Source organism: Mycobacterium gastri (assembly GCF_002102175.1).
GTDB classification, from domain to species: domain Bacteria; phylum Actinomycetota; class Actinomycetes; order Mycobacteriales; family Mycobacteriaceae; genus Mycobacterium; species Mycobacterium gastri.
In genome coordinates this window covers 1-115,343 of record NZ_LQOX01000055.1, presented here as the reverse complement: position 1 = coordinate 115,343, position 115,343 = coordinate 1, and the positions used below count along the sequence as shown (strand labels likewise).

Annotated in this window: 86 protein-coding genes, 6 pseudogenes and 1 riboswitch (1 of these 93 running past the window's edge); of the genes and pseudogenes, 46 read left to right on the top strand and 46 right to left on the bottom strand. The window is 65.7% G+C overall.

Annotation, left to right across the window (positions count from 1 at the left end):
* Both AWC07_RS04250 and nadA read right to left on the bottom strand, forming a co-directional pair.
* On the bottom strand, positions 1-1,169 hold the 5' portion of the coding sequence (locus AWC07_RS04250) for an L-aspartate oxidase (RefSeq protein WP_036409399.1). The gene continues 406 nt to the left of window position 1, outside the view; 1,169 of the gene's 1,575 nt are visible here — the first part of the coding sequence; it begins with the start codon at positions 1,167-1,169; its stop codon lies beyond the left edge, outside the window.
* Positions 1,166-2,224 carry a quinolinate synthase NadA gene (gene nadA, locus AWC07_RS04245; protein ID WP_036409409.1) on the bottom strand — a complete coding sequence of 353 codons (1,059 nt, stop codon included), beginning with the start codon at positions 2,222-2,224 and terminating at the stop codon, positions 1,166-1,168. The genes AWC07_RS04250 and nadA overlap by 4 nt, the downstream gene beginning before the upstream one ends.
* Before the next feature lie 46 nt (positions 2,225-2,270).
* Here nadA and AWC07_RS04240 point away from each other — a divergent pair, with 46 nt between their 5' ends.
* Positions 2,271-2,993, top strand: coding sequence for an NUDIX hydrolase (locus tag AWC07_RS04240; RefSeq protein ID WP_036409401.1), 723 nt, complete (start codon positions 2,271-2,273; stop codon positions 2,991-2,993).
* Between the two features lie 318 nt (positions 2,994-3,311).
* On the top strand, positions 3,312-4,649 hold the full coding sequence (locus AWC07_RS04235) for a lipase family protein (RefSeq protein ID WP_036409404.1): 1,338 nt from the start codon (positions 3,312-3,314) through the stop codon (positions 4,647-4,649).
* A gap of 5 nt (positions 4,650-4,654) precedes the next feature.
* Here the strand turns inward: AWC07_RS04235 and AWC07_RS04230 are convergent, their stop codons facing one another.
* The 3 genes from AWC07_RS04230 to bioB are packed head-to-tail and all read right to left on the bottom strand — an operon-like array spanning position 4,655 to position 6,652.
* On the bottom strand, positions 4,655-5,296 hold the full coding sequence (locus tag AWC07_RS04230; RefSeq protein WP_036409405.1) for a DUF2567 domain-containing protein: 642 nt from the start codon (positions 5,294-5,296) through the stop codon (positions 4,655-4,657).
* Positions 5,297-5,349: 53 nt separating this feature from the next.
* Complete coding sequence (bsaP, locus tag AWC07_RS04225; RefSeq protein WP_036409407.1) at positions 5,350-5,577, bottom strand: biotin synthase auxiliary protein BsaP; 228 nt, start codon at positions 5,575-5,577, stop codon at positions 5,350-5,352.
* Positions 5,578-5,590: 13 nt separating this feature from the next.
* On the bottom strand, positions 5,591-6,652 hold the full coding sequence (gene bioB, locus AWC07_RS04220; protein ID WP_139829523.1) for a biotin synthase BioB: 1,062 nt from the start codon (positions 6,650-6,652) through the stop codon (positions 5,591-5,593).
* Between the two features lie 268 nt (positions 6,653-6,920).
* Here bioB and AWC07_RS29245 point away from each other — a divergent pair, with 268 nt between their 5' ends.
* The 4 genes and pseudogenes from AWC07_RS29245 to AWC07_RS04205 all read left to right on the top strand — a co-directional run bounded on the left by AWC07_RS29245 (position 6,921) and on the right by AWC07_RS04205 (position 10,702).
* Positions 6,921-7,049: a hypothetical protein gene (locus AWC07_RS29245; RefSeq protein ID WP_267888285.1), complete on the top strand. Its 129-nt coding sequence runs from the start codon at positions 6,921-6,923 to the stop codon at positions 7,047-7,049.
* A 103-nt stretch (positions 7,050-7,152) separates the two neighbouring features.
* Positions 7,153-8,982 (top strand): V-type ATP synthase subunit I domain-containing protein, encoded by a 1,830-nt coding sequence (locus tag AWC07_RS04215; RefSeq protein WP_208622352.1) that lies wholly within the window; start codon positions 7,153-7,155, stop codon positions 8,980-8,982.
* A gap of 4 nt (positions 8,983-8,986) precedes the next feature.
* A complete protein-coding gene (locus AWC07_RS04210; RefSeq protein ID WP_036418729.1) occupies positions 8,987-9,346 on the top strand; it encodes a hypothetical protein in 360 nt (119 codons plus the stop codon).
* Positions 9,343-10,702: pseudogene (locus AWC07_RS04205) on the top strand (hypothetical protein). The gene AWC07_RS04210 and the pseudogene AWC07_RS04205 overlap by 4 nt, the downstream one beginning before the upstream one ends.
* Here AWC07_RS04205 and AWC07_RS04200 read toward each other — a convergent pair.
* The 4 genes from AWC07_RS04200 to AWC07_RS04185 are packed head-to-tail and all read right to left on the bottom strand — an operon-like array spanning position 10,703 to position 14,357.
* Positions 10,703-11,212 carry a 2'-5' RNA ligase family protein gene (locus AWC07_RS04200; protein WP_036418727.1) on the bottom strand — a complete coding sequence of 170 codons (510 nt, stop codon included), beginning with the start codon at positions 11,210-11,212 and terminating at the stop codon, positions 10,703-10,705. It abuts the pseudogene before it with no gap.
* The gene (gene bioD, locus AWC07_RS04195; protein ID WP_036418726.1) at positions 11,212-11,886 is read right to left on the bottom strand and encodes a dethiobiotin synthase; all 675 of its coding nucleotides are present in this window, start codon (positions 11,884-11,886) and stop codon (positions 11,212-11,214) included. The genes AWC07_RS04200 and bioD overlap by 1 nt, the downstream gene beginning before the upstream one ends.
* On the bottom strand, positions 11,883-13,043 hold the full coding sequence (locus AWC07_RS04190) for an 8-amino-7-oxononanoate synthase (RefSeq protein WP_085104967.1): 1,161 nt from the start codon (positions 13,041-13,043) through the stop codon (positions 11,883-11,885). Before AWC07_RS04190 ends, bioD begins: the two co-directional genes overlap by 4 nt.
* 6 nt (positions 13,044-13,049) lie before the next feature.
* Positions 13,050-14,357, bottom strand: coding sequence for an adenosylmethionine--8-amino-7-oxononanoate transaminase (locus AWC07_RS04185; protein WP_036413483.1), 1,308 nt, complete (start codon positions 14,355-14,357; stop codon positions 13,050-13,052).
* A gap of 84 nt (positions 14,358-14,441) precedes the next feature.
* On the opposite strand from AWC07_RS04185, the gene AWC07_RS04180 reads away from it, so the two are divergent.
* From AWC07_RS04180 to treZ, 6 genes are all read left to right on the top strand, one after another.
* Complete coding sequence (locus AWC07_RS04180; protein WP_036413485.1) at positions 14,442-14,861, top strand: hypothetical protein; 420 nt, start codon at positions 14,442-14,444, stop codon at positions 14,859-14,861.
* A 334-nt stretch (positions 14,862-15,195) separates the two neighbouring features.
* A complete protein-coding gene (ripD, locus tag AWC07_RS04175) occupies positions 15,196-15,945 on the top strand; it encodes an NlpC/P60 family peptidoglycan-binding protein RipD (RefSeq protein WP_036413488.1) in 750 nt (249 codons plus the stop codon).
* A gap of 85 nt (positions 15,946-16,030) precedes the next feature.
* Complete coding sequence (locus AWC07_RS04170) at positions 16,031-18,175, top strand: acyltransferase family protein (protein WP_036413490.1); 2,145 nt, start codon at positions 16,031-16,033, stop codon at positions 18,173-18,175.
* A gap of 89 nt (positions 18,176-18,264) precedes the next feature.
* Positions 18,265-20,448, top strand: coding sequence for a glycogen debranching protein GlgX (gene glgX / locus AWC07_RS04165; RefSeq protein ID WP_085104966.1), 2,184 nt, complete (start codon positions 18,265-18,267; stop codon positions 20,446-20,448).
* Between the two features lie 3 nt (positions 20,449-20,451).
* Positions 20,452-22,761, top strand: coding sequence for a malto-oligosyltrehalose synthase (gene treY, locus AWC07_RS04160; protein WP_085104965.1), 2,310 nt, complete (start codon positions 20,452-20,454; stop codon positions 22,759-22,761).
* Positions 22,754-24,478 carry a malto-oligosyltrehalose trehalohydrolase gene (treZ, locus tag AWC07_RS04155; protein WP_036419742.1) on the top strand — a complete coding sequence of 575 codons (1,725 nt, stop codon included), beginning with the start codon at positions 22,754-22,756 and terminating at the stop codon, positions 24,476-24,478. The genes treY and treZ overlap by 8 nt, the downstream gene beginning before the upstream one ends.
* Before the next feature lie 75 nt (positions 24,479-24,553).
* Here the strand turns inward: treZ and AWC07_RS04150 are convergent, their stop codons facing one another.
* Complete coding sequence (locus AWC07_RS04150) at positions 24,554-25,879, bottom strand: aminotransferase class I/II-fold pyridoxal phosphate-dependent enzyme (protein WP_036419740.1); 1,326 nt, start codon at positions 25,877-25,879, stop codon at positions 24,554-24,556.
* A gap of 40 nt (positions 25,880-25,919) precedes the next feature.
* On the opposite strand from AWC07_RS04150, the gene AWC07_RS04145 reads away from it, so the two are divergent.
* Positions 25,920-26,579, top strand: a complete 660-nt coding sequence (locus tag AWC07_RS04145; RefSeq protein WP_036419738.1) for a pyridoxamine 5'-phosphate oxidase family protein — start codon at positions 25,920-25,922, stop codon at positions 26,577-26,579.
* Between the two features lie 13 nt (positions 26,580-26,592).
* Here the strand turns inward: AWC07_RS04145 and AWC07_RS04140 are convergent, their stop codons facing one another.
* From AWC07_RS04140 to AWC07_RS04130, 3 genes are all read right to left on the bottom strand, one after another.
* Positions 26,593-27,513, bottom strand: coding sequence for a phosphatase PAP2 family protein (locus AWC07_RS04140; RefSeq protein WP_051508277.1), 921 nt, complete (start codon positions 27,511-27,513; stop codon positions 26,593-26,595).
* A gap of 92 nt (positions 27,514-27,605) precedes the next feature.
* A complete protein-coding gene (gene ilvA, locus AWC07_RS04135) occupies positions 27,606-28,898 on the bottom strand; it encodes a threonine ammonia-lyase (RefSeq protein WP_036419736.1) in 1,293 nt (430 codons plus the stop codon).
* A gap of 33 nt (positions 28,899-28,931) precedes the next feature.
* Positions 28,932-29,369 carry a nitroreductase family deazaflavin-dependent oxidoreductase gene (locus tag AWC07_RS04130; RefSeq protein WP_036419748.1) on the bottom strand — a complete coding sequence of 146 codons (438 nt, stop codon included), beginning with the start codon at positions 29,367-29,369 and terminating at the stop codon, positions 28,932-28,934.
* A gap of 100 nt (positions 29,370-29,469) precedes the next feature.
* Here AWC07_RS04130 and AWC07_RS04125 point away from each other — a divergent pair, with 100 nt between their 5' ends.
* A complete protein-coding gene (locus AWC07_RS04125; RefSeq protein WP_036419735.1) occupies positions 29,470-29,700 on the top strand; it encodes a hypothetical protein in 231 nt (76 codons plus the stop codon).
* A gap of 7 nt (positions 29,701-29,707) precedes the next feature.
* Here AWC07_RS04125 and AWC07_RS04120 read toward each other — a convergent pair whose 3' ends face one another.
* The 4 genes and pseudogenes from AWC07_RS04120 to AWC07_RS26560 all read right to left on the bottom strand — a co-directional run.
* Positions 29,708-31,591: a lysophospholipid acyltransferase gene (locus tag AWC07_RS04120; RefSeq protein ID WP_036419734.1), complete on the bottom strand. Its 1,884-nt coding sequence runs from the start codon at positions 31,589-31,591 to the stop codon at positions 29,708-29,710.
* Positions 31,588-33,432 (bottom strand): fatty acid--CoA ligase FadD11, encoded by a 1,845-nt coding sequence (gene fadD11, locus AWC07_RS04115; RefSeq protein WP_036419732.1) that lies wholly within the window; start codon positions 33,430-33,432, stop codon positions 31,588-31,590. The genes AWC07_RS04120 and fadD11 overlap by 4 nt, the downstream gene beginning before the upstream one ends.
* A gap of 364 nt (positions 33,433-33,796) precedes the next feature.
* Positions 33,797-33,986: pseudogene (locus tag AWC07_RS04105) on the bottom strand (ABC transporter permease); the annotation flags it as partial.
* A pseudogene (locus AWC07_RS26560) lies at positions 33,986-34,105 on the bottom strand (galactofuranosyltransferase GlfT1); the annotation flags it as partial. The pseudogenes AWC07_RS04105 and AWC07_RS26560, both read right to left, overlap by 1 nt.
* Positions 34,106-34,159: 54 nt before the next feature.
* Here AWC07_RS26560 and AWC07_RS04100 point away from each other — a divergent pair.
* The 3 genes from AWC07_RS04100 (at position 34,160) to AWC07_RS04090 (ending at position 36,981) form a co-directional block, all read left to right on the top strand.
* Complete coding sequence (locus AWC07_RS04100) at positions 34,160-34,411, top strand: type II toxin-antitoxin system Phd/YefM family antitoxin (protein ID WP_036419728.1); 252 nt, start codon at positions 34,160-34,162, stop codon at positions 34,409-34,411.
* A gap of 9 nt (positions 34,412-34,420) precedes the next feature.
* On the top strand, positions 34,421-35,920 hold the full coding sequence (locus tag AWC07_RS04095) for a serine hydrolase domain-containing protein (RefSeq protein ID WP_051508276.1): 1,500 nt from the start codon (positions 34,421-34,423) through the stop codon (positions 35,918-35,920).
* 149 nt (positions 35,921-36,069) lie between these two features.
* Complete coding sequence (locus AWC07_RS04090; protein ID WP_036419724.1) at positions 36,070-36,981, top strand: class I SAM-dependent methyltransferase; 912 nt, start codon at positions 36,070-36,072, stop codon at positions 36,979-36,981.
* Positions 36,982-37,180: 199 nt separating this feature from the next.
* On the opposite strand, the gene AWC07_RS04085 is transcribed toward AWC07_RS04090, so the two are convergent.
* Positions 37,181-37,579, bottom strand: a complete 399-nt coding sequence (locus tag AWC07_RS04085) for a DDE-type integrase/transposase/recombinase (protein ID WP_051508275.1) — start codon at positions 37,577-37,579, stop codon at positions 37,181-37,183.
* Positions 37,580-37,843: 264 nt separating this feature from the next.
* On the opposite strand from AWC07_RS04085, the gene AWC07_RS04080 reads away from it, so the two are divergent.
* A complete protein-coding gene (locus tag AWC07_RS04080; RefSeq protein ID WP_036419722.1) occupies positions 37,844-38,770 on the top strand; it encodes a class I SAM-dependent methyltransferase in 927 nt (308 codons plus the stop codon).
* Positions 38,771-38,796: 26 nt separating this feature from the next.
* Complete coding sequence (locus AWC07_RS04075) at positions 38,797-40,017, top strand: peptidoglycan DD-metalloendopeptidase family protein (protein ID WP_036419721.1); 1,221 nt, start codon at positions 38,797-38,799, stop codon at positions 40,015-40,017.
* Here the strand turns inward: AWC07_RS04075 and AWC07_RS04070 are convergent.
* Both AWC07_RS04070 and AWC07_RS04065 read right to left on the bottom strand, forming a co-directional pair.
* Entirely contained in the window at positions 40,001-41,065 is a 1,065-nt protein-coding gene (locus AWC07_RS04070) for a hypothetical protein (RefSeq protein WP_244187486.1), read from the bottom strand. The genes AWC07_RS04075 and AWC07_RS04070 overlap by 17 nt on opposite strands.
* A gap of 147 nt (positions 41,066-41,212) precedes the next feature.
* A complete protein-coding gene (locus AWC07_RS04065; RefSeq protein WP_036419744.1) occupies positions 41,213-42,196 on the bottom strand; it encodes an NAD-dependent epimerase/dehydratase family protein in 984 nt (327 codons plus the stop codon).
* Positions 42,197-42,582: 386 nt separating this feature from the next.
* Between AWC07_RS04065 and AWC07_RS04060 the strand changes: the two are divergent.
* Positions 42,583-44,501 (top strand): annotated as a pseudogene (locus tag AWC07_RS04060) (PPE domain-containing protein).
* Positions 44,502-44,613: 112 nt separating this feature from the next.
* Positions 44,614-47,028, top strand: a complete 2,415-nt coding sequence (locus AWC07_RS04055; RefSeq protein ID WP_244187482.1) for a methyltransferase domain-containing protein — start codon at positions 44,614-44,616, stop codon at positions 47,026-47,028.
* 7 nt (positions 47,029-47,035) lie between these two features.
* Here AWC07_RS04055 and dnaE read toward each other — a convergent pair whose 3' ends face one another.
* From dnaE to AWC07_RS04035, 4 genes are all read right to left on the bottom strand, one after another.
* The gene (dnaE, locus tag AWC07_RS04050; RefSeq protein ID WP_036419720.1) at positions 47,036-50,587 is read right to left on the bottom strand and encodes a DNA polymerase III subunit alpha; all 3,552 of its coding nucleotides are present in this window, start codon (positions 50,585-50,587) and stop codon (positions 47,036-47,038) included.
* Between the two features lie 67 nt (positions 50,588-50,654).
* Positions 50,655-51,086 carry a type II toxin-antitoxin system Rv0910 family toxin gene (locus AWC07_RS04045; RefSeq protein ID WP_036419718.1) on the bottom strand — a complete coding sequence of 144 codons (432 nt, stop codon included), beginning with the start codon at positions 51,084-51,086 and terminating at the stop codon, positions 50,655-50,657.
* Positions 51,087-51,805: 719 nt separating this feature from the next.
* Positions 51,806-52,609 (bottom strand): SDR family NAD(P)-dependent oxidoreductase, encoded by an 804-nt coding sequence (locus AWC07_RS04040; protein WP_036419716.1) that lies wholly within the window; start codon positions 52,607-52,609, stop codon positions 51,806-51,808.
* 4 nt (positions 52,610-52,613) lie between these two features.
* On the bottom strand, positions 52,614-53,639 hold the full coding sequence (locus tag AWC07_RS04035) for an SDR family NAD(P)-dependent oxidoreductase (RefSeq protein ID WP_036420152.1): 1,026 nt from the start codon (positions 53,637-53,639) through the stop codon (positions 52,614-52,616).
* 93 nt (positions 53,640-53,732) lie between these two features.
* Between AWC07_RS04035 and AWC07_RS04030 the strand changes: the two are divergent.
* A pseudogene (locus tag AWC07_RS04030) lies at positions 53,733-53,996 on the top strand (group I truncated hemoglobin); the annotation flags it as partial.
* Between the two features lie 345 nt (positions 53,997-54,341).
* Here the strand turns inward: AWC07_RS04030 and AWC07_RS04025 are convergent.
* Entirely contained in the window at positions 54,342-55,268 is a 927-nt protein-coding gene (locus AWC07_RS04025; RefSeq protein ID WP_036420153.1) for an RluA family pseudouridine synthase, read from the bottom strand.
* Positions 55,268-55,903 carry a signal peptidase II gene (lspA, locus tag AWC07_RS04020; RefSeq protein WP_036420158.1) on the bottom strand — a complete coding sequence of 212 codons (636 nt, stop codon included), beginning with the start codon at positions 55,901-55,903 and terminating at the stop codon, positions 55,268-55,270. Before lspA ends, AWC07_RS04025 begins: the two co-directional genes overlap by 1 nt.
* A gap of 37 nt (positions 55,904-55,940) precedes the next feature.
* Here lspA and AWC07_RS04015 point away from each other — a divergent pair, with 37 nt between their 5' ends.
* Positions 55,941-56,897 (top strand): asparaginase, encoded by a 957-nt coding sequence (locus AWC07_RS04015; protein WP_036420154.1) that lies wholly within the window; start codon positions 55,941-55,943, stop codon positions 56,895-56,897.
* On the opposite strand, the gene AWC07_RS04010 is transcribed toward AWC07_RS04015, so the two are convergent.
* A complete protein-coding gene (locus AWC07_RS04010; RefSeq protein WP_482805308.1) occupies positions 56,862-58,274 on the bottom strand; it encodes a DNA polymerase IV in 1,413 nt (470 codons plus the stop codon). The two genes, AWC07_RS04015 and AWC07_RS04010, sit on opposite strands and share 36 nt — an antisense overlap.
* 83 nt (positions 58,275-58,357) lie before the next feature.
* Between AWC07_RS04010 and AWC07_RS04005 the strand changes: the two genes are divergently transcribed.
* Complete coding sequence (locus AWC07_RS04005; RefSeq protein WP_036420155.1) at positions 58,358-58,930, top strand: class I SAM-dependent methyltransferase; 573 nt, start codon at positions 58,358-58,360, stop codon at positions 58,928-58,930.
* A gap of 94 nt (positions 58,931-59,024) precedes the next feature.
* Entirely contained in the window at positions 59,025-61,313 is a 2,289-nt protein-coding gene (locus AWC07_RS04000) for an arylsulfatase (protein ID WP_085104964.1), read from the top strand.
* A gap of 42 nt (positions 61,314-61,355) precedes the next feature.
* Here the strand turns inward: AWC07_RS04000 and ileS are convergent, their stop codons facing one another.
* Entirely contained in the window at positions 61,356-64,538 is a 3,183-nt protein-coding gene (gene ileS / locus AWC07_RS03995) for an isoleucine--tRNA ligase (protein WP_036416435.1), read from the bottom strand.
* 706 nt (positions 64,539-65,244) lie between these two features.
* On the opposite strand from ileS, the gene AWC07_RS03985 reads away from it, so the two are divergent.
* The 5 genes from AWC07_RS03985 (at position 65,245) to AWC07_RS03965 (ending at position 71,064) form a co-directional block, all read left to right on the top strand.
* Complete coding sequence (locus AWC07_RS03985) at positions 65,245-66,753, top strand: condensation domain-containing protein (protein WP_036416433.1); 1,509 nt, start codon at positions 65,245-65,247, stop codon at positions 66,751-66,753.
* 50 nt (positions 66,754-66,803) lie between these two features.
* The gene (locus tag AWC07_RS03980; protein WP_425271216.1) at positions 66,804-68,141 is read left to right on the top strand and encodes a condensation domain-containing protein; all 1,338 of its coding nucleotides are present in this window, start codon (positions 66,804-66,806) and stop codon (positions 68,139-68,141) included.
* A gap of 57 nt (positions 68,142-68,198) precedes the next feature.
* Positions 68,199-69,467: a glycosyltransferase gene (locus AWC07_RS03975; protein ID WP_036414467.1), complete on the top strand. Its 1,269-nt coding sequence runs from the start codon at positions 68,199-68,201 to the stop codon at positions 69,465-69,467.
* Between the two features lie 146 nt (positions 69,468-69,613).
* Positions 69,614-70,336 (top strand): GAP family protein, encoded by a 723-nt coding sequence (locus AWC07_RS03970; protein ID WP_036414465.1) that lies wholly within the window; start codon positions 69,614-69,616, stop codon positions 70,334-70,336.
* Positions 70,337-70,362: 26 nt separating this feature from the next.
* Positions 70,363-71,064: a class I SAM-dependent methyltransferase gene (locus AWC07_RS03965; protein WP_051508034.1), complete on the top strand. Its 702-nt coding sequence runs from the start codon at positions 70,363-70,365 to the stop codon at positions 71,062-71,064.
* Between the two features lie 31 nt (positions 71,065-71,095).
* On the opposite strand, the gene AWC07_RS03960 is transcribed toward AWC07_RS03965, so the two are convergent.
* The 5 genes from AWC07_RS03960 to AWC07_RS03940 all read right to left on the bottom strand — a co-directional run bounded on the left by AWC07_RS03960 (position 71,096) and on the right by AWC07_RS03940 (position 75,856).
* Complete coding sequence (locus tag AWC07_RS03960; RefSeq protein WP_036414470.1) at positions 71,096-71,866, bottom strand: glycosyltransferase family protein; 771 nt, start codon at positions 71,864-71,866, stop codon at positions 71,096-71,098.
* Positions 71,867-72,073: 207 nt separating this feature from the next.
* Positions 72,074-72,961 (bottom strand): glycosyltransferase family 2 protein, encoded by an 888-nt coding sequence (locus AWC07_RS03955; RefSeq protein ID WP_036414463.1) that lies wholly within the window; start codon positions 72,959-72,961, stop codon positions 72,074-72,076.
* A 253-nt stretch (positions 72,962-73,214) separates the two neighbouring features.
* Entirely contained in the window at positions 73,215-73,463 is a 249-nt protein-coding gene (locus AWC07_RS03950) for an Rv1535 family protein (protein ID WP_036414461.1), read from the bottom strand.
* 273 nt (positions 73,464-73,736) lie between these two features.
* Positions 73,737-73,906: riboswitch (M-box (ykoK) riboswitch) on the bottom strand.
* Between the two features lie 133 nt (positions 73,907-74,039).
* The gene (locus AWC07_RS03945) at positions 74,040-74,732 is read right to left on the bottom strand and encodes a TetR/AcrR family transcriptional regulator (protein WP_051508033.1); all 693 of its coding nucleotides are present in this window, start codon (positions 74,730-74,732) and stop codon (positions 74,040-74,042) included.
* Positions 74,729-75,856, bottom strand: a complete 1,128-nt coding sequence (locus AWC07_RS03940; protein ID WP_036414459.1) for an NAD(P)H-dependent flavin oxidoreductase — start codon at positions 75,854-75,856, stop codon at positions 74,729-74,731. The genes AWC07_RS03945 and AWC07_RS03940 overlap by 4 nt, the downstream gene beginning before the upstream one ends.
* 59 nt (positions 75,857-75,915) lie before the next feature.
* On the opposite strand from AWC07_RS03940, the gene AWC07_RS03935 reads away from it, so the two are divergent.
* Positions 75,916-76,350 (top strand): PaaI family thioesterase, encoded by a 435-nt coding sequence (locus AWC07_RS03935; protein ID WP_036414457.1) that lies wholly within the window; start codon positions 75,916-75,918, stop codon positions 76,348-76,350.
* A gap of 17 nt (positions 76,351-76,367) precedes the next feature.
* Here the strand turns inward: AWC07_RS03935 and AWC07_RS03930 are convergent, their stop codons facing one another.
* Positions 76,368-76,931 carry a carboxymuconolactone decarboxylase family protein gene (locus AWC07_RS03930; protein ID WP_139829531.1) on the bottom strand — a complete coding sequence of 188 codons (564 nt, stop codon included), beginning with the start codon at positions 76,929-76,931 and terminating at the stop codon, positions 76,368-76,370.
* Between the two features lie 783 nt (positions 76,932-77,714).
* Here AWC07_RS03930 and pks2 point away from each other — a divergent pair.
* The 7 genes from pks2 (at position 77,715) to AWC07_RS03900 (ending at position 93,374) form a co-directional block, all read left to right on the top strand.
* Positions 77,715-84,002 (top strand): sulfolipid-1 biosynthesis phthioceranic/hydroxyphthioceranic acid synthase, encoded by a 6,288-nt coding sequence (gene pks2, locus AWC07_RS03925; protein WP_036412612.1) that lies wholly within the window; start codon positions 77,715-77,717, stop codon positions 84,000-84,002.
* 74 nt (positions 84,003-84,076) lie between these two features.
* Complete coding sequence (locus AWC07_RS03920) at positions 84,077-85,543, top strand: condensation domain-containing protein (RefSeq protein ID WP_341865240.1); 1,467 nt, start codon at positions 84,077-84,079, stop codon at positions 85,541-85,543.
* A 322-nt stretch (positions 85,544-85,865) separates the two neighbouring features.
* On the top strand, positions 85,866-86,057 hold the full coding sequence (locus tag AWC07_RS26550; protein ID WP_139829522.1) for a hypothetical protein: 192 nt from the start codon (positions 85,866-85,868) through the stop codon (positions 86,055-86,057).
* Positions 86,057-89,641 carry an MMPL/RND family transporter gene (locus tag AWC07_RS03915; protein ID WP_084293490.1) on the top strand — a complete coding sequence of 1,195 codons (3,585 nt, stop codon included), beginning with the start codon at positions 86,057-86,059 and terminating at the stop codon, positions 89,639-89,641. Before AWC07_RS26550 ends, AWC07_RS03915 begins: the two co-directional genes overlap by 1 nt.
* A 641-nt stretch (positions 89,642-90,282) precedes the next feature.
* On the top strand, positions 90,283-90,642 hold the full coding sequence (cmtR, locus tag AWC07_RS03910; protein ID WP_036412601.1) for a Cd(II)/Pb(II)-sensing metalloregulatory transcriptional regulator CmtR: 360 nt from the start codon (positions 90,283-90,285) through the stop codon (positions 90,640-90,642).
* 52 nt (positions 90,643-90,694) lie between these two features.
* The gene (locus tag AWC07_RS03905) at positions 90,695-90,976 is read left to right on the top strand and encodes a DUF1490 family protein (RefSeq protein WP_036412603.1); all 282 of its coding nucleotides are present in this window, start codon (positions 90,695-90,697) and stop codon (positions 90,974-90,976) included.
* A gap of 91 nt (positions 90,977-91,067) precedes the next feature.
* Positions 91,068-93,374, top strand: coding sequence for a heavy metal translocating P-type ATPase (locus AWC07_RS03900; protein ID WP_036412605.1), 2,307 nt, complete (start codon positions 91,068-91,070; stop codon positions 93,372-93,374).
* A 657-nt stretch (positions 93,375-94,031) separates the two neighbouring features.
* On the opposite strand, the gene AWC07_RS03895 is transcribed toward AWC07_RS03900, so the two are convergent.
* Complete coding sequence (locus AWC07_RS03895; protein WP_036412606.1) at positions 94,032-95,468, bottom strand: FAD-binding oxidoreductase; 1,437 nt, start codon at positions 95,466-95,468, stop codon at positions 94,032-94,034.
* Positions 95,469-95,695: 227 nt separating this feature from the next.
* On the opposite strand from AWC07_RS03895, the gene AWC07_RS03890 reads away from it, so the two are divergent.
* The 5 genes and pseudogenes from AWC07_RS03890 to AWC07_RS03870 all read left to right on the top strand — a co-directional run bounded on the left by AWC07_RS03890 (position 95,696) and on the right by AWC07_RS03870 (position 100,703).
* Positions 95,696-95,926, top strand: coding sequence for a hypothetical protein (locus AWC07_RS03890; protein ID WP_036412608.1), 231 nt, complete (start codon positions 95,696-95,698; stop codon positions 95,924-95,926).
* A gap of 424 nt (positions 95,927-96,350) precedes the next feature.
* Positions 96,351-96,527 (top strand): annotated as a pseudogene (locus tag AWC07_RS28390) (PIN domain-containing protein); the annotation flags it as partial.
* A gap of 31 nt (positions 96,528-96,558) precedes the next feature.
* Positions 96,559-97,752 (top strand): amidohydrolase family protein, encoded by a 1,194-nt coding sequence (locus AWC07_RS03880; RefSeq protein WP_036415533.1) that lies wholly within the window; start codon positions 96,559-96,561, stop codon positions 97,750-97,752.
* A 10-nt stretch (positions 97,753-97,762) separates the two neighbouring features.
* Complete coding sequence (locus AWC07_RS03875) at positions 97,763-99,487, top strand: N-acyl-D-amino-acid deacylase family protein (RefSeq protein ID WP_036415531.1); 1,725 nt, start codon at positions 97,763-97,765, stop codon at positions 99,485-99,487.
* On the top strand, positions 99,480-100,703 hold the full coding sequence (locus AWC07_RS03870; protein ID WP_036415530.1) for a cytochrome P450: 1,224 nt from the start codon (positions 99,480-99,482) through the stop codon (positions 100,701-100,703). The genes AWC07_RS03875 and AWC07_RS03870 overlap by 8 nt, the downstream gene beginning before the upstream one ends.
* Before the next feature lie 125 nt (positions 100,704-100,828).
* Here AWC07_RS03870 and AWC07_RS03865 read toward each other — a convergent pair whose 3' ends face one another.
* From AWC07_RS03865 to cobC, 4 genes are read right to left on the bottom strand one after another with little or no spacing between them, the layout of a single operon-like run.
* The gene (locus tag AWC07_RS03865) at positions 100,829-101,956 is read right to left on the bottom strand and encodes a bifunctional RNase H/acid phosphatase (protein ID WP_036415526.1); all 1,128 of its coding nucleotides are present in this window, start codon (positions 101,954-101,956) and stop codon (positions 100,829-100,831) included.
* The gene (locus AWC07_RS03860; protein WP_036415524.1) at positions 101,953-102,690 is read right to left on the bottom strand and encodes a zinc ribbon domain-containing protein; all 738 of its coding nucleotides are present in this window, start codon (positions 102,688-102,690) and stop codon (positions 101,953-101,955) included. Before AWC07_RS03860 ends, AWC07_RS03865 begins: the two co-directional genes overlap by 4 nt.
* Entirely contained in the window at positions 102,687-103,823 is a 1,137-nt protein-coding gene (locus AWC07_RS03855) for a Nif3-like dinuclear metal center hexameric protein (protein ID WP_036415521.1), read from the bottom strand. The genes AWC07_RS03860 and AWC07_RS03855 overlap by 4 nt, the downstream gene beginning before the upstream one ends.
* Positions 103,820-104,872, bottom strand: coding sequence for an Rv2231c family histidinol phosphate aminotransferase CobC (gene cobC / locus AWC07_RS03850; RefSeq protein ID WP_051508079.1), 1,053 nt, complete (start codon positions 104,870-104,872; stop codon positions 103,820-103,822). The genes AWC07_RS03855 and cobC overlap by 4 nt, the downstream gene beginning before the upstream one ends.
* A gap of 248 nt (positions 104,873-105,120) precedes the next feature.
* Here cobC and AWC07_RS03845 point away from each other — a divergent pair, with 248 nt between their 5' ends.
* Genes AWC07_RS03845 through AWC07_RS03835 form a run of 3 tightly spaced genes read left to right on the top strand, consistent with a single transcriptional unit; the run spans position 105,121 to position 107,094 of the window.
* Complete coding sequence (locus AWC07_RS03845; RefSeq protein ID WP_036415534.1) at positions 105,121-105,765, top strand: HAD hydrolase-like protein; 645 nt, start codon at positions 105,121-105,123, stop codon at positions 105,763-105,765.
* Positions 105,758-106,255 carry a low molecular weight protein-tyrosine-phosphatase gene (locus tag AWC07_RS03840; protein ID WP_036415517.1) on the top strand — a complete coding sequence of 166 codons (498 nt, stop codon included), beginning with the start codon at positions 105,758-105,760 and terminating at the stop codon, positions 106,253-106,255. Before AWC07_RS03845 ends, AWC07_RS03840 begins: the two co-directional genes overlap by 8 nt.
* 23 nt (positions 106,256-106,278) lie before the next feature.
* Positions 106,279-107,094, top strand: a complete 816-nt coding sequence (locus AWC07_RS03835; protein WP_139829530.1) for an SURF1 family cytochrome oxidase biogenesis protein — start codon at positions 106,279-106,281, stop codon at positions 107,092-107,094.
* Here the strand turns inward: AWC07_RS03835 and AWC07_RS03830 are convergent.
* The 7 genes from AWC07_RS03830 to AWC07_RS03800 all read right to left on the bottom strand — a co-directional run bounded on the left by AWC07_RS03830 (position 107,076) and on the right by AWC07_RS03800 (position 115,230).
* Complete coding sequence (locus AWC07_RS03830) at positions 107,076-108,017, bottom strand: cobalamin biosynthesis protein (protein ID WP_036415513.1); 942 nt, start codon at positions 108,015-108,017, stop codon at positions 107,076-107,078. The two genes, AWC07_RS03835 and AWC07_RS03830, sit on opposite strands and share 19 nt — an antisense overlap.
* A gap of 422 nt (positions 108,018-108,439) precedes the next feature.
* Entirely contained in the window at positions 108,440-109,369 is a 930-nt protein-coding gene (locus AWC07_RS03825) for a cation diffusion facilitator family transporter (RefSeq protein ID WP_036415510.1), read from the bottom strand.
* A gap of 51 nt (positions 109,370-109,420) precedes the next feature.
* Positions 109,421-110,548, bottom strand: coding sequence for an epoxide hydrolase family protein (locus tag AWC07_RS03820; protein ID WP_036415509.1), 1,128 nt, complete (start codon positions 110,546-110,548; stop codon positions 109,421-109,423).
* Positions 110,549-110,591: 43 nt separating this feature from the next.
* Complete coding sequence (locus AWC07_RS26540) at positions 110,592-110,786, bottom strand: hypothetical protein (RefSeq protein WP_139829520.1); 195 nt, start codon at positions 110,784-110,786, stop codon at positions 110,592-110,594.
* A 285-nt stretch (positions 110,787-111,071) separates the two neighbouring features.
* The gene (locus tag AWC07_RS03815) at positions 111,072-112,376 is read right to left on the bottom strand and encodes a glycosyltransferase (protein WP_036415507.1); all 1,305 of its coding nucleotides are present in this window, start codon (positions 112,374-112,376) and stop codon (positions 111,072-111,074) included.
* A gap of 220 nt (positions 112,377-112,596) precedes the next feature.
* Positions 112,597-113,604: an aldo/keto reductase gene (locus tag AWC07_RS03805; protein ID WP_051508035.1), complete on the bottom strand. Its 1,008-nt coding sequence runs from the start codon at positions 113,602-113,604 to the stop codon at positions 112,597-112,599.
* Positions 113,605-115,230, bottom strand: coding sequence for a GMC oxidoreductase (locus AWC07_RS03800; protein ID WP_244187475.1), 1,626 nt, complete (start codon positions 115,228-115,230; stop codon positions 113,605-113,607).
* Positions 115,231-115,343 lie beyond the last annotated feature (113 nt).

The following is a 115,343-nucleotide window of genomic DNA, read 5'->3' as shown; positions in this document are numbered from 1 at the left end:
CCAACCACAAGGCCTTCGAGCAGGCTGTTAGAGGCCAGCCGGTTGGCGCCGTGCATCCCGGTGCGGGCAACCTCACCAGCGGCGAACAACCCCGGCAGTTCAGTCTGCCCGGATACGTCGGTGACGACGCCGCCACAGCTGTAATGCGCCCCCGGGACCACCGGGATGGGCCGGCGGACCGGGTCGATGCCAACGGCACGACACGAGGCGGTGACGGTCGGGAACCGCGATTCGAAACCGTCGATGCCACGCGCGTCGAGGTAGACGCACGGATCGCCGGTGGCCCGCATCCGTGCGTCGATAGCCGCCGCGACGACATCGCGGGGCGCCAGGTCACCCATCGGATGAACGCCCGCCGTAATGGAGCGGCCTTGGCGGTCAAGCAATTTCGCGCCTTCGCCGCGCAGTGCCTCGCTGACCAGCGGGCACCGGCCGCCGCTGCCCACCGCATAGAGCATCGTCGGATGGAATTGGACGAACTCGAGGTCGCTGACCGCCACACCGGCCCACAACGCCAGCGCGATGCCGTCGGCCGTGGAGCCGTCGGGGTTGGTGGTCGCGTTGTACAACTGCCCGAGCCCGCCGGTGGCCAGGATCACGGACGGAGCACTGATGATGCCGACACCGTGCGGGCTGAGCACCAACACGCCGGCCACCGCCGCGCCGTCGTGAAGCACCCGCATGACCACATGGCTGCTGCGGATGTCCAGCGCCCCGGCCGCGTGATCGAGCGCCCGCTGGACCTCGGCGCCGGTGGCATCGCCACCGGCGTGCACGATGCGTCGCTGCGAGTGCCCGCCTTCACGCGTGAGCGCCCAATGGCCGGGCGATGTTTCGTCGAACCGCGCTCCGTCGCCGACGAGTTCGGTAACCGCACGGTAGCCGTCAGCGACGATCGAGTACACCGCGCCGGGGTCGCACAAGCCGGCCCCCGCGGCCAGCGTGTCGGCGACGTGAGCGTCGACCGAATCGTCAGTGTCCGGCAACACCACCGCTATGCCGCCCTGCGCATAGTGCGTCGCGGTCACCCCGACCAGCCGGGCCGCCTTATTGAGCACCACGACGCTACGGCCCGCGCGATGAGCCGCCAGCGCGGCCGCCAGGCCGGCCACGCCGGTGCCGATGACAACGACGTCGACGGCGTCGCGCCAGGCGGGAGCGGTCCTCATTCGCCACCGCCGGGTTGTCCGATTTCGATCATCCGCTGGACACTGCGCCGGCCCGCCGCCGCGACGTCGGGATCGACATGGACTTCGTCGGCCCCCTGCACCAGGCAACGCAACAACGCCGCGGGCGTAATCATCTTCATGTACTTGCACGACGCACGGTCGTTGACCGCCTGAAAGTCGACGTCCGGCGCCGCCCGCCGCAGTTGATGCAGCATTCCGACCTCGGTGGCGACCAGCACCTTGCGGGCGCGGGTTCGACGGGCCGCGTCGAGCATGCCACCGGTGGACAGAATCTTCACCCGCTCTTGCGGGAAGGCGCCCTCCCCGGCCAGGTAGAGCGCCGAGGTAGCGCACCCACACTCGGGGTGCACGAACAGTTCCGCGTCGGGATTGGCGCGCGCCTGGTCGGTGAGCTCTTCTCCGTTGATCCCGGCGTGCACGTGGCACTCGCCGGCCCATACGTGCAGATTCTGGCGGCCGGTCACTCGGCGCACATGTGCGCCGAGGAATTGGTCCGGGCAGAACAGCACCTCGCGATCGGGATCGATCGACGCGACCACGTCAATTGCGTTTGACGACGTGCAGCAGATGTCGGTGAGCGCCTTCACCTCGGCTGTGGTGTTGACGTAGGAGACGACGACCGCGCCGGGGTACTCAGCCTTCCAGGCACGCAATTCGTCAGCAGTGATGGAGTCGGCCAGTGAGCAGCCGGCTCGTTGGTCAGGGATCAGCACGGTCTTTTGCGGGCTGAGGATCTTGGCCGTCTCGGCCATGAAGTGCACCCCGCAGAAAACGATGGTGTCTTCCGGCGCATCGGCCGCGATGCGCGACAGTGCCAGCGAATCCCCGATATGGTCGGCGACATCTTGAATGGCGGGAATCTGGTAGTTGTGGGCCAGTATCGTGGCTCCCCGCAATCGCGCCAGCCGGCGCACTTCCGCGGCCCACTGCGCGTCACCGTCGACACCGGTATAGCCAGTTGGTGTATTGGCGACCCGAGCGGTCATGTCGCTGATGCCAGTGCCGAGCGTGTCCATGCGACTCAAGACCGTCACGGCGGCTCCTTTCACGCCAGCAGGTTTTCGACTTACAATCGAAAACATGCCCCATGGTAGCACCGCTCATGAAGTGCTGGCTGTCGTATTTCAGGTTCGCATCGTCACCGCTGGCCCGGAACAACGGCCAAGCGCCGAAAAACCGCAGCTCCACGTGCTGCTATGGCAACGTGCCCAAGACCCGCAGAAGGGCGCGTGGTCATTACCCGGGGGGCGGCTGCGCAACGACGAGGACTTGACGACCTCGGTTCGCCGCCAACTGGCCGAGAAAGTCGATCTCCGCGAGCTATCCCATCTCGAACAGCTGGCCGTGTTCTCCGATCCGCATCGGGTGCCAGGCACTCGGGTGATCGCGTCGACCTTCCTAGGGTTGGTCCCCTTCCCCGCCACCCCGGAGTTGCCCGAAGACACCCGCTGGCATCCGGTGAGTTCGCTGCCACCGATGGCCTTCGATCACGGCCCCATGGTGGCCCATGCTCGCACCAGGCTGGTCGCCAAGATGTCGTACACCAACATCGGATTCGCGTTGGCTCCCAAAGAATTCGCACTGTCCACGCTGCGCGGTATCTACGGTGCCGCGTTGGGCTATCAAGTCGATGCGACGAACCTGCAGCGGGTCCTGGCGCGTCGCAAGGTGATCACGCAGACCGGTACCGTGGCCCAGTCCGGGCGCAGCGGCGGCCGCCCCGCGGCGCTGTACCGGTTTACCGACTCGCAGCTGAGGGTGACCGACGAATTCGCCGCATTGCGACCCCCGGGCCAAATCTGAACCGACAGCCAATTCCGCCATGACAGCGTCGGTTTCCGCAGCTTTTTTCCGGGCCGGCGTGTCGGCAAGGATCGCCGTCTAACCGGATCTCATTGCCCAGGTCACCGATTGTGACGAGCGGCACGCCACCCCCTTATCGCTCCAGCGGCCGACGATGGCGTAAGTTGCATAAGAACTGAATAAGGCTATATAAGAGAGAGTTAAGAGGCGCTGGCCGCCGTTGACGTGCCGGCGCCTGACTATGACTGGGCTAATTGCGCTGTCTCCTGGTCCGGGACGGATTGCTGCGCGAGACGCCGAAGCCGGGAAGGAAACCTGATGGTTAGCGTCGGCAATCTGGCAGATGCGCGCGCCGAGTGGATCGGCCGACCGCCGCATGAGGAGTTGCAGCGCAAAGTACGCCCACTACTGCCGTGCGACGATCCCTTTTACCAGCCGCCGGCCGGCTACCAGCATGCCGAACCCGGAACGGTTCTGCGATCGCGCGACGTCGAGCTGGCGTTTCTGGGCCTGATACCACAATCCATCACCGCGACCCAGCTGCTGTACCGGACGACCGACATGAACGGCAATCCCGAGGCGACGGTGACGACCGTGATCCTGCCCGCCGAGGTTGCTCCCGGGCAGACCTGCCCGCTGCTGTCGTACCAGTGCGCGATCGACGCCATAACCTCGCGCTGCTTTCCCTCCTATGCGCTGCGGCGCCGGGCAAAGGGCCTCGGGTCGCTGACTCAGCTGGAGCTGTTGTTGATCACTGCCGCCGTGGCCGAGGGCTGGGCGGTCTCGGTGCCCGACCACGAAGGTGCCCGAGGACTGTGGGGAGCTCCGTACGAACCCGGCTACCGCGTCCTGGACGGCATCCGGGCGGCCCTGAATTCGGACCGTCTCGCGTTGTCCCTGTCGGCGCCGATCGGGCTGTGGGGCTACTCGGGCGGCGGTCTGGCCAGCGCCTGGGCCGCTGAAATGTCTGGCGATTACGCGCCGGAGCTGGAGATCGTCGGTGCTGTGCTGGGATCACCGGTCGGCGACCTGGGTAACACTTTCCGCCGGCTCAACGGCACCCTGCTCGCCGGTCTGCCCGCATTAGTGGTGGCTGCGCTCGCACACACCTACCCGGGGCTGGATCGGGTAATCAAACAACACGCCAACGACGCCGGGATCGACCTGCTGAAGCGGCTGGAGCGGATGACGACCATTGAGGCGGTCGTCCGGACGGCAAACAAAGACTTGGGCGACTACTTGGACGAGCCACTCGAGGACGTCCTCGCCACCCCTGAGATCGTGCACGTCTTCCAGGACATCAAGCTGGGTGCCGCGGTACCGGCACCGCCTGTCCTGATCGTGCAGGCGGTCCACGACTACCTCATCGACGTCGACGACATCGACGCGCTCGCCGAGGCGTATTCGGCCGGCGGCGCCAGAGTCACCTACCATCGGGACGCCTTCAACGAACACATGGTGTTGCATCCGTTGTCGGCTCCGATGACGCTGCGCTGGCTCACCGACCGATTCGCCGGGCGACCGCTGAGCGAACATGTCATCCGGACTACCTGGCCGACCATGTTCAACCCGATGACCTACGCCGGCATGGCCCGACTGGCCGTCATTGCCGCCAAGGTCATCACCGGACGCAAACTCCACCGCCGACCGCTCTGAGGCGGTTAAACCACCCCGGCTTCTGACACCGGCTCCGTCGGCGCGTTCGAAGCTTGCTCACCGGCCGGACAGCGGCCCAAATCATCACGTGCGGTCCCGGCCGCGATCAGCGCGTACACCAGTGACGCGATGGCCGCCGGCGACAGCAGCGTGGCTTCCACCAGCGCCGGCCGCCAGGCAAAGAACACCGGCGGCGCCTGCGTGACGTACGTCAACGAATGATCGCCGCTTGCCAGCGGCACGGTGTCGAAATCCAGCGCGCCGTAGCGCAACCGAACCAGCAACGCGCCCACCGCCGCCGCTGCAGCCGCGGCGCCGACCAAGCCGACCGAAAGCGCGACGACCATCCCCGGTCCCCGGTATTGGCGCCACTGCCACACCAACACTGCGGCCACCACCGCCACCACACCCGATAGTCCGAGCATCAAAAACGGGGCGATGAAGAAGTTCTGCGATTCTTCGCCCAGATAGTCGTGCACCCGCTCGCCCGCGCGGGTGAGCGCCACAACCGCATGGATCGGTGGCGCCACCCACGCCCACAACGCACCTATCACCACACCGGTCAGCGACAAACCGAGCACCACGGTGATGGCTGCACTCTTGCGGGATGCGCGGTCGGCACCGGACGATTCCGGACCGGCCGGCACGGCAGTCTGCGGATCTAGCGGCGTTGACGGATTCCGCGGTACAGATTCCTCGGTCACCGCCGCATCTCCAGATCCGACGAATCCACCTGGCCGTGCCGGGAGCACCGTGCCCACCAGCCGTCGGGACGAACCTGCACGGTCATTCGTCGGCCGCACTCCGCACAGAACCGTGGTGGCTCGAGACCCAATTGAGCGGCTGTCGGCGTGGCCGTGCCCGCCGGTTGCCCGGTGTAGACGTTGTAGGCACCGCCACCGACCGGATCGCCCCGATTTTCGACCACGTTTGCCGCCTTCTCACAAGGTGGCGTTGAGCGCCTTGATCGGCATCTGTAGGTCGTCGAGCAGCTGCAGGTCGGCCTCGGCGGGGCGGCCAAGGGTGGTCAGGTAGTTGCCGACGATCACCGCGTTGATGCCGCCCAGAATCCCCCGCTTGGCACCAAGGTCGCCCAGGGTGATCTCGCGGCCACCGGCGAAGCGCAGCATCGTGCGCGGCAGCGCCAGCCGGAAAGCCCCCACAGCCTTGAGCGCTTCGCTGGCCGGCAGCACCTCCAAGTCGCCAAACGGGGTTCCCGGGCGCGGGTTGAGAAAGTTCAACGGCACCTCGTCGGGGTTCAGCTCGGCGAGGTTGGCAGCGAATTCGGCCCGCTGCTCCAACGTCTCGCCCATGCCGAGGATGCCGCCGCAGCACACCTCCATGCCGGCGTCACGCACCATCATCAGCGTCTGCCAGCGCTCCTCCCAGGTGTGTGTGGTGACGACGTTGGTGAAGTACGAGCGGGCCGTCTCCAGGTTGTGGTTATAGCGGTGCACACCCATCGCCGACAGCTGCTCCACCTGCTCGGCGCTGAGCATGCCCAGCGAGCAGGCGATGTTGATCTCGACTTCGTTGCGAATCGCCTCGATACCGGCCGCGACCTGGGCCAGCAGCCGGTCGTCGGGCCCGCGTACCGCGGCCACGATGCAGAACTCGGTGGCACCGGTCTTAGCGGTCTGCTTGGCCGCCTCGACCAGGCTGGGAATGTCCAGCCAGGCGCTGCGCACCGGGGAGCTGAACAGCCCCGACTGAGAGCAGAAATGACAATCCTCGGGACAGCCGCCGGTCTTCAGGCTGATGATGCCTTCCACCTCGACCTCAGGACCGCACCACCGCATCCGCACCTCGTGCGCCAGCCCCAGCAGTTCCTCGAGCCGCTCGTCGGGCAGCTGCAGCACCCGCAGCACCTGATCCTGGTTCAAACTCTCACCACGCTCCAGCACCTGCTGGCGGGCTTCGGCCAAAATGTCGGCCAGATTGTCCGGGTCGGGCACGCCCTGCCGGCCGGCGTCGGTCGTCGGTCGAATCGGCGCTTGAGTCACCAGGTACTCCCCTGTATTTGTTGTATTTGTTGTCGTATCCGGTCGTGCGGACCGCAGTTATGGTTCGCGGCCGCATGCGAATAAGCGGCCCGAATTAAAACGGTGTTCAGGCTAGGGTAACGGTCTGCGTGGGCCCAACAGCTTGTGGGCATGCTGCCATCGCACCCGGCGCTGGGTATCGCACCTGCTTAGTCACCGTTTGGCGTGGGTACGGTGATCTTGTTGGGCCATTTCGATGGCCTCCCAGTGAGAACCCAACCGTGACCCCATGACCAGTGATCTGCACGTCGAGTACGTGGCCCATCATGCTTTGTTGCTGGCGCTGCCGGCGTTTTTGCCCGCGGTCATCGTCGTCGGTGTGGTGCTCTACGTCGCCATGCGAGACCGGCGCGGCTGACGAAAACAGGATTGACGAGCGCTTCATCTGGGCATTCGGGATCCGGAAAGTGTCAGCGGCTCGCCGATGAGATCCCGCGGGCCCCGGCGTGAAGGCGATGGCGATGGATTTGACGGTTGTTGCGGAGGCCCCGCCGGCGCGCGGCGCCGGCTTGAATCAAGTGATCGGGCTCTCGATCGCCGCGATGGTGATCAGCGTGGTGATGCTGTGGATCGGGTATGCGCACCGCAGCCACCGGATCAGCTGGCTCGGCCGGTTCGCCGACTGGATGGGAGTCAAATTCAAACGCCCCTCCTGGGTGGCGCTGCCGGTGCTGGTGTTCACCACGTCGATCATTTGCGCGCTGTTCGGCTTCATCTGGGACGTCAGCTGGCACATCGGCAACGGCCGCGATCCCGGTCCGCTGGCCAACCCGGCCCACTACTTCATCATCATCGGCCTGTTCGGCGTGTTCCTGGCCGGCATGATCGCGGTGGTGCTGCCCTTCGACACGCCGGGTCCCGCGCCAGTGCGCATCACCCGCAACTGGCATGCCCCGGTCGGCGGTGTGCTGTTGGCCGGCTGCGGACACTACGCGATGATCGGCTTTCCGCTCGACGACATCTGGCACCGCATCTTCGGCCAAGACGTCACGCTGTGGGGCCCGACCCACTTGATGATGATCGGCGGCGCCGGATTTTCCCTGTTCGCGGTGCTGATGCTGGAGTACGAAGGCGGCCGGACCATGGCCGAAGGGGATACCGAACGCCGATTCGTGAAATTCTTGCGCTATCTGTCCTGCGGCGGATTGCTGATCGGCTTGTCGGTCTACCAGATCGAATACGACTTCGGTGTGGAGCAGTTCCGGCTAGTGCTGCAGCCGATGATGATCGCCGGCGCCGCGGCGCTGGGGCTGGTGGTGGCTCGCATAACTTTGGGCCGTGGGGCCGCGATCGTGGCCGCGTTGTTTGCGATCGCGTTGCGCGGGGCTGTTGCCCTGCTGGTGGGACCCGTTTTGGGGGCTCCGACGAACTGGTTCCCGCTGTATCTGGGTCCCGCGGTGGTCGTCGAATTGCTGGCCTTGACGCCGGTGTTCAAGCGCCCGATCGCCTTTGGCGCTGTCGCGGGTCTGGGCGTCGGCACCGTCGGGCTCTGGCTGGAGTCCCTGTGGATCGGGGCGGTCTATCACTACCCGTGGCCGGTGAGCATGTGGGGCGAAGCGCTGGCGATGGCGGTGCCGGTGGCGGTGCTGGCCGGGCTTTGCGGGGCGATGACCGGCATGGTGCTCACCGGCCAACGCCTGCCGCGTCGCGGTATCGGGATCGCCGTCGTGGTGGTGACGGTGTTGGCGATCGGCGGCGCAGTGGCCAACGGACTGCACATCGTCGTGCCTCAACAGGCGACCGCGACCATCACATTGACCGACCGGCCCAGCGACCCGGGCAAGCGTATGGTGTCGGCCGATGTGCAGCTCAATCCACCCGACCTCGTGCGCGGTAATCCGGAATGGGTCACCATCCTGTCCTGGCAGGGCGGAATGCAAAACCACCGAGGTCTGGTGATCGACCGACTCGATCGAGTCGGCCCGGGACACTATCGGTCCACCCAACCGATTCCCGTCTGGGGCTCGTGGAAGACCCTGCTGAGGGTTCAAGACGGTTACACGATGACCGCCGTGCCGATTTACGAGCCGGCCGATGAGGCGATTCCGGCGGCCGAGGTACCGGCCCTGGCATCCAGCACTCGGCCGTTCGTCCAGGAAATCACCATCCTGCAGCGCGAACGCGACCAGAACACGCCGTTGTGGTTGTTCACCACGGGGTCGGTGGTGGTGCTGATCTTCACGCTGATGGTGATCGCGGCCCTGACCTGGGGCGCCGGGCGGATCAATGCCGCCGAGACCGCGCCCAAAGAGTCGGAAGAGGAGAAACAACCCCTCCCGAGAGTGGCGTAACCCGATGATTCGTCGTATTGGCAGCACCATCTGGGTGGCACTGCTGATCTGGGGTTTGCTGGCCTGTGGCGCCTCACCCAGTCCGCCCCCCACCGCCGGCTTGGCGGTCAACGTCACCATCGCCAACGACCAGGTGACGCCGTCGAATGCCACCCTGCAGGCCAAGGTCAAGGAGCTGATCACCCTGCGCGTCACCAGTGACGCCACCGATGAGCTGCACGTGCACTCGGTGCCCGATCACAAGTTCCAGGTCGCCGCCGCACCGAACCAGACATTTCAATTCAGCGTGGATGTGCCGGGCACTGTCGACGTCGAATTGCATCACCTCAAGCGCACCATCGCCACGATTCACGTTCAGCCGTGACCGGCGCCGGCAGCAGGGCAGTGCTGGCGCACGGCCTCGGCGGGTCGAGCGATCTGCCGGTGCCTTACGCCTATGCGATGGTCGGGGCGGCCTGGGCGTTGACGTTCACGTTTGCCCTCGTCGCGTCGGCGTGGCGGCAGCCGCGGTTCGACCCGGCAAAACCCGGACACCCGTTGCCCAGGGTGCTGACCACACTGGTTGATTCCCGCGTCACCCGGTGGACGGCTGCCGGGCTGGGGTTGGCATTGGCGGTATGGGCCGGTGCTGGCCGGGATATGGGTCCGGCCAACGGCCTGCTGGGAGCGTTCTACGTGCTGCTGTGGGTCGGGTTGGTTGCGGCGTCGCTGGTGTTCGGCCCAGTGTGGCGAGTGGTCTCACCGGTACGGACGGTGTATCTGCTGCTGCGGCGCTGCATTCCGGAGCGCATGGGCCGGCCGCGATTGCCCTATCCCGACGCCTGGGGGTACCGGCCGGCGGCGGCGGGCCTGTTCGCTTTCGTCTGGATGGAATTGGCCAGCCCCGAGTCCGCATGGCTGACCGCGGTGCGGACGTGGCTGCTGGTCTACGCCGTGGTGTTGCTGGGCGGGGCCTGGCTGTACGGTCAGCGCTGGTTGGCGCGGGCGGACCCGTTCGGCGGGTACAGCATCGCGGTATCGCGGCTGTCGCCGTTTCGCAGGAGTCCGTCCTCAGGGCGAATCGTCGTGGGCAATCCTTTCGACCATCTGCCGTCGCTGCCGGTGCGCCCCGGGGGTCGTCGCGATGTTGGCGGTGCTGCTCGGGTCGACGGCGTTCGACAGCTACTCGTCGTCGCCGACCTGGCGCAATTTCTCCGATCGGGTGTCCCAGGCCAGCCACGATGTCCCGGCGGCGGTGTCGTCGTCGGCGCTGCGGACCGCCGGGCTGATCGTGTTCATTTCGGTTGTGGCACTGACATTTTCGTTCGCGGCGCGCGCGACCGGAGGGGTTGAGTCCGAACGGCGCCGGGCGCTGCCTGGTCAGATGGCGCACTCGCTGATCCCGATCGTGGTGGGTTACATCTTCACGCACTACTTGACTTACCTGGTGGAGCGTGGACAGCAGGCCGTCATCGCCCTCGCCGATCCCTTGGGGCAGGGCTGGAACCTGCTGGGGCTGGCGCACCTGCAGGTCGCGTATGTGTTGTCCACGCACCCGCCGGTGCTGGCCACGATCAAGGTCGCGTGCGTGGTCACCGGGCACATCGTGGCGGTGATTGCGGCGCATGACAAGGCCCTGCGGCTGCTGCCGGCCGGCCATCAGCTCACCGGGCAACTCACCATGATGCTGGTCATGGTCGGCTACACGTGCACCGGCTTGTATCTGCTGTTCGGCGGATAGTCAGCAGATCGGGTGCTCGAGCCGTTTGTTGCCCTCCCAGCGGCGCAAGCCGGCGAAACTGCCGTTGATCTGCGCCGGGCGTGCCGCGATGCGCAGCGCCCGTCCCAGCTGGCCGCCACCCACGCGGCGGGCCAGTGTGACATGGGCGGTCCAGTGGCCGGGCAGGCTATTGGACATTGGCGCTGGCGCCGCATGCGGCAGGCAGACCCGGTGCACCTCGGCATGCAGTGCCAACAGCTCGCTCGTCGGCACCACCAGGCGCGTGAACACCACGTTGGCGCGGCCGAATAGCACCGGAGCGCCGATCGCACAGTTCAGTGGCAGTTTGGCGGCAACCGGGTGCAGCAACGCGTCAACATCGGAGTTGATGTGGTCGGCGACGGCCAGCGTCACGTGCGGTCGGCTGGCCGGCGCCTGGCTGGGTATGCCGGCGGCCGCCAACTCGGCCCAAATCCGGCGGATCGCCGCCTCGGTATCGGGGTCGAAGACCAACTCGATCGAATGAACCATCAGGCAACCAGCGTTCTCACCCACTCGGGGTCGAACGCGGCCGCGCTGATGGCCGCGAAGTCTTCAGCTACCCCGGCGCCCGCTGGAAGTACTGCCCGCACCGGAGCCATCCGGGCCAGCGCTGACCGATTGGACGCCTCGACCAAGCCGGGGTGGGCCGGCCAGCTGCCGATCACCAGCCCGGCACAGGTAACCCCTTGGGCGGCAAGTGCTTCCAGTGTCAGCGCAGTGTGGTTGAGGGTACCCAGTCCGGCGCCGACCACCACCAGCGCCGCGGCCCGCAGGGCGACGGCGAGATCCCGCAATGTGACTCCGCCGTAGGCGAGGTCGACCAGCAACCCGCCCGCACCCTCGACGAGAGTCAGCCGGCCCGGGCGGTCCAGACCCACGATGAGCCGCAACAGCTGATCGCGCGTGGGCAACGCCATCCCCGCCTGCTTCGCGGCCGCCGCTGGCGCCATGGGCAGCGGGTAGCGCGCCAACCCGGCAAGCTCGGTCACCCCCGACAACCGGCCCACCTCCGCCAGGTCGTCGTCGCCGACGCCGGTGCCGGTCTGCACCGGCTTGCACACCGCTACGTCGATGCCAGCCTGTCGGACGCAAGACGCCAGGGCCGCACTGGCGATGGTCTTACCGACGCCGGTGCCGGTCCCGGTGACGAGCAGGACGGTCAACCGCGCGCCATAGCCAGGGCGTCGGTCAAGACACGGCGAGCCAACTCCAGATCGTCGGCACTCAGCGAGGCGCGCGCCGTCAGCCGCAACCGCGACGTCCCGGGGGGCACCGTCGGAGGTCGGAAACAGCCGACCTTGACGCCGGCGTCCAGGCAGGCCGCCGCGGTGTCCACCGCCACCTCCGGGTCACCCAGCACCACGGACACCACGGCCGATTCCGGCGGTGACGGCACACCGCAGATCCCGGCCAGGCGGCGGGCATGTGTGCGGACGGCGTCGGGCCGCCACGGTTCGGCCTTCAGCACCCGCAGCGCGGCACCCGCCGCGCCCACCGCCGCCGGTGCCAGGCCGGTGTCGAAGATGAACGGCCGGGCCGCGTCGATCAGGTGAGCACGCACCGCCGCCGGCCCCAGAACCACTCCGCCCTGGCTGCCCAGCGCCTTGGACAGCGTCGTCGTGATCACCACATCAGGCGCACCCGCCAGCCCGACTTCGTGCAACAGCCCGCGCCCGCCACCGCGCACCCCCAGGCCATGCGCCTCGTCGACAACGAGCAGCGCCCGGTGCCGACGGCACACCTCGTGTAGCTCGCGGATGGGCGCCAGGGTGCCGTCGGCGCTGAACACCGAGTCGGTGACGACGACGGCGCGCCCCTCGGAGCGCGATCCCAGTGTCGCCTCCACCGCATCGAGGTCGCGGTGCGGGGTGACGACCACGCGGGCCCGCGAAAGCCGGCAGGCATCCACCAAGGACGCGTGCGAGTAGGCGTCGGACACCAACAGCGAACCGGGACCGGTCAAGCCGACGACAGCTCCCAGGTTGGCGGTGTAGCCGGAGGAGAACAACAACCCCGAAGAGGCGCCGACGTATTCGGCGAGCTCGGCTTCGAACTCCTGATGCAGCTCGGTGTCACCGGTGACCAGGCGAGAACCGGTGGCACCGGCACCCCACACCCGCAGCGCCTGGACACCGCCGTCGATGACGTCGGGATGCTGGGACAGACCGAGGTAGTCGTTGGATGCCAGGTCCAGTTCGGTGGCGACGGCGGGACGCGGCCGCAGCGAGCGCCGCAGCCCGGCCGCGCGGCGCTGCCGCTCGACCTCGTCGAGCCACGCCAGCGGTGACGTCTCGATCGGTGCCCGCGGGGAGGCGTTCATAGGCGTTCAGACTACGAGTCGCGCTACCTCGACCATCGCGGAGGTGATCTGCGTGATCTCGGCGGGCGGGCAGATGTAGGGCGGCATCGCATAGACCAGGTTGCGGAACGGGCGCAGCCAGACACCATGGTCCAGGGCCACCGGGGTGGCGACGCTCAGATCGACCGGACGGTCGCATTCGATGACGCCGATGGCGCCACACACCCGTACATCGGTGACCGCGGGCAATGCTCGGGCGGGTTCCAGCCCGGCGGTCAGCCCGGCCGCTATCTCGGCGATCCGCGAACGCCAGTCCTGGCCGAGCAGCACCTCGAGGCTGGCCACCGACACCGCGCAGGCCAGCGGGTTGGCCATGAACGTGGGCCCGTGCATCAGCGCGCCGGCCGCACCGGTGCTGATGGTGTGGGCAATGTCGGTCGTACACAATGTGGCGGCCAGGCTGAGGTATCCGCCGGTCAACGCCTTTCCGACACACATGATGTCCGGGCTCACCCCGGCATGGTCGGCGGCGAACAGTTCGCCGGTGCGGCCGAAACCGGTGGCGATCTCATCGAAGACCAGCAACACCTCGTGGCGACGGCAGATGTCGCGCACGTCGCACAGGTAACGCGGGTCGTGGAAACGCATCCCGCCGGCGCCCTGCACGACCGGCTCCACGACCACCGCGGCCAATTCGGCGGCATGCTCGGCCAGCTGCGCCTCGAACGCCGCGCTGTAGCCGGGGTCGTACACCCGCGGCACCTGCGGAGCGAACACCTGCCGGGCCACGATGTCGGTCCACAGCGAATGCATGCCGCCGTCGGGGTCGCAAATGCTCATCGGTGTGAACGTGTCGCCGTGATAACCGCCCCGCCAGGTCATCAGCCGGTGCTTGCCGGGCCGGCCGCGGCTGCGCCAGTACTGCAGCGCCATCTTCACCGCGACCTCCACCGCCACCGAGCCCGAGTCGCTGAAGAACACCGTGTCCAGGCCCGGCGGGGTGAGCTCGACCAGCAGCCGGGCCAGCCGCGCCGCCGGCTCGTGGGTCAGGCCACCGAACATCACGTGGTTCATCGTGGCCAGCTGGGCGGTCAGCGCGGCGTCGAGAACGGGATGGCCGTGACCGTGGATGGAGGTCCACCAGGAGCTCATCGCGTCGAGGACCCGGATCGGTTGGCCGCCGCGGATCAACGTGAGCCAGGCGCCATGGGCGGCGACCGCCACGACGGGCGGCAGCGCCTCGGCACCGATGGTGCTGTAGGGGTGCCAGAGGTGGGCGGCGTCGATCGCGCTGATCTGCTCGGGCGTCAACCCGGGCGTTACCGCGGCAGCCATGGAGACCGAGAGTAATGCAGACGCCCCGCCGCCCCTCGCGGTCGCGGGTCGCGGAAACTTCGGTCATCCGGGAGCATGCATGGCATGGCTGCGCCGAATCGTCCCGAAGACCGTCCTGGCTCCGGTACCGCCGACCATCAGGCTCCGCGGGTGCTCAAGCTGCGGATAGTCCCGTGGGATGTGATCAGCACCGTCGTGGTGTCGGGGTTGCTGCTTTACCTGGTGACCGCAACCAGTTGGCCATCACGGCTCTTCGCTTTCACCGACAACGTGTGCGTTTCCGAAGATTGCCCGCCCGTGCCCTACGGCGCCAACTACTACATCTATCCGGTGATGTGGGGCGGTATCGGCGCCGCCATAGCCGCGGCGGTCATCGGGCCGTTCGTGTCGATGGTGAAGGGCTGGTACATGTCCTTCTGGCCGATCATCGCAGTCGGCGTCATGACCGTCACGTCCGTGCTCGGGTATGCGCTGGCCGGCTTCAGCGAAAGATATTGGCCCTGATCGCCGCAGCTGGTTGATCACCCGGCGGCAGCCTCGCTGAGACCGAAATCACAACTGCCCGCAAAAGATTGGGCCAGCCCAGTCACCGTCCGGTCACGTTAAGACAAAAAATTCCGGCCGGGCCTGGCGATCGTCGACTTCTGTTGTCAAAGTGACTGTAGTGACTGGTGTGAATTAGGTGGTTTCGGCCGAATGATTCACGCTTCCGACTGCATGCAGCGCCGTTGGGTCTCGACGTAGCGGCCACCGCGTGAGTCATGCAACGGCGGCTGAGGCGCGAAGTCACCGCGCCGATGCCAGAAGGGCCCGGCAGGGTCCAGGAGGTTGGATCCCCATGAAACGCATCTACGCCTTCGCGATCGGTCTGGCGATGATGGTCAGCCCGATGGCGGCCGTTCCGGGCCTCGCGGCCGCCGACCCCGGCCTGAGGTCGACCGATTACCAGCAGGCCACCGACGTCGTTATCGCCCGTGGTCTGTCGCAACGCGGGGTGCCGTTCTCGTGGGCCGGCGGCGGCGTCACCGGTCCCACTCGCGGCAAGGGTTCCGGCATCTACACCGTCGGATTCGACGCGTCGGGTCTGATTCAATACGCCTACGCCGGCGCCGGCATCAAGCTCCCGCGCTCCTCCGGCGAGATGTACAAAGTGGGCCAGAAGGTCCTGCCGCAGCAGGCACGCAAGGGCGACCTGATCTTCTACGGCCCCGAAGGCACCCAAAGTGTCGCGATGTATCTCGGCAACGGCCAGATGCTGGAAGTCGGCGACGTCGTTCAGGTCTCGCCGGTGCGAAGCAGCGGCATGACTCCCTACCTGGTGCGGATTCTCGGTACCCAGACCGCGCCGGGGCAGCAGCTGCCGCCGCAGACACCTTTGCCGCAGGCACCGTTGCCGCAGGCGCCGGTACAGCAGGCACCGCTGCCACAGGCACCGTTGCAGCAGGCGCCCGCCGGGCAGGCACCCGCACCCCGGGCACCACTACAGCAGTTGCCCGCGCAACAGGCACCACTACAGCAGTTGCCGGCACAGCTAGCGCCCGCGCAGCCGGCCCCAGCGCAGCCCGCTCCCGCCGGCACCCCCAGGTAACCTTCTCGACCCAACGCAACCCGCCACCGGTTCCCGCTGCTCAACGCGGGGCCGGTGGCGGGTTTCGGTAAATTAGCGGTCGATCATGCAGACCCTGGTACCGCCTCATACACCGACCGCGATGGGGTCGCGGGCGGCGGGCTTTTATCGGCATGATCTCGACGGCTTGCGGGGTATCGCGATTGCGCTGGTCGCCGTATTCCACGTGTGGTTCGGCCGGGTTTCCGGCGGTGTGGACGTGTTCCTGGCGTTGTCCGGCTTCTTCTTCGGCGGCAAAGTACTGCGGGCGGCCCTTGATCCGGAAGGGAAGCTCTCCCCGATCACCGAGGTGTTCAGGCTGGTCCGCCGCCTGGTTCCGGCGTTGGTCGTGGTCCTTGCCGGCTGCGCGTTGCTCACCGTGCTGGTGCAACCGCAGACCCGCTGGGAGACGTTCGCCAACCAGAGCCTGGCCAGTCTGGGCTACTACCAGAACTGGGAACTGGCCAACTCACAGTCGGACTACCTGCGCGCCAGCGAAGCAGTCAGCCCGCTGCAGCACATCTGGTCCATGTCAGTGCAGGGCCAGTTCTATCTGGCATTGCTGTTCCTGGTTGCCGCGTGTGCATATGTATTCAGGCGTCTCCTGGGCCCCCGCCTGCGAACGCTGTTCGTCGTGCTGCTCAGCGCGCTCACGATCGCGTCGTTTTGCTACGCGATCGCCGCCCACCAGGCCAACCAGGCCAACGCGTATTACGACAGCTTTGCGCGGGCGTGGGAGCTGCTCCTGGGGGTGCTCGTCGGCGCGTCGGTGCCCTACATCCGCTGGCCGATGTGGCTGCGCACCGTCAGCGCCGCCGCCGCGCTGGCGGCGATCTTGTCGTGTGGCGCCCTGATCGACGGCGTCAAGGAGTTTCCCGGCCCCTGGGCACTGGTACCCGTCGGGGCAGCGATGCTGATGATCATGGCCGGAGCCAACCAGCAAGCCCATGCCGGTACCAGCAATCGACTGCCCCTGCCGAATCGGGTGCTGGCGATCGGGCCGCTGGTGACGTTGGGGGCGATGGCCTACTCGCTGTATCTATGGCATTGGCCGCTGCTCATCTTCTGGCTCTCCTACTCCGGCCACCGGCACGCGAACTTCCTCGAGGGCACCGCGGTGCTGCTGGTCTCGGGTTTACTGGCCTACCTGACCCTTCGCCACGTCGAGGACCCCCTGCGGTACCGGGCGTCCGCAGCCACCGCGCAAGCAACTCCCGCCGCGATGCCCTGGCAGCTGCGATTACGCCGGCCGACCATCGCGCTGGGATCGATAGTGGTGCTGCTGGGCGTCACGTTGACGGCGACATCGTTCAGCTGGCGTGAACATGTCATCGTCGCCCGCGCCTCCGGCAAGGAGCTCAGCGGACTCAGCGCCAACGACTATCCCGGCGCCCGAGCCCTGACCAACCATGCCCGAGTGCCCACCCTGCGGATGCGTCCCACCGTCCTGGAAGTCAAAGAGGACCTGCCGGCGTCCACCCGGGACGGGTGCATCAGCGACTTCGTCAATCCGGCGCTGGTCAACTGCACCTACGGCGACGGGGACGCGCCCCGGACCATAGCGCTGGCTGGCGGGTCGCATGCCGAACACTGGTTGCCGGCGCTAGACCTGCTCGGGCGTCTGCACCACTTCAAAGTGGTGACGTACCTCAAGATGGGCTGCCCGCTGTCCACCGAGGAAGTCCCGTTGATCATGGGAAACAACGCCGCGTACCCACAGTGCCGCGAGTGGGTGCAGGCGACCGTGGAAAAGCTCGTCGCCGATCGTCCCGATTACGTGTTCACCACGTCCACCCGGCCGTGGAACATCAAGCCCGGCGACGTGATGCCGGCCACCTACATCGGGATCTGGCAAACGTTGTCGGATAACAACATTCCCATCCTCGCCGTTCGGGACACCCCGTGGATGGTCAAGGACGGCCAACCATTCAGACCGGCGGACTGCCTGGCCAAGGGGGGCAACGGGCAATCCTGCGGGATCAAGCGGTCCGACGTGCTCGCCGACTACAACTCCACCCTGGATTTCGTGGCGCAGTTTCCACTGCTGAAGCCCATCGACATGTCGGACGCGATATGCCGCCAGGACTTCTGCCGCGCGGTGGAGGGAAATGTCCTGATCTACCGCGACTCTCACCACCTGACCCCGACGTATATGCGAACCATGGCGCCGGAGCTGGGGCGACAGATCGCGGCGATCACCGGCTGGTGGTGATCGGGCGCCGCCCCGATGCGGCGCGAAACAGCCGGACACGAGCGCGGATCACCAAACGGCGCCACACCGAACGCGGATAAGGTCAAGCCATGTCGCCGAACAACACCGAACGCTCAGTCGGGGCCGGACCCATACTGCGTACCGTGTGGCCGGGCACCCCGTATCCGCTGGGAGCCACCTATGACGGTGCCGGCACCAACTTTTCGGTGTTCTCCGAAATCGCCGAAAAGGTCGAACTGTGCTTGATCGGCGACGACGGTAGCGAAACGCGGATCTCCCTGGAGGAGGTCGACGGATACGTCTGGCACGCCTACCTACCGAACATCATCCCGGGCCAGCGCTATGGGTTTCGGGTGCACGGGCCCTTCCACCCCGCGGCCGGCCATCGTTGTGACCCCAGCAAGCTGCTGCTCGACCCGTACGGAAAGGCCTTCGACGGCGAGTTCACCTTCGGGCAGGCGCTGTACTCCTACGACATGGCGGCAGTCGATCCCAACGGCGATTCGGCCGACCCCGGCATCCCCCCCATGGTGGATTCCCTGGGCTACACCATGACCAGCGTGGTGATCAACCCGTTCTTCGATTGGGGGTACGACCGGGCGCCCGTGACCCCGTACAACGAGACGGTCATCTACGAGGCTCATGTCAAGGGGATGACGCAAACTCACCCCGGCATCCCCGAGCAACTACGGGGCAGCTATGCGGGCCTGGCCCACCCGGTGATCATCGACCACCTCAAGTCGCTGAACGTCACCGCGCTCGAACTGATGCCGGTGCACCAGTTCCTGCACGACGCGCGGCTACTCGACTTGGGCTTGCGAAACTACTGGGGTTACAACACGTTTGGCTTTCTCGCCCCACACAACCAATATGCGGCGAACCGGCAACCCGGCGGCGCGGTGGCCGAGTTCAAATCGATGGTGCGCAGCCTGCACGAAGCCGACATCGAGGTGATCCTCGACGTGGTGTACAACCACACCGCCGAAGGCAACCACCTGGGCCCGACCATCAACTTCCGCGGCATCGACAACGCCGCGTACTACCGCCTCGTCGACACCGACCTGCGGCTGTACCAGGACTACACCGGCACCGGCAACAGCCTCAACGCCCGCCACCCACATGTGTTGCAGCTGATCATGGACTCGCTGCGGTACTGGGTGCTCGAGATGCACGTCGACGGATTCCGCTTCGACCTGGCCGCCACCCTGGCCCGCGAGCTGCACGACGTGGACCGGTTGAGCGCGTTCTTCGATCTGGTGCAGCAAGATCCGGTGATCAGTCAGGTCAAGCTGATCGCCGAGCCTTGGGACGTCGGCGAAGGCGGCTACCAGGTCGGCAACTTTCCCGGTTTGTGGACGGAGTGGAACGGGAAGTATCGCGATACCGTGCGTGACTACTGGCGGGGCGAGCCCGAAACCCTGGGCGAGTTCGCTTCCCGGTTGACCGGGTCGTCGGACCTCTACGAGGCGACCGGTCGGCGGCCCAGCGCCAGCATCAACTTTGTCACCGCCCATGACGGGTTCACGCTCAACGACCTGGTGTCCTACAACGAAAAGCACAATGAAGCCAACGGCGAAGGCAACCGCGACGGAGAAAGTCACAACCGGTCGTGGAACTGTGGCGTCGAAGGCCCCACCGACGACCCCGACATCACGGCCCTGCGCCGTCGGCAAATGCGCAACTTCTGGGCCACCCTGATGCTCAGCCAAGGCACCCCGATGATCGCGCACGGCGACGAACTCGGGCGTACCCAGCACGGCAACAACAACGTCTACTGCCAGGACTCCGAATTGTCCTGGATGGACTGGACATTGGTGGACAAGAACTCGGATCTGCTGACCTTTGCGCGCAAGGTGACCGCCTTGCGCACGAACCATCCGGTGTTTCGCCGGCGCCGGTTCTTCGAAGGCGAGCCGATCCGAAGCGGCGACGAAGTGCACGATATCGCGTGGCTGACGCCGGACGGCCGGGAGATGACGCATGAGGATTGGGGAAAGAGTTTTCACAAATGCGTGGCGGTGTTTCTCAACGGCGACGCGATAACCGCACCCAATGCGCGAGGCGAGCGCGTCGTCGATGATTCATTCCTGTTGTGCTTCAACGCTCACGGCGAGCCGGTGGAGTTCGTGATGCCCCATAGCGGCTACGCGCAGGAGTGGACCGCGGAGCTCGACACCAACGACCCGGCCGGCGACACCAACCAGGTCATCAACGCCGCAGAGCAGCTCTGGCTGCCCGCCCGTTCGCTGCTGGTGCTTCGTAAGACGTTGTGACGCATGGCTTTGCCCATCCTGTCCAGCTACCGGCTGCAACTACGCGGTGCCTCGAGCGGGTTCGCGTTCACCTTTGCCGACGCCGAAAACCTGCTGGACTACTTCGACGACCTCGGGGTGTCACATCTGTACCTGTCCCCGATCATGACCGCGGCCGCGGGGTCCAGCCACGGCTACGACGTCACCGACCCGACAACGGTGTCCGCGGAGCTCGGTGGTGCTGACGGGCTAGCGCGACTGTCGGCGGCGGCCCAAGCCCGCGGCATCGGTCTGATCGTCGACATCGTGCCCAACCATGTGGGCATCGGCCAGCCCGAGCAGAACGCCTGGTGGTGGGACGTCTTGCGGTACGGCCGCTCGTCGGCCTATGCCAGCTATTTCGACATCGACTGGGATCTCGACGAGGACGGCCGAATCGTGTTGCCGATTCTGGGCTCCGACGGCGACGTCGCCGACCTGAAGGTCGACGGCGACCTGCTGCGGCTGGGCGATCTGGCGCTGCCAATCGCCCCCGGCACCGCGGCGGGCACCGGCCCGGAGGTACATGACCGCCAGCACTACCGGCTGGTGGGCTGGCGAAACCGGGTGTGCGGCTATCGCCGGTTCTTCTCGATCACCTCGCTGGCCGGGCTGCGGCAGGAGGACCGGGCGGTGTTCGACGCCTCGCACGCCGAAGTTGCCCGGTGGTTTGCCGAGGGACTCGTCGACGGCGTGCGCATCGACCATCCTGACGGTCTGTCGGATCCGTGCGGATACCTCGCGTGGTTGCGCGAACTGCTCGGTCCGGACGCCTGGATCGTGATCGAGAAGATCCTGGCCGCCGATGAGGCGCTGGAGCCGACGCTGCCGGTGGCCGGCACCACCGGCTACGACGTATTGCGGGACATCGGTGGACTCTTCGTCGATCCCAGCGGAGCCTCGGAACTCACCGCCCTGGTCGGGTCCGCGGGAGTGAATTATCAAGCGATGCCGGAAATGTTGGCCGCGCTGAAGATCCGTTCGGCCACCGACACCCTGGCAAGCGAGTTGCGCAGGCTGCGCCGCGCCATAGTCGCCGCCGCCAGCGCCGATGATCCGTTACTGCCCCAGGCGGTGGCCGCGCTGCTCACCCATATCGGCGTCTACCGCTGCGACTACCCGAGCCTGGCCCCAGTAATGGCCACCGCCTTGGCCGAAACCCAAGCGGCCGCGCCGGAATTGGGGCCCGCGCTGCAGATCGTCGCCGCGGCACTGGCCGGTGGCGGCGAACCGGCCACCCGGCTGCAGCAGCTCTGCGGCGCGGTGACCGCCAAATCCGTCGAGGACTGCTACTTCTACCGCGACTCCCGGCTGGTGTCACTCAACGAGGTAGGTGGCGAACCACACCGTTTCGGGGTGGGGGCAGCGGAGTTTCATCGCAGCGCCGCCACCCGGGCCCGGATGTGGCCGCACACGATGACGACGCTGACCACCCACGACACCAAACGCGGTGAGGACGTGCGCGCCCGGATCGGCGTGCTCTCGCAGGTGCCGTCGCTGTGGGCCGAGTTGGTCGCTCGCTGGGAGATCCAGGCCCCCTCCCCCGACCCGGCGACCGGACAGTTCTTGTGGCAGAACATCTTCGGGGTGTGGCCCGTCAACGGCGAGGTGACCGGCGAGCTTCGCGACCGACTGCACCGCTACGCCGAGAAGGCCGTCCGGGAAGCGGCCTGGCATACCTCGTGGAGTGACCCGAACACCGATTTCGAAGACGCGATACACCGCTGGCTCGATACGGTGCTCGACGGTCCGGTGGCAGAACAGCTGACCGGGCTGGTGGCTCAGCTGCACCCGCACGCGGCAAGCGACGCGCTGGGTCAGAAGCTGCTCGCGCTGACCGTACCCGGAATCCCCGACGTCTACCAGGGCACCGAGCTGTGGGACGACAGCCTGGTGGACCCGGACAACCGCCGGCCCGTCGATTACGCCGCCCGCCGCACCGCACTGAAAGCGTTGGCACACCCCAAAATTCGGGTCGTCACCACCGCACTTCGGCTGCGGCGCTCCCGTCCGGACAGCTTCCTGCATGGCGGCTACGTTCCGGTGCTGGCCGACGGCGACGCCAGTGACCATGTGGTGGCGTTTCGCCGCGGCCGGGAAGGCCAGGACATCGTTGTCGCGGTGACCCGCTGGACCGTGCGGCTGGAGGAAACCGGCTGGGGTAACACCGTGGTGCCGCTACCGGATGGGTCCTGGACCGATCGGCTTTCCGGTGCCATGGTAAGCGGGCCGACCTCGGCCGCCGAACTTTTCGCAGACCTGCCCGTCGTCCTGCTGGAGCGCAACCGTGACTGAATTTCGGGTCTGGGCACCCAAACCCGAGCTGGTGCGCCTTGACGTCGACGGCCGGGTGCACGCGTTGACTCGATCGGACGACGGGTGGTGGCACGCGGACGTGGATGCGCCACCGCACGCCCGCTACGGATATCTGCTCGACCAGGACCCCACCGTGCTGCCCGATCCCCGCTCACCGCGGCAACCCGACGGGGTGCACGAGCGCTCGCAATTATGGGACCCGACCGATGCGAACTGGACCGACGGCGATTGGCCGGGCCGTTCGATCGACGGCACAGTGATCTATGAATTGCACCTGGGTACCTTCACCGGCGCCGGCACATTCGATTCCGCCATCGAAAAGCTGGACTATCTGGTCGATCTCGGGATCGATTTCGTCGAGCTGATGCCGGTCAACTCCTTTGCCGGCACCCACGGCTGGGGATACGACGGCGTGCTGTGGTACAGCGTGCACGAACCCTACGGGGGACCCGACGGACTGATCCGGTTTGTCGACGCCTGTCACGCACGCGGTCTGGGGGTGCTGATCGACGCGGTGTTCAACCACCTCGGGCCGTCGGGGAATTACCTGCCGCGGTTCGGGCCCTACCTGTCGTCGGCGAGCAATCCCTGGGGCGAAGGCATCAACATCGCCGACGCCGACTCCGACGAGGTGCGTCGCTACATCATCGGGTGTGCGCTGCGCTGGATGCGCGACTTTCACGCCGACGGGCTGCGGCTGGACGCCGTGCACGCGCTGGTGGACACCACCGCCATCGATATCCTCGAAGAACTCGCCAACGAAACCGATTGGCTGTCAAAGCAACTGGGACGCCCACTGTCGCTGATCGCCGAAAGCGATCGCAACGATCCGCGGCTGATCACGCCGCGTGATCGCGGCGGCTACGGGCTGACCGCGCAATGGTCCGACGACATCCATCACGCCATTCACACCGCGGTGTCCGGCGAGCGCCAAGGGTACTATGCGGATTTCGGCTCGCTGGCCACGCTGGCACACACCCTGCGGCACGGTTACTTTCACGCGGCCACCTATTCGTCGTTCCGGCACCGCCGCCACGGCCGGCCGCTAGATACCGCGACCGTCCCGGCCACCCGGCTGCTCGCCTATACCTGCACCCATGACCAGGTCGGCAACCGCGCCCTCGGAGACCGCCCGTCGCACAATCTGACCGCGGGCCAATTGGCGATCAAAGCCGCATTGGTTCTCGCCTCTCCCTACACTGCAATGCTTTTCATGGGCGAGGAATGGGCGGCGTCGACCCCGTTCCAGTTTTTCAGCTCGCATCCCGAACCGGAGCTGGCCCGGGCCACCGCCGAAGGCCGCAAGGCCGAATTCGCCGAGCACGGCTGGGACGCCGAGGAAATCCCCGACCCCCAGGACCCACAGACGTTTCAGCGCTCCAAGCTGAACTGGGATGAGGTCCATGCCGGCGAACACGCCCGCTTGCACCGCTTTTATCGCGATCTGATCGCCTTGCGGCGCAACGAGACTGATCTGGCCGATCCGTGGCTGGAGCACATGATTGTCGACTACGACGAGGAGCAGGCCTGGATTATCATGCGACGCGGACAGTTCGGCATCGCGTGTAATCTGGGCGCCGAGCCGGTGCAGATGCCCGTCACCGGCGAAGTGGTGCTCAGCTGGGGCGAGCCGACCGTCGATGCCGATCACACTGCGCTGGAAGGCCATTCGGTCGCCATCCTCCGCTGCGGATAACGGCGCGAGCAGACGCGGAATCGCCCTGTTGTGGCCACAACAGGGCGATTCCGCGTCTGCTGGCCAACCGGAACCTCACACGCTGCGACGGCCGGTGACGTGCATCGCCTCGGCAATCGAGTCGGCGAGCGGGTCGAGCTCGCCGACGGTCAGATCGGCAATGGTGATGCGCATTCCGGGCGGGGTCGCAATCCGAAACCGCGATCCCGGCGCCGCCGCCCAGCCGGTGTTGAGCAGCCGGGTGATCGCCACCGTTTCGTCGGGCACCGGAATCCACACGTTCAGCCCGGATCGACCGTATGCAACGACACCGCGGTCGGCCAGGGCAGCGCACAAGCGCACCCGGGTATCGGCGTAACGCCGTTCGGCCTTGCGGACCAGGCGCGTGGCCGCCTCGTCCGACCACAGCGTGACGGCCAGGTCCTGCAGCAGGTGGCTCACCCAGCCCGGCCCGAGTCGCAACCGTCCCTGCACCCGCTCGACCGTCCGCTGATCTCCGGCCAGGAGGGCCAGACGCAGGTCGGGGCCATAGGCCTTCGATACCGAACGCACGAAAGCCCAGTGCCCAGTCGAGCCTGCCAGGCTGTGCAGGGGCGCCCCGGCGATGCCGGCGCAGTGGTCGTCCTCGACGAGGAGGACGTCGTCGGATCGGCCCGCCAACAAATTGCCCAGCGCGGCCGCACGATCCGCGGACAACGCCGCCCCGGTCGGATTCTGCGCACGAGTGGTGAGCACCAGTGCCCGCGCGCCGCGGCCCAGCGCCCGGGCAAGGTCGGCAACCAGCGGCCCATCGTCGTCGACTCGTACCGGCTCGACGTTAAGCCTCAGTGCCGCAAGCAGATCGAGCAGGTTGGCCCAGCCCGGGTCCTCGACGGCGACCCGGTCACCGGGTCGCAGGTGTGCGGTCAGAGCCCGCTCAATCCCGTCGAGCGCGCCGCTGGTCACCGCGAGGTGCTGGGCCGGGACGCCATCCGGGGTCAGCGTGGCGCGAGCATAGCTGACCAACTCGTCCGACATCGGCGGCTGTCCGTAGAGGACGGGCGGCCCGGCACGGGTCCGCAGCCGCGCGGCGGCGATGGGCAACAAGGCGGGGTCCGGGTTGCCGGTAGACAAGTCCCGGGCGCCTTCGGGGACATCAAGGCCGAGCGCGGACCGGGGGGTGGTGGCCGGGCGGTTCCGCACCCGGGTACCGCGCCGTCCCGCCGTCTCGACGGCCCCGCGATCACGAAGGATGCGATAGGCGGCGGCAACCGTGTTGGGATTCACGCCGAGTTGGCCCGCGACGTCGCGGATCGGCGGCAGGGTGTCGCCGGGCGTGAGACTGCCTTGGGAGATGGCTTGTTCGACGCTGGTGGCTATGGATTCGGCACCCGTTCCCGTTATCCTATATTGTGCTGGCACAGTCGTAATTATGTACTAGTACGGAAGCGGTGGCAATCATATGACCCTTGCATACCAACCAACGCCGCGCACCGCTCCCTCTCGGTACCGGGAGCGTGCACGTTACGACAGCGAGACCGTCCACCGCATCCTCGACGAGGCGTTGTTTTGTCATGTCGGCTATGTCCGCGACGGCAGGCCGGTGGTCCTGCCGACCATGCATGTTCGCTGCGGCGAGACGCTGTACATTCACGGCTCCACCGGCAGCGGATCCATGCTTGCCGCCAAGGCCGCCGGCCTGCCCGTCTGCCTCACCGCCACCGTTGTCGACGGGCTGGTGCTGGCCCGCTCGGCGATGCACCATTCCCTGAACTATCGCTCGGTAGTCGTGATGGGCACCGCACGTGTGGTTGACGACGACGCCGAGAAGTTGCCTGCCTTGCACGCGCTGCTCGATCACATCCGGCCGGGCCGCGCCGCCGACTGCCGGACCCCCAACACCCAAGAACTGGCCGCCACCGCGGTACTTGCGCTGCAGCTTGTCGAGGTTTCGGCCAAGGTGCGCCACGGCGGACCGGTCGACGATCCGGGAGACCTTGCGCTGCCGCATTGGGCCGGGGTCATCCCGCTGACCGTGACGGCGGGGACACCGCAACCGGCCGACGATCTCGACCCTGCTACCCCGCTGCCGGACTACCTGACCGCCGCGCGCAGACCCTGAGATACCGGTGCGCTCACCGCATGCGGCTAGCAGAACCCGGCTCGGCGGCGCTCGCACGCCAAGTGCTGTCCCACCACGTCCCGACCAGCACGACGACACCGCCCCAGGCCATGCCCAGGAGCCAGCCGGCCAGCACATCGCTGATGTAGTGCACTCCCAGATAGATCCGCGAAAACCCGACCATGACGGACCAGCCCATCGCCATAGTCCAGACAATGATTCGCCCGGTCCACGAGGTGATCAACCAGCGGGTCACCAGCCACCCTGAGAGCAATGCGACTGCGGCGGTGCCCGCCGCGTGCCCGGAAGGAAAGGAGTATCCGCCTTCGGCGATCGTTGCGAAAGGCAGGGCGGGCCGATCCCGGACTACCAGCGCTTTCGCAACCAGAACCACCAGTGCAACACCACCACCGCCGACCAGAGCAAGCACCACCGGAAGCCACGACCTGCACCGCCAGACGACAGCAGCGCAGGTCAGCGCGGTCAGCACCGCCATCCCAACCGGGCCGCCCGCAGCGGTGACCACCCGCAGCGTCGTGGTCAACCACAGGTCACGGTGGGCCGCAAGCCATTCGGCAGCCGGCTGGTCGATCCCCACGATCCCATCACCCTCGAGGACGTCATCGAGCACTTCGGTGAAGCAGACTGCCAGCGCCGTGACCGCTGCGGCGCCGATGAGCAGCGCGACACCGGCGACCTCGGACACCGGCAGCCGACGACTCAGCGCCACTCCCCAGGCGCCCGCCTGCTTGCGTAGCCACGCCAGCACGCGGCCGATCACGGCGACGTTGCACGCCCCCGCCCACAGTCCGCGGATCGGCGCCTCGTGCCGAGCGGTCCACGTCGCCAACACCGCCAGTACTACAAGCCACCCCACGGCCGCTGCGCTCACCAGACCGAAACCGGGGGTACCGGGTCCAGATGGCTGGCTCATGTTTCGAACCCAACTCGGAACGGGAACGCGACGGCGGTCCGGGCGTCGACCACGTTATCAATCCATCGGCCCGGGCCGATGTGAGCGACCGGTTACAGCAGGTAGCGGTAGGCCGGCGAACCCGGCTCGAGGGCCTCGATGTGCAGTTGGGTGGCCCGCATCCGGGCCAACAGTCCGTCCAAGTCCGCGGCGGATCCGAGCTCGATACCCACCAGCGCTTCGCCGGTCTCGCGGTTGTTGCGCTTGACGTACTCGAACAAGGTGATGTCGTCGGTGGGACCGAGCACCCCGTCGAGGAACCGGCGCAGCGCACCGGGCTCCTGCGGGAAGTCCACCAGGAAATAGTGCTTGAGGCCCAGGTGCACCAACGAACGCTCCAGCACCTCGCCATAGCGCGACACGTCGTTGTTGCCACCCGAGATCAGGCACACCACGGTGGACCCGGGCTCGATGTCGGCTTCCAGCAAGCCGGCAACCGACAGGGCGCCCGCCGGTTCAGCGATGATGCCCTCGTTCTGATACAGATCGAGCATCGCGGTACAGACCGCGCCCTCGTCGACGGTGGTGATCGACACCATGTCCCCGGCGGCTGCCAGCGCCGTATACGTCAGGGTTCCGGCCCGGCTGACCGCCGCACCGTCGACGAATTGGTCCACGTGTTCCAGCGTCACCGGCTCGCCCGCGGCCAGCGCGGCCATCATCGCGGCGGCCCCGGCCGGCTCGACACCCAGCACCGCGGTGGCCGACGTCCGCTCGGCCAGATAAGTGGTAATCCCGGCGATGCAGCCACCCCCACCGACCGGCACCACCACCAGGTCGGGCTCTTCGACGATCGGGCCGAGTTCGGCGAGGATTTCGACGGCGATGGTGCCCTGCCCGGCGATGGTGCGCAGGTCGTCGTACGGGTGTACCAGCGTGGCGCCGGTGCGGCGAACGTCTTCCAGCGCCGCTGCGGCGGCCAAGTCATAGGTCGCCCCACCCACGATCAACTCGATGAACTCCCCGCCGTGATAGCGGATCCGGTCTCGCTTTTGTTTGGGTGTCTTCGCCGGGACGTAGACGCGGCCGCGCACCCCCAGTGACCGGCAGGCGAAAGCGAAGCCCTGCGCATGGTTACCGGCCGAGCAGCACACCACACCGGCGGCCAGCTCCTCATCGGTCAGTTGCACCAGCAGGTTGTAGGCCCCGCGCAGCTTATAGGAGCGCACCACCTGCAGGTCTTCGCGTTTCAGATAGACCGTCGCACCGGTGATCGCCGACAATCGGTCACTGCGCTGCAACGGCGTCGGTGTGATGACCGGGGCAATCCGCTTCGCCGCACTGTCGATGTCAGCCGCGGACAGCAGCGGTGAGCTGCTCGGGCTCTGGCTCAGTTCAGCGGACACCGATCAATGGTGCCATGCCACCCGCCGATCAACTCAGCTCACCGGCGTCAGCACGAACACCGGGATCTGGCGGTCGGTCTTTTTCTGATATTCGGCGTAGTCCGGCCAGGCCTGCACGGCCCTGTCCCACCAGGTGGCCTTCTGGTCGCCGAATACCTCACGGGCCTCGTAGTCACGCGTGACGGTGCCGTCCCGAAGCTCGACCCGCGGGTTCTTCTTGACGTTGTGGTACCACACCGGGTGCTGCGGGGCACCGCCCAACGAGGCGACGATTGCGTACTCGCCGTCATGCTCCACGCGCATCAGCGGCGTCTTGCGGAGTTTGCCGGTTTTGGCCCCGACGGTGGTCAGCAGCACGACCGGTTTGCCCTTCAGCTCTGTGCCTTCGGTCCCGCCTGATTCCGAGTACTTGTCGGCCTGTTCGCGCGACCAGTCGAGCGGGCTGGGCGCGTATTCACCATCTAACGGCATGACCACCACTCTAGAGAGGCATGCTTCAGGCTGCCGACACCGCCGCCGTCTGGCCAAAACTTCGGTTAATCGAAATCAAAGTGATGGGTATTCTGAATTTATGACCACAGCCGAACGATTGCGCTCGTTCGCCGCACCGAATAATGCGGATGTACTGATCGCGGGTGTGCCCTGGCCGCGGCACAAGTTGTTCGCCGTGATCGCCGGGTTCGCCGCCCTGGTAGTTCTCGGGGTGCTGACCACCAGCGCAGCCGCGTCGGTGCTGGGCGCCACCGCCGTCGGAATCGTGGTCGGACTGGTGTTGAAAGTGCTGACGCCGGCCCAGCGCTAACCGCGGTTCACCGCGTTCTGGCCAACTCGGCGATCGTGTTCACCCTTTTTATTGCCGTCGCAATCTCGTCTGCGAATTGGTGGCGGCGCCGGGCAATGTTCTCGTTGTCGGAGTCGTCGGCTCCATCCACGAGTTCGCGATGGCGAGCCAGTCGAAGTGCGGTCTTGAAAAGCTCCATCGACCTCGACTCGGCGTTGGCGATTCTGCGCTGTAGTTCCCACTGCTTGCCCACCTGCAGGCACTCGTCAAGAAACGCCTGCTCGTCGAACGCATCGTCTGCGCAGGCAGCCAGCCGGTCGGCGACGATGTGGTAGGCGTCCAGGAACGGCCGCAACACCAGATGCGCCAGCAGCAGATCGGCCGACTCCAGCAGCCGCCGCACCTGCTCCGCGGTGGCTGCCTTGGTGGTGTCTTCCACCGGCCCGATCAGCCGTACTTCATCGGCGAGGTCCTTCTCGAACTGCGCCCGCGCCGAGAAGAGGAACTCGAACTTCAGCAGCTCGCGAAGCCGCAGCGCCTCGTCGCGCACGGTAGCCGGTAACACCGAACCGTTCGCGGAATGTTCGGAGATCTCCGCGGCCGCCAACAATGCCATCTCCGCGATGGCACGGTCGACAAAGATGTGGATTGCGGTGTTGCGATAGAACGCGGCGACGAGGTGCTGGTCCTCGCCGACGCCCCAAACCGCTTCGGTGCCGGCCTCGTAGACGCGAACCACCCCCGACGCCACCATTTGGTGCAGGGCCCATCGGATCGTGGAGCGGTTCGTCAGGTCCGCCGCGCCGGCCACCGACCAGTGGCGCGCGGCGATGTAGCTGGCCAGAGGTTGCACCGTGGCCAGCACCTCGCTGATGGACAGCGAGCGGTCGGCACCCAGCAGCGCCAGACTAACGACCGCGGTGGGCGTGACCGGCGTGGCACGGTTGATGCGGTGCTCCACGTCGAGGGCAATGCGTTCGATCTCGGTCCCGGTCCCCGAGTCGTCGGCCCGCAACTCCTCGAGGCGTTTGCGCAGCGGCAGCGGTTCGCCGAAGTCCAGGTAGGCACGGCCGAGCCGTTCACCCTGCTGGCGCGCGAGCCGGATCAGGAAGCGCAGGTCTTCCGGCGGTTTCACCGCGCCGTAGGCCTCGGTGGTCATGGCCTCCACCTCGTGCAGCTGGTCGTACACGATGGATGTCGGCACCAAATACACCTCCGGACCGTCGATCTCGTCGACGGCATCGGCGATGTAGCGCAAGATCCCGAACACCGGAGGGCGTAGTTTGCCGGTCCGGGTCCGGCCTCCTTCGATGGACCAGGTCAGGTTGGCATGGTTTTGCACCAGCTGCGCGGCGTAGGCGCGCAGTACGAACCGGTAAACGGGAATGTCTTTGGTCTGGCGCCGGATGAAGATGGCGCCGGTGCGCTTGGCCCACGCACCCATCGGGAAGAAGTTCAAGTTCGCGCCGCCGAAGGTCAGCGCCGGCGACAGCCGATTGGCCAGGATCACCTCGGGTAGCAGTAAGCCGTCCAAGTACGAGCGATGCGAGAACGCGAACGCCAGGGTCGCTCGCCGATCCAGCTTGCGCAGCGCGGCGATCTGGTCCTCGTCGACCAGCACGTCGTAGGCCCGCATGAGCCAGCGGCTGAAACCGCGCCACGCCTCCACGGCCCGCTCGTCGAGCGAGGCCGCCATCTCCCGTAGGTAGCCCGCGGCCTCGGCGCGCACGCTGTCCGGATCACGTCCGAGTTCGTTGGCCAGCTGAGCCAGCCGTTCGTCATACCACGGAGTGCCCAGCAACTGGACGACCTCGGCCGGGTCGGTCGACAACGGCGTGATCGATTCGTCGACAATTCCGGTGCGCTGCAACAGCTTTCGCACCGCAACCCGACCGACTTCGCGTGCCGTCACCGCCGCTCCCCCAGTGCTGCCGGTTGCGCGGTCGCCGCGACGGCGGGTTCGTGGACGTCGGGTCCCGGCTTAGCCGCGTAGAGTTCCTCGATCTCGGCGGTGTACTTGACGAGAATCGGGCGGCGCTTGAGCTTCATGGTCAGCGTGATCTCGTCCCCGCCGGGCTCCCACAAGGTAGGCAGTACCCGGAACCGCTTGATCTGCTCGACGCGGGAAAGTTTGGCGTTGCCCTCGGCCACGCCGGCCGCGATCCGGGCGATCACTTCGGGGTCGGCGGCCAGGGCCGCGGGCGAGGCGTCGGCCAGCCCGTGCTGGGCGGCGTACGGACCGACCGAATCGGCGTCGAAAACCAGCAGCGCGGAGTTGTAAGGGCGCCCGTCGCCGATCGCCATCATCACGCCGATCATCGGGCAGGCGGCCAGAATGGTGTTCTCAATGTTGGCCGGCGACATGTTCTTTCCGGCCGCATTGATGATCAACTCCTTCTTCCGGTCGACCACCCGCAGGTAGCCGTGCTCGTCGACGTCGAAAATGTCGCCGGTGTGCAGCCAACCATCGGCATCGATGGCCGCCGCGGTCTTCTCCGGCTCCTTGCGGTAACCCTTCATCACCAGCGGGCCGCGGACCAGATATTCCCCGTCCTCGGCGATCCTGCCTTCCAGCCCGGGCAGCAGCTTGCCGACGCTGCCAAGCCGAGCGTCGCGGGGGTGACACGCGGTGGCCGCGCAGCTCAGCTCGGACATTCCCCAAATCTCGGCGATCGGGATGCCGATGCCGGCGAAGAAACCCAGCGTCTCCTTGGGTATCGGCGCGGCTCCCGAGATCGCCCACCGAAGCTCCCCGAAGCCGAGCCGCTCACGAAGCTTCGACAACACCAGCTCGTCGGCCTTGGCCCATTCGGCGGCCAGCTCATCGGGAATCGGCATACCGGCAAGCACTGCTTCGGCGCGTTTGGCGGCCACCGACATCGCCCACTGCAGTGCCTGCCGCTTCACCTCGTCGGTCTCGTGGCTGACCGTGAATTCGATTCCGGCCTTGAGCTTTTCCCACACCCGGGGCACCGCGCCCCACACGGTCGGCCGCACGTCGGGCAACGCCGCCGCGATAGCGCGACCGTCGGAGACCACCGTGACCTGGGTGCCGAACATCTCCTGGAGGTACAGCGCGGTCATCCGGTCGGCGATATGCGCCGACGGCAGAAACGACGTGACCCGGTCACCGAACTCGATTCCGAGCACCTCGTCGATGGCGTAACCCTCGAACAGCAGGTTGGTGTGCGTCATCTCCACACCTTTGGGGTTTCCGGTGGTTCCGGATGTGTAGATGAGGGTGACGACGTCGTCGGGTTGCACTGCGCGCCACGCCGCCTCGAAGTCGAAATCAGCGGGCGCGGCCGCATAGAGCTCGGCGACCGAGATGGTGCCTTCCGGCGAACCGTCAATGCAGACGATGTGGTCGATGGGGGCACCGCTGGCACGGATGCGGTCGACGTATTGCTCCTCGCAGAGCACCACCTTGGTGCCGGCGTTGCCGAACACGTACGTCAGCTGCTCGGCAGGCAGCGTGTTGTACACCGAAAAGGACGTGGTGCCAAGGTGTTGGGCGCCCACCTCCAGCGGATAGAACTCGATGCGGTTGGCCATCATCAGCGAAACCGTGTCGCCGCGCCCAACCCCCAGACCCGCAAGGCCGGCCGCAGCCCGTCGCACCTGCGCAGCGTACTCGCGCCAGGTCAACGTCTGGGTGGCGCCCGGCGTCCGCAGTGCCACCGCGTCCGGATCGATCACCGCGGTGCGCTGGAATGCCTCGCACAGGGTGGTCGGGCGCTCGGTTATGGTCATTTCCGTTCTCCTTGGCGCCAGATCAGCACTGCCCACATCACACCGGTGAGCGTACGTCCGCGATTATCAGGCGCGGAATACCCTGCCGCAATCCGCGTCCGTTCGAATTATGGCCTCCACCCCCGGTATTGACGTCAGCGACCTCTCGTCGCTGGGCAGACCGCGTCGCTCACTCAGTACGCGCGAGCGCTGGACAGCCAGCGGCCTGGGTCCTCGGCGACGGCTTGTTCGCGTTTCTGTCCGAGCCGGTGATTGTGGGCGTCTTCCGTCGCGTCACCGAGCACTTCAAGTCCGGGAGCTGGCCTTCAACGACTACGGACGCATCGGCTCGTTCAGCCGGGTCACGGTGAAGCTGGCCCCGCAGCCCCCATCGCCACCCGGTGGTGCCGGTGGCGATGGTGAGCCAGAACAGTCCCAGCACCGAGCGGCGGTAGCAATGCTTGATGTCCGGCCAGGCCAGGTGCAGGCCACAGTTCGTGGCTGCTGAATCCGGCGACGAGATCACAGACGCGGGCAAACGTCTTCGACCGAGCCGCCGCGTCGATGAACGTCATCAGGATCCTCCAGCGTCGGGCTTGCCGAATCTCTCGCGATGCCCCAAGCGGTGCAACCGAATCCACTCCAGCAGGCCCTTGGGGCCCCGGCGCGTCATCACGAAGAACCAGCCGAAGCGCGCCACTCCTGGAGCTTCGCGATGTTTATGTGAGTCCAGCTATATTTGATAGTCATGTGGACGGTACCGCTGAAGGCCAAAGACAAGCTTTCCGCGCTGGTTGGCGAAGCGGATATCGCCCACGACGCCATTCAGATCAGCCGCCACGGGCCGGTCGCCGCGGTCACTATGTCCGCCAATGATCTCGAGTTCCCCACGCAGGCCTGCGCGCGGTGCCGACTCGGTATCGCCGAGGCGCTCGTGCGAGACGACGCCGACTACGCCGACAACAGCGAGCAGATCCGCAGATGGTACGGCCTGATGTGACAGGCGGCGATGCGCCATGGTCGTGCAGCTGTCACCGAATGCGTGCGTGCGCTAGGTCGACCGCCGCACGAAAGCGCCGCTGCAGTGGTTGAAACTGTTAGCTGCACAGACCTTGGCGTAGCGTTCGACGAACTCGATGCCAAGATCAACGCGGGCATGAAGGACTATGCGATTCCGGGCGTCGCGGTTGCCGTCTGGGCCGGCGGCCAAGAATACGTCAAAGGCTACGGGGTCACCAATGTCGACCATCCGTTGCCTGTCGACGGCGACACTGTCTTCCGAATCGGTTCCACCACAAAAACTTTCACAGGCACAGCGATGATGCGGCTGGTCGAGCAGGGCAAGGTGGACCTGGATTCACCTGTGCGCCTCTACATCCCCGACTTCGCGGTGGCCGACGAGTCGGTCAGCGCCACGGTAACCGTGCGCCAACTGCTCAACCACACTGCAGGCTGGGATGGTCGCAATGGGCAGGACTTTGGGCGCGGCGATGACGCGGTGGCGCGCTACGTCAACTCAATGACACGTTTACCGCAGCTGACTCCTCCGGGAACCGCGTTCGCATACAACAATTCAGGTCTTGTGGTGGCGGGCCGCATCATCGAGCTTGTCGCCGGAACAACCTACGAGTCTGCGATGCAGAAGCTGGTTCTTGACCCCCTGCAGCTGGCTCACACCCGCTACTTTTCCGACCAAATTATCGGTCTGAATGTGGCGGCACCACACAAGGTGCTTGACGGCAAACCCATTGTCGATACCGACTTTTGGGCATTCCCACGCAGCTGCAACCCCACCGGTGGGTTGATGTCCACAGCGCGAGATCAGCTGCGCTACGCACAGTTCCACCTCGGCGACGGCAGAGCGCCTAACGGCGAGCAGATTCTGAGCCGACAGTCGCTGGAGGCAATGCGCTCGAACCCGGGCGCGGGCGGAACACTTTTCGTCGAGCTGACCGGGATGGGCGTGACCTGGATGCTGCGGCCTTCCGCGGAGAATGTGACCATCGTTGAGCACGGCGGCACCTGGAAGGGGCAACGCTCTGGTTTCGTCATGGTGCCCGATCGCAACTTCGCCATGACCGTGCTCACCAACTCTGATGGCGGATTTCATATGATCAACGACCTTTTCGCCTGCGGCTGGGCTTTGCACAGATTCGTCGGGGTCACCAACCTGCCTGCCGCACCGCGACACCTTGGCGCCGTCGACCTGGCGCCCTACGAGGGCCGGTACATCGCCGAGCAAGTGTCCCAGGATGGCAGCCGCCAGCAAGCGGTCATCGACTTCTGGGCAAGGGACGGCCAGCTCGCTGGATGCATGGGCGCCGGCGATGCCAACCCGGATGGCCAAAATAATGCCAGACTGGGCCTCGCCTTCTACCGGCCCGACTACGGGCTCGACCTCGGACCCGACAACAAGCCCACCGGGAGCCGATCCAACTTCGTCCGCGGACCGGACGGCAACATCGCCTGGTTTTGTAGCCACCACGGGCGCCTGTTCCGACGCCAATAGCACAGCACCGATGCCCAAGCTGCTCGCCGATGTGGCGATCGCGGTCGCTCTATTGGTGACTGTGCGGCCGATGTCGCGGTGGTGCGCGCTCAGCTGACTCGGTTTGGGCAGGTGGCCTCCAATGCCACGGTCACGGCTAAGGTGGGCTGATGCCCCGCCCCGACGACGACAGCTGGGATCTGGCGTCTAGCGTCGGCGTCACCGCGACCATTGTCGCGGCGGGGCGCGCGATGGCCACCAAGGATCCGCGCGGTTTGATCAACGATCCGTTCGCTGAACCTCTGGTCCGTGCGGTGGGGCTGGATTTCTTCACCAAGATGATGGACGGCGAACTCGACATGTCGACGATCGCGGACGTCTCACCGACCGTGGCGCAGGCGATGGTCGACGGAAACGCGGTCCGCACGAAGTACTTTGACGACTACGTCCTCGAGGCCACCGACCGGGGGATTCGGCAAGTGGTGATCCTCGCGTCCGGGTTGGACGCCCGGGCCTACCGTCTGCCGTGGCCGGCCGGGACAGTGGTGTACGAGATCGACCAACCACAAGTGATGGAGTTCAAGACGACGACCTTGGCCGACCTGGGCGCCGAACCCTCTGCCACTCGACGCGCCGTGCCCATCGACTTGCGCGCAGATTGGCTGACGGCATTGCAAGCCGCCGGGTTTGATTCGGCAGCACCGACAGCGTGGCTGGCCGAGGGGTTACTGATTTATCTAAAGCCGGAGGACCAGGACCGGCTGTTCGACAACATCACCGCACTTAGCGCGCCCGGGAGCATGATAGCCACTGAATTCGTTACCAGTATCGTGGATTTCGGCGCCGAGCGAGCGCGGACTATATCCAACCCGTTCCGCGACCATGGCGTCGACGTCGACTTGGCTTCGTTGGTCTACACCGGCCAACGCAACCACGTCCTCGACTACCTCCGTGCCAAGTGCTGGCAGCTCGAAGGCGTGCCGCTAACAGAACTGTTCCGGCGCAGCGGCCTCAATGTGCCCACTCCAGACGACGACGACACCATCTTCATTAGCGGCGGCTTGACCGACCACCCGCGGTGATCAGCCCCGCGGTGGACTGCATGGCAATCTGAGGCGTTTCTGACTTAACCGCAGAGATGGCGTGAAAAATCACCGAACTCATGGCGTCTCCCCGGTGGGGCCGGTGTTGGTGTGGCGATGATAGTCGAGGCGGCGTTGCCGGGCGCGGTCAAGGCCGTCGCGGCGGGCCTGCCGGATGGCCTCACCGCGGCCGCTGTGTTCATCGCCGGGAGTGACGTACCCGATCGCTTCGTGCAGCCGAGCCGTATTGTATTTCAATTCGCACTCTTGCCAATTCGGCTTCGAGCAGGGTCGGGTCGGCGATGGTCTCGAGGTGTGGCCACTCACCTTTGATGTGGCCGAAGAACGACTCGTTCCACGCTCGATCCTGCGGCACGCCGGGGCGTCCGTGGTGCTGGGCGATGGCCATCAGCGCCATGAACGCGCGGGTGTCGTGCGCGGTCATCGGCGGCCCGTTGTCGCTGACGGCGAGCAGGATCGGCCGACGCGGGTCGTCGGGGTCGAGGTCGAGCCGCTCGTCGGTGAGCAGCCTGTGCTGCCCGAGGAGATCGCCGCGATCCTCGGGTGCCGGCCCGGCGCCCGGCGTGAGTAGTTTCACCCAACACGCCGTTTGTATGCGATTCTTTGACCATAGTTGTGCGAGATGGGATACGTACATCTCACGACGAAGGAACTGTCCGTGGCTGACGACGACGACGGCGCCTGGTAGGTATGCGGAACGGCGGTGGATAAGGTTCGGATTGGTCAATGAATTCCTAGGGATGAGGACGTCGTTCGCAAGTTGCGCCGGGCGGACGAGCTGGCTGCGGCGGGCACGATATCCGTACGTTGCGCGCGCCGAATGCGTCTAGAAGGGAGGATTGTGATGCGTAGCGACCACGATAGCTGGGATCTGGCCAGCCATGTCGGCGCGACCGCAACGCTGGTGGCCGCGGGCCGCGCGAGGGCTACCAATTCGGCCGATCCGTTGATCGAGGACCGGTTCGCCGAGCCGTTGGTCCGCGCGGTGGGTATCGAATTCCTTATCAGATGGGCCACCGGAGAGCTCTGCGCATCCGACGTCGACGAGCCCGAAGCGGCCTGGGGTCTACAGCGAATGACCACCGAGTTGGTGGCCCGCACTCGCTACTTCGATCAGTTCCTTATGGACGCCACAGCCACCGGGATTCGGCAGGCGGTGATCCTGGCGTCCGGGCTCGACGCGCGCGGCTACCGACTGCCGTGGCCGCCGGGCATGACGGTGTATGAGATCGATCAGCCGGACGTGCTGAAGTTCAAGGCCGAAACGTTGGCACAGCTGGGTGCTGAACCGACGGCGAATCTGCGGATGGTGCCGGCCGACCTGCGTCACGACTGGCCGGCCGCGCTGCTGCGTAGCGGATTCGAGCCGGCGCTACCGACCGCCTGGATCGCTGAAGGACTGTTCGGTTATCTGCCCCCAGAAGCCCAGGATCGCTTGCTGGACATCGTCACCGATCTCAGCGCGCCGGCAAGCCGGATGGCCATGGAGACGTTCGTGGGGTCGTCGGACCTGGACTCCGGGCGGGTCGAAGAGATCATTCGCAGCGCGACTCGCACCTGGCGCGACCATGGATTCCATCTAGACATCTGGTCGCTGACCTATTCCGGGCCGCGCAGCGAGGTTTCCGACTACCTCGACAACCACGGGTGGCGATCGGTGGGGACCACAGCCGCGCAGCTGCTGGCCGATCACGACCTGCCCGCGATGCCTGGCAATTACGTCGCGCCTTCCGAAAAGCCCAGCTACTACATTTCAGTTCTCGCGTGATACCCGCGACCTAGTGGACACCCACGATGCGGATTCTAGCGGTAACGCGTGCCCACAATGCCGGCGAGACCTTGGCCGATACCTTGGACTCGCTGGCCACATTCAGTGACGACATCTACGCGATCGACGACCGCAGCACCGACGACACCGCTGCGATTCTCGCGAACCACGCCGCGGTCACCAATGTTGTTCGTGCCCGGGCAGATCTACCGTCCACACCATGGTTGATCCCCGAGTCCACCGGGTTGGAGCTGCTGTACCGGATGGCCGATTTCTGTCGCCCGGACTGGATGGTGATGGTCGACGCCGACTGGATTTTCCAGATCGATGTCGACATCCGTGAGGTGCTTGCGCGCACACCGGACGACGTAGCGGCGCTGATGTGTCCGATGGTTTCCCGCTGGGATGATCCGGAATACCCGGACATGGTGCCGGTGATGGGCACCGCCGAGGCGCTGCGCGGGCCATTTTGGCGTTGGTACCCGGGTCTGTATGCGGGACCCAAGTTGATGCACAACTCGCACTGGCCGGCCAACATCATCGATCACGGTCGGATAGGGCAGCTGGACGGAATCCGCTTGACGCACAACGGCTGGTCGACGCTGGAGGAACGGATCTCGCGAGTCAGGCACTACATGCGGCTCGATCCGGATTTTCGGCACAACTTCGGTGTGGCCTATGATCGATCGCTGTTGTTCGGCTACGCACTCGACGAGGTCAGCCTCCTCAAAGCGGACTACCAGCGGCGGGTGCGCGGCGACTTCGACCGGATCGAGCAGTGTGCGCGGCTGCCGATCGAGGCGGAGCCACGCGCGATTGGCCGCGGATACGGACCCCGCGCGAACGGTTTCCATCCCGGCGTCGACTTCGTCGCTGACCCCGGCAGCCCGATCTACGCCGTCATATCCGGAACTGTTTGCTGCGCAAGCGATGTCGATCACCTTTACTCGGTGATCATCTCGAACGGCGATACCGAAATCCGCTACGTGTTTCGGCCTGGTGACGACAGACAAATCGCACTCGGTGATCGAATAAGCGCGGGAACCCGGATCGGCAGCCTCGGTGCCGAAGACCAATCAACAGACGGTTACCTGCATTTCGAGACACGGGTTCGGCGCGCACACGTCAATCCGCTGCGCTATCTGGGCAACATGGGGTTGCGGCCGTGGCCGCCGCCGGGGCGGCTGCGCGCGGTATCGGGTAGCTACCCGCCCGCCACACCATGCACAATCACCGCCGACGAGTGATCTTGGGCGACCTCAGCGCGGCGCGTTGGGCTGTTCGTTGGCGAGCCTCGACCCGTTCCAGCAGACTGCGGCCGGCCCGGATCGTCGAGCGGACCTCCTGCAGCAGTTTGGCGGGATGCTGCCGATCCATGTCGTGCAGTCCTTCGTAGCGGTCGATGCCGAAGCCCACCGTCTCGACACCAATTCCGAACGGCAGGGTCAGAGTTCGCAGCGCGTCAAAGTTCTGATAGGGGACGAACGGCTGACCGGTCACCAGTAGACAACTCGATCGCTGCATATCCAGCGTCCGCGCGGTAAAGGTGAAAGTATCCGCGGAGGTGGCGCGGCGGTTGTTTGGGTCCGGCGACGGTGCCTCGATCAGTGTGATGGGCAGCCCGAGGTCATTGCTGTCTTCGCCGAAGCGCCAGACCATCTGGCCCCGATGCGGGTCGCCTACCCGCTGCCGCCCATGCCGTACCACTTCGCGAGTATCCATCCCGAACGCGTCGGCCGCAGCGGCCGCCAGCAGATCGAATTCGGTACGCGCGCCTGGCGCGCAGGACGTGACCGCGTCGTCTTCGGACGGCAACAGCCGCCGAGAAGCGGCGGCCAGTACGATATGACCGACGCGATTCTCAACAGCCAGGTCCCGCGCCCACCGGGCCCGAAGCATATTCGAGTAACGTCCGGTGCCGATCACCAGCATGTAATCGAATGTTGTTTCAGTGGGCCATGATTCATCTGTAAGGCCCAGCTGTTGCGCCAGCGTCGTGATCGTGTCCAGTTGCCCGTCCGACAGGTCTAGACGGGGGATCATCCACCGTGCCCCGCCGTCGGCGTCTTGGCACCGCACCTGCTCCCCGCTCCGACGTGCCCTCGTCCGGCCCCGGTAATCCCATACCTCGCTGAACTCGTCCAGGGCGGCCAACCGGGCTGCCAGATTGTCGTGCCGCGGGAAAACTCCGCCGAACATGGCAACCAACTGCGCCAGCGCGTCATGCGCACTCCACGCGTCAACCTCCCCGCGCAGCGACGTCAAAAACTCACCATCCAACTCGCCGCCACGCATCGACACCTCAGCCGGACCGTTCACTTCAATTTCCTTGCTCCCTGAACGCGCCACAACGCCAGCCGCTTGTGGAATGCAACCTTCACAGCCTAACTGCGGCGAACTGGGCCAAGACGCACTTTTCCCCCAGACCCGCAATCGCGGGGATCACCGGGGAGACAAGACGCCGCTGAACCCGTCTTGTTCGTAGGCGTATTGCGGCTGATCCTTCGCCCAGTGGATATAGCGGTCAATGCCTTCCCAGATGCCGACTTCGGGCCTGAATCCGATGCTCTTTGCGAGATCGATGTTGGCCGGGAAGCGCGCGACTTCGCCGGCGCGTGCTTCGCGGCGGGCGATCTTGGCGTCGAACTTTCCGGCGATGTACTCGACGATGTCCTTCACCCGGGTGTTTTTGCCGCTCGCGAAATTGATCGCCTGTCCGCGAAGCGCGGTGTTTTGCAACACAATCTTGTATGCATTGACGATATCGCTTACGTACAGATAGTCGCGTGTTGCCGAACCGTCGCCGAAGATCGTGAGGTTTTCGCCGTTGATGGCCTGACGGACGAGTCGTGGAATCAGCGCACCGAATCGTCCGGTTTTCTGGCGCACCCCGAAGATGTTGAATGGCCGAACAATCGTGACGTCAAGACCATAGGAGCGGTAGTAGGAGTAGCACAACCGATCGGCCGCTGCCTTGGAGGCGCCGTATGGGCTGTTCGGTTTCAGCTCCGCTGTCTCGTCAAGAAGCTCGCCTTCCTGCAGATTGTGTCCGTCACCGTACACTTCGCAGGTTGACACGTAAATCAACCGGTTCTTATAGCGCCGGACCGCCTCTAGCACACGGTAGGTCCCCATGACGTTGGTTTCGAGAAAGCTCTCTGGTTCACCGAGAGACTGGTCGACGTTGATATTGGCGGCCAGATGAAAAACGACGTGGTGATCGCGCACCGCGCGATGGACCGTTTCTCCATCGGTCACCGAACCCGAGATAAAGGCCGCTCGCTCGTGCGAACGAAAGTCACTCGTGTTTCGGGTCGCACTCTTCGATGACGTATTCAGAACGGTGACCCAATGCCCGTCGGCCAGTAGCGACTCGGATAGATGACTTCCCTGGAAGCCTGCGCCCCCCGTGACAAGTATTTCCATCTGGTTCGCCCCTCGCATGTCATCGGTAAGGCGTGAGCCTAATCGATGCTCGCGACCAAGTCAGCGATCCGATTCGACTCACGAAACTCCCTACGAAACCCGCGGTGCCTGACGCGAAGATGCAGTGATGAGTGTGCTTCCCTGGAGCCGCCACGCCCGCTCACCGTGTCGAGGTCAGCGACCTCTTCGGCGCCGACGGCGGCAGGCGATCGGGACTGAGCCACAACACGTTACGCGCACGTTACTTCGGTTAGCGGCGGAGGCGCGGTGCCGTATTTTCTGCTGGGGGTGCCTGCCCGCCGTCGATCGCTGGTGCATGCGATTGCGGTGGCAGCCACCTCCCGGCGACGCCCGTGTGGCCGAGATCAACCGAGAGGACCGTGGTAGTGAATTTTGCTGTGTTGCCCCCAGAAGTCAACTCGGCGCTGATGTATGCCGGCGCGGGATCCGGGCCAATGCTGGCGGCGGCGACGGCCTGGGATAGCTTGGTCGCCGACTTGCAGGCGGCCGCCGGCTCATTTGACTCGGTGACCTCGGGACTGGCCAACGGATCGTGGCAAGGCGCGGCGTCGGCGGCAATGGCCGCCGCGGCCGCCGGTTATGCCTGCTGGTTGGCGGGGGTAGCCGCCCACGCCGAGCAGGCCGCGCAGCAGGCCAGGTTGGCGACGCTCTGCTACGAAACCGCGTTTGCCGCGACCGCCCCCCTTGGCTCGTTACCGCCAACCGGGCCGATTTCATATCGCTGGTGGTGTCGAACCTGTTCGGCCAAAACGCTCCGGCCATCGCGGCCGCCGAGGCCAGCTATGAGCAGATGTGGGCTCAAAATGTGGCCGCGATGTCGGGCTATCATGCGGGCGCCACCGCGGCGGCAAGCGCGTTAACGCCGTGGCAGCAATTGCTGTCGAACCTGCCGAACATCAACGTGGGCCTGGGCAACAAAGGCACGCTCAATCCGGGCAGTGGCAACACCGGCAATTTCAACCCCGGCAGCGGCAACACCGGCGATCTGAACCCCGGCAGCGGCAACACCGGCGATCTCAACCCCGGCAGCGGCAACACCGGCAACTTCAACCCCGGCAGCGGCAACACCGGCAACTTCAACCCCGGCAGCGGCAACATCGGCGATCTCAATCTGGGCGTCGGCAACATCGGCAATGGAAACTTTGGTGGTGGGAACTCGGGGCCGGGGCTCACCGCAGGTAATCACAACTTCGGTGTCGGCAACAGCGGCTCTGGAAACATCGGCAGCGGGAACACCGGCAACGCGAACTTCGGCAGCGGCAACACCGGCTCGGGAAACTTCGGCAGCGGCAACACCGGCTCGGGAAACATCGGCAGCGGCAACACCGGCAGCGGAAATGTCGGTTTCGGTAATAAGGGTAACAATGACATCGGGTTCGGACTCTCGGGGGACAACCAAATCGGTTTCGACGTCTGGAACTCCGGCACCGGAAATCTGGGCTTTGGAAATTCGGGCAACGACAACATCGGCTTCTTTAACTCGGGTAACGGAAACATCGGCATTTTTAACTCCGGCCGGGGAATGGGGCTCATAAGTTTCGGCTTGGGGAACTCCGGAAACCTCGACACAGGCTTTTTCAATTCGGGTCACCTCAGCTCGGGCTTGTTCAACTCGGGCGACGTCACTTCGGGCATCGGTAACTCGGGGGCCGACAGCACCGGCTTGTTCAACTCGGGCAGCACCAACACGGGCCTGGCAAACTCGGGCGTCGGCGATACCGGCAGCTTCAACTCGGGCAGCCATAACTGGGGTAGCTTCAACTCGGGCGACACGAACTTCGGCAGCTTCAATGCGGGCAGCACGAACACCGGCGGTTTCAACGCGGGCGACACCAACACCGGCTTCGCCAACTCGGGCAACATCAACACCGGCGCCATCAACTCGGGCAACCTCAACACCGGTCTCGCTAGCCCCGTCGACCAGAACGTCGCGAACTCGGGCTGGCTCAACACCGGCACCAATAACTCGGGCTACGCAAACACCGGTGACCATAACTCCGGCGCCGATAACGACGCTAACGAAGTCCCAGTCAGTGGCAGCGCGGGCCTGCAGAACCAAGGCAGCTATGACGCCGGGATTGAGAACTTCGGCAACTACATGTCGGGCTTCAGAAACACGGGCGTCAGCGTCGGCATGTCCCTGGCCTCTGGGTTCGTAAACACGGGAGTTCACAATTCGGGCATCTTCAACTCAGGCAGCCATGACTCCGGCTTCGCCAACCTGGGCAATTTTGTTTCGGGGCTGATCAATGCCGACGATAACTCGTCGGGCCTCTTACACTAACGATCGACCCGGGCCGTAACCCCCAAGCACCCCGGTCCACGCATCGCCTAGAGGTCTCTGCTCGCCGCGCATGTCCGTAACCCCGTGCGCGATTACTGAGTACGATTTTGCCGTGTCCGACCCAGGGGCAGGGCGCTCGAAGCGCCCGGCGATCTGCCTCAACATGATCGTGCGAAACGAGGCACACATCGTCGCCGAGGCACTCGACTCGGTGGTGCCCTACATCAGCTCGTGGGTGATCGTGGACACCGGTTCCGACGACGGGACTCAGGACCTCATCCGCGACCACATGGCCCGCCTGGGCATCGGCGGACGGCTGCACGAACGTCCGTGGCGGAACTTCGGCGACAACCGCACCGAGGCACTGACCCTCGCCCAAGGTCATGGCGACTACGTCTGGGTGGTCGACGCAGACGACTTGCTGGTGGGCACACCCGATTTCGCGGGCCTGGATGCCGACGTCTACTGGGTGCGCTACGTATGCAATGCCCACGGCTACTATCGCTCGCAGCTGTTCCGCGACGGAGTGCGGGTGCGGTGGGTGGGCCTCACCCACGAGGCCCCGATTTGGGACTTCGACTGCTACGTGGAGGCGCGCCTGCAGGGCGAGTACCACATCGAAGATCGTCAACGCGGTGCCCGCAACTTGTCTGGGCAGAAATATGCGCGCGACCGTGATCTGTTGCTGGCCGAGGTTGAACGCAACCCCGCGGACGCGCGGTCGGTCTTCTATTTGGCTCAGAGCTACTACGACCTTGGCGATTTCGCCAACGCGCGCACCTGGTATGCGCGCCGCGCCGAGATGGGCGGCTGGGAGGAGGAGACCTACTACGCGTTGTGGCGGGTCGCGGTGTCGATGGGCCACCTCAAGGAACCGTGGCCTGAGGTACGTGACGCCTACCTGCGGGCCTGGGAGTTTCGGCCGACCCGAGCCGAGCCGTTGTTTGCCATAGCCGCCCAGTACCGCACCGATGGGTGCTACCAGCTCGGCTACGAGTTCGCCAAGCGTGCCGCCGAGATCCCGTTCCCCGACCAGGACATGTTGTTTGTCCGCGCGGACATCTACAGCTGGCGCATCACCGATGAGCTGGCGGTTTGCGCATCCTGGATCGGCAAGCACGCCGAGGCGTTCACCCTGTGGCGACGTCTGCTGGCCCGATCCGATCTCCCGGAGAACGAGCGCCAACGGATCGCCGAAAACCGCGACATTTGCGCGCCGAGGATGATCGAGGCAGCGTCCGCCTACCCCGACCCCGCACTGCTGGCGTCCCTGCCGCGCCCGGGCCAACGCGACGCCCGGGTGGTCGTCAGCCTGGTCGCCGGGCCGGATCGGGCGAGCGCCGAGCACACACTGAACTCGTTTCTGCGCTGCTGCGCCGACGTCTCGCGGGTCGGACGCTTCCTGGTCATCGATACCGGCCTGTCCGGCCCGGACCGCGAAAAGCTATGTCAGCGTTACGAATTCCTCGAATTTGTTCGCGTCGGCGCTCAGCTCGGGCAAATCCGCGCCCAGATCGACGCACGGTTCTGGCTACACCTGGGCCAGGGCTGGCGATTCTTCGCACCCGAAAACCTGATCACCCGCCTCACCGCGGTCCTCGATGCCGAGCCGCAGGTGTTCCAGGTGGGCATCAACGTCGCCGATGCCGTCAAGCTGACCGGCGCCAGCGCACCCGAGCAGGCGGTGCGCCGAACACCTGAGGCCGGCCGATACCTGCTCACCGACGAGATTGCGCACGGCCCGGCGATGTTCGACACAGAACGACTGGACCGGGCCGGCGGTATCGACCCCATCACCGAACTCGGGCGGCGGGCGACCGCGGCCGGGATGCGCACGGCCAGCCTCGACGAGGTGCTCTGCATCGCCGGCGACAGTAGCGGAACCACTCTGTACACCCCGGCGTTCTACGACGGGCAGGCCGCGGGATCGTCCGCCTCCGCCACGGTGATGGTGCCGATGTTGGCCGAGCTGACCCGGCCCAGCTCGGTCCTCGACGTCGGCTGTGGGGTCGGCGGTTGGGTCGCGACCTGGCTGGACAGCGGCGCGGACGCCATCGGGGTGGACGGCGATTACGTCCCGCGCGCTCAGCTGTGCATCCCCGCTGACCGTTTCATCGACCATGACCTGACCACCCCGTTGGACCTGGGTCGTCGATTCGACCTAGTCACCTGCCTTGAAGTGGCTGAGCACCTGCCGCCGGAGGCCGCCCAGACGTTCGTCGACAGCCTGTGTCGACACGGCGACGTGATCGTCTTTTCGGCGGCGATCCCCGGCCAGGGCGGAACCGGTCATGTCAACGAGAGGTGGCCGAGCTTCTGGGCGGCGCTGTTTGCCGCCCATGGCTACCGGCCCTACGACCTCCTCCGCGGCCGGCTGTGGTGGGACACCCGGTGCGAGTGGTGGTACCGGCAGAACGTGCTCGTCTATGCCACCGACGACGTCGCCCAGGAGCACGGATGGCCCACCATGACCGGGCCGTTGGACATGGTCCATCCGGAACTTTTCGCGCTGCGATCTGGCGGCTGACTGGGCGCTAACCGCCCAAGCACCCCGGACCGAGCAGCTCCTTGAGGTCCCCCATCAATGCCGGCGAGGGCGTCACCCGCAGCGACTGATCGAGTTCCAGCGTGGTGATCCGATCCCCGCTGATGAGCCGCAAGTGCACCTGCGAGGTGCCGGGGTGGCGCGCCAGCACCTGCTTGAGCGCACTCACCTTGTCGAACGTGCACTGCCGGGTAGGCAGGCTGACCGACAGCGGCCGCTGCACCTGGGCGTTGGAAAAGTCGGGCACCACAAGCTCATTGGCGATCAAGGTGGTGCGGTCGTCCCGGATCGCGACCTTGGCGCTGACCAGCACCACCGCGTCGTCGGCGATGTCGGCGCCGTAGCTGGAATAGGTGTGCGGGAAGAACATCACCTCGATTCCACCGGTGAGGTCTTCCAATTGTGCTGAGGCCCAAGGCATTCCGTTCTTGTTGACCCGGCGGTTGACCGACGCCAGAATGCCGCCGACCCGCACCTGCGCGTCGTTGGGCACATCACCGTCCAGGATCGCCGGAATTGCGGTATCGACCTGGCCCGCCAGCAGGTGGGCCACCCCGTTGAGCGGATGCCCGGACACATACAGGCCCAGCATCTCTCGTTCCAGGGCCAGCTTGTGCTTGTCCTCCCACTCGTCGTCGGGGACCTTGATGGTGAACACGGGGTCTGCGCTGCCGGTCCCGTCATCATTGCCGCCGAACAGGTCGAACTGTCCCATCGCCTCGGCCTTCTTGGTGCCCAGCACCGAGTCCACCGCGTCGGTGTGGACCAGGAAGAGGCCTTTGCGAGCATGGCCCAGCGAGTCGAACGCCCCCGCTTTGATCAACGACTCGGTGACCTTCTTGTTGCACGCCGAGATGTCGATCTTGTTCAGATAGTCCGAGAAGTCGGTGAACTTGCCTTTGTCGTTGCGGGTTTGGATCAGCGAGCCGACGACATTGGCACCGACGTTGCGCACCGCGCCCAGGCCGTAGCGGATGTCCTCGCCCACCGACGCGAAGTTCAGCCCGGACTCGTTGACGTCCGGCGGCAAGACGGTGATGCCCAGCTTGCGGCAGTCGGCCAGATAGACGGCGGCCTTGTCTTTGTCGTCACCCACCGAGGTCAACAGGCCGGCCATGTATTCGGCCGGGTAGTTGGCCTTGAGGTAGGCCGTCCAGTAGGAGACCAGGCCGTAGCCGGCGGCGTGCGACTTGTTGAACGCGTAGTCGGCGAACGGCAGGATGGTGTCCCACAGCGCCTTGATGGCGCCGGAGGAGAATTCGTTGGCCTGCATGCCCTGTGCGAAGCCTTCATACTCCTTGTCGAGCACTTCGCGCTTCTTCTTGCCCATCGCCTTGCGCAGAATATCGGCGCGAGCCAGCGAATAGCCGGCCACTTTCTGCGCGATGCGCATGATCTGCTCTTGGTAGACGATGAGGCCGTAGGTTTCGGCCAGGATCTCCTCGAGGGGTTCGGCCAGCTCCGGATGGATCGGCTTGATCGCCTGTCGGCCGTTCTTGCGGTCGGCGTAGTCGTTGTGCGCGTTCTGCCCCATCGGGCCGGGCCGATACAGGGCGAGCACCGCGACGATGTCCTCGAAGCCGGTTGGCTGCATGCGGCGCAGCAGGTCGCGCATCGGCCCGCCATCGAGCTGGAACACACCCAGGGTGTCGCCGCGGCCCAGAAGTTCATAGGTGGGCTTGTCGTCCAACGGCACCGATTCCAGGTCGAGATCAATTCCCTTGTTGGCTTTGATGTTGTCGATCGCGTCGCCGATGATCGTCAGGTTGCGCAGACCCAGGAAGTCCATCTTCAACAGGCCGATCGCCTCACACGACGGGTAGTCCCAGCCGGTGATGATGGCCCCGTCCTGCGGCCGCTTCCACAGCGGGATGGCCTCGGTCAGCGGCTCGCTGCTCATGATGACCGCACAGGCGTGCACGCCGGCGTTGCGGATCAGGCCTTCCAGGCCGAGTGCGGTCTGGTAGATGGTGCGGACGTCCGGGTCGGTTTCGATCAGGCCGCGAACCTCCGCGGCTTCCTTATAACGCTCGTGGGCCGGATCGGTGATGCCCGCCAGCGGAATGTCCTTGGCCATGATGGCCGGCGGCAGCGCCTTGGTGATCCGGTCGGCAATCGCGAAGCCGGGTTGCCCGTAGTGGATTCTGGCCGAGTCCTTCAGCGCCGCTTTGGTTTTGATGGTGCCGAAGGTGATGACCTGGGCTACCCGGTCGTGGCCCCACTTGTCGGCGGCGTAGCGCACCATCTCCCCACGGCGGCGGTCGTCGAAGTCGATATCGATATCAGGCATCGACGTGCGCTCGGGGTTGAGGAACCGCTCGAACAGCAGACCGTGCGGTATCGGGTCGATGTCGGTGATGCCCAGGGCGTAGGCGACCAGGGAGCCGGCGGCCGAGCCGCGGCCCGGTCCGACGCGGATGCCCACCGACTTCGCGTAGCCGATCAGGTCGGCGACGATCAAGAAGTAGGACGGAAAACCTTTGGCGCAGATCACATCGATCTCGTAGTCCGCGCGGGTGACGTAGCCCTCGGGTGGTCCGTCGGGGAATCGGCGGCGCAGCCCGGCGGCCACCTCGTGGCGCAACCAGGACGCCGGACCGTGGCCGTCGGGAACCGGGAAGACGGGCATCCGGTCACGCGGTGTCCACACATCGGCGTAGGACTGCACGCGTTCGGCGATCAGCAGCGTGGAGTCGCAGGCGCCGGGGACCTCGTCGTCCCAGATCTGGCGCATTTCGGCGGCGGACTTGAGGTAGTAGCCGTCGCCGTCGAACTTGAAGCGGTTGGGGTCCGACAGGGTCTTGCCGGTTTGGACGCACAGCAGCGCTTCGTGGTTGTGGGCCGCGTCGCGGGTCACGTAGTGGCAGTCGTTGGTGGCCAGCGGCGGAATGTTGAGGGTACGGCCGATGTGCAGCAGTCCCTCGCGGACTCGCCGTTCGATGGTCAGCCCGTGATCCATCAGCTCGAGGAAGTAGTTGTCCGGCCCGACGATCTCGCGCCATCTGGCCGCCGCCTCCAGCGCCTCACGCTCCTGGCCGAGGCGAAGCCGGGTCTGCACCTCACCGGAGGGACAGCCGGTGGTGATGATGATGCCCTCAGCGTGCTCGGCGATGAGCTCGGCATCCATCCGCGACCACTTGCTCAGCTGGCCCTCGAAGGATGCCAGCGACGACAGCATGAACAGGTTGCGCAGGCCGGTGGCATTCTCGGCCATCATCGTCAGGTGGGTGTAGGAGCCGCTCCCCGAGATGTCATCGGACTTCTGGCTCGGGTCGCCCCAGAAGATGCGCCGCGTGTCGAAGCGTGAGGCGGGCGCGATATACGCCTCGACGCCGATGATCGGTTTGATCCCGGCTTGCGTCGCCGAGTTGTAGAACTCGCTGGCGCCGAACATGTTTCCGTGATCGGTCATGCCGATCGCCGGCATCTGCAGCCGCTCGACCTCGGCCAGCATGGGGTTGATCTTCGCGGCACCGTCCAGCATCGAGTACTCGGTGTGGTTATGCAGGTGCACGAAGGACCGCGAAGATGAACCGCTCATAGGGACGCCAGTCTATGACCGAGCACCGACGGCTTTCGGGCGTGTCGCAGAGTGTGTCTTGTGGTCGCTATGCATACAGCTCGACGAACTGCTGCAGCGACTTTTCCACGTCGCCCCTGACGGCTCGGGCGGCTGCGGAACCCACCGGCCCGAACAGCGCACGACCGCCCAGCTCGAGGCGCAAGCCGAGGCTGGATCCGTCCGTGGTCGGCGTGACCGTGAGGGTGACGCCGTACTTGGCGCCGCCCTTGCCGGAGCCGGACAGCGCAACCTCGTGCGGCGGGTCCCATTTGGTCACCGTCCACGTGACCCGGTTGCGCATGCCTTTCGCCCGGGCCACACCCACGATTTCGACGCCCTCGCTCAGTTCGTCGGGCAGCTCGCTGCGCCATCCCTCGTGGATCACGAGCCAGTCGCCCAACTCCGCCAGATTGGAAACGTGCTCCCACGTGTCGTGGGGGGTCATCGGGACGTCGGCGGTCATCTCAACAGAAGCCATCGCACGAGCCTAACGGTGGCAATGATGCGGGCCGGGCGGCCGCCCGCGAGGTGCCGCACCTGGGCGGACACGTCGACCCGCCAAGCTGTCGGATCATGCCTTACGTCAAGGCGTGGTCACATCCGCCACAGAAGTCTCCGCCCGCAATGGATCCCCTTCTTGCCCGGCTCTTAGCCTAGCGACAATTCAGGGTGACCAGGAATGCTTGTCAACGAGTCCTCTTGTGATGGCCAGCGTTCGGGGGATGTGTCACGTGCTCACCGAATCGATTGTCATGCCGCCGTTTCGACTGTGCGCCTGTGGCGTCGACCGTGCGCCTATGGCGTCGAGTGTGCGTCTATGGCGTCGACTGTGCGCCTATGGCATCGACTGTGCGTCTGTAACGTCGACTGTGCGTCCAGGGCGTAAGAATGGCCCGATCACCGCCCTGGATGCAATGTCGATGCCACAGACGCACACTCGGCACCGCCAGCACACACTCGGCGCCGCCAACGCACACCCGAAAAACCCCACGGCACACTCGACGCCGCCAGGCGCCGACCCAACCCCACCGGCACGCGATTTCCGTCTCCCCACATCGGGCGCAGCCCCATGACCGCTGTGAGCGACAACCCGGGAGCGCGCGCACACGCACGGCTGCCAGTTGTCGCGCGGAGGTGGGCAAATCGCGTGCCTACCCGCTCAGAGACTGATGTGACCAGTGAGACCGATGTCGCCGTTCAGTGACCGGGTCCCCCACGCAGCCGGTTGCCGATCCTGATCGCGGGCAGCAACAGGGTACGCGGTGCGAATCTGCCGCCGGTGCTGACCAACTTGGGCACCGCGCCCGGCACCACAGTGCGTTTGCCGGCCAGCATCCCCGCAATCGCGGCTTCGGCGACCTCACGCGGCGACACCTGCGCGATGGGAATGCTGAACCGCTCGGCGCTGGCGATCTCGGCCCACTCGGTAGGCACCGGCCCCGGGCACAACGCCGTCACCGACACACCGGTGCCGTGTAGTTCCTCGTGGACTGCTTCGGAAAAGGTCAGGACAAAGGCCTTGGATGCCGAGTACACCGCCATGAACGGAATCGGCTGGAAGCCGGCGATCGATGCGATGTTGAGCACCGCACCCGCGCCACGTTCCACCATGCCGGGCAGTGCGGCGCGGGTGAGTTCCATGAGGGCCAGCGCGTTGAGTGTGACCTGCTCACTCTCGCGTTCCGGGGACAGCTCGTAGAAACGGCCGCTGGTGCCGAAGCCCGCGCTATTGCACAGACCGGCGATCTCGTCGGTACCCAGGCGATCGGCCAGCTGTGCTCTGGCTTGCGCATCGGCCAGATCGAGCGGCAAAACCTCGACCCCTACCGAGAATTCCCCGCGCATTTGATGAGCGAGCTCCTCGAGGCGCTCCCGGCGTCGCGCCACCAGCATCAGCGGAAAGCCGCGGCGGGCCAGACCGCGAGCCAGTTCGACTCCGATACCGGAAGAAGCACCGGTGATGACGACGGTGGCCTGCTTGTTCGGTTTAGGAAGACTCATGATGTCACCAATGTATCCCTCGGGTCGCCTGGACGAACGTTTCGCTTCTCTTGTCGAGTTCTGTAGTGTCCGTTGGGGATTCGCCTCCTTTGGCCGCAGCGGAATCCCTGAACATGCTGAACGCCCGGTTGCGTACCCGGTCCATGACGGCCGGGTTGACGGCGTCGGCCACAGCCGCGAACTGGCCAAATGGCGAGCTTGCCCGTCGCGGCCGGTGCACGATCGCGTCGGTGATCACACCGGCCGCCTGATCCGGGGTCAACGTGGGGAATTTGTCGTAGATCGTGGTCGGGCTGATCATCGGCGTCCGCACCAGGGCCATATGCACCGTGGTGAACCGGACGTTGTCGTTGACCGTCTCGGCTTGCAGCGCGTCGCACAGGCTGTCCAAGGCGGCCTTGCTGGCGATGTAGGCGCCGAAGCGCGGTGCCCGAGTCTGCACCCCGACCGAGGAGACGTTGATGATCTGCCCGAACTTGCGTTCCCGCATGCCGGGAATGAACTTGAGGATGAGCTGGACCGCACCCAGATAATTCAGTTGCATGGTCCGCTGGTAGTCGTGAATCCGGTCGTAGGACAGCTCCAGCGAGCGCCGAATTGACCTGCCCGCGTTGTTGATCAGAATGTCGACCCGTCCCAGATCGGCGAGCACCTGGTCGGCCATCGTAGCAATGGCGGCCATGTCCGACAGATCACACGGGTACACGTGCGCCGCCCCGCCATTGCCGCGGATTGCCCGAATGTCCGAGGCGACCTTTTCCAGGTTCTCCCGGGTTCGCGCGACCAGTACCACCACGCCCCCGGCTTCGGCGATCTTCTTCGCGGCCGCCTCGCCGATCCCCGACGACCCGCCGGTGATGAGGACGATCTTGCCCTCAACCGCGTCGCGCAGTGTCCGGCCTTGCACCGCGTCGAGCAGATTCCTCAGATAGAAGGGCCGATATCGCCCGGCGGAGTTCGGCGTGTTGACGATGTTGGACACCGTCGCGAACGGCTTCTCAACGAGGTTGGCTAAGTCACCAAGATTCATCGGTCGTCGCTCCTGATGGCGGTGTGGTGGATGTGGCACTGGTCATGAAGCAAACCTAGGGCATCGGTCAATGAGCGGGACCAACCTGTCGGCATGCGAGTCCGCCATGCGCCTGGCCGACCCGCAGGCCGGCATCGGCGTTCCACAGCAATCGCCGCGGCGCTGGGCGGGCCGGAGCCATATACCGGTGCGCCCATGAAGCAGGTGCATCAGGGCCGTGGCATCACCATGCACCACTTCACCCTGGTGGCCGGGCACTTGGGCGACGCGCTGGCCGCGGCCGGCGTCCCCGCTGAGACGATCACCGAAATCCTGAAAACGATCTCACCGCTGGCCGCCGATGTCGCGTCGGACGACATCAGCTCGCGGCGGCGATCCGGGATCGCCGCCAGGTCATCGATGGATTCGGCTGCGGCAGAATCAGTTTCGTCGAGCGCACCGGTCAACCGGTAACCGTGTGATTTCCACCGGTTCGCGCAGCCGGTTACGGGCCACGGTGAGGACCCAACCGTCCTCGGCATACTTGGCAAACGCCGCCCGCGCGGGGGCCACGTCTTCCTCGCTCAGCCCGATCTCGCCGCCCTCCTGATAGTGCATGAGTAGAGGCAGTACTGCATGACGATGTTTCTTTCCGACTCGATGGTGTCACCGGTATGACGATTGACGCGCCATCAGATCGACACGCGTGCGAACCGGGCCGGTTCACCCCTCGGCTCGTAACACATCCAGCGCGTGCTGAAGATCCGGCGGGTAGGGGCTGACGATCTCCACCCGCCGGCCATCGGCCGGGTGGGCGAAGGCCAGCGACCGGGCGTGCAACCATTGCCGTTCCAGGCCAAGCCTTTTCGCCAGCTTGGGGTCGGCTCCGTACACCAGGTCGCCACAGCACGGATGGCGCAGCGCGGCGAAATGCACCCGTATCTGGTGAGTGCGTCCGGTCTCCAGCTCGACGTCGAGCAGGCTGGCGGCGACATAGGCCTCGATGGTGTCGTAGTGGGTCACGCTGTGGCGGCCGTTCGTGGTGACCGCGAACTTCCATTCGGGACCGCGGCGGCGGCCGATCGGCGCGTCGATCGTCCCGCTGGAAGGATCGGGGTGTCCCTGCACCAGAGCGTGATAGCGCTTCTCGACGGTGCGGTGCTTGAACGCCCGCTTCAGCACGGTGTACGCCCGTTCCGACAGCGCCACCACCATCACCCCGGAGGTGCCGACGTCGAGGCGATGCACGATGCCCTGCCGCTCGTGCACACCGGATGTGGTGATGCGGTAACCCGCCGCAGTAAGACCGCCGAGCACGGTCGGACCCGTCCAGCCCACAGATGCGTGTGCGGCGACAGCGGCTGGTTTGTCGACGGCGACGATGTCGTCGTCGGAATACAGAATCGTCATGCCTTCGATGTCAACGGGTGTGTTTTCCAGCGGTGGCGGCGCCTCGGGCAGCCGAACCTGCAGCCATGCGCCCGACGTCAGGCGGTCGGACTTGCCCGCCGGCACACCGTCCAGGTGCACGCCGCCGCCCTCGGCGATGGCCGCCACGGCGCTGCGGGAAAGCCCGAGCAGACGGGCCAGACCGGCATCGACGCGCAGGCCCGCCAATCCCTCCGGGACAGGCATCGAGCGGTCGGTCATCAGTGCTGATCGGCCTTGCGCCGGCCGGTGTCCCCGTCGGCCTTGCGCCGACTCGGCGCGGCACGTTCGAGTCTGCGCCGGCCTACCGAGTCGAAATCGAAGCCCAGGATCGACAGGACCACCAGCAGGATCGCGCCACCGACCACCGACGGGTCGGCGACATTGAACACCGGCCACCAGCCGACCGACAAGAAGTCGACGACATGTCCCCGAAGCGGCCCCGGGGCCCGGAAGAAGCGATCAACCAGATTGCCCATCGCGCCGCCCAGAATCATCCCCAGCCCCAGCGCCCACCAGGGTGACACCAGCCGTCGTCCCATCCAGAAGATGCCCACCACGACGCCCGTCGCGATCAGCGTCAAGACCCAGGTGTAGCCGGTCGCCATGGAGAACGCGGCTCCGGAATTGCGCACCAACGTCCACGTCACCGTGTCCCCGACAATCGAAACCGGCTGGCCAGGCGGCAGCAGCTTGACGGCCAGCACCTTGGTGACGATGTCCAGGGCCAGCACGATCGCCGCGACCGACAGCAGCAAGCGCAGCCGCCTCGGAGGCGGCGGCGCGGAAGCCTCAGATTCCCCGGTATCCCCCGCCGTAGTCGGCGGATCGGCCGATCCTGTTGGTTCGTCAGGCACGGACACCATCATCCCCTAGTCCAGTGACAGCGCCCACATGCGGGATGATCCCAGCATGGGCCGCCTCACCGTCATCACCACCGGAGGGACGATCGCCACCAGCACCGGCGCCGACGGAGTGCGCCGTCCGTCGCGCAGCGGGGCGGAACTGACCGCGACGGCCGGTTCAGACCTCGACATCGATGTCGTGGACCTGATGGCACTCGACAGTTCGCTGTTGACCCCGGCCGATTGGGATCGCATCCGCGCCGCGGTCCAAGCCGCCGCCGATGGCGGTGCAGTCGGTGTTGTTATCACGCACGGCACCGACACCCTGGAAGAAACCGCGCTCTGGCTGGACCTCACCTACTCCGGCGACACCCCGGTGGTCATCACCGGCGCCATGCGCAGCGCCGACGCCGCCGACGCGGACGGTCCGGTCAATCTGCGCGACGCGCTGACGCTGGCAGCCGACGCGACAGTCCGCGACCATGGCGTGCTGGTGTGTTTCGCAGGCCGGGTCCTGCAACCGCTGGGCCTGCGCAAGGTGGCCACCGACGACCTGAGCGGGTTCGCCGGCGAACTGCTCGGAGCCGTCGCCGGCACGGTGACAATCTCCCGCCGCAAAGCACGCCCGTGCCTCGGCGAGCTGCGCGCCGCCGAGGCGCCGCGGGTCGATATCGTCGCGGTGTATCCGGGAAGTGACGCCGTCGCGCTGGACGCGTATGTGGCCGCCGGCGCCCGCGCCATCGTGCTGGAGGCACTGGGTTCGGGAAATGCCGGGTCGGCGGTGATCGACGCGGTGCGCCGGCACTGCGGCGACGGGGTGGTGGTCGCGGTCTCAACCCGGGTCCCCGGCGCCCGGGTGGGCGCCGGCTATGGTCCCGGGCACGATCTGGTGGACGCCGGCGCGGTGATGGTGCCACGGCTGCCACCGTCGCAGGCCCGGGTGTTGTTGATGGCCGCGCTGGCGGCCGGGCTACCGGTCGCCGAGGTCATCGACCGCTGGGGCTGAGACGCCGGTCGGCTCGTCGACCCGCAGTCGGCCGACATAGTCCGGCCAGTCCAGGCTGTCGACCGGGTTGGCGACGGCGAGGTCGCCGGTGTCGATGGGAAAGGTCCGCGCCGGGCCCGGACCCGAGCCACGGGTCTCGAACCGGACGGTGACCACGCCGTGGCCGGCCCCCTGCACCCACCCATGTCCGAATTCCGGGTGGGCAACGTCGTCGCCGATGCGCCATCCGGCGCTGTCCGGTCCGCTGAATTGCGCGGCCCGTAATGTCGGGAAGTCGTGCTCGGCTTCCTCGGCCGTATCCGGTGACAGGTCCAAGGCGGGGAACAGCGACTCCTGCTGCACCTCGCTGAGCCCCGAAAAACCAACGCCGAGAAGGCGAATCGGCCCGATCTCAACGGGGTCCAGCAGCAGCCGCCGGGCCACCGCGATCAGCGCCCCCGCCTCGGTGGTCGGGTAGGGCATGGTCGCCGAACGGGTCAGCGTGCTCATGTCCGCCTTCTTCAGCTTCACGGTGACGGTACGAGCTCCGCGGCCGTCGCGCAGCAGGCGTTGATACGCGTGTTCGGCGATCGGGTCGATCGCCTCACGCAGCTGCTCGAAGGTGGTCAGGTCGGCGGCGAAAGTGGACTCGGCGCTGATCTGTTTGGCTTCGGCTCGCTCGGCAACGGGCCGGTCGTCGATACCGCGGGCCAGCCGGTGCAGTGCGGGCCCGACGGTCGCGCCGAGGATGTTGGCCACCTCGACGTCGGTCAATGCGGCCAGCTGCCCTACGGTCTCGACGCCGAGTCGATGCAGCTTATCCTCGGCAACCGGGCCGATTCCCCACAATCGCCGCACCGGCAAGCCGTGCAGCAGCCGCAGTTCTTCCTCCCGGCGGACCACTCGAATGCCGTCGGGCTTGGCCAAACCGGAAGCGATCTTGGCGATCTGCTTGCCCGAGCCCGCCCCGACCGAGGCAACCAGTCCGGTCTCCTCGCGCACCCTTCGCCGCAAGGCTTCACAGAACGTCTCGACGTCCTCGGCCGCGGCCGCGGCGAGTTGGGGCGGTTCCCCGAAGGCCTCGTCGAAAGACAGCTGCTCGACGACGGGAACCAGGCTGCGCACGGTGTCGAACACCCGGCGGCTGGCCACTCCGTACACCACACCGCGCGGCGGCAACACCACCGCCGTGACGCCGATCAGCCGGCGGGCCTGGTGCATCGGCATGGCCGAGCGGGCGCCGAAAACTCTCGCCTCGTAGCTGGCGCCGGCGACCACACCGCGCCCGCCGAGGCCACCCACCAATACGGGCCGGCCCCGGAGCGTAGGACGGGTGAGTTGTTCGACCGAGGCAAAGAACGCGTCCATGTCCAGGTGCAGCACCCAACGGGACTCCACAACGGGCAATGCTATTCGCGGCTGCCGGAACCGCCGAAACCGTCTGAAGCGTCCGAAGCGTCCGTCGTCTAACGTCAGTCGGTATGGCGATGAATCTGGTTCACCGGTTGTGCTGTAACTCCGACCGCTGGGCCAGGGAAGTCGAAAGCCAGGTCTTGCCATGGGTGCTCGCCGATGTGGACCTGGGCGACAACACCCTCGAGATCGGACCAGGATACGGCGCATTTCTTCGGGTCCTGGTCGACAAGACGCCGAACCTGACTGCTGTCGAGATCGATGCCCCGCTGGCGCAGCGGCTGCAGGAACTGTACGGAGACCGGGCGCGCATCATCATCGGCGACGGCACCGCCACCAGACTGCCCGCCGACGAGTTCAGCTCCGTGGTGTCGTTCACCATGCTGCACCACGTGCCGACCGTTAACCTGCAAAACCGGCTGTTCGCCGAAGCCTTCCGGGTGCTGCGCCCGGGCGGCGTCTTCGCCGGCAGCGACGGCGTGCCGTCGCTGGTGTTCAACTTGTTGCACCTGCGCGATACCTGCAACCCGATCCCACCGGCGACCTTGCCGGATCGCTTGCGCACAGCGGGTTTTCGCGATGTCGATGTTGAGGTTCGCGCCCGCAGGCAACGCTGGCGGGCGATCAAACCCGCGGCTTGACGCCAGTGACCAACGCCCCAGATCGAGTCGGCAGCCCTTGTCGCTACCGTGTCCGCACAGCATCAGCCAATCCCAACCGAAGTTGAGGAGAGCCGTGACGCACGACGCGACCAGCATCCCCGATCGGACCCGGCTACCGTTGCCGGACACACCGACCGGCGGGAAAGCCGGACGTACCGTGTCGGAGTCGACAATGCCGACGATCACTCCCATCCGCCCACCACAGAACGCGCCGAATGTGGTGATCGTCCTGCTCGACGATGTCGGCTTCGGCGCCACCGCGACGTTCGGTGGCCCGGTGCCGACCCCAACCGGCGATGCGTTGGCGCGGGAAGGGCTGAGGTACAACCGGTTTCACACGACCGCCTTGTGCTCTCCCACTCGCGCCGCCCTGATGACCGGCAGGAACCATCACGCGGTCAACACCGGCAACATCACCGAATGGGCCACCGGGTACGACGGCTACAACAGCATCATCCCCAAATCTGCCGCTACCATTGCCGAGACGCTCCGCCAAAACGGCTACAGCACAGCAGCCTTCGGCAAATGGCACAACACCCCGGTATGGGAGGTAAGTCCGGCCGGCCCGTTCGATCGGTGGCCGACCGGGATGGGTTTTGAAGAGTTCTACGGATTCATGGGCGGCGAAGCCCACCAATACAACCCGGGCTTGTATCACGGCACGACGCCGGTCGAACGGCCCGAAGACGTTGAGAACTACCACCTTACGACGGATCTCGCGGATCGGATGATCGAATGGGTACATCGGCAGCAGGCCATGTCGCCCGACCGACCGTTTTTCGTCTACTGGGCGCCCGGCGCCACCCACGCGCCGCACCACGTGGCCCCAGAATGGAGCGAACCGTTTCGTGGCCGATTCGCCGCCGGCTGGGACAAGCTGCGTCAGGAAATCTATTCCCGGCAGCAGGAACTGGGCGTGATCCCGGCAGATGCCGCGTTGACCCCACGCCACGAATCGATACCCGCCTGGGACACGATGTCAGAAGAGCAGCAGCGAATCGCGTCGCGGCTTATGGAGGTCTACGCCGGATTCCTTGCCCACACCGATCACGAGATCGGTCGGATAGTCACCGCGCTCAAGGACATGAGTGTCTGGGACAACACGATGTTCGTCTACATCATCGGTGACAACGGCGCAGCTGCCGCCGGCGGGATCACCGGTGTCTTCAACGAAATGGTGACGTTGAACGGCCTCCAAGAAGACCCCGAGATCGTCTTGTCGAAGATCGACGAATTCGGCGGCCCGAAAGCCAGCAACGAGTATCCGGTCGGCTTCGCCTGGGCGATGTGCACCCCGTTCCAGTTCACCAAGCAGTTCGCCAGTCATTTCGGTGGCACCCGCAATCCGATGATCGTGACCTGGCCACAACGGATCAACGACGGCGGCGGGCTGCGTTCGCAATTTCACCACGTCATCGACATCGCCCCAACCATCTTGCAAGCCGCCGGAATTCCGGCGCCCACGACGGTCAACGGCGTGGCGCAGCAGCCCTACGACGGCATCAGCCTGGCGTATACATTTGACGACGCGGCCGCCCCGGACCGGCGCCGCACCCAGTATTTCGAGATAAAAGGCATCCGTGGGATCTATCACGATGACTGGATGGCCTGCACCTATCACGGCAAGATCCAGTGGCAACCTGGTTCGACCATGCCCGCCTTCTCCGATGACCGCTGGGAACTCTACGACCTGTCGCGGGACTACAGTCAAGCCGTTGACCTTTCCGCCCAGCACCCCGATCGGCTTGCGGAGTTGAAGGCACTATTCGACGCTGAAGCCGAGAAAAACCATGTCTTTCCGCTCGACGACCGCGGCCCCGCGCGGGCGATCGGTGCGCGGCCGACGGTTCTGGGCCAGCGAACCTCGATTTCGTTCGGCCAAGGATCAATCCGCATGCCCGAGGACATCATTCGGTCCGCCTTCAATCGGTCCTACTCGATTACCGCCGAGATAGACACTCCCGGTGGAGAAACGGTCGAGGGGGTTCTGTTGGCCGCCGGCGGCTACTTCGCCGGTCTGGCTCTCTACGTCCAGAATGGACTGGCCAAGTTCACGTACAACTATTTCGGATCGAAATACACGACCATCGCCGCAGCAACGCCCCTGCCCGCGGGCAACTCGACCGTCGCGGTCGAATTCGACTATGTAGGTCGAGGTCTGGGCAAAGGTGGTGTCGCGAGACTGCTGGTGGACGGGTGCCAGGCAGCTGAATCACGTATCGAGCGGACCGTTCCGCTGGGGTTCAGCGCCGACGAAGGACTGGACATCGGGCTCGACGGCGGCACCCCGGCCGCTGACACCTATGAGGGCACCTTCCCGTTCAACGCCACCATCAAGGAGGTGACGATCCAGCTGCGGTGAAATGCCGCCGGCCGACTGTCCCCCGCCGTGGGGCACCTGCCGCTAGCCGGCCTTGGCGATCGCGACTCGCACCCCGTCGCCGATGTCGACGCCGTCAGCCGGGTCGCCGAATTCGAAACTGGTGGCCAGGATTTCGCCGGAAATAAGGTCGCGGTGAGTGTGCGCCCAGGCTTGCCGCTCAGCGGGCACCGATATCACCACGCTGATCCGGTCGGACACGTCCAGCCCGGTCGACTTGCGCAGCTCTTGCAGTTCCCGGATGCGGTCTTTGGCCCAGCCCTCGGCCTCCAATTCCGGGGTCACCGTGCCGTCGAGCACCACCAGCCCGGCGCCGTCGGGCAGTGCCGCGGTGGAGTCGGGGTCGGCGGCCACCAGCCGTGAGCTGTATTCCTCCGGTTGCAGCACCGCGGGCCCTGCCGTCAACGTGCCGTCGGGATTGACGACGCCCTCGCCTGCCTTGACCGCTTTGATCGCCGCTTGCACGTCCTTGCCCAGTCGCGGCCCGGCCACCCGGGCGTTGACGGTCAGCTCGAACCGCCCGTAGGTGTCGATGGCGTCGGTGAGTTCGACCTGTTTGACGTTGAGCTCGTCGGCGATCAGCTCGATGAATGGCTTCAATCGTTCCGGATCAGCCACTGCCACGGTCAGTTTCGGCAGCGGCAGGCGCACCCGCAGCTTCTTGGCCTTGCGCAACGACGACGCGGCCGAGCACACTTCGCGGACCTGATCCATCGCCGCCACCAAGTCGGCGTCTGCGGGCACCGCATCGGCCCGCGGCCAGTCCGTCAGATGAACCGAGCGCTCACCGGTCACGGCGCGCCAGATCACCTCGGTAATCAACGGAAGCAACGGCGCAGCCAGTCTGGCGGTGACTTCCAGCACCGTGTGCAAGGTGTCGATGGCATCATCGTCTTCTTCCCAGAAGCGCAACCGCGACCGGCGCACATACCAATTCGTCAGCGCTTCGGTGAACTGCCGCAGCTGCTCGCAGGCCCCGGAGATGTCGCATACCTCCATCGACCGGGTGAGGTCTTCGCGCAGCACCGCCAGCTTGGCCAGGATGTAGCGATCCAGTACATGGCGTGAATCGGTACGCCAGGAACCCACTTTCGGCGCATACAGGGCCAAGAAGCTGTAGGCATTCCACAACGGCCGCAAGACCTGCCGTACGCTGTCCCGGATCCCCTGTTCGGTGACAATCAGGTTGCCGCCGCGCAGGATCGGCGACGCCATCAGAAACCAGCGCATCGCGTCGGAGCCGTCCCGGTGGAACACCTCGTTGACGTCGGGATAGTTGCGCAGCGACTTGCTCATTTTCTGACCGTCGGAGCCCAGTACGATCCCGTGCGCCACACACGTTTTGAACGCGGGCCGGTCGAACAGCGCGGTCGCCAGCACGTGCAGGGTGTAAAACCAGCCACGGGTCTGTCCGATGTACTCGACGATGAAGTCCCCGGGGTAATGGGCATCGACCCTCTTGTCGGGGTCGGCGCAATCGACTCCGTCGAACCAGCCACGGTTTTCGAATGGGTAGTGCACCTGGGCGTAGGGCATCGAGCCCGAGTCGAACCACACGTCCAGCACGTCTGGGATGCGCCGCATCCTGCTTTTCCCGGTGGGATCGTCGGGATTGGGCCGGGTGAGCTCGTCGATGTAGGGCCGGTGCAAATTGTCCGGCCGCACCCCGAAATCGCGCTCCAGCTCGTCCAAGCTGCCGTACACATCGATTCTCGGGTACGCAGGATTATCCGACTTCCACACCGGAATCGGGGTGCCCCAGTAGCGATTTCGTGAGATGGACCAATCGCGGGCACCCTGCAGCCACTTTCCGAACTGGCCGTCTTTGACGTGTTCGGGATACCAGGTGATCTGCTGGTTGAGTTCAACCATGCGGTCCCGGAATTCCGTCACCGTGACGAACCAGGACGACACCGCGCGGTAGATCAACGGGTTACGGCAGCGCCAGCAATGTGGGTAAGGGTGTTCGTAGGATTCGTGGCGGATCAACACCGCGCCGTTCGCCGCCGCCGGACCGCTGTGTGCCTTCAGGTCGCCGATGATCTGCGCGTTGGCGTCGAACACATGCTGCCCCTGGTAATCGGCAACGGCGGCGTCGAAGCGGCCCTTGGCGTCGACCGGAGTCACCGGCGCGATGCCGGCCGCCTCCGCGACCGCCATGTCGTCTTCGCCATACGCCGGGGCCATATGAACGATGCCGGTGCCCTCTTCAGTGGTCACAAATTCACCCGACAGTATGCGAAAGGCATTGGGAGAGTCCATAAAGTACGTAAACGGCGGTAAGTAGTGCAGGCCCAGCAGGTCGGCGCCGCGATAGGTGGCGAGAACCTCGGGCTCTTCTCCGAGCTCTCGAGCGTAGGCAGGCACCCGTGCCTCGGCCAGCACGAAGCACCGATCACCGGCCCTGACCTGCACATACGTCACGTCAGGATGGACGGCGACGGCCAGGTTCGACGGCAGCGTCCACGGTGTCGTGGTCCACACCAGCAGGAATGCGCCGGCCAACTCTTCAAGTGGTTGGCCACCCGGCACTTTGAATCCCACCGTGATCGCGGGGTCCTGACGGCTCTGGTAGACGTCGTCGTCCATCCGCAGTTCGTGATTGGACAGCGGGGTTTCGTCGCGCCAGCAATAGGGCAGCACCCGGTAGCCCTCGTACGCCAGGCCCTTATCCCAGAGCTGTTTGAACGCCCAGATCACCGATTCCATATACGACAGATCGAGCGTCTTGTAGTCGTTGTCGAAATCGACCCAGCGAGCCTGCCGGGTCACATATGCCTGCCACTCGTCGGTGTAGCGCAATACCGAAGCCCGGCAGGCATCGTTGAACGCGGCGATCCCCATGGCGTCGATCTGCGATTTGTCGGTGATGCCCAGCTGGCGCTCGACCTCGAGTTCGGCGGGCAATCCGTGGGTGTCCCAACCGAAGCGGCGCTCCACCTTAGAACCGCGCATCGTTCGGTACCGCGGCACGATGTCCTTGACATAGCCGGTCAATAGATGCCCGTAGTGCGGCAGGCCGTTGGCGAACGGAGGTCCGTCATAGAACACGTACTCCGGGGCGCCGTCGCGGCGGGCGATGCTGGCGCGGAAGGTGTCGTCGCGGGTCCAATAGTCAAGGACCTGTTCTTCCAGCGCGGGGAAGTCCGGCGAGCCACCGCGTTGGTCGGCAGCCAGTTCGCTGCGCGGGTAGGCCCTGTCGGTCATGCCGTCTCCTGTGTCAATTGTCACAAGACACGGGGACGACGACGCGCCGGGAGCGCGAACACCGCGGTACCACCCCGCTTGCCGCGCCAACGCACGGCCGCTCGTTGCAGGCTGTGACGGGCCCGCCCGTTCGGTTCTACTGGGCTTTTGCGCTGTTCTTCCGAAGGCTCACCGGTGATGGCCGGATCAACGCCGTTGCGGCCGATCCTACCCGGCAGCAGACGTGGGAGCCCCGCCCAGCCAACAAACTGCGGCCCCTCAACCACGGGTTTAAACCCAATGCAGCGAAAACCGAAATTTAAGCGCCAATCATCAACTAGGCTCAGCTCACCAACGCTATAAACCTAAATACCCGGATGAACGGTCGTCACAGCGTCGGGCATGGGGCAACCCACACCGACGGCAGTATGGTCGTGCCTTCGGGGAGGCACGACAAATCAATGAGGGGGCATGTGAACACCACGATACCCGGCCTACCCAGTGCCGTCACGAGCGCAGTCCGTTGGCCGGCTAGGGGTACCGACCCGTCCAACGTGTCCCGTGACGTGCGGTGGACCGGCACTGGTGGCGCAAGCCGAAATCGCTACGGCCAAGCCCTCGAACCCGGTTCACCGGGGTCCCTACGAATGTCATCACCGTGCCAGGTTCTGAGGACCACCCTTGGCTCTCCGGTGCATCGCAACCTGCTGGGCGACTGGGAGGAAGAATGGTCAGAGTAGGGAAGGTAGAGGCCGGGACGATCCGCGATTGGGCCCCCGAGCCGGGCACGCTGGTGTCGTGGCAACCGTCGCCGCCGTCACTGGCCAAGGCGAAGCAAGCACCGATCAGCACGGTACCGCCCAGTTATATGCAAGCCCATCACCTGCGTAACTTCCGGTCCTACGCCAGCCGCGGCCTGGAGATGTCGCGATTGCTGATTTCCGCCTGGGATATTCCCGGTCGATGCGACATCCGCACCATGACGCACGTCATCAATGCGCACCTGCGTCGCCACGACACCTACCGAAGCTGGTTCGAGCACACCGAGGGCGATCGCTACGTGCGGCGAACCATCAACAAAGCCAACGACATTCAGTTCGTCGCGACGCAGCACGGTGAGCTGACAACGCAAAGCCAATGGCGAGACCACCTGTTGGCCACCCCGAGCCCGCTGGAGTGGGATTGCTTCCGCTTTTCGATCATTCAGCGGGCAGACCATTTCACCTTCTGTGTGGCCATTGACCATCTTCACTGCGACGCCATGTTCGTCGGCGTCGCGTTCGCCGAGATCCACCTGATGTACATGGCACTGGTCGGGGGCGGAGCGCCGTTGCGGCTGGCGGAGACGGGCAGCTATCACGACTACTGCACCCGCCAGCAGGAGCACCTGGCCGGGCTCACCTTGGACTCCCCGGTTATCCGCGCATGGGCCGAATTCTTCGAGAGCAACGACGGGTCCCTTCCCAAATTCCCACTGCCACTGGGGGACACATCTGCGCCGTGCGAGATGATGGGCGTCCGGCTGTTGGACGAACGGCAGACACTCGCGTTCGAATCCGCGTGCTTGTCGGCGGGAGCCCGGTTCTGCGGCGGCGTACTCGCTATGTCGGCAGTGGCCGAACACGAATTGACCGGAACCGACGAGTATCACGCCATCGTTCCCATCGACATTCGCCGCACCCAGACGGATTTCATGACGACGGGTTGGTTCACCGGCTTCGTGCCGGTCACCGTCCCCGCCACCGGATCGTCGTTTGGTGAAATCGTCAAGGCGGCTCAGGAATGCTTTGATTCCGGCCGGGAATTGGCCGAAGTGCCATTGGACCGCGTGCTGGAACTGGTTCCGTGGCTGCGGAAAGGCCAATGGGGAGCACCGTTGCTCTTCTACCTCGACGCCGGCATTCCGCCGCTGTCGGCTCTGGCGAACTGCCACGTGGAAGGCTTGCACGCCCGGCTCTGCCACGACGGCGGGATGATGGGGCAGATCGACGTCCGGGTTAACCGGTTCGAGAAAGAGACCCAGTTAACGGTGTTGTTCCCGAACAACCCGGTCGCCCGCGAATCGGTCACCCGCTACGCGGAGACATTGAAGGCCGCCTATGTTCGCGTAGCCGAGGGACGCGAGGTAATGCCGGCCCGGCGCCACAACGGCAGTCAGCTGCACCTTGCCTATAGTCGGCGCGCTTACGAACCCGCGACGGCGGTCCCCCCCTTGACCACATGGCGAACCGGCTAGGCCGGAATCCAGGTTTTTCAAGGAGTTTCGAATTGGCGCGTTCTTCGGCCATGACGGACAACAGGATCGCCTTTCTCGACCACGCGGCTTTTCTTCGGTTGCGCGCAACCGGTGTTGAAACCATCGGCCAAGTTACCTGGATCTACGATCGCCCGGTTGACATGCAAGGATTGCGCCGGTTCAACCGCAACCTCGGGCGTGGATGGCTCGGGCGCCGAATCGAGCGTTCCCCGTTACCGTTTGGTCGTCCCCGCTGGGTCGCATACCACGATGCACCGGAAATCGACGTCGCTCCGTCACCGCGATCTCGCGCTGAAATCATGGGCTGGCTGGATGAGCGTGCGCAGATTCCGGTCGACCCCGAATACGGGCCTTGCTGGCATCTGGGGGTCCTCCCGCTCCACGACGGTGGGACGGCGGTAACCCTGATCACGTCGCACTCAGTGGTGGATGGCGTCGCGCTGCATCTCGCTGTCCACGAGGCCGTCAACGGCATCACCCGAGATTTCGGCTATCCGCCCCCACGATCGCGCACTCGTGGACGAGCACTGCTTGTCGACGCGTGGGACGCCGTTCGCGGATTGCCCGAGGTTTTTCGGGCACTGATCGCCTGCATCATGCTCGTCCTCAAACGCGACTCGAGTGCGAAGACACGAACAAGCACGCCGCCGGCTACGTCGAGCCGCGGTGGCCAGCCAATTGTCTTACCTGCTGTCACTTTTTCCTGCGATCTGGCTTCGTGGGATGCTCGGGTACTCGAACTCGGCGGGTCCAGTAATTCGCTATTCGTTGCTTTTGCGACCAGGCTCGCGCAGCGCATGGGACGGCTGAGCCCGGCTGATGGGGCTGTCACCATAACAATGCCGGTCAATGAACGCACCGCAGATGATCTACGAGCGAATGCGCTCACGGCCATTATCTTCCGGGTCGACCCGGACCGCGTGACAACGGATTTGCAACTCATCCGCAACGAGATAAAACAGAGCCTGGCCGCACTCCATGACACCCCAAACGAGCTGCTCAAGCCGCTGCCGCTGATTCCTTACACGCCTAGGTGGCTGGCCAGGAACATGGCAGCACTGGCCCTAGGTAGTTCGGATTTGCCGGTTTGCTGTTCGAATGTCAGCAACCTCAGTCAAGACTTGAACCGTATCGACGGTACCGATGCCAACTATTTCTCGGCACGTCTGTTCAATCAAGGTGCGACCAAGCAGAACATCGAGCGGGAAAGCGGCCAGCTTTACCTTTTCTCCGGATGTCTGAATGGAAAAGTTTTTATCAGCGTATCCTCCTATCAACTTGGCGCGGAGAATTCGAACCGGCAGCTGCGCACATTGATAGAACAGACGCTTGCAGATTATCGGCTAACCGCTGAGGTATTCGGATAGCTCGCAGTCACACGACTGAGGTCGCCCGGGGGCGGGAAGCAAAGGTAGGGGACGCTGATGAAGTTCGCACTGGCGATCAACGGCACCCGCGGCGATGTCGAGCCCTGCACGGCTCTCGGGCGGGAGCTGCTGCGCCGGGGACACGAGGTTCGCCTCGCGGTGCCGCCCAACCTAATCGGTTTGGCCGAAGCGGCCGGACTGGATGCGGTCAGCTACGGGCCGGACACTCAGGCGCTGCTGGACGACGAAGACAATTTGCACGAATTTTGGAAGCCGCAGACGTCTATCAAGTTGGTGCGCGAGGGTATCGCGGACCTGCGTCAGGCCTGGGCCGATATGGCGGCGACGCTGAGATCGTTGGCCGACGGCATGGACCTGGTGTTGACCGGCATGATCCACCAGGGCATTGCCGCCAATATCGCGGAGTATTACGACATTCGGCTGGCGACGATGCATTTCATGCCCGCGCGGGTCAATGGCCAGCTCGTGCCGGTCTTGCCGGCGCGGTTGAATCGCTCGCTGGTTTCGGCGCTGTGGTGGGTGCAGTGGCGCATCACGAAGAACCCAGAAGACGCGCAGCGGCGAGAGCTGGGACTGCCGAAGGCAACCGCGTCCTCGTCGTCGCGCATTCTGAGCAGCAGGGCACTCGAGATCCAGGCCTATGACGAGCTGTGCTTTCCCGGTCTGGTTACCGAGTGGGCCCAGTGGGCTGACAGGCGGCCGTTCGTCGGAGCCCTGACCCTGGAACTGCCAACGGACTACGACGACGAGGTGTTGTCGTGGATTGCCGCCGGTACGCCGCCGATCTACTTCGGCTTCGGCAGTATGCCAGTGGATTCGCCCGCCGGCACCATCGCCATGATTGGCGCCGCCTGTGCGGAATTGGGCGAACGCGCGTTGATCTGCACGGGCCAGAATGACGTCAGCGAGGTCGTGTGCGCGGAGCACGTCAAATTGGTGCCCGGGGTAAGCCACGGCGCCGTATTTCCGGTCTGCCGCGCGGTCGTACACCACGGTGGCGCCGGAACGACCGCCGCCGGCATGCGAGCCGGCATTCCCACCCTGATCCTCTGGATCTGGATAGAACAACCGATTTGGTTAGCCCAGATCAAACGGCTCAGGATCGGCTCTGGACGCCGGCTCGCGGCCACCACGAAGGAGACGCTGATCAGCGACCTCCGGGCAATTCTGGCTCCCGACTACGTCAACCGGGCGCGCGAGGTCGCAAATCAGATGACCAAACCTGGCGAAAGCGCCACGCGGGCAGCCGATCTTTTGGAAAATGAGGTGACTCGGACTCGGCCCAGCCCTCGGTTTCGCAGCTGACTCCGGGCGCCACTGCCCACTCGAACAGGACGACATGACCGCGAAACGCTTTTTCAACGACAGAGCTCCGGGCGGTCACCACCGCTTCCTATGCGTTGACGCAGTGCCGGTCAGCTGAAAGACGGCGAACGGGAGGGAGGGGGCAGATGTGGACCACAGTGCTGATCCTCGGGCTGATCACAGCGACTGAGCCGGTGCGTCTGGGCGTTGCCCTCTTCTTGATCTCGAAGCCGCGGCCAATGGTCAACCTGCTCGCTTTCTGGTTCGGCGGAATGGCGACGGGCGCAGCCGTCGCACTGGGCGTTTTACTTCTGCTGCGCGACTTCGCGCATGCCCTCGCCGAATCTGTGACGTCACTGGCGGCAAGTTCGACTGTCGGCCACATTCAGGTCGCGCTTGGTGTCGTGGCATTAGTGGTAGCCGCGCTGGTCGCCGCCGGCGTCTCGGTGCGTCCACCCGCGCTGGTGTCGACCGGCGAATCCTCGGCTGTGCTGGTGCAGGAGCAGCCCTCCCGATTCGCGCGGCTGATGGCAAACGCCCAGGGTGCACTCGAGGGCGGGTTTCCCTGGGTAGCGTTTGTGGCCGGCCTGAGTTCGGCGGGACCACCGCCGGTGGAGTACCTGGTGGTGCTCACCGCTATCGGCGCTTCGGGTGCGGCGCTCGGCACTCAGCTCAGCGCGACCGTCGCCTACCTTCTCGTGATGCTCGCGATCGTCGAGATCCCGCTCGTCAGCCATCTGGTCAACCCTGACAAAACCGAAGCCACCATGTTGCGGCTGCGCAACTGGCTACGGACGCATCGGCGGCAGATCCTCTCCGTTGCCTTCGCCGCGGCCGGGGTTGCCCTGCTGACAAGCGGCATGAACTGAAGGCAGCACGCGGGGCGGTTGAGCCGATGACACAAGAACCCGGCCGCCTCGCGCGGTATTACCGCCAAGCAGCGGCAGAGACGGTGCGGCTCATACCCACCGGCGCACGACGGGTCCTTGATCTCGGCTGCGCGGATGGGTCGTTCGGCGTCGCGGTCAAAGTCCGAACCGGCGCGGAACTCTGGGGCATCGTGTCCGATGAGCAAACCACCCGGCAGGCCAGCGCCGTCATCGATCGCGTCCTGACCGGAGACCTGGAGCGCCAGATCGCCGAACTACCCGACGGCTACTTCGACGCGGTGATCTGCGTCGACGTATTGGAACGGCTGGTGGAACCGGGTCCGGCGCTACGGAAGCTGCGGATCAAGCTCAAGCCCGATGGCGTCGTCGTCGCCGCGGTTCCGAACTTCCGCTTTCTTCCCGCGCTGGGCCAGGTGCTGTTCCGGAAAGACTTCCCGCAAGAGGACTTTGGCACTTTCGACCGCACCTATATACGCTTCTTCACCCGCAGAAGCATTGTGCGAATGTTCAAGAAAGCGGGCTTGCGGATACAACGGATCGAGGGAATCAACGCTTGGCCCGGCCCGCTTGGCGTGGCGATCGCCGTCGCCAGTCTGGGATTCTTCGCCGACGGCCGATATCTCCACTATGTCTGCGTCGGGTCGCCGGCCGCGCCGAGGCCGCGGCTACTGAGCGCGTTCAAAGCGGGTGCCCGCCAACCTTCGTGAAGCGCGTCGCACCGCTTCGGAACCGGCTCGGTCAGTCCCCTAGCGGGTGCGTCGTGTACGCCGTCGCCGGTTTGCCCCACAGCGGTCGTGACAATGTCCCGGGTGGGAATTGCTTGCGCCAGGTGCGGCCGTGGGTTTTGCGCATCGCCAGCTCCATGGTCAGGTTCGCGCCCAGCAAATATCGCCAACTGCCGAAATGGGTGTTGGCAGTCCTGCGTCCGAAGTGATTGATGTAGGCCATCTCTGTTGTGTACAAGCCGTATCCGGCTTTCCGGGCACGTAGTTCGAGATCGAAGTCGACTCCCCACCCGTAGCGACCAAACGTGCGCAGATCCATTCCGCCGACATCTTTCCAGCATTCCCGGGACAGCGTCAGCGCCGTTCCCTCAACGACGTTGACGGACCGATATCGCGGTCGGGGAACATAATCCGCGGCGTCGGGCTTCTCGTCGTCTTCTGCGCAGGGGAAGCCGCGGTCAAACATCGGCCCAACGATTCCGGCATCAGCGGGTAGCCGCGGGTCGAGCAGGGCTTCGACGAATCCCTTGGAGATGCGGGTGTCGTTGTTGAGTGTCATCGCATGGGAATAGCCCTCGGAGAACGCGATCCGGAATCCGAGGTCGCTGCCCCCGGCCCAACCGAGGTTCTCACCGGGAGTGATGACACGTTCGTTGCTGACCCTGGGATAGTCGCCCCGGTTGTCGACGATCAGATAGTCGGCGCCTTCGCGGTCCAAGTCGCTGACGAGGTCATGCGTGTACTCGTGCTGACCGAAGACCGGGACCGTAATCAGTACGGACATTTCGGACATGAGGTGACGGTACACCGCCGTCGGCGTCGGGAAGGGCACTCCGCAAACAACGCCGTCGAATGCTCAGGGGCAGCGGCGCCGGCGCCGCTCCGCCGACGCCAACTTGCGTCGGCAGACGGCGGCTCACGAGCCCAGCGGGACCGCTATATTTGACTCCCAGCAAATGCAAGAAAAGCAATACTCACAACAAATGGTGGGCTAGGAGTCCGAGACCGGCTCACCGGCTCGCAGATCCGGTCTGCGCGCCAACAGTTTCTTCTTGTCGAATTCCTTGGGTTCTCCGAGAATTTGCAGCTGGTGTATGCCTTGTTTGACCGAGTCCTTCAGTCCCAGCCCGTGCGAGTGATGAACCGTCAAGGCCGGCTCTTGAATAATGTGGTAGCCGCTTTTCAGCATCGACTTTCCCAGAGCCGTATCCTCACCACCGGCCTGATAGCGATCATCGAAACCGCCCAATTCCTGCCACACCGACTTGGAGATCATCGCGCCGGTCGCGCTCAGCAGCCCCGGCCCGGTACGCCTCGCCGGTCGCGCCGGGCGTGCCAACCACTGATTCATTCCCGTCAGCGCACCCCAGCGCTCCACGAATGATGCGCCCTCGTTCGGTAGCACCACGCCATACGCACCGGCCACATCCGTGTTCTTGCTGAAGTGCCGGGCGCCGGCATGCAGGTTATGACGGCTGCTCAGCCGGACGTGGGCCACCGTTACGAACACCACGGCGTGGCTCGCGGCCTGAACACCCAGGTTCAGCGACTTCGGATACGTAAAGTCGCGTTGGGCCAGTCGCACCAACTCCGCGCCGTAATGCTTCGCCACCTCGGGGCTCCGGTCGCTTGAGCCGTTGTCGACGACCACGACCTCGATTTCGCTACTGAATTGCTGATTATCGATATCTTCTAAGAGTTTCTCCAATTTGGCCGCCTCATTGAATACACGCACGACCACGCTGAGGTTCGGATCTTTAGCCGGATCGTCGGTGAGGGCTTCATCAATTCGCTTATTCAGTAGCCTGGTGGTGAGCGAACCGCCGAATGGAATCAAACCAATGAGTTCCGGGTGCAGCAAATAGCGGTCTTTGGTCATGGGCAATACGGCCCCTCTAGGCGAAGTCGTGGCTTCAGCAACACCTCAACAACACCTCAACAACACCCCAACAACAGTAGTACCCCGGTCCGGTGCGCCGCTATCACCGACGGCAGCGCGCTTCCTGCACGGAGACGGCCCCGAAGGGTGGCCGAGTCGCAGAACCACTTTCTGCAACCGGGCCGCCCTTCGGAGCCGTCAGCCGGACACCCGCCGACGCATGCGGCGGGTCGAATCCTCGCCATCCACCGGACTAGGCCCGGACTTCGAGCACACCGATCCGCCACAGCGCGGCGTAGAAGTGCCGAATGGGAATGGTCAGCATGCGGGCGGCCCCGTCGACGAGGGGGTCTCCAGCGGCGCCGAACGGCGGGTTGGCTACTTGACGCGCCACCTTCACCTTCGCGGGCGCGGGTGTCTCGATCGGGGCACCCTCGCGCACCACGCGCAGCCGGGGAGCGGGGGTTGCGGTTACTACTTCGTCGTACAGAACAGCAGTCATGATCGGCTCCTAGAGGGGAAATCAAAGCTATGGACTGACTCAGACGTAGTCCCGTCCCGTAGCGGTTCCGATCCAGCAGGGCTGATCTAGGTGTGACGACTCAGCACAGTACGTCGCGCCGGCGATCGGATCGGGACGAAACAGAGCCCGGATATCGGTCCGGACTGTCACCGGAACTCATGGGTCCCTCACCTCCTCGCGGTCGCGGCACGCGCGGCTAACCGCACGCTCTACGTGCACAACGGAGTATCGAAACGCCGACGATCGTCGGAATCCGCACCCCTCTCGTCAGAGCTTTGGCACCACACGACGTGTCCGGTAATCCGGAAGCCACCTGGGCTCAACCCTTAAGCCGGGAGAAGCTGTCCTGACCCGGGGCGTCTTTCGACGTTCGGGGTCAGTGGCCTGTGTTCGTGTAGCCGCCTCACCTAACGAGGTGCTTACCCGACAGATGATGCACCACCGATGCGAGTTCGGTCAAACGACCCCGCCGCCCGTGTCCGAATCTTTACGTATTCACTAGGGGCGTTGACAGCAATTCAGCAGGTTTATCTCCTCTGAACTGGCCTTATGCGGTTAAAGTCCGGGCCTGTGAATCACGTAAGAATCGGTGGGCGCAAGGGCTTCGGGTGCCACCCGGCGCGGGCGCAATCCGTCCAGCACCAGAGACACGACGAACTCGGCCACCTGCGCCGCGGTGACCCCGTCGTCGGTGCTCAGGCGCCGGTGTGCCAATTGGCCCACCAGCGCGGCCAGCGTGTAGGCAACCATCCGGGGCGGGGCCGCTATCACTTCGCCGCGCTCTTGAGCAGCGACGATGACGGTTTCGAGGTCGTCGATGAACCGTTCGTAGATCCCGCCGAGGTACTTTTCGAACCGGTCGCCAAGCGCGTGGGCGTCCCGGAACAACAGCTTGACGGTGGCCTTGTCGGCTTCGAAGAACTCGAACGTGGCCTGGACGCCGGCCCGAAACAGCGCCTCTCCCCCGGCGCTGTCGGCCGACCCGCCGGCCGCGCCCATTGCTCGAGCCAGATGCGCGCGCAGCGCATCCTCTTCAGCCGCCATCAACGAGTGGAACAGGTCGTCCTTGGACTCGAAATACCAGTAGATCAAGCCGTACGCCAGGCCTGCCTGTTTGGCGATGTCCGCGATCGTAGTGGCGTGAAAACCCTTGCGGGCGAAGACTCCCTTGGCCGCGGCCATGATCTGGTCACGCCGTTGCGACTTGTCCGCGTCACTGACTGCCCGGCGCCGCCGGGTGGTACTCACTTGTCGACCAGCCCCTCGAGCCGGCCGATGGTGTCGATGAATTCCTCGACCATCTCGAGCACCACCGAGCGGGTTGGCCGCACCCGGTTGAGCGAGCCGACGACTTGACCGACGAAGTAGGTCGCCAACTCCGCCGCCCTGGTGCCGGGCTGGCCGGCCGCTTGGTTGATACGCAGCTGCGCGTCACCGATCAACGCGCTCTGCAGCGGCATTCCGAGGGGGTCGGGATTTTCCGGCCGGGCCCACTCGTCGGTCCAGGCGGTGCGCAACATCCGCGCCGGTTTGCCGGTCATCGACCTGGACCGCACGGTATCCGTGGAGCTGGCGGCCAGGAACTTCTCCTTGACCACCGGTGGTGTCTCGGCTTCCTCGGTGGTCAGCCAGACCGATCCGCACCACACGCCCTCGGCGCCCAGGGCCAGGGCCGCAGCGATCTGGCGGCCGCGGGCGATCCCGCCAGCGGCCAACACCGGAAGGGGATCGACGGCATCGACTATCTCGGGGACCAGCACCATGGTTGCTACCTCGCCGGTGTGACCGCCGGCCTCGGTGCCCTGGGCGACGATCAGATCGACGCCCGCCGCGGCGTGCCGGCGCGCGTGTTGCGTGGTACCGGCCAGCGCCGCCACCACGACGTCGTGGTCGTGTGCCCGCTCGACAAGGTCAGCCGGCGGCGGTCCCAGCGCGCTGGCGATCAACCGGATGTCGTGGGCGAAAGCCACCTCCAGCAGCGGCTCATAACCCTTGGGCGAGATGTTGAGCCCGCCCCCGGTGGTCCGGGGTTGCTGCCCGGCGGGCTGGGTGATGCCGTAGCGGACCAGCAAGTCGTCGACGAATGCGCGATGCTCGGCGGGCAGCAGCTCGGCGACCTGCTGCCGGTCGATCCCACCCTGCTCGGCGCCGACGTACTTGGGCGGCAGCAGCAGGTCGACTCCATATGGCTTGCCGCCGGTCTGCTCCTCGATCCAGGTCAGCTCGCTGTCCAGCCGTTTGGGGCTGTGCGCCACGGCTCCGAGGACCCCGAACCCGCCGGCGTTGGTCACCGCGGCAACGACATCGCGGCAATGGCTGAAGGCGCAGATTGGAAACTCGACACCGAGCATTTCGGCGACTCTGGTCCGCATTTTTGCGACGCTATGAGCTATTGATTGATATGTCAATCGAATGCGGTAGCCTAGCCGCCATGGCCGAGCCGTTGACCGCTGAACAGCAACACCGGCGCCGCCAGGCGGTGCGGGACCTGATGACCAGCACGCCGTTCATGGGCGGGCTTGGCATCGTGTTCGAACGCTATGAACCCGACGACGTCACGATTCGGCTGCCCTTCCGCGACGACCTCACCAATGACGGCACCTACTTTCACGGCGGGGTGATCGCATCGGTGATCGATACCGCCGGCGCGGCGGCCGCCTGGTCCAACCACGACTTCGACAAGGGCATGCGAGCGGCAACCGTCGCGCTGAGCATCCAGTACACCGGCGCCGCCAAGCGCAGCGACCTGTTGTGCCATGCCCGCACCACCCGGCGCCGCAAGGAACTCACCTTCACCGAGATCACCGCCACCGACGCCGACGGCAACGTCGTCGCCCATGCGATACAGACCTATCGGATCGTCTGATCTCGACTACGGTGCGGCTACGGCGAGACCCCGTCGGGCGGCCAGCTCGACACGCCGTCCTCCAACGGGACGTCGAGGCTGTGCAGGATCGAAGCGACCATCCGCCACGCCCCGATGGCCGTGACGAGTTCAATGAGAACCGTTGTGTCGCCGTGTAATTCGCGCTCGCACGCAGCCCAGCTGTCGGCACTTACCGCGCCCTCGCACACGACGTCGTCGGTGGCCGCCAGCACGGCCCGCTCGGCCGGCCCGAACCCGTCGTAGCTCTGCCAATCGCGTACCCCGAGCAGGTCCTCGGCCGGCACGCCCAGGCCGGAGGCGACGCGCCAATGCTGGGTCCACTCGTAGTCGCATGCGGTCAACCAGCCGATCCGCATGATCGCCAACTCGCGTAGCCTCGGGTCCAGGGCGCCGTGCCAGAGCATGGTGGCGAGCAAGTCGTTGAAGGTGCGCGCGAGTCGCGGGTGGTTCAGCAACACCTGAAAGATGCTGAGCTCGGCCATGTAGTCGGGCACGCCGGCTTCATCGGCGGCCGCCTTGGCCTCGTCGACCGGCAACTGGGGTACCCGGGCTGGCTTCAAGGGTGGGGTCATGGTGTGCGCACTCCGTGTCCTTCAGGGATGCCATCGCGTTCGCCGGCAATGGTAGCCAGCAGTTCCGCAACCTTGCCGCGGCGCGCGCAACGGCGTGGCGGCCCCTGATACCGGCAACGACCGCGACGGGTTACCACCGACTCGCCGACCGGCGTTCTGGCCCCACGCCACGTCGGCATCTGCCGACTTGGCGCTGAACCTGTTATCCCCCAAGGTATTCCAGTGTCCGGCGAGTTGATCGGGAGAGCTTGTGGGTTGAGGTGATGAGGCACCGGCGGCACGGTCGAGTCTGGTGCTGGGTGGGGGCGTTCGGCGTAAGCCAAATGATGCTGGCCGGTTCCACAGCGCCCGAAGGCCGTGCCGACGACCGGGAACCGATACCCACCGACGATGAGGTCGCGCGGCAGCTTCGATACCCGTGATACCCGTGCCCGCGCAACCGCGCTGTCCGACATACCAGCACATTATGGACGGGTGACAGGCCGGTCAATAGCGAACAGCCACATGCCCCGAACAGGCCGTGATCGGGCGAACTCGTTGTGGCGCAACGCCGAAATTCACCGGAGTGGCACGGGGGGTCAACAGGCGACGCAACGACGCAATCGGAGCGCGCGAAAAGCTACCGGGCCGTTGGTCGCTGATCAACGCCGGCGAATTCGCAAAAACGTCAAACCGGACGCGGTGTGGCAGGTCTTCGAAGGGCTAGCAACCGGATACGCTGCGGTCACGACGAGATGGCGATCGGGGGTCTCACTGGGGAGGTGGCTGACCGTGGACGACACGTGTGCGGACCCGGTTGCGGTGATTGGCATGGCGTGCCGGCTACCGAACGGCATCGATTCGCCCGAAGCATTGTGGACGGCGTTGCTGCGCGGCGACGACTTGATTTCCGAAGTTCCCGCTGACCGTTGGGACGTCGACGAATACTACGACCCGGAACCGGGGGTGCCCGGCCGGTCCGTGTCGCGTTGGGGCGGCTTCCTCGACGACGTCGCCGGCTTCGATTCCGAGTTCTTCGGGATCGGCGAGCGCGAAGCGACCGCGATGGATCCCCAGCAACGCCTGCTGCTGGAGACCTCGTGGGAGGCGGTGGAACACGCCGGTTTGCCGCCGAAATCGCTGGCCGGCACGCTGACCGGGGTGTTCATCGGCATCGCCCACAGCGATTACGCACACGTCACCGCCGAGGCGGGTGCCCTGGAAGACGCGTACGGGTTCACCGGAATTCCGTTCAGCATGGCCTCCGGACGAGTTGCATACGCCCTGGGGCTGCGCGGGCCCGCGGTCAGCGTCGACACCGCCTGTTCGTCGAGTTTGTTTGCGGTGCATATGGCTTGCCGCAGTCTGAACGACGGCGAGAGCGACCTGGCCCTGGCGGGTGGCTGCATGGTGATGCTGGAGCCGAGAATCGGCGCTTCCGCGTCGGCGTTGGGCATGCTGTCGCCGACCGGCCGCTGCCGCGCATTCGACGTGTCGGCTGACGGCTTCGTCCGTTCCGAGGGCTGCGCCGTAGTGCTGCTCAAGCGGCTTGACGACGCCCTGCGCGACGGCGACCGAATCCTTGCGGTGATGCGCGGCACCGCAACCAACCAGGACGGCCGCACCGAGAACATTTCCATCCCTTCCGCGCAGGCGCAGGCGCAGGTATATCGAGCGGCTTTGCGGGCGGCCGGCGTGGACCCCGCCACCGTCGGGATGGTGGAGGCGCACGGCACCGGCACCCCCGTCGGCGACCCGATCGAATTCACAAGTCTGGCAACAGTTTACGGCCTCGAACGCTCTTGCGCAGTCGGGTCGGCCAAGAGCAATCTGGGCCACACCGAGGCTGCCTCCGGCGCGGTGGGCCTCGTCAAAGCGATCCTGTCGCTCCAGCACGGCGCGGTGCCGCCGATGCTGCACTTCACCCGGTTGCCTGACGAGGCGGCCAGGTTGAACACCAAACTGTTTGTACCGCAAGTAATTGCACCCTGGCCTGAACAGGATGACGCGCTGCCGAGGCGGGCGGCGGTTTCGTCGTATGGGATGTCGGGCACCAACGTGCACGCCGTTGTGGAACAGGCTCCGGCCGCCGCGACGTGCCACGACGCGGCGGACCCGGTGGCGCCGATGATGTTTGCGCTGTCGGCCACGTCGGCCGAGGCGTTGCGCGGCAGTTCGCGCCGGCTGGCCGAATGGCTGGCCGGACGCCAGGACCAGGACGCGGCGGCGTTGTCGAATCTGGCCTACACGTTGGCCCGCCGGCGCGGCCACCGGCCGGTCCGTACCGGAGTGTTCGCTCGCGGCCGGGCCGAGCTGATCGAGCGCCTGCGCCAGGTGGCCGAGGACGAACGCCCCTATCCCGCCGCCGTCGGCCACGACGACCGAGGCCCGGTGTGGGTGTTCTCGGGTCAGGGTTCGCAGTGGACGGCGATGGGCGCCGAGCTGTTGACCAGCGAGCCGGTGTTCGCCGCGACCGTCGCCGCGGTCGAGGCGGTGATCGCCCGGGAATCCGGCTTTTCGGTCACTGACGCGATGTCCGCCCCGCACCTGGTTAGCGGCATCGACCGGGTCCAACCGACGCTGTTCGCCGTTCAGGTCGCGCTTGCGGCCACGATGTCGTCCTACGGAGTCCGTCCGGGTGCGGTGATCGGCCATTCGCTCGGTGAGGTGGCGGCCGCCGTAGTCGCCGGGGCGCTGTCCCTGCACGACGGGGCGCGGGTGATCTGCCGCCGGTCGCGGCTGTGTCTCCGCGTCGCCGGTACCGGCGCGATGGCCGCGGTGGAATTGCCCGTCCAACGAGTACGCGAAGAACTCGCCGGGCGCGGCGCCGCGGCCCGTGACGTCATCGTCGCCGTGGTGGCCTCACCGCAGTCCACCGTGATCGGCGGGGCGGCGCAGACGGTTCGCGACCTCGTCGCGGAGTGGCAGGAGCGCGACGTGCTGGCCCGCGAGATAGCCGTCGACGTGGCATCACACACCCCGCACGTCGAGCCGATCCTGCACCAGCTCTGTATGGAGCTCGCCGAGATCACCCCGATGAAGCCGACGATTCCCTACTACTCGGCAACGTCGTTCGACCCGCGCGAACAGCCGTCGTGCGATGCGCGTTACTGGGTCGACAACCTGCGTCATATGGTGCGTTTCGCCGCGGCAGTGCGCTCGGCCCTGGAGGACGGATACCGGGTGTTCGCCGAGCTGTCACCGCACCCGCTGCTGACGCGGGCCGTCGAGCAGACCGCTTGCAGCCTCGACATTCCGATCGCCGCGGTAGCCGCCATGCGACGTGAGCAACCGATGCCATGGGGACTGCGCCCGGTGGTGATCGATCTGTACAGTGCCGGTGCGGCCGTGGACTTCTCGGTGCTTCATCCCGGCGGGCAGTTGGTCGACGCGCCGCTTCCGGTGTGGGCGCATCGTCGGATGCTGCTGCGCCCCGACCGCGCGGGCAGCCATTCGTGCGTCAATACCGTTGCGGCGCATCCGTTGTTGGGCGCACACGTACGGTTGATAGAGGAGCCGCCGCGGCATGCCTGGCACGGCGAGGTCGGCACGGCCGCACTGCCGTGGTTGCGCGATCACCAAATCCACGATGTGGCCGCGCTGCCGGGCGCCGCCTATTGCGAGATGGCATTGGCAGCGGCCCACACCCTCTTCGGCGAACAGTCGCAAGTGTGCGATATCCGCTTCGAGGAGATGCTGCTGCTGGACGACCAGACCCCGATCGGCGCAGTCGCCTCGGTGGAGGAACCCGGTGTCGCCGGCTTCGTCGTCCAGACCGAGCAGCAGCACCAAAAGGTGCGACGAGCCAGCGCGCTACTGCGGGCCGTATCCGCGCAAGACCGGCCGCCCGACCATGACGTGGCCCATCTACTGCGGGCTTATCGGTGCCGCCACGATGGTGAGGAGGTGCGAAAGCGGTTCGAGGAGCGCGGTATTCGGCTGAGTACGGCTTTCGCCGGCCTGGCCGCGGCACACGTCGCGCCGCAGACGGTCAGCGCCGTTCTCGCCGAAGTCGGCTTACCGAGTTCGATCCGCAGGCAGCAGGCCAACTACGGGGTTCACCCCGCGTTGCTGGATGCGTGTTTCCAGTCGGTTGCGGCCCACCCCGCCGTCCGGCAGGTGGGCAACGGCGGCCTGCTGTTGCCGCTCGGTATGCGCCGGCTGCGCGTCTATGCGTCCACCCGCAACGCCCGCTACTGCCACACGACGGTGACTGCTTACGGCACCAACGTCGAGGCCGACATCGACGTCATGGACGAACACGGGACCGTGCTGCTGGTGGTGCGCGGCCTGCAGATGGGCACCGGACTCTCGGAGAGCGCCGACCGTGATCGCCTGCTGGCAGAGCGATTGCTGACCATCGAATGGCACGTGCGCGAACTGGCCGGCTCCGATGGTGTGGACGCCGTCGACACCGGAAAATGGCTGCTGGTCAGCATGTCTGATACCGCCGATATGTTGACGACCGAACTCACCGATGCGTTGAAGCGCTACGGTGCGGAATGCGCGACGCTGTGCTGGCCTCGGCAAGCAAACCCGGCTGCCAACCTCGAAAGGCTGAGCAAGCAGCTCGACTCCGGCGGGGTCACCGGCGTGGTCGTCCTGGCGCCCGAATGTATGGGCGACGACGACGCGCGAAGTCCGCGCCGCGGCAGCGATAACGTCAAGCAGCTGGTGCGCATCGTACGCCGGCTACCGGAAGTCTCCGGCTCCGTTCCCCGGCTGTATGTGGTGACCCGGAACGCGCAGCGGGTCCGACCCGAGGACTGCCCCAATCTGGAACACGCCGGGTTACGTGGTCTGCTGAAGGTGATCGGCGCCGAACACCCGTACCTGCGCACCACGCATATCGATGTCGACGACCACACCGATGCCGAGCAGGTGGCGCGCCAGCTGCTGGGGGGCTCGGACGAAGACGAGACCGCCTGGCGACAGGGACAATGGCTGACCGCCCGGTTGTGCCCGGCGCCGCTGCGGCCCCAGGAGCGGAAAAACGCTGTCGCCGACCACGACCGCCACCGTGTGCGCCTACAGATCCGGACGCCCGGAGACCTGCGGACGATGGAAGTCGTGGCGGCCGAGCGGATACCGCCCGGTCCGGGGCAGATCGAGGTCGCCGTGACCGCGTCCAGCGTCAACTTCGCCGATGTCTTGATCGCCTTCGGCAGATACCCCGTCTTCGACGACCAGTCGCCGCAGTTCGGCGCGGATTTCGCCGGCGTGGTGACCGCCGTCGGTTCCGATGTCACCGATCACCAGGTCGGCGACCGCGTAGGTGGCATGTCATCGGCGGGATGTTGGGGCTCGTTCATCACCTGCGATGCCCGACTGGCCACGACGCTGCCGCCAGGACTTACCGACGGACAGGCCGCCGCGGTGACCACCGCGCACGCCACCGCCTGGTACAGCCTGGTCGACCTGGCCCGCATCGAAGCCGGCGACAAGGTGCTCATCCACTCCGCCACCGGCGGTGTGGGACAGGCCGCGATTGCGATCGCGCGCTCCGCCGGTGCCGAGATCTTCGCCACCGCCGGCAGCCCAGAGCGTCGAGAGCTGTTGCGCGACATGGGAATCGAACGTGTCTACGACTCGCGCGGCAGCGAGTTTGGCGACCAGATTCGCCGGGACACCGACGGTTACGGTGTCGACGTCGTGCTGAACTCACTGACCGGTACCGCCCAGCGCGCCGGCCTTGCGCTGTTGTCTTTCGGCGGGCGATTCGTCGAGATCGGCAAGCGCGACATCTACGACGACACCCGGCTGGCGCTGTTCACACTGCGACGCAACCTCACCTTCCACGCCGTCGACCTGGCGTTGATGACGCTCACCCACCCCACCCGGATCCGGGATCTGTTGACCACTGTCTACCGGCTGGTCGCCGACGGCGTGTTGCCCATGCCGGAGCGCACGCATTATCCGGTTACCCAGGCAGCCAACGCGATCCGGACAATGAGCGCTGCCGGGCATACCGGCAAACTTGTCCTCGACATCCCGCACACCGGACACAGCACCGTTGTGCTGCCGCCCGAACAGATCCCGGTCTTCCGGCCCGACGGCGCCTACATCATCACCGGTGGCCTCGGTGGCCTCGGGTTGTTCCTGGCGGAGAAGATGGCCACCGCCGGCGCCGGCCGCATCGTGCTCAACTCGCGCGCCCAACCGAATCAAAAGGCCAGGGAGACAATCGATCTGGTCAAGGCCACCGGGTCGGATGTGGTAGTCGAGGGTGGCGACATCGCCCAGCCTGCAACCGCGGGCCGGTTGGTGGCAACCGCAACGGCGACCGGGTTGCCGGTGCGCGGCGTGCTGCACGCGGCCGCGGTCGTCGAAGACGCCACCCTGGCCAACGTCACCGACGACTTGATCGAGCGGGACTGGCGGCCGAAGGTCCACGGGGTCTGGCACCTGCACGAGGCGACCGCCACCCAGCCGTTGGATTGGTTCGCCGTGTTCTCGTCGGCAGCCGCCCTACTGGGCTCACCCGGTCAGGGCCCCTATGCGGCGGCCAACAGCTGGCTTGACGGCTTTGTGCAGTGGCGGCGAGCTCGCGGCCTTCCGGCGACCGCGATCGCCTGGGGACCATGGGCCGAGGTCGGCCGGGGTGCACACCTCGCCGGAAACGGCGATACCACGATGATCGCTCCCGACGAGGGGGTTTACGCGTTCGAGGCGTTGCTTCGCCACACCCGCGCCTACAGCGGTTATGCCCCGGTCGTCGGATCACCCTGGCTGACGGCCCTGGCCGCACGCAGCAGGTTTGCCGAGGGTTTCCACTCCGCTGCCCGGAATCGGCCCGGTGAAAGCACGTTCCGTGCCGAGCTGCTGGAGCTGGCGCTCGAAGAGTGGCCGGGACGGCTTCGACGACTTATCTCTGAACAAATCGCCGTGATTTTGCGTCGCAGTGTCGATCCGGATCGCCCGCTTTCCGAATACGGGCTGGATTCGCTGGGCAATCTGGAGCTGCGCACCCGCATAGAAACCGAGGTCGGGATACGCTGCAGCCCCACCGATGTCACCACGGTTCGCCATTTCGCGGATTACCTGTGTGAAAAGCTGGCCGTCAAAGAAACAATCCGGTGACGATGTGCGGCTTATTGGATGACATGAAATATTCTGGGATCGGGCGTTGAGCCAAAGGAGTTCAATTGGTTGTCGTGGGCAATCTCGGTCTGGATAACGTCAGGAATTGGCTGCCGGAGCCGGGTGTTGTCTGGCTGTGGCAGCCGTCGGCGGCAACTGTGGCGAACGCCCGGGACGCGTCGATCAGCTCCGTACCGCCGAGCTATATACAGGCCCGGCATCTGCGCAGGTTCGCTGAACAAACGGCCAAGGGCCTTGACATGTCCCGGCTTTTGATCATTGCCTTCGACATCCTCGGTCACTGCGATATCCGCGCGATGACCTACGTCATCAACTCGCACCTTCGTCGCCATGACACCTACCGCAGCAGGTTTACGGTCACCGGTGCTCGTCACATAGTCCGCCACACCATCACCGATCCCGGGGCTATCGAAATGCAACCGGTTGAGTACGGCGAGATGACACCGAGCCAATGGCAAGAATATCTCTTGAGTACACCTAGTCCCCTGGATTGGGATTGCTTCAGGTTCGGCGTGATCCAACGTGACGACCACTTCACCGTCTGCGTCAGCATTGACCACATACATTTCGATGCGACATTTCTCGGCACTATCTTCTTGGAGATACGCGAAATGTACAACACGCTGATGGACGGTGGCGAGCCTATTCCGTTGCCGAAGGCTGGTAGCTACGCCGAGTACTGCCTGCGCGAGCACGCATACACCTCCGCGTTGACATTTGACTCGCCGGAGGTACGTCAATGGATCGAATTCTTGGAAAACAACGACGGATCCTTCCCCGCCTTCCCACTGCCACTGGGCGAGACGTCGCGGGTCACGACGGGCGAGGTGCTTTCCGCGCAGCTCCTGGATGCCCGTCAGACCGCCGATTTCGAGGCCGCGTGCACCTGGGCCGGCGCCAGGTTCAGCGGCGGAGTCTTCGCGTGCGCCGCCCTCACCGAATACGAACTCGCCGGCGCGGAGACCTATTACGCTGTCACACCCACCGGCACCCGAAGCACGCCCGCGGAATTTGTCACCAGCGGATGGTTCATCGGCCACCTTCCGCTGGCAGTGCCGGTCGCCGCGTCGTTCGGTGAGACCGCGCGCGGCGCACAAGCCGCTTTCGACTCGCGCACCCATCTGGCCCGAGTGCCGTTCGAACGCGTGTTGGAGCTGGCGCCCCGGCTCGCGACGTCGCTGTCGCGAGGGTGCTTTCCCATGCTGTCGTTCCTCGACGCCGGTGTACCGCCGCTTTCCGCCGTGTTCGCGCCACATATCCGTACCGCAAATACCAGGGTCTTCAGTGACGGCCGCATTGCGGCCCGGGTGTGCATGTGGGTCAACCGGTTCCACGAAGAGACCACGGTGACGGCATCCTTCCCGGATAGTCCGATCGCCCACGAGTCGGTGCGACGCTACCTGGACGCCATGAAATCGGTGTATGTGCGCGTCGCCGAGGGCCGCAGCGAGATCCGGCACCGCCGTGCAACCGCACTCAGCTTCAGCGGCAACGGAAATGACGGCCTGTTTCCCGGTTGAGGGGCATTGGTGTGAGCGGTGCTTCGACAGCGGCCTCGCCGCGCGGCCGGCACGCCAGGTGAAGGCACTGTTGACTGATAAGTCAATACCCGGGGCGCGCTGCCAGATTACCCGAAAACCGTCGACTTTCTGCACTTCGGACAAAAAATTTTTGTACGTTGGCACGATTTTTCCACGGGGCGAAGATCAACGGGCTACCGTGTGGTGCACTAGCAGAATTGAGGATGCCCGGCCGTTGCGGACCGAGATGTTGGGGGGCTGAGTCGACGTGCGATGCCCCCGGACCGGGCGCCTGAACACCACCGAAAAGAGGTGGCTGGACGTGAATAGAACCGCTGCCGATCCAGCCGCTTTGGTCAACCCACCCGACCAGTTGTCGGCGGTGCGCTCCCCGGCGTTGTCGGGGCTCGAACGGGTGGCCACCGAGTTCACTTACCACCGCCACGATGCGGATCGGCTTGATGGGCTTTATCGGCCGGTGAGCCGATCTGGCGTGGAAAGGTGTCGCGACTGATGAGCGATTCGGAAGCAGCCCGCCCCGGGGGAATTTTCGACCGGCTCGGCCAATTGGTCGTTCGGGCTCCGGCGCTGGTCATTGCATTCTGGATTGGGCTTGCCGCGCTGCTCGCCGTGACTTTCCCGCCGCTGATGGAGGTAGCGGGTAAGGCCGGCGGAGAGGCTTTGCCCGATAACGCCCCGACGATGGTCACCAGCAAAGAGATGGGCAAGGCCTTTGGCGACAACGGCAAGGGCTCGCAGTTGTTGGTGATCCTGACCGACGAAAATGGGCTTGGTCCCGGCGATTTAGAGACCTACCACACGCTGGTAGACAGGCTGCACCAGGAGAACTTTTCGGTTCAGGACTTCATTACCACGCCCGGCTTGCACGATGTGTTGTCCAGCAAGGACAACAAAGCCTGGAACTTGCCGGTGATGTTCCCGACCGACCCACAGGACCCAGCGACCCTGGCGGGGTACAAACAAATCCGGGATATCGTCAGCCAGACCGTCGCTGGTTCGACGCTGACCGCCAATTACGCCGGCGGCCTGGTCACCATGTCCGACCTCACCGCCATCGGTCAGGAAGACGCACATCTGATCGAAATCGGCACCGCGGTCAGCGTGCTCATCATCCTGCTGATCATCTACCGAAACGTGGTCACCATGTTGGTGCCGCTGGCCACCATCGGTATCTCTATGGGGACCGCGCAAGGCACCCTGTCCGCGCTGGCGACAGTCGGCCTGGACGTGCAAACGCAGACCATAATTTTCATGAGCGCGGTAATGATCGGTGCCGGAACGGACTATGCCGTTTTTCTGATCAGCCGTTACCACGACTATGTGCGGCAAGGCTTGGCTTCGGACCTCGCGGTCCAGAGAGCGTTGATGTCGATCGGCAAAGTAATCGCCGCCTCGGCTGCGACCGTGGCGGTCACATTCGTCGTGATGGTCTTCTGTAAATTGCCGGTCTTCTCCACGGTCGGCCCGGCGATTTCCATTTCGATCGTCGTCAGCTTCGTGGCTGCGGTGAGCCTGCTGCCCGCCATTCTGGTGCTGATCGGGCGACGCGGCTGGATCAAGCCGCGCCGCGACCTTACCCATCGCTTCTGGAGGCGCACGGGAACACGCATCGTACGGCGGCCCCGGATCCATCTGGTCGCCAGTCTCGTCGTCCTGGCGGTCCTGGCGGGGTCAAGCTTCCTGGTGCGCTTCAACTACGACGATCTCAAGGCATTGCCGTCCGACGTCACGAGCGTCGCGGGATACGAGGCCATGAGTCGCCATTTCCCGCAGAACATGATGACGCCGATGATGCTTTTCATTAAGTCACCGCGTGACCTGCGGAATCCGAGCGCGCTCGCAGATCTCGAGATGATGTCGCACCGGATCAGCCAACTACCCGACATCACCGCGATACGCGGGTTGACCCGGCCCAACGGCGAACCGCTACAGCAGACGAAGGTGTCGTATCAGGCCGGCGAGGTCGGCGGCAAACTCGACGAGGCCGGGGATGCGATCCGGGACCACAGCAGCGACTTAGACAGGCTGGTCAACGGCTCCAACGATTTGGCCGGTGCCCTGGCTCAGGTGCGCGACCAGGTCACTCAAGCTGTCGGCAGCGCCGGCACGCTGGTCAGCGTGCTTACCACGATGAAGCAACTGATAGGCGGCGACAAGACGCTCAACGACCTCGACAGGACGGCCAAGCTGGTCGGCCGCATGCGAGCGCTCGGCGACGCCCTTAGCGCAAACATGGTCGATGTGGCGAATACCGTTGCCTGGGCCGGTCCGCTGCTGAAGGCGCTGAACTCCAGTCCGACCTGCAATGCCGACCCGGCCTGTGCGGCCTCGCGGAGCCAGTTGCAGGCGCTGGTCCAAGCGCAGACCAGCGGAACCCTCAACAGCATTACGGATCTGGCCCGCAGCCTGCAGCAAACGAAAGAGGTACAGACCGTCAGTCAGACGATCGACAAGCTGCAGCAAAACCTGAACCAAGCAGTCAGCACGTTGCGGTCGATCGACGGACTGCAGAACCGGCTGAATCAGATGCAGCAGGGCGCCAACGCCCTTGCACAAGGCAGCCGTGCGGTTGCCGACGGCGTTGCGGCACTGGTCGACCAGACCAAAAAGATGGGCACCGGGCTCGACGAGGCATCGTCCTTCCTGCTGGGCCTCAAGCACGATGCCGACCGACCGTCCATGGCCGGCTTCAATGTCCCGCCGCAAGTGCTGGCCGCCGACGAGTTCAAGAAGGCCGCGCAGATTTTCATTTCCAGCGATGGACACGCGGCACGGTATCTCATCCAAAGCTCGCTCAACCCGTTCACCACCCAGGCCATGGACCAGGTGAATACGATCCTGTCGGCAGCGCGGTCCTCGCAACCGAATACCGAGTTATCGGATGCGACGATATCGCTGGCAGGCATTCCGAGCGGGCTGGCGGATACTCGGGACTATTACAACAGTGACATCAATTTCATCGTGTTGGCCACGATCGTTATCGTCTTTTTGATCCTGGTGATGCTGCTACGAGCAGTTATTGCGCCCCTCTACCTCATCGGTTCCGTACTGGTTTCCTTTTTTGCTGCCCTGGGCCTCGGTGTCATCGTTTTCCAGCTGATACTCGGCAAAGAATTGCATTGGAGCCTGCCCGGGCTGTCATTCATTCTGTTGGTTGCGGTTGGCGCTGACTACAACATGCTGTTGATCTCGCGTATCCGTGACGAATCACCCCATGGCGTGCGGGTCGGTGTTATTCGCACGGTCGGTTCGACGGGCGGCGTGATCACATCCGCCGGCCTCATTTTCGCCGCTTCAATGTTCGGCCTGCTGGCCGCCACCATCAACACCATGGTGGAAGCCGGCTTTATTATCGGCGCCGGGATCTTGATCGACACCTTCATCGTTCGCACCGTCACCGTGCCGGCGTTGGCTGCGCTGATCGGCCAGGCCAACTGGTGGCCGTCGAAGCTCGCTGCGTCCAGTAAGAAGCAGCGGGCAAGCCGTCGCAGCATGACGCCGGGCCAAGCTCGACCAGCACGGCAAAAGGCCGTTCCCACTCGCAAGACCGGCAGCGCGACGCGCCCACCGTCGAAAGTTCGTGCGATTCCAGCCGGCGATACACCCAGAGCCGTACGCCGTCGTCCCGCCAAAGATGTGCCGCTGCGGAAGTTGGATTTCCCCATCACGAGCAATGGCAAGGATCCGTTCGCCGATCTCGGCGAGCATGCCCTTCCGCTATTCGGTTCGGTCATGCTGCCTGCCACGACGGCCACATCGAATGGGCATCACCCGGTCATTGCCGGCAGCGATGACGACCGCGTCCAACACTCGCTGCCGCTGTTCGGCCCCATCGATCTACCGGCCCTGATGGCTAATGGCAATGGCCATGGCAACGGGCTCAGCAACGGTAACGGCCACACCAACGGCCACACCACCAGCAACGGCAACGGCAACGGCCACACCAACAGCAACGGCCACACCAACAGCAACGGCCACACCAACGGCAACGGCCACACCAACGGCAATGGCCACACCAACGGCAAGCAACCCGTCGACACGGGAGGCGCCCTCCCCGATAGGACAGCGATCACCTAATGCCCTGCTCGTTGTCCGCCGTCGATATGACCTGACTTTTATTACTGTGCGCGTTCCCCTTCGCTGTAACGCTCTGACGCGGCCGGGTTCGGTTCGCAACTGGTGCGGATTTGCGCACTAGGCGCCACCTCCAGAGCGCGCCGGCGGGCGTGCATCCGCGGCGCGGGCACTGACCTGCCGGTTGGCCGGGTAGTTGGTCTGGATGTGTGCTCGACGGCATCAGTAATCAACGGCATCAGTAATCACATGAGTCACGTCAGTACCGGTGGGCTGGCCATAAGGCGGTTCCGAATTGCGCTAGCGCCGGCGCTATCGCAATTGGGAACCGGCCTATTGATCAGTCGCGCAGCGCCTTCCGTCGATCCACCGGATGCACGTCCACGAGCCATGCCCAGGGATTCGGTGCGCACCGTGCATCGCACTCATCGCCGCCGACCCCACGTTGTCGTCCGTCACGTAATTCCCCAGGGTGGCCGTCAGGTAATTCCCCCAACCCGAGGGCGCCAACCGCAGATAGAAAAGTCTCCGGGAAACCAGGGGAGGTTCAACGTCCCCCGTGTCGGACGACTAAATTAATGCCAGCGGGGATCGAACATTTCAGCTCTTGCTGTTATATCAGTGCTCCCACTACTGTTCAGCTTATGCTGACGTGTGAGGTGCGGGAGTCGGCGTTGGCTCGACTGGGCCGGGCGCTGGCCGATCCGACGCGGTGCCGAATCCTCGTCGCGCTGCTGGATGGCATCTGCTATCCGGGCCAGTTGGCGTCGCACCTGGGATTGACGCGATCCAACGTGTCCAATCATCTGTCGTGCTTGCGGGGCTGTGGCCTGGTCATGGCCACCTATGAGGGTCGTCAGGTGCGGTATGCCCTGGCCGATCGTCACCTCGCGCGTGCCCTAGGCGAGTTGGTCCAGGTCGTCCTTGCGGTGGACGCCGGCCAACCCTGTGTCGGTGAGCAACCAACCTTCGGGGAAGCAGACAACGTGGCGGCTAGTCGATGAACGGGGCTCGGTGAATCGCAAATGAGAAAGCAGAACACGAGGAGGGTTAGCTGTGGTGGCACATGAACTCTTGGTTAAGGCGGCCGGGACGGTGTTCACCGGACTGGTCGGGGTGAGCGCCTACGAGGTGGTGCGCAAGGCGGTGGGCAACGCTCCCGTCCGCCGAGCTGCAGTGACCGCGACGCAGTGGGGCCTGCGGGGAACGAGGCGTGCGGAGACGGCGGCCGAGGCCGCCCGGCTCAAGGTTGCCGACGTGGTCGCCGAGGCGCGTGATCGCATCGGTGACGAGGCGCCTTTGCCGGTGGGCGCCCAAGCCGATGACGACTGCTGCTGAGGCGATCCACAGTCGATGCACGCGGGCGGGCAAGCTAGAGCTCCACTGTCCGCGGTGCGGAGGTCACCATCGTTTACCACCAGGAAGGCTGATGATGCGCACCACTGATCCTCACCCGGATACCGGCGTCAAGCTGACCGTTGTATCGGCGACTTCGAGACGAATGCGCGTGCACGCCAATGGGTTTCGGTTCGACCGAGTGCGGGCCATCGCGGTCGAGGGCAAGGTCGGCAAGGTGGCCGGCGTCGAAGCCGTGCAGGCTTATCCGTCCACGGCCTCGGTGGTGATTTGGTATGCGCGCGGGCGCCGCGACACCGCTGCCGTCCTGTCGGCGATCGCCGAAGCCGAGCACATCCCCGCAGCGTCGGTGCCCACGCGTGCCCAGCGTTCGACGGATGGCCGCAGGGCCAGTGTGGCGCAGAGAATCATCGACTGGAGCACACGGGTGCGGTCGGGTCTGTGTGCTGGTGAGCGAGGTCGTCCTCAGCCAACGGTGAGCGATGACTGCTGCGGTCACGACGACACCGACGCGCCGGAGCAGCTGTGGCAGGTCGTCAAGCTGCGACGTGCCGCATTGTCCGGGGCGCTGCTAGCGGGCTCGATGATCGCTGCATGGGTCACTTCGTTGGGGCCCGTCGCACTGGGACTGGAAGTTGTTGCGCTGGCGGTGGGGGCATCGACGTTCGTACCGTCGGCCGTTAGTCGACTGGCGCAAGGCCGCATCGGTGTCGGCACGTTGATGACCATCGCTGCAACCGGCGCCGTCGGACTTGGCCAAGTCGGCGAGGCTGCCATGCTGGCGTTTTTGTTCTCCATCAGTGAAGGTCTGGAGGAATTCGCGGTGTCGCGCACACGTCGCGGCCTGCGCGCGCTGCTGTCGCTGGTACCGGATGAGGCTACCGTGCTGCGCGAGGATACCGAAACCGTGATCGCAGCGGCTGACCTTCAAGTCGGTGATCAGATGATCGTCAAGGCGGGTGAACGCCTGGCCACTGACGGCATCATTCGCGACGGACGCACCGCATTGGATGTCTCAGCGATCACCGGTGAGTCAGTGCCGGTGGAAGCCGGACCCGGTGACGAGGTGTTCGCCGGGTCAATCAACGGTTCCGGAGTGCTGTTAGTGGAGGTCACCGCTACCGCAGAAGACAACTCACTAGCCCGCATCGTGCACATTGTAGAAGCCGAACAGGCCCGCAAAGGCGCCAGCCAGCGATTGGCCGACCGCATAGCGCGACCTCTGGTGCCCAGCGTCATGATCGCCGCAGCGGCGATCGCCGGGGCAGGCAGCTTTTTCGGTAACCCGACGGTCTGGATCGAACGCGCGCTGGTGGTGCTGGTCGCAGCCTCCCCCTGCGCGCTGGCCATCGCAGTTCCGGTGTCGGTCGTGGCGGCCATCGGCGCAGCCGCCAAGTTCGGCGTACTCATCAAGGGTGGCGCCGCCCTGGAAAGCCTGAGCACCATCGGCGTTATCGCCCTGGACAAGACCGGAACGCTGACGGCCAACCGGCCCGCGGTTATCGACGTCGCCACCACCAACGGCGCCACCCGCGAAGAGGTACTGGCGGTGGCGGCCGCGCTGGAGGCCCGCAGTGAACACCCCCTAGCCGCAGCGATTCTCGCCGCTGCCCAAACACCGATCACAGCCGCCAGCGACGTGCAAACCATCCCCGGTGCCGGGTTGACCGGCCGGCTCGACGGCCACGGCATTCGATTGGGACGGCCCGGCTGGCTCGACCCAGCCGACCTCACCGATCACGTGGCGCGCATGCAGCAAGACGGAGCCACAACGGTCCTCGTCGAACGTGACGAGCAGCTGCTCGGTGCCATCGCTGTGCGCGATGAGCTGCGTCCGGAAGCCGCCGAGGTCATTGCCGAGCTGCGCGCCGCCAACTACCAGGTGACGATGCTCACCGGCGACAACCACGTCACCGCGGCCGCTCTGGCCGCCCAAGCCGGAATTGAGACAGTCCATGCCGAACTGCGTCCTGAGGACAAAGCGCGCCTAATCGCAGAGCTAGGTGGGCAGCGGCCTACTGCAATGGTGGGCGACGGCGTCAACGACACTCCAGCTCTAGCCGCCGCCGACCTGGGAATCGCAATGGGCGCCATGGGAACCGACGTGGCCATCGAAACCGCCGACGTCGCCCTGATGGGCCAAGACCTACGCCACCTACCCCAAGCGCTAGATCACGCCCGCCGCTCCCGCCAGATCATGCTGGAAAACATCGGGCTATCACTGGCGATCATCACGGTGCTGATGCCGCTGTCGTTGTTCGGAACGCTAGGCCTGGCCGCAGTCGTATTCGTGCACGAACTCACCGAGGTCGTTGTCATCGCCAACGGTGTGCGCGCCGGACGCATCAAACCACTTGCTGGATCAACGAACACCCTGTAAGTCCGGTACTTTCGCGTCTCGCCTCGTCCCGGGAGAGGCCTGAGAACTCAACACCGCTGCCGAAATCCCGGCGACGGCAGATTCTCCGGGCCGAACCTCACCCGGGCCGAAATTTATGGTTGAGCCGCTGGCAGTGACTGTGGCGGTGATGCCCTGCATTGCCGGTGCCCATTCCCGCTTGATGACGGGCGTCAGAATCTGTGGTACAGGACCGCGTTGCCGCCGCAGCGGTTGAGTGTAAACCACGCCGCGCTGCGGTTCGTGCGTCTGCGGCTGACTGAGTTTGGCTTCGCGGGGCGTTTGGCGTTGTGGCCTCGGGTATCGATGCTGCGGCGCCCGCAGCCGCCACGCCACACGCTCCAGACGCTCCAGACGCTCCAGGGCGCGCAATCGCTCGGGGGTGGAACACATCAAAAGACAACTCGCACAACCGATCCAGGTCGGCATCCAGCGCGTTGAAGACCTCAACAATCTCCTCACGACTGCCCGAACCCATACCTGAAATCCTACAAAGACCCACCGACAAGAATCACCCTTCTGTGACCACCGAAACCGCAGTGACACAAGGGATTTAAAGATCAGCTCTGTCCGGTGCCGTTTGCGTTGTTTCGGCCCGGATGCGACAGGCGGAAGCCCCTGCTGACGCAGACTCGTGAGCTACAAATTCATCCCGGAGAACATGATTCGGCCCGGATCGTACTTCTGCCGTACCGCACTCAGCCGAGCCAGATTCGGGCCGAAATACCGCGACGGCGGCTGGTTCGCCTCCAGATAGTTCACATAGCCGCCAACCGAATACCGTTGCACTGCCTGGTGTGCGGTGTTGAGCCAGCTGGTCACCGCCGCCAGGGAACCGGCGTTTTCGACATACCACTGCACCAGCGCGCCGTGCCGCCGCCACGGAAAGGGGGTAGCCCCCGGTGCCACACTGGCGAGGGAGCCGTCGAGGGCATGCATGATCGCCAACATTCGGCCCGCGTCGCGGGGAAAGGCGTCGACCGCCGAGGCGATCCCCGCGGCGACGGCCGTGTTGACGGTGGGAAAGACATCGGATCCGCCGACATAGCCCAGCGGTGACGGGTTCAGGTTGTTGACGGCCAGATACCGCACCAAATCCAGGTAATTGAATGTGTGGTTCTCGGTACCGGTCGGTTGGGCGCCAACGGCTGAAGTGATGGCGTTCGCCACGGCGCCACCCGACCCGGCCGGGCAGGTCGCGAGGATACGGCAATGCGTACCGAGCGCGTCGGTGGTGCTGTCCGCCAGCGCCCAGCTGTTCCGGTCGGCGGTACGCAGCCAGTTCTGCCAACCGACCAGAACCTGCGCGAACGACTGCGGCGGGAAATTGAGGTTCACCACGTCGACGTCTTTGGTGGGGAACGTGGCAAAGGTCAGCGAGGTCGTCACCCCGAAGTTGCCGCCACCGCCGCCGCGCAGCGCCCAGAACAGGTCGGGATTGCTGGCCGCAGACGCGGTGACCGCCTGGCCGCTGGGTAGCACAACGGACGCCGACGTCAATTGGTCACACAGCAGACCCGCGTGCCGGGAATTGGCGCCCAGGCCGCCGCCCAGGGCGTGTCCCGCGGCACCGACCGTCGGGCAGGTACCCGTCGGAATGCCGCGGCCGGCCTCGGCCAGCGCCTCGTGCACGGCGTACAAACCGGTCGCGGGCGTCACCGTGACCTGTCCGGTGGCGGCGTCGTAATTGATTCCCCCGGGCAGCTGGCGCAAGTCGAGCACCATCACGCCCCCAGCCGTGGACGCCCCGGTGTAGGAGTGTCCGCCACTGCGCGCAGCGACCTTGAGATTGTGTCCGGCGGCGAATGCCATCGCTTTTTGCACGTCGGCCGCCGACGTCGGAGTGACGATCACCGCCGGTGTCGAGCCGTTGTAGTTCGTGTTGAAAACCTGTTTGGCCGTTACGAATTGGGGGTCGTCCGGGCGTACCACCCGCCCACCGACGGCGGCCGACAGACCGTCCAAACCGGAGGCAGTGGGGTCGGCGGTGGCGCGGACCGGGCCTAAGACCGCGCTGGCGGCCAATGCCCCGGCGGCACCCCGCAGAAACATCTGACGCGAGAATTCACGAGCCAATGTCGGGCTCCGGCGATTGCGTCATGTCCGGCATTGTCGAGTACCGGGAACCGCTGTAGCGCATGACGTGTCGGGCCATAACCGGAACGTGCCCGAACCGTTACCCCCCACGGCTGAGCTCTTATTTTCCCCTGGCGGATCCGCGAACCAAACGATCCGGCGAGGCGCTTCGCCCGTTGCGCACCTGCAACCATGTAGTGCTAGCAAATCGCGCTTATCATTCATCGATGGCAAAGACGATCACGCTGCGGCTGTCTGATGACCAATACGACCTGGTCAAACGGTATGCCGAGGATGACCGGCAATCGATGAACGCCTGGATCGAATCGTTGGTCGACGTTGAGGACATGAGGCGACGCTGCGCAGCCCATGGCCAGTGGATGTCTAAGAACCCCGGTGCTGTCTCCTTCGCCGAAACGTGGGCTGAGCAAAACCTTGAGGCGTTACCGCGCCCATGAGCCCACGCCGTGGGGACGTCTGGCTCCTCACCCCCGATCGGTAGCCGGTGACGTCATACCGCACGCAAGCGAGCCGGGCCGCCGCCGGCCGCTTCGAACTGCGCCCCAACTGATCTATCGCCACCCTCACTCGGAAATTCACGGCGACCAGAAATGCTGCTGGCAACGATGTCCTCGCGCAGCCTTGGCTGCCCGCGACAGGCCTTTGCTCTGTTTTCGGCACGCCGATGCCGCATCTTCGCGCAAACCCTTTGTGATGGCAGGCGTTCGAGGGATATCTCACGTGCTCACCGAGTCGGCTGTCATGCCGCCGCATCGAGTGCGCAGTGACGGCCTTGACCGCGTATGTAGAGCGGGAACCGCCGCGATCGGCCGCCCTGACCGCACACTCGACGCCATCAACGCATACTCGGCGGCCGCGGCCGACGACGTGTTGCCGATCGGCCGCGCCGACGTCGAGCACGCGAAGCACACCCTGTTGCGCTACCCAGCCCTGTCGGCCAGGGATGCATTGCACGTGGCCGTCATGGCCCGCCACCACATCGCTGCGCTAGCAACCAAACCTTATATTCATTGCATAGATAGCGCTAAAAGGCATTGACACTCGCTAAAACCCGTCGTTAGCTTCTCTTATGGCGCTGCTGCCAGATCCCGATCCCCGGCAGCGACAGCACGTCGTGATCTCGGTCGACGACCATGTCATCGAGCCGCCCGACATGTTCGCCGGGCGGCTGCCCGCCGCGCTGGCCGACCGTGCCCCGACGGTCGTCGAGGCCGACGACGGGCGCCAGGTGTGGCGCTACGAGGGCCGGGAATACCCGAACATCGGGCTCAACGCGGTGATCGGCCGGCCGCGCACCGAATGGAGCATGGAAGCCGCCCGGTTCGACGAAATGCGCCGCGGCTGTTGGGATATCGACGCCCGCATCGCCGACATGGACCTCGCCGGCATCTGGGCGTCGCTGAACTTCCCGTCGCTGATCGCCGGGTTCGCCGGCACCGTGTTCTGGAAGAGCGACGATCTGGAGCTGGGGCTGGCCGTGCTGCGCGCCTGGAACGACTGGCACCTCGAAGTGTGGGCCGGCGCCTACCCGCAGCGGATCATCCCGCTGCAGCTGCCCTGGCTCGCCGACCCGCGGCTGGCCCCCGAGGAGATCCGCCGCAACGCCGACCGCGGGTTCAAGGCGGTCAGCTTCCCCGAACTGCCCGCACAATGCGGCCTGCCCAGCTTGCACACCGGGGTCTGGGATCCGTTCTTCGCCGCTTGCGAGGAGACCGACACCGTGGTCTGCCTGCACACCGGGTCGGCGCAGTGGGCTCCGATCCCCGCCTTCGACACCCCGTTCGAGACCATCACCACGCTGTTCCCGGTCAACGCCCTGGTCGCCTGCGCGGACATGCTGTGGTCGGGCATCCCGGTCCGCTTCCCGCGGCTGAACATCACGCTGGCCGAGGGCGGGCTGGGCTGGGTGGCGATGCTCGGCGACCGCGCCGATTATGTTCTGGCGCACTCTGCTTCGGGCCTCGAGGGCGGGTCGTGGAAGAGCGACCTGCTGCCCAGCGAGGTGCTGCGCCGTACCTTCTGGTTCTGCTCGATCGACGATCCGCACGCGTTCGGCGCGCTGGACGCGATCGGGGCCGACCGCATCCTGGTCGAAAGCGACTATCCGCACGCCGACTCGACCTGGCCCGACACCCAACAGGTCGTGGCGCGCAACGTCGCCGGCCTGTCGGCGGAGGATGCGGCCAAGATCACCCATCGCAACGCCGCACAGCTTTTCCGCCACCCGCTGCCGGACGACGGGTGGCTGATGGCCACCGGGTAGGAGGCTCTCAATGCTCGACCTGTTGATCCGTGACACCGAGATCGTCGACGGCACCGGCGCACCGGCCCGCCACGGCGACGTCGGCGTACGTGACGGGCGGATCGTCACCGTGGGAGAAACCGACGATTTGGCGGCGAAAACCATTGACGCCCAAGGCCAGACGCTGGCGCCGGGATTCGTCGACCTACATACCCACTACGATGCGCAGCTGTTCTGGGACCCGACCGCCAGCCCGTCGGTGCAACACGGGGTGACCACGGTCTTCGGCGGCAACTGCGGCTTCACGCTGGCGCCCGCCGCAGCCGACCAGCACGACTACCTCACCCGTATGCTGGCGCGGGTCGAGGGGATGCCGCTGGACGCGCTGCGCGCCGGCCTGGACTGGGGCTGGGCATCGTTCGGCGACTGGCTCGACCGCCTCGAGGGTCGCATCGCCGTCAATGCCGGTTTCCTCGTTGGTCATTCGGCGCTGCGGCTGGCGGCGATGGGTAACGACGCGGTCGGCGGCGAGGCCACCCCGGCACACATCGACACGATGGTCGCGGTGCTGCACGACGCGCTGAACGCCGGTGCGCTCGGGCTGTCCACCTCGCAGTCACCCACCCACAACGACGGCGCCGGCCAGCCGGTCCCGTCGCGCAGCGCGTCAAGAGACGAACTGGTGGCGCTGGCCGCCGGCGTGCGCGACCGTCCGGGCACCACGCTGGAGGCCATCATCCCCGGCTGCCTGTCCGGCTTCACCGATGACGACATCGCGTTGCTGACCGACATGTCCGTGGCCGCCGACCGGCCGCTGAACTGGAACCTGCTGGGTGTCTCGGCAGCCAACCCGGCGGGGCACGAAAAGCAGTTGCGCGCCTACGATGTCGCCGCCGAACGCGGCGGCCGGGTGGTGGCACTCACCTTGCCGCACGGCATGAAGATCCGGCTTTCCTTCCTGTCCGGTTTCGTGCTCGACGGGCTGCCCGGGTGGCGCGACACCATGCACCTGCCGGTGCCGCAGCGCCTGGCTGCGCTCGCCGACCCGGCGGTGCGTCACCGGCTCGCCGAGGGCGCCGCCTCCAAGGAGGCGGGCATGCTGCGCGGCCTCGCGCAATGGGACCGGCTGGTTATCGTCGAGACGTTCGCGCCGGAGAACGCGGACGCGACCGGGCGCAGCGTCGGCGAGGTCGCGGCCGCCCGCGGTGGCGAGCCGTTCGACACGCTGTTGGACATCGTGATCGCCGACGAGCTGCGCACCGGGCTCTCCCCGCCGCTGACCGGCGATGACGCGGACGACTGGCGGGCACGCGCGCAGGTATGGCGCCATCCGGGTGCGGTGATCGGCGGCTCGGACGCCGGCGCGCACCTGGACATGATGTGCGGCGCGATCTACACGACGTCGCTGCTGGGCAAGGGCGTGCGCGAGCACCGGGTGGTCACGCTCGAGGAAGCCGTGCGATTGATCACCGATGCGCCGGCCCGGTTCTACGGGCTGACGCAGCGCGGCCGGATTCAGCCCGGCTGGCACGCCGACCTGGTGCTTTTCGACCCGGCGACCGTCGGCCACGGTCCCGAACGCACCCGCTACGACCTGCCGGCGGGCGCGCCCCGATTGGTCGCCGACGCCCGCGGGATCAGCTCGGTGCTGGTCGGTGGTGTCGAGGTGTGCCGCGACGGCGTCGCCACTGGCGCGCTGCCCGGCACCGTGCTGCGGTCCGGGCGGGATACCGAGACGGTGTCGGCTCATGGCTGAGGTGGCAACCAACGACTTCGACCCGACCGAGCTGCAGGGCGGGCTGCTCATGCAGGTCGAAAACGTGCACGAGCGGCTGCGCGAGGCACGCGCGCGACACCGGGTGCTGCTCGGCAACCCCTTCACCGAGGTCAGGGCCGGGCAGGTCGGCGATTTCGGGGTGACGGTGCTCGGCTACGACGAGTGCCAGACGGTGCTCACACACCCGGACACCTTCTCCTCGTCGATCTACGAGCACATCATGGGCCCGGTCATGGGCCGCACCCTGCTGGAGCTCGAGGGAGCCGAGCATCGGGCCGGCCGGGCGCTGGTGTCGCCGTCGTTCCGGTCGGCGCTGCTGGAACGATGGCGCGGCGAGCTGGTGGAGGTGGTGGTCCACGAACTCATCGACCGGTTCGCGGCGCGCGGGCGCGCCGAGCTGGCCCGCGAGTTCACCTTCGCGTTTCCGGTCCAGGTGATCGCGCGGATCATGGGCCTGCCGCGCCAGGACTACCCGCGCTTCCAGCGGCTGTCGATCGAGCTGCTCAATGTGGTCTACGACTGGGATTGCGGGCTGGCCGCGTCGCGATCGCTGAAGGCCTACTTCACCGAAATCCTCGCCAAGCGCCGGCGCCGGCCGCAGGACGATTTGATCAGCACGCTCGCGGAGTCCGAGATCGACGGCGCACGGCTGACCGACGACGAGATTTTCGCGTTCCTGCTGCTGATCCTGCCCGCCGGAGTCGAGACGACCTACCGGGCCTCGGGCAACCTGCTGGTCGCACTGCTCACGCAGCCGGAGCTGCTGGACGCGCTGCGGGCCGATCGCGGGCTGGTCCGCGCTGCCGTCGAGGAGGCGTTGCGCTGGGAGCCGCCGATCACCACGGTGGTGCGGGTGGCGGTCGGCGACTGCGAGCTCGGCGGGGTCGCGATTCCGGCGGGAACCAACGTCAGCGTCAGTGTCGCGGCCGCCAATCGGGACCCGACGCGCTATCCGGATCCGGACCGCTTCGATCCCACTCGCCGCAACATCGCACACCTGACCTTCGGCGGCGGCCCGCACCTGTGCCTGGGCATGCACCTGGCGCGCATGGAGGCCGCGGTGGCGATCAACGCGCTGCTGGACCGGTTGCCGGGGCTGCGGCTGGACCCAAACGAGCCGATCCCGCATGTGGTCGGGGTCGCCTTCCGCTCGCCCGCCGCGCTGCCGGTCGTCTTCACGCCGGCGCCGGCCTGACGCCGGCGTCCCGCATGACGCGTCCTCGGTGTCGCCAACCCACAGCTAACGCTCGTCGAACGTGCACGTAATGCCAAAAAACGCGCCGGATTTCGCAATGAATACACGCTCGGGGCGTTGGCGGGCTACAGATAGCCCGTCTGGTTCACCAGCCGCACCGACGACGCCCCATCGGTATAGAACTCGGCGATGCTCAGCGACGCCAAATCGAGGTGCAACCGGTACAGGATGCCAGCTCCGGCATCCAAGGCCAGCCGCAACAACATCTTGATCGGCGTGACGTGGGAGACCACCAGAACCGTGGCGCCCTCGTGCCCGGCGATGATCCGGTCACGTCCGCGACGAACCCGCTGCAACACGTCGTCGAAACTCTCGCCACCCGGGGGCGTGGCACTGGTGTCACGCAGCCAGCGGCGGTGCAACTCGGGGTCGCGATCGGCAGCCTCCGCGAAAGTCATTCCCTCCCATGCCCCGAAGTCGGTCTCGACGAGGTCGTCGTCGACGGTCACCTCCAGGCCCAGGGCCCGGGCCGCCGTCGTCGCCGTGTCATAGGCCCGCTGCAACGGCGAGGACACCACCGCCGCGATCCCGCCGCGCTGCGAAAGATAGCGGGCGGCCAGCCCGGCCTGCCGCCATCCCACTTCGTTCAATGCCGGGTTGCCCCGCCCCGAGTAGCGGCGCTGCACCGACAGCTCGGTCTGCCCATGCCGCAACAACAGCAGCCGGGTGGCCGCACCGCGTCGGCCCGTCCATCCGGGAGCTGTCGGGGACTCCGCCGCAAGCTTTCGCGGCGGGTTGGCAACAGCCACCACCGGCACGGTGGTGGTGTTCTCCCCACGGCGATTGGTGCGAACCGCGGCATCCATCGCTTCGTTGGCCAACCGATCGGCATACGCATTCCGCGACCGCGGCACCCACCCGTAACTGATCCGGCGGAAGTGCCGTGCCAGCGCCTGCGCCTGCGCATGCAGTTCCACCAGGTCCGGGTGCTTGACCTTCCAGCGCCCGCACATCTGCTCCACCACCAGCTTGGAGTCCATCAGGACCGTCGCCTCGCTGGCGCCCAGCTTCACCGCGTCGTCCAGGCCGGCGATCAACCCGCGGTATTCAGCGACGTTGTTGGTGGCCCGGCCGATCGCCTGCTTGGACTCCGCCAGCACGGTCGAGCGGTCCATCGTCCACACCACCGCGCCGTATCCGGCCGGCCCGGGATTGCCCCGCGACCCGCCGTCGGCTTCGATGATGACTTTCACTGCTCGAAACCCTTGACCCGCAATAGGATTGCGCCACATTCCGGGCACCGCAACACCTCGTCGTCGGCGGCCGCCGAGATGCGGGCCAGCTCGCCGCGACCGATCTCGATCCGGCAGGCACCACACCGATGGCCCTGCAACGGTCCGGCGCCCGGCCCTCCCCCGGCCCGCTGCCGCTCATACAGGGCGACAAGGTCGGGATTCAACGAAGCGCTGAGTTCCTCGCGCCGCGACAAGCGTTCCCGACGGGACTGCTCGAGTTCGACCAGCGCGGCATCCAGGGCTTGCCGGGCGCCGTCCAGGTCGGTGCGCAGCTTCTCCAGTGCCGCCGACTCGGTGACCTGGCGGGCCTGCAGTTCCTCGCGGCGCTCCATCACCTCCAGCAGCGAATCTTCCAGGCTGGCCTGACGACGTTCCAGCGTCTGCAGCTCGTGCTGCAAATCCGACAGTTGCTTGGCGTCCGTAGCGCCGGCGGTGAGCAGCGACCGGTCCCGCTCCTCGCGCTTGCGCACCGCGTCGATTTCCGCTTCGAATCGCGACACCTGGGCGTCCAAGTCCTCCACAGCGATTCGCACGGCGGCCAGCCGGTCACCGGCGGCGTTGTGCTCGATCTGCGTCCGCTCATAGTCCTCTCGCTGGGGCAGATGCGTGGCCCGATGCGCGATCCGCGACAGCTCGGCATCCAGCTTCGCCAGTTCTGATAGCGAACGTTGCTGTGCCGCTTCGGCTTTCATGTCCCATCTCCAGGTCTGGTAGCCACATTCCACGGATCGGTGCGGATGGTCGACACCCGCACCGGCAGCGACGCGCCGAAATGAGACCGCAGCACGCCGGCGGCTTGGCCGCACCAGGGGAATTCGCTGGCCCAATGCGCGAGATCGATCAGGGCCACGGGCGAGGACCGGCAGTGCTCGTCGGCAGGATGGTGCCGCAGGTCGGCGGTGACATAGGCCTGCACCTGCGCCGCGGCCGCGGCGCCCAGCAACGAGTCCCCGGCGCCGCCGCAGACCGCCACCCGCGAAACCGGCAGATCGGGATCACCGGCGGCCCGCACTCCCCAGGACGTCGCGGGCAGCGCCGCGCAGACCCGGGAGACGAAGTCGCGCAGCGGTTCCGGCTGGGGCAGTGTGCCGATCCGCCCCAACCCGACGCCGGCCGGCGGCGGCACCAACGTGAAGATGTCGAATGCCGGTTCCTCGTAGGGATGCGCGGCCCGCATCGCCGCCCGCACCGCGGCCCGCGCCCGCGCGGGTGCGACCACCTCCACCCGATCTTCGGCCACCTGTTCGACGGCGCCGACGGCGCCGATTGCGGGCGACGCCCCCTCCAGCGCCAGGAACTGTCCGGTACCGGCAACGCTCCAGCTGCAGTGCGAGTAGTCGCCGATATGTCCGGCGCCGGCGTCAAACACCGCCGTCCGCACCGCATCCGCGTGCTCGCGCGGCACATAGATGACCCACTTGTCCTGATCGGCCGCCCCGGCAAACGGGTCAAGCACGCCTTCGACGGTCAGGCCCAGAGCTTGGGCCAGCGCGTCGGAGACCCCCGGCGACGCCGAGTCGGCGTTGGTGTGGGCGGTGAACAGCGACTTGCCCGACCGGATCAAGCGGTGCACGAGCGCACCCTTGGGCGTATGGGCAGCCACGGTGTCGACCCCGCGCAACAGCAACGGATGGTGAGCCAGCAACAGGCCCCCGTCGGGAACTTCGTCGACGACCGCCGGCGTCGCGTCCACCGCGACGGTCACCGAATCCACCACGTCGGCCGGATCGCCGCAGACCAGGCCGACCGAATCCCACGACTCGGCAAGCCGCGGCGGATACGCCTGGTCCAGCACCTCGATGACGTCAACCAACCGCACACTCATCGGCGCCTCCCGCTGTGCCCGCAACCGATGGCCTCAACCAGCCGCGGCCACTCCGCGCGCACCGCCGCGCGCAGATACCGGTTGTCCAGGCCGACGAACGTATCGCAGCGGCGAACCGCAATACTCTTGTGGTGCAAGTCATTTCGGATTCTCTCGGCATCCGGCATGGCGAACAGCACAAACGGCGCACAACCGTCGACCACCGCGGCACCCACCGACTGCAGGCCGGCCACCATCGCCGCGCGCAGTGCCACCAGTCGCTGGGCATCGGCGGCGGCTTCGGCCACCGCTGCGCGCGCACAGCACGCCGCGATGGCCGCCAGCTGCAGGGTGCCCACCGGCCAGTGCGGGCGCCGCGCGGTCAGCCGGGCCAGCACGTCCGGCGCGCCGAGGGCATAACCCACCCGCAAACCGGCCAGCGACCACGTCTTGGTCAGGCTGCGCAGCACCAGCACATCAGGCAGGCGGTCGCCGGCCAGCGACTCCGGCTCCCCGGGGATCGAATCGGCGAATGCTTCGTCGACGACCAGGATTCGTCCCGGTCGCCGCAACGCCAGCAATTGCTCGCGGGTGTGCAACACACCGGTCGGGTTGGTCGGGTTACCCACCACCACGAGGTCGGCCGCCTCCGGCACCGCCACATCGGCCAGGCCGAACGGCGGCTCGAGGACAACGTGGTCCACCGGGATTCCGGCGGCGCTCAGCGCCACCGCCGGCTCGGTGAACGAGGGCGCGATGATCGCCGCACGCGCCGGAGCCAGGTTGGGCAGCAACGCGAAGCCCTCCGCCGCCCCGGCCAGGGGCAGCACTTCGTCAGGGGTTCGGCCGTGGCGTGCGGCTACCGCCTGTTGCGCCCGGCGCACCTCGTCCGCGCTTGGATAGCGGGCCAGATCAGTCAGCCGGGCCGCCAGGACGTCGATAAGCCACTGCGGCGGGCGGGTGTCACGGACATTGACGGCGAAATCCAGCATGTCGGGCGCGACGGCCTGATCACCGTGATAGCGCGCCGCGACGAGGCAAATCGACGCGCTGTGATCCAGATCCGCCACCAGTGAAACACTAGTGCGCCGGTGGACTACCCAGGCATCCGGAGCACCGCCCCGGCCAGCGGGACGCGGTCGGGTCCCGGCCGGCTGCCGCGATCACGACTGGTCAAGGCAGAAGGTGGCCGGTCGGTGCTGGGCGACCCGCGCCATCACCGACAATGGAAGGCGTGACAGGTTCGATCGCGACCGATTCGCCCGACTGCGGCGCCGCCCGCCCCCCTATCAACGTCTCCGACGGGTCGCCACAGCTGGTGATCTTCGATCTCGACGGGACCCTGACCGATTCGGCACACGGGATCGTGGCCAGCTTCCGCCATGCGCTCGACCACGTCGGCGCCGCCGTTCCCGAGGGCGACCTGGCCGCCTGGATCGTCGGCCCGCCGATGGACGACACCTTTCGCGCGATGGAGCTCGGCGATCGTGTCGAAGACGCGATCGCGGCTTTCCGGGCCGAATACGGCGCCCGCGGCTGGGCGATGAACACCGTGTTCGACGGGATAGCGCCGCTGCTGGGCGATCTGCGCGCCGCCGGGGTCCGGCTGGCGGTGGCCACGTGCAAGCTCGAGCCGACGGCCCGGCGCATTCTGGCGCACTTCGGGCTGGAACAGCATTTCGAGGTCATCGCCGGAGCAAGTGGCGACGGCTCACGGAGCAGCAAGACCGAGGTGCTGAGCCACGCGCTTGCCCAGCTGCGGCCGCTGCCCGAGCGGGTCCTCATGGTCGGTGACCGCAACCATGACGTCGAGGGTGCGGCAGCCCATGATATCGACACCGTCGTGGTCGGCTGGGGCTACGGGCAGGACGACTTCGGCAGTGACGCGGCTGACGCCACGGACGCCACCCTCGTCAGGCACGCTCGCACCATCGACGAGCTGCGGGAGGCGCTGGGTGTCTGATCCGCCAACCTTGCACGTCACCTTCGTGTGCACCGGCAACATCTGCCGTTCGCCGATGGCCGAGAAGATGTTCGCCCATCAACTCAGGGAGCGCGGCTTAGGAGATGCGGTGCGGGTGACCAGTGCCGGTACCGGCGACTGGCATATCGGCAACGGGGTCGACGAGCGGGCCCGGCGGGTGCTGCACGCCCACGGCTATCCCACCGAGCACCGCGCGGCGCAGGTCGATGCCGGGCATCTGGCGGCAGACCTGGTGATTGCCTTGGGCCGCAACCATGCTCGGCTGTTGCGCCAGCTCGGTGTCGACGACGCGAGGCTGCGCATGCTGCGCTCGTTCGACCCCCGCTCGGGCGCCTACGCCCTCGACGTAGACGATCCCTATTACGGCGGGCACGACGACTTCGAGCAGGTTTTCGCCGTCATCGAGGCCGCGCTGCCCGGTCTGCATGACTGGGTGGACGAGCGGCTGGCGCAGAACGGATCCCCGTGATGCCCAGACGGATGCCCAGACGGATTCCCAGCCTGGCGTTCCTGCTGCGGCCGGGATGGATAGCGCTGGCCCTGGTGGTGATCGCGTTCACCTACCTGTGCTTCACGGTGCTGGCCCCGTGGCAGTTGGGAAAGAACACCAAGACCTCCCGGGAGAACCGCCAGATCGACTACTCGCTGCACACACCCCCGGTGCCATTGAAAACTCTGTTGCCGCAACAGGATTCATCGGCCCCGGGTGCGCAGTGGCGTAGGGTGACGGCGACGGGGCACTACCTGCCGGACGCGCAGGTGCTGGCCCGGCTGCGGGTGGTCGACGGCGAGCAGGCGTTCGAAGTGCTGGCGCCATTCGCCGTCGACGACGGGCCGACCGTACTGGTCGACCGCGGTTACGTGCGGCCCGAGCCCGGCTCCCACGTGCCGCCGATCCCCCGCCCGCCGGAGCAGACCGTGACCATCACGGCGCGACTGCGGGATTCCGAACCCACCGCGCCGGGCAAGGAGCCGTTCACCAGAGACGGTTTCCCGCAGGTGTATTCGATCAGCACGGCACAGGTGTCGACGTTGACCGGGGTTCCGCTGGCCGGGTCCTATCTGCAGTTGGTCGAGGACCAGCCCGGTGGACTGGGCCTGATCGGGATACCGCATCTGGATGCCGGACCGTTTCTGTCCTACGGCATCCAGTGGATTAGCTTCGGCGTCCTGGCGCCGATCGGACTGGGCTATTTCGCCTACGCCGAGCTGCGGGCCCGCCGCCGCGAGCGACGCGAGCCGCCGCCGGCGGACGAGCCGATGACGGTCGAGGAGAAACTCGCCGACCGCTACGGCCGCCGCCGATAGAGCATCAACCCAACGCCCACCGCCGCCCCGGCCTGCACCGCCCGCGACAGCAGCACCGCCCGGCGCAGATCGGCGACCGTGGGCTGACGGCCGTCGCCGAGGGTGGGCCGGATCTGCAGCCCGTGGCGGTACCGGGTGGGCCCGCCGAGCCGCACGTCCAGCGCCCCGGCGAACGCCGCCTCGACGACGCCGGCGTTGGGGCTGGGATGGCGCGCGGCGTCGCGACGCCAGGCCCGGAGGGCGCCCCATGGTGATCCGCCGGCCAGCGGTGCGCACAGTACCACCAGCATCGCGGTCGCGCGCGCCCCGGCATAGTTGGCTACATCATCCAATCGTGCTGCGGCCCAACCGAATCGGAGATACCTCGGCGAGCGGTAGCCGATCATCGAATCCAGCGTGTTGACCGCGCGGTATCCCAGCACCGCGGGCGCGCCGCCGATCGCCGCCCACAGCAGCGGTGCCACCTGGGCATCGGAGGTGTTCTCGGCCACCGACTCCAGCGCCGCGCGGGTCAAGCCGGGCAGGTCCAGCCCGGCCGGATCACGCCCACACAACGACGGCAGCAGCCGCCGGGCCGCCTCGACGTCACCGCACTCCAGCAGCGCGGCCATCGCCCGGCCGGTGCCAGCCAACGACATCCCACCCAGTGACACCCAGGTGGCCGTCGCCGTGGCCGCAAGGGACCGCAGCCTGCCCGGACCCCGCTGCAGCACCGCGCCCAGCAGGCACACCGCACCGACCAACGCCCCGACGTGCGTCATCCCGGCGAGCCTGCTGTCGCGATAGCTGGTCTGCTCCAACTTTGCGGCCAGCTGCCCGAACACCGCGACCGGATGACCCCGCTTCGGGTCGCCCAGGACGAGGTCGGCCAGATAGCCCACCAGGACGCCGGCGATCCGGGCCTGCCGCGTCGACGCAACCACCCCGGCAGCGTCTCACACGTCCGCTTGGTCGCGGCCGGGTCGCGTCACTTGCGGATTCGTCGACGGGGCAACGCCGAACTTACCTTTCGGTGACAGGTTGGGCGGGTCGGGAGGCGGGGGTTGAGTTCAGACCTGGGCAAAGGTGGCCACTTCCGGCCGGACCAACCTGTGTGCCGGGTAACAATCGTCGCCCGACGGCTACACCACCAAGACGGCGATCAGCGCAAGGACAATGACCAGCTGTGCTGCCAGCATCCACCACACCTCCCGGGTATGGCCCTACCCGCCCGGCGCGACTGACAGCTTGGGCAGGTCGGCCGCCGCAGCATCGGTATCGCGAGCTGATCGACATGCTGTGAAGGTGCCCATTTTTAGGCAGGCTAAGCTTCGGGCCGATGGGACTCTCGTCACACACCGCCGTCTCAGACCAGCTGCGCGCCGCGCGCCGCCCAGACGAAGCTACGCATCTCGGGCAGCTTCGCGGACAGCCGTTCGGCCACCAGACGGCCGGTCGCGTCGGCCTCGGCCACCGAGGTGGCCGGATCAAGCCAGCCTTCCACCTCCACGCGCAGCGTGCGCCCGGTCCAGCGGGCGCGGGCATGAGCGTGGCTGACCCCCGGCGTTGCGGCGGCGACCGCCTCCGCGGTGGCGATGACAGCTGGATCCACCCCGTCGAGCAACCGGTTGCCGATGTCGGAGGTCACCTCCCAACCAACATGGCAGATGAATCCCGTCACCGCGATGCCGGCAACGCCGTCGGCCCATCCCCAGCCCGCGGCGACCCCGCACAGACCCAGCAGCGCGCCCGCCGACGACAGCGCGTCCAGCCAGGAATGCTTGGCGTCGGCGATCATGGTCGACGATTGGATTCGGCGGCCGACGACCAGCTTGTAGCGGGCCACCAGCTGATTGCCGGCGATGCCGACCGCCGCCGCGGCGATGCCCCAGCCCACATGCTGGGTGGTCCCGTGCCGCAGCAGCTTGGCCACACTTTCCACTCCGGCAACCGCGGCGCTGGCCCAGATGACCAGCGCCACCCCGATGCCGGCGAGATCCTCGGCCCGCTCCAGCCCATAGGGATAGCGCTGGCTCGCCGCCTTCCGCGAGCTCCGAAATCCGACGAACACCACCAGACTCGTCGAGACATCGGAAAGATTGTGCAGGGCGTCGCCGAGCAACGCCACCGACCCCGACACCATGGCGATCGCGAGTTCGATCAGGCCCGTGAGCGCCAAACCGGCAGCGCTCAGCGCGACGGCACGATTGGCCCGGCGCCGCTCCGCCCGGTCGTCGAAGGCGTGCGCCAGGGGAAAGCTGGCGGCCGGATCGCGCAGACCATTGATCACATGCATGCCCAATAGCGTGCCACTTCGCGGTTGCGCTCTCGAGGGTGAGGCGGTACGTCACCGCACCGTCGCGAAAAACCTGCGGACGTCCTCGACGAACAGATCGGGTTGTTCGAATGCGGCGAAGTGCCCGCCACGCGGCATGGTCGTCCAGTGGGTGATGTGATAGTTCGGCTCGCACCACCGCCGCGACGCCCGCAGGATCTCCTTGGGGAAAGACGCGACACCGGTCGGCAATTCGACGCGGCCGCCCGGCCGGAAGCTCTTCATGCTTTCCCAGTACAACCGGGCCGAGGATGCCGCGGTGCCGGTCACCCAGTACATCATCACGTTATCCAGCAGCTCATCGCGCGTCAGCACGTTCTCGGGGTTGCCGTCGCAGTCCATCCATGCCCAGAACTTCTCGACGATCCAGGCAAGTTGTCCCACCGGGGAATCCACCAGCCCATAGCCCAGGGTCTGGGGCCGGGTTGCTTGCTGCTTGGAATAGCCGGTGCCCCACTTGCGGTGGTGGTCCAGGTCCTGCAGCGCCTGCCGCTCGTCGTCGGTGGGCTCGTCGGCGGTGGGCCAGGCGATCGGCATGTTCAGGTGGATGGCCGCGCAGTGGCCTCCGGAAATGCCGGCGTTTCGGCCGATCTGGGTGGTGACGGCCGCTCCCCAGTCGCCACCCTGGGCGCCGTAGCGCCGGTAGCCGAGACGCTGCAGGAGCGTCTCCCAGGCCTGCGCGATCTTGTCTACCCCCCAGCCGGTGTGGCTCGGCTTGCCGGAGAAGCCGTAGCCGGGAAGCGACGGGCAGACGACATGGAAGGCGTCTTCGGCGCGGCCACCATGGGCGGTGGGGTTGGTCAGCGGCTCGATCACCTTGTGGAACTCCACGATCGAGCCCGGCCAGCCATGCGTGATCACCAACGGGAAGGCGTCGGCGTGTGGTGACCGTTGATGGATGAAATGGATATCCAGCCCGTCGATTTCGGTGACGAACTGGTCGAAGCGGTTCAGCGCCGCTTCGCGCGCCCGCCAGTCGTAGTCGTTGGCCCAGTAGGTGGCCAAGTCGCGGGTGTACTCCAGCGGAATGCCCTGGCTCCAATCGTCCACACACTCGGCTTCGGGCCAGCGGGTGCGCGCCAAGCGTGACTGCAGGTCATCCAGAACGTCGTCGGAGACGTCGATGCGAAACGGCCTCACCCGTTCATCGTGCCGTCGGGCCCGCCGGAAAGCTCCGGAAAACCTATTTCTTGTTCGCTTCTTTGATCAATGTGCTGATCTGGTCGAGCAGTTCACGCATGTCGGCGCGCATCGCGTCCACCGCGGCATACAGGTCCGCCTTGGTCGCGGGCTGCTGGTCCGCCGACAGTGGCCGCACCGGCGGTCTCGACTTCTGCCGTCCCGCGCCGTCGCTCTGAGAACTAGATAGCTCGCCCACCCCCACGACACTGCCATACCCGCTCGTCACCGACAACGCTGCGGGTACAACGCCGCGGCAAGACCGGCTGGGATAGTCGGTGCAGCGGCTACCGGCAACGACCGATCGACCACCGACCGCTGCGCAGCACCCATCGCCGCGCCAGCGCTGCCACGGCGAGGTAGGCGCACAACCGATTCTGGGCACCCTCCTTTTTTTGGCCGCCGGTGACTGCCTGACCAAGCCAGCTGCCCAAGCATTTTCTTCCGTTGCCCATGAGCGGGATCACGATCGGGCTCGTGATCCCTAGGCCGATACCCAGCCCCCAGATCTGCGTCCGTTCTTGCCAACGCGCCTCAAGCGGGCGAAATTTTCCAAAGCATCGGCGGCGGCCGCAACGCTGGCGGCGGGTGTAGTCATCCGGGTGGCGACCTCGCGGGCCCGGACCAGGTACTGCGGGGCAAGGATGGTACCCAGGTCCGCGACCAGCGACTCCCGACTAGCGCTGGAAAAGCGCCGGCCGGTGCCCACTTTCAGTCGTTTGACCACAGCTGCCCAGTGCGGCTGATCGAAGCCCCTCCACAAGATCAACATGCGGACCCCGGCGCGCAGGCCCGCGGCTGTAGTGCCCGCGCCACCGTGATGCACGACCGCACGGCAGGCCGGAAAGATGCCCGCATGGTTCATCGCGCCCACCACCTTGACATGCTCGGAATGGGGGAGATCGCTGAAGTCAGTCCCGCCGGAGCAAACCAACGCCCGCTCGCCCAACTGTGCGCAGGCCGCGCAAATCATGGCAAGCGTGTCGGCGGGAGATTCGACCGGTATGCTGCCGAACCCGAAGTAAATTGGCGGTGTTCCTGCGGCAATCCACGACACCACCTCCTCGTCGGCATCCGTCGGCAATTCCATCGTCAGGGCGCCGACAAACGGCCGTTGGTCATTCCATTTCGCCCATTCGGCTGCCAGCCCCGGAAAGCACATCTCGTCGTAAGCCTGGATTTCCAGCGATCCGCGTTCGGTGATCCGTCGAAACGCGGGGCTCGTTGCCTTCGGAAGGCCCAGTTCGCGACGCTGTACTTCCTCGGCCTTCTTGCGCATGGGCCAGACCAGCCACTCGCCCACCGTCAGTGCGGCGCGAGCCAACGGAGCCGGCAGCAAGGGCTGGAGCTGGCCGTTTGCCCGCACTGGGGCGAAATGCAATGTGGCCAACGGAGTGTCGTAATACTCCGCGACGTTGAGCGCGACCTCTTGGTAAGCCATGCCGGTGAGTAGCAGGTCGGCCCCGTCCGCCAGCGACCTCAGCGTCGTGCTCATGTCCCCCCAGCACCAAGTACCCGATTCCGCGGCTTCGCGCCACAACCTACGCAAATCCGGAATCCTCCAGAAGTTGCCGAAGAGATTCCTCCAGAAGTCGCGGTGCGCGTCTAGCCAGCGCCGAGGATCCGGCCCGTAGTTGACCGTCGCAAGCCCAGCCGACTCGGCGAAGCCAACGAACTCAGGTGCGACAGCCATGCGCACGTCGTGCCCTCGGCGCAACAGCTCACGGCCGATGGCGGCGCAGGGCTCGACATCGCCGCGCGTTCCCCACATTGCCAGTACAAACCTCATCGCGGATCTAAGCCTTGCACTTAGCTGCTATCTACGGCTGCTATCCACGTGATCTGCGAAATGAAACCGGCGGCCTCCAAACGCCGCCGGTTGTCTTTCTGCCACATCCTGCAAGTCATACGAAAGATGCTGCGCACAAAACACAAATTTGTCACCATTTCGTCCGGATGCCGGCGCCGCTGCCCCCGCGCACCGGCGATGTCGACCGCTGCCGCGGTGCTCACGGAGACCAGGATCTTCCTCGCGACGCCTGGCCGGTAGCGAGCCAGTGCAGGGTCGCTTCATCAAGCTTCAAAGACAGTGCGGCCACGTTCTCCGCGAACTTCTCGGCCGTCGTGCAACCGACCACTGCAAACGCCTGGAGTGGGTGGCACAGCACGTAGGCGAGCGCAACCTGCGCGACGGTGACGTGATGCTCACGCGCGAACACCCTTGCGCGCTCAAGCCTTTGGATGTTGTCTTCGGTGCCGAAGTAGGTGGCACACCACCGGCTCACGCGGTTGGGGTCCGGATTCTTCGGATCGTAGTGATCAGAAAAAAATCCACGGGCAAGGCTGGACCACGCGAACACCGACAACCCGTGGGTCGAATACCATTCTCGCGCGGCCCGCTGGCCGTCGCCTCCCAAGGTGACAGCGCCAGGCCACGGAGGCGCCGTCCACTCAGCAAGGCTGAATTGAACGCCTGACGCGCTAAAGGGTTTCAGGCCGTTGCCGGCAGCAAACGTGTTGGCACTCGCAATTCGCTCGTGAGACCAGTTCGACGCACCTATCGCGCCGATCTTGCCCTCGTCAAGGTGACGGTTGAGCCGTTCGATGACCGGTTCGACCCACGCTGCGGGATGGTCGTAGTGAAGCAGATACAGATCGATGAAATCCGTGCCGAGCGCCTTGAGGGACGCGTGCAGGTCGTTCGACACATCGGACGCAGAAAGCCGCGGACGTCCTGATGAAAGTCCGGGATGACATCCCTTGCTGATGACCACAACCTGGGCGCGGTTGCGGCGTTGCCGAATCCAGTCCCCCAGCGTCCGTTCGCTGTCCCGATATATGCGCGCGGTATCGAATGAGTTGCAGCCGAGCTCGAACGACCGATCCAATAGCGAGAAGGCCTGTTGCTCAAGGCTTCGATCGGGCAGCCACGGCAGTTCCCGGCCCCGCAATCGATCGGTGCCGAAGACGATCCGCGAGACCGGCCGATCAATCCCCAGAACCTTCCCGTAGTCCATTTAGTCCACGCGCTTCGCGTAGTCACCAACGATGAACCGGCACGCTCGAACCGTGAGCGCCATGATCGTCAGCGTGGGGTTCTGGAAACCGGCGGAGACAAAACATGCGCCGTCGGTCACGAACACGTTGTCAGCATCCCAACACTGACCCCACGAGTTCAGCACCGAGTTGTCCGGCCTATCACCCATGCGCGCGCCGCCGGTCTCGTGAATGGCCGCCCCGGGCCATGAGGCGCCATAGTCCGCGAGGAACAGGGATCGAAACCGTCGCCTGGGAATGTTCCACCGTCCGACATCGAGGTTCTTGTCGAGCTGCAGACCGCCGGCGGCGGCAATTTCTGGAAGCTTCCGCTTCATGTGCGCAACCATCTTGACGTCATCCTCAGAATGACTGCACTCGATTCTGGCCGCGGGGATTCCCCATGCGTCTTTGACGGTCGGGTCGAGCGAGACGTGATTTTCGTAGCGGGGCTGCATTTCGCCGTAAGCGCCCATGGCCCACACCGGCGTGCCGCGCCCAATTGCTAGCTGAACCCCGTAGCCACCGGGAAAGTTCTTCGACTCCTTTTCACAAAAGCTCGGAATGTAAAGGCCCGTTCCCGCAAAGTCGAACCCATCCTCGTTGACGGCAGGCTCGACATCCTTTTCAGACACCGCGCCGGCCTGCGCATATGCAATGTGGTCGCAAAGATAGCGACCCAGCTGGCCCGACGATCCGCCAACACCCGACGGATGCTTTGCAGATTTCGAGTTCAGCAGGATCCGCACGCTCTCGATCGCCGACGCGCACAAGACGACCACCCTTCCGTGAACTGCCCGCGCGTTCTTGGTCAATCGCTCGATGTATTCAACGCCGGTCGCCTTCCCCGACCGCTCATCGATCAGCAGTCGGCTCACGATGGCGTCGGTCCGAACCTCCAGGCGGCCAGTTGCCAGAGCAAGCCTGACCGGAAGCGGAACCCTGTTGCTGTCGTACTTGATGTTCCTCGCATACGTCACGCGTACGTTCGGAAGTCGCTGCTCGACATTGGCCAAAAACGCTTCTTCGATCTTCGTCGTTTTCTCGGGCCCGATGAACTGTCCGTCCGGGCAGTTGGGAATGCCTGCGGCCTTCCCATGGACACCAAGCGTTCGTTCGACGACGTCGTAGTACGGCGCCAGGTCTTCATAGGACAATGGCCAATCGAGGCCGTCTCCACGAACACTGGCGGCTTTGAGCTCGTAATTCGACATGCGGGGTGCATGTCTCCACCACGTGTGCAGGCGACCGCCGAGTTGCCGGCCCCTAAACCACAGGAATGTATTGCCCCGCACAGTCGTATAGGGATTCTCCTTGTCGCTGACGTAAAACTGCTTGGTGGTTTCCGAGAAGGATGCGCATCGCGCCTGGACCGGCTGGCCCTGAATCGCCGATTTGACCCGCCCCGCGATCCCCATCACGCCCACTTCCCTGTCGGCAGCAAAGTCATGGGCGATGTCCAGGTTCCTGCCGGCCTCGAGCAAGACAACCTTCAAGCCGCCTTCCGTTAACTCCTTGACAGCCCAGGAGCCAGCTGCCCCCGAGCCGACGACGATGGCGTCATACGTTGATTCACTGTTGCCCATACGCGCGTTGTCTCGTTTCATGCGTGCTTATCTCGTTCGCCACCGGGAGTGGCTACGCCTGAGTTAGGACATTACCGGTCGGTAACTTGGGGTGTGTCGGTGTGACCTGCGTGTTCGTCTGCTGGTTTGGCGTG

Bases quoted from the DNA above. Each gene is read 5' to 3' on its own strand.
- AWC07_RS04240 (WP_036409401.1), top strand. From the start codon at position 2,271: ATGCCCCATGGTAGCACCGCTCATGAAGTGCTGGCTGTCGTATTTCAG.
- AWC07_RS04235 (WP_036409404.1), top strand. From the start codon at position 3,312: ATGGTTAGCGTCGGCAATCTGGCAGATGCGCGCGCCGAGTGGATCGGC.
- AWC07_RS29245 (WP_267888285.1), top strand. From the start codon at position 6,921: ATGACCAGTGATCTGCACGTCGAGTACGTGGCCCATCATGCTTTGTTG.
- AWC07_RS04215 (WP_208622352.1), top strand. From the start codon at position 7,153: ATGGATTTGACGGTTGTTGCGGAGGCCCCGCCGGCGCGCGGCGCCGGC.
- AWC07_RS04210 (WP_036418729.1), top strand. From the start codon at position 8,987: ATGATTCGTCGTATTGGCAGCACCATCTGGGTGGCACTGCTGATCTGG.
- AWC07_RS04200 (WP_036418727.1), bottom strand. From the start codon at position 11,212: ATGGTTCATTCGATCGAGTTGGTCTTCGACCCCGATACCGAGGCGGCG.
- AWC07_RS04190 (WP_085104967.1), bottom strand. From the start codon at position 13,043: ATGAACGCCTCCCCGCGGGCACCGATCGAGACGTCACCGCTGGCGTGG.
- AWC07_RS04185 (WP_036413483.1), bottom strand. From the start codon at position 14,357: ATGGCTGCCGCGGTAACGCCCGGGTTGACGCCCGAGCAGATCAGCGCG.
- AWC07_RS04180 (WP_036413485.1), top strand. From the start codon at position 14,442: ATGGCTGCGCCGAATCGTCCCGAAGACCGTCCTGGCTCCGGTACCGCC.
- ripD (WP_036413488.1), top strand. From the start codon at position 15,196: ATGAAACGCATCTACGCCTTCGCGATCGGTCTGGCGATGATGGTCAGC.
- AWC07_RS04170 (WP_036413490.1), top strand. From the start codon at position 16,031: ATGCAGACCCTGGTACCGCCTCATACACCGACCGCGATGGGGTCGCGG.
- glgX (WP_085104966.1), top strand. From the start codon at position 18,265: ATGTCGCCGAACAACACCGAACGCTCAGTCGGGGCCGGACCCATACTG.
- treY (WP_085104965.1), top strand. From the start codon at position 20,452: ATGGCTTTGCCCATCCTGTCCAGCTACCGGCTGCAACTACGCGGTGCC.
- AWC07_RS04145 (WP_036419738.1), top strand. From the start codon at position 25,920: ATGACCCTTGCATACCAACCAACGCCGCGCACCGCTCCCTCTCGGTAC.
- AWC07_RS04140 (WP_051508277.1), bottom strand. From the start codon at position 27,513: ATGAGCCAGCCATCTGGACCCGGTACCCCCGGTTTCGGTCTGGTGAGC.
- AWC07_RS04130 (WP_036419748.1), bottom strand. From the start codon at position 29,369: ATGCCGTTAGATGGTGAATACGCGCCCAGCCCGCTCGACTGGTCGCGC.
- AWC07_RS04125 (WP_036419735.1), top strand. From the start codon at position 29,470: ATGACCACAGCCGAACGATTGCGCTCGTTCGCCGCACCGAATAATGCG.
- fadD11 (WP_036419732.1), bottom strand. From the start codon at position 33,432: ATGACCATAACCGAGCGCCCGACCACCCTGTGCGAGGCATTCCAGCGC.
- AWC07_RS04100 (WP_036419728.1), top strand. From the start codon at position 34,160: ATGTGGACGGTACCGCTGAAGGCCAAAGACAAGCTTTCCGCGCTGGTT.
- AWC07_RS04095 (WP_051508276.1), top strand. From the start codon at position 34,421: ATGCGCCATGGTCGTGCAGCTGTCACCGAATGCGTGCGTGCGCTAGGT.
- AWC07_RS04090 (WP_036419724.1), top strand. From the start codon at position 36,070: ATGCCCCGCCCCGACGACGACAGCTGGGATCTGGCGTCTAGCGTCGGC.
- AWC07_RS04075 (WP_036419721.1), top strand. From the start codon at position 38,797: ATGCGGATTCTAGCGGTAACGCGTGCCCACAATGCCGGCGAGACCTTG.
- AWC07_RS04070 (WP_244187486.1), bottom strand. From the start codon at position 41,065: ATGCGTGGCGGCGAGTTGGATGGTGAGTTTTTGACGTCGCTGCGCGGG.
- AWC07_RS04065 (WP_036419744.1), bottom strand. From the start codon at position 42,196: ATGGAAATACTTGTCACGGGGGGCGCAGGCTTCCAGGGAAGTCATCTA.
- dnaE (WP_036419720.1), bottom strand. From the start codon at position 50,587: ATGAGCGGTTCATCTTCGCGGTCCTTCGTGCACCTGCATAACCACACC.
- AWC07_RS04045 (WP_036419718.1), bottom strand. From the start codon at position 51,086: ATGGCTTCTGTTGAGATGACCGCCGACGTCCCGATGACCCCCCACGAC.
- AWC07_RS04040 (WP_036419716.1), bottom strand. From the start codon at position 52,609: ATGAGTCTTCCTAAACCGAACAAGCAGGCCACCGTCGTCATCACCGGT.
- AWC07_RS04035 (WP_036420152.1), bottom strand. From the start codon at position 53,639: ATGAATCTTGGTGACTTAGCCAACCTCGTTGAGAAGCCGTTCGCGACG.
- AWC07_RS04025 (WP_036420153.1), bottom strand. From the start codon at position 55,268: ATGACCGACCGCTCGATGCCTGTCCCGGAGGGATTGGCGGGCCTGCGC.
- AWC07_RS04015 (WP_036420154.1), top strand. From the start codon at position 55,941: ATGCGGGATGATCCCAGCATGGGCCGCCTCACCGTCATCACCACCGGA.
- AWC07_RS04005 (WP_036420155.1), top strand. From the start codon at position 58,358: ATGGCGATGAATCTGGTTCACCGGTTGTGCTGTAACTCCGACCGCTGG.
- ileS (WP_036416435.1), bottom strand. From the start codon at position 64,538: ATGACCGACAGGGCCTACCCGCGCAGCGAACTGGCTGCCGACCAACGC.
- AWC07_RS03985 (WP_036416433.1), top strand. From the start codon at position 65,245: ATGGTCAGAGTAGGGAAGGTAGAGGCCGGGACGATCCGCGATTGGGCC.
- AWC07_RS03980 (WP_425271216.1), top strand. From the start codon at position 66,804: ATGACGGACAACAGGATCGCCTTTCTCGACCACGCGGCTTTTCTTCGG.
- AWC07_RS03975 (WP_036414467.1), top strand. From the start codon at position 68,199: ATGAAGTTCGCACTGGCGATCAACGGCACCCGCGGCGATGTCGAGCCC.
- AWC07_RS03970 (WP_036414465.1), top strand. From the start codon at position 69,614: ATGTGGACCACAGTGCTGATCCTCGGGCTGATCACAGCGACTGAGCCG.
- AWC07_RS03965 (WP_051508034.1), top strand. From the start codon at position 70,363: ATGACACAAGAACCCGGCCGCCTCGCGCGGTATTACCGCCAAGCAGCG.
- AWC07_RS03960 (WP_036414470.1), bottom strand. From the start codon at position 71,866: ATGTCCGTACTGATTACGGTCCCGGTCTTCGGTCAGCACGAGTACACG.
- AWC07_RS03955 (WP_036414463.1), bottom strand. From the start codon at position 72,961: ATGACCAAAGACCGCTATTTGCTGCACCCGGAACTCATTGGTTTGATT.
- AWC07_RS03950 (WP_036414461.1), bottom strand. From the start codon at position 73,463: ATGACTGCTGTTCTGTACGACGAAGTAGTAACCGCAACCCCCGCTCCC.
- AWC07_RS03940 (WP_036414459.1), bottom strand. From the start codon at position 75,856: ATGCGGACCAGAGTCGCCGAAATGCTCGGTGTCGAGTTTCCAATCTGC.
- AWC07_RS03935 (WP_036414457.1), top strand. From the start codon at position 75,916: ATGGCCGAGCCGTTGACCGCTGAACAGCAACACCGGCGCCGCCAGGCG.
- AWC07_RS03915 (WP_084293490.1), top strand. From the start codon at position 86,057: ATGAGCGATTCGGAAGCAGCCCGCCCCGGGGGAATTTTCGACCGGCTC.
- cmtR (WP_036412601.1), top strand. From the start codon at position 90,283: ATGCTGACGTGTGAGGTGCGGGAGTCGGCGTTGGCTCGACTGGGCCGG.
- AWC07_RS03900 (WP_036412605.1), top strand. From the start codon at position 91,068: ATGATGCGCACCACTGATCCTCACCCGGATACCGGCGTCAAGCTGACC.
- AWC07_RS03890 (WP_036412608.1), top strand. From the start codon at position 95,696: ATGGCAAAGACGATCACGCTGCGGCTGTCTGATGACCAATACGACCTG.
- AWC07_RS03880 (WP_036415533.1), top strand. From the start codon at position 96,559: ATGGCGCTGCTGCCAGATCCCGATCCCCGGCAGCGACAGCACGTCGTG.
- AWC07_RS03875 (WP_036415531.1), top strand. From the start codon at position 97,763: ATGCTCGACCTGTTGATCCGTGACACCGAGATCGTCGACGGCACCGGC.
- AWC07_RS03870 (WP_036415530.1), top strand. From the start codon at position 99,480: ATGGCTGAGGTGGCAACCAACGACTTCGACCCGACCGAGCTGCAGGGC.
- AWC07_RS03860 (WP_036415524.1), bottom strand. From the start codon at position 102,690: ATGAAAGCCGAAGCGGCACAGCAACGTTCGCTATCAGAACTGGCGAAG.
- AWC07_RS03855 (WP_036415521.1), bottom strand. From the start codon at position 103,823: ATGAGTGTGCGGTTGGTTGACGTCATCGAGGTGCTGGACCAGGCGTAT.
- AWC07_RS03825 (WP_036415510.1), bottom strand. From the start codon at position 109,369: ATGCATGTGATCAATGGTCTGCGCGATCCGGCCGCCAGCTTTCCCCTG.
- AWC07_RS03815 (WP_036415507.1), bottom strand. From the start codon at position 112,376: ATGAGGTTTGTACTGGCAATGTGGGGAACGCGCGGCGATGTCGAGCCC.
- AWC07_RS03805 (WP_051508035.1), bottom strand. From the start codon at position 113,604: ATGGACTACGGGAAGGTTCTGGGGATTGATCGGCCGGTCTCGCGGATC.
- AWC07_RS03800 (WP_244187475.1), bottom strand. From the start codon at position 115,230: ATGAAACGAGACAACGCGCGTATGGGCAACAGTGAATCAACGTATGAC.